Genomic DNA, 115,343 nt, shown 5'->3' on the forward strand with positions numbered 1-115,343 from the left:
AAAAAGAGAAGGAACAGAAGAGGTAACAGAAGAAGAAAAGGTCAAAGCGAAGGCGAAGGCAGCGGCTGCCGCGAAAGCAAAAGCGGCGGCATTAGCGAAGCAAAAAAGAGAAGGAACAGAAGAGGTAACAGAAGAAGAAAAGGTCAAAGCGAAGGCGAAGGCAGCGGCTGCCGCGAAAGCGAAAGCGGCGGCATTAGCGAAGCAAAAAAGAGAAGGAACAGAGGAAGTAACGGAAGAAGAAAAGGCAAAAGCGAAGGCTGTGGCGGCAGCAAAAGCAAAGGCAGCGGCGTTAGCGAAGCAGAAGGTCTCGCGAGGTGATGGGGGTTTAGGAGATGAAAAGGCGAAGGCAATTGCAGCGGCGAAGGCAAAAGCGGCTGCAGCTGCAAGAGCGAAGACAAAGGACGCTGAAGGTAAGATGGAAGAGGAGCCGAAGCCAGAAGAGCCATCCGTGAATCAACCGTATTTAAATCAGTATGTTGAAGTTATTAAGGGGAAAGTAGGAGAGGATATATTAGTAGATTCCTACATTAATAAACTTTCAAAAGATGTGCCAACTCTTGTGGTGGAGCCTTCAAAATATTATGAAGTGATGGAGTTACTGAGATTCCATGAGGGACTTGCTTTTGATTATATGTCAGAGCTACATGCGACGGATTTTGTGACACATATGGAAGTATATGTTCATTTATTTTCATATGGAAAGAAACAGTCAGTAGCGGTGAAGGTGAAGCTGGATAGGGGAGAGCCGCAAGTAGAATCGGTGACAGCGCTTTGGAAAGGCGCGGACTGGCCAGAACGAGAAGCGTATGATTTGCTCGGCATTGTATTTAAGGGGCATCCAAATTTATCACGTATTTTAATGCCTGATGATTGGATAGGGCATCCACTTAGGAAAGATTATGAACCGTATGATGTGGAGGTGTAGCTTATGATCCGTACGGAAGAAATGCTTTTGAATGTAGGGCCTCAGCATCCGAGTACGCACGGTGTGTTCAGGCTTGTTATTAAGATTGACGGGGAAATTATTAAAGAAGCTACACCAGTTATTGGATATTTGCATCGCGGGACCGAAAAGATTGCAGAGAGCTTACAGTATACGCAAATTATCCCTTATACAGATCGGATGGACTATTTATCGGCCATGACGAATAATTACGTCATTTGCCACGCTGTAGAGACGATGATGGGGCTTGAAATCCCGGAGCGGGCCGAATACTTGCGAGTTCTTGCAATGGAGCTTGGAAGGATAGCGAGCCACCTCGTTTGGTGGGGGACGAATCTTCTTGATATAGGAGCGGTCAGCCCATTTTTGTACGCGTTTCGTGAGCGAGAGATGATTATAAATTTATTAAACGAATTATGCGGTGCACGGCTTACTTTTAACTATATGAGAGTCGGCGGTGTGAAATGGGATGCGCCGGACGGTTGGATTGAAAAAGTGGAAGAGTTTGTTCCGTATATGAGAGAGCAATTGGCAGGTTACCATGATCTCGTTAGCGGTAATGAGATTTTCTTAAATCGTGTAAAAGGCGTTGGTATATATAGCGCGGAAGAAGCAATTTCGTATTCTTTAAGCGGAGCGAATTTGCGGTGTACTGGAGTAAACTGGGATCTTCGCAAGGATGAACCGTACTCCATTTATGATCGTTTTGATTTCGATATTCCTGTTGGGAGTGTTGGAGATGCTTGGGATCGTTACGTTTGCCGCATGGAGGAAATTGAGGAGTCATTAAAAATTGTTGAGCAAGCTGTCCAGCAGTTCCCGAAAGACGGAGCTGTGCTGGCGAAAGTGCCGAAAATCATTAAGGCGCCTAAAGGTGAAGCGTTTGTACGTATAGAATCGCCGCGAGGAGAGATTGGTTGCTATATTGCTAGTGACGGAAAGAAAGAGCCGTACCGCTTGAAGTTTCGCAGGCCGTCTTTTTACAATTTGCAAATTTTACCGAAGTTATTGAAAGGTGAAAACATCGCCAATTTAATTACGATTTTAGGTGGAGTTGATATTGTACTTGGGGAGGTTGATGGCTGATGATTGAAACGCTCTTACAATCACCTTCAAGCTGGACGAATTTCTTCATTTTTTTCGGATTAGCGGTACTCCTATTATTTGCAGTCCTTGGCTTCGTTACATATGGTATTTTGGCAGAACGGAAAGTGATGGGTTTTATGCAAGGGCGGATTGGACCAAACCAAGTTGGGGGCCGATTCGGGTTACTGCAAACAGTAGCTGATGTTTTAAAGCTATTACTGAAAGAAGATAGTATTCCGAAGGCGGCAGATAAACCGTTGTTTATATTAGCACCTGTCATTGCATTCGCACCAGCATTTATGGTGCTTGCAGTCATCCCATTTACTGATAAATTTCAGTTCGCGGATATTGGCGTAGGCTTACTGTATTACATTGCTGTTTCTGGCATTACGACGATTGGTGTCGTGACCGGAGGATGGGCATCGAATAATAAATATTCCCTTTTAGGAGGGATGCGTGCGGCGGCGCAAATGATTTCTTATGAAATTCCGCTCGTAATGAGTGTAATTGGTATCGTTTTGCTAGCTGGGAGCCTAAATTTAAATGAAATTGTAGCAGCGCAGGAGAATGTTTGGTACATTTTCGTACAGCCAATAGGTTTCGTCGTCTTCTTAATCGCAGCGGTAGCAGAGTTAAATAGGACGCCGTTCGATTTACCAGAAGCAGAGTCGGAGCTTGTTTCTGGATATCATACGGAATACTCAGGATTTCGCTGGGCGTTTTTCATGCTTTCAGAGTACGTATATTTCTTCGGAATGGCATCTTTAATTACAGTGCTCTTTTTAGGCGGGTGGAATCCAGTCATGTTCCTTGGATTTATCCCAGGAGCTGTATGGTTTGCCTTGAAATTTAGCAGTGTAGTCTTTCTATTAATTTGGTTCCGCGTCACGTTTCCGCGTATAAGAGGTGACCAGTTAATGGAGTTTGGCTGGAAAGTATTATTGCCAATTGCACTTGCAAATATTTTCTTAACGGCATTGATTAAGGAGTTATTCTTCTAATCTATGAGGGGGGTGCCAGTAAGAGATGAAAGGACTATTTAAAGGATTAAAATATACATTAAGCAATTTGAGTAAGAAGAAGGTGACTTACGATTATCCGAATCAACCGTTGCCGTTGCCAGACCGCTTTCGAGGGATTCAAAAATTTTATCCGGAAAAATGTATTGTTTGTAATCAGTGCTCCAATATTTGTCCGACAGACTGTATTCAATTAACAGGGAAAAAACATCCGGATCCTACGAAAAAAGGAAAAATTATCGACACGTACGATATTAATTTTGAAATTTGTATTCTGTGTGATTTATGTACAGAAGTTTGTCCGACAGAGGCGATTGTTATGACAAATAACTTTGAGCTTGCGGAATATTCACGTGATGATTTATTTAAAAATTTGCAGTGGCTCGACGAAAATGACGAAAACGTCAGGAAGGAGAATAAAGCATGAATGGCGAGTTTGTAGCATTCTTCATACTATCCTTGTCTGCAATTATCGGCGGTATTCTTATGTTGAACTTAACGAAAGTCATGCATATGATGCTAGCTCTCGTTCTGACATTTCTCAGCATTGCAGGTTTGTACTTTCTTTTATCGGCCGAATTTATCGGAGTTGCACAAATTTTACTTTACTCGGGTGCGATTACAATTATTATGATCTTTGGCATTATGTTAACGAAACATAATGCGGAAAATGAGTCGCGTCTTACTCTTCGAAAATGGATTATCTTCTTTGCAGTTGTAGCATTTGGGGCAGTTATGTATTTCGCTGTTAACAATATTGATTTTGCAAATGAAAGCACACAAGGAAGTTTACCTCTCCATGAAAAAAACACACTTCAAATCGGTACACTTCTCTATTCAGAATATATTATTCCATTTGAGTTAACCTCAGTTATTTTACTTGTAGCACTTGTTGGCGCGATTATACTTGCGAAGAAGGATGAGAAAGAGGAGGATTCCAATGAGTAGCGTACCTGCTTCTGCATATTTAACGCTTGCGATTATTTTGTTTTGCATCGGTTTGTTTGGGGCTTTAACGAAGCGAAATACGGTGATTGTATTAGTTTGTATTGAATTAATGCTTAACGCAGCCAATTTAAATTTAGTCGCGTTTAGTAAATTAGGTTTGTTCCCAAATTTAACAGGGCAAATTTTCTCTCTGTTTACGATGGCTGTAGCAGCAGCGGAGGCGGCGGTAGGACTCGCCATTTTAATTGCTTTGTATCGTAATCGTACGACGGTTCATGTAGATGAAATGGATACGCTCAAAGGATAACATTGTGACCGAAAAGGGGGAAGGAAACAATGATCGATTATGCATGGCTCATACCGCTTTTCCCGCTTGTTTCGTTTTTTTTATTACTTATATTCGGGAAGAAAATTAGAGAAGGAAGCAGTGTACTTAGTATTTTCCTCGTCTTTCTCTCCTTTATATTTGCGGTACTTGTATTAATAGAAAGGTTTTCAACAGTGCCAGTGAAGCATAAGTGGGTATGGCTTAGAGCTGGAGATATTGATATATCATTCGGCTTTGAAGTGACTGCATTAGGGGCTTTAATGCTGTTTATCGTTACACTTGTGAGTTTACTTGTACATGTATATTCGAAAGGTTATATGAAAGGTGAAGAAAGATTACCAACCTTTTATGCCTATTTAGGGCTCTTTACATTTGCGATGCTCGGGCTCGTTATATCACCTAATTTATTACAGCTTTATATATTTTGGGAGTTAGTGGGCCTTGGTTCATTTTTACTCATCGGTTTTTATTTCTTTAAAGAAGAAGCGAAGGCTGCTGCGAAAAAGGCTTTTATTATGACTCGTATTGGCGATGTCGGTTTATTTATTGGGATGATCTTAATTTTCTGGCATGCAGGTAGTTTTGAATATGATGCAATTTTTAGAGCGATTCATACTGGGGATCTTACCCCTACGATGATTACAATAACATCGATCTTAATTTTTATCGGTGCAATGGGGAAATCAGGTCAGTTCCCGCTTCATACGTGGTTACCAGATGCAATGGAAGGGCCGACGCCCGTTTCAGCACTTATTCATGCGGCGACGATGGTCGCAGCTGGCGTATATTTAGTGGCGACGATGTTTCCGCTATTTTCAGCAAGTGCGGTGGCGATGCAGACGGTGGCAATCGTTGGAGCCTTCACTGCAATCTTTGCGGCTTCCATCGGTCTTGTACAAACGGATATAAAGAGAGTGCTCGCTTATTCTACAGTTAGTCAGCTCGGGTATATGATGCTTGCGCTAGGATCTGCTGGTTATGTAGCTGGTGTTTTCCACTTAACGACACACGCCTTTTTTAAGGCGCTACTATTTTTGGCAGCAGGAAGTGTCATTCATGCAGTGCATACGCAAAATATTAATAAAATGGGCGGCTTACAGAAGAAGATGAAAGTAACGGGTGCATTATTTTTAATCGGTACTCTCGCAATTAGTGGTGTGCCACTCCTTTCCGGTTTCTTTAGTAAAGATGAAATTTTAGCGGTGACTTGGATGAACGGCAATTACGTTTTATTCATATTAGCAGTAATTGCAGCATTCCTAACAGCATTTTACATGTTCCGGCTATACTTCCTTGTCTTTACTGGGGAAGCGAAGACGAAGGAAGACGTGCATGAATCGCCCCGCATTATGACGTATCCGATGATCGTCCTCGGGGTCCTTGCGGTAGTGGCAGGTTATATAAATACACCGTGGTTTGGGACATTTCTCGGGGATTGGCTTACGAAAGATGTCGCATTTAAAGCTCGAGAGGCACATGGACCAGTTTGGATTATGATTGTTGCAACTCTCGTTTCATTTGCAGGAATTGCTCTCGCATATTTCATATATGGCAAGAAATCTATTTCTAGAGATTGGGCTGGGAGCGAAGAAGCGCCTCACTATAATCTTTTGAAAGAAAAATATTATGTGGATGAACTATACAATATGACGGTGCTTCCTATTACGAAAGGAATCGCTCATGTGCTTCGCTTGTTTGAGGTGTATGTAGTCGAGGGAATTGCCGTTTTAATAGGGAGTTTAGTTAAAGGGATAAGCGGACTGGGGTCTAGACTTCAAAACGGAAATGTACAAGTGTACGGGACTGTAACAGCTGTTTCACTTGCAGTACTCGTCATTATTTTGCTTTATACGGGAGGGGATTTACGATGAATGATTTGTTATTAACGTTCTTCATTTTTTCCCCGCTTTTAGGAATTCTCTTACTTGCATTAACACCGAAAAAAGAATCGCGTACAGTGCGAGCGCTTGGTTTATTTGGGACGGCGCTTCCATTTGGAATCGCTATCGTCCTCGCTTGTACATATGCTTCTGGAAAGAGTTTGTCGCTATTCGATGAAAAAGTGAAATGGATTAAATTTGGGGATTTTGCAGCGGTAGATAAAAGATGGTTTTCCATTTATTATGAGCTCGGCATTGATGGTTTATCGCTCGTTATGATGGTGCTGACGGCCCTTCTAGCGATGCTTGCAGCAATTGCGGCATTTACGATTAAAAGAAACTTGAAAGCCTTTTATATGCTGCTACTCATGTTAGAAATAGGGATGCTGGGCGTCTTCGCTGCTCAAAATTTAATGTTGTTCTTTATCTTTTTTGAAATTACATTGCCGCCAATGTTTTTATTAATTGGGAAGTGGGGGAAATTGTCGAGTGAAAAGGCTGCTTATAGTTATTTAATATATAACGGTATTGGCTCTGCTATTTTACTCATCGTTTTCTCAGTTTTATTTGCAAAAACAGGGACAACAAATATTACAGAGCTTAAAGAAATATTAGCAAGTGTAGGTGCTGGGGGAGGAATGGCTGTCTCAAGTAGCTTACAGTTCGGTTTGTTTCTTTCCATAATGATTGCTTTTGCGATTAAACTCCCCGTTTTCCCGTTACATCGCTGGATGGTCAATGTGCATATTGAAGCGCACCCAGCTGTAGTTATGCTTCATGCGGGCGTTTTACTGAAGATTGGAGCATACGGTATGATCCGCTTCGGAAAGGGGTTATTCCCGGAATACTTTCGCGAGTTTGCAACGCTCATTGCGATTTTAGGAGTCATCAATTTATTGTATGGAGCCTTCTTAGCACTCATCCAAACGGATTTTCGAAAGGTGCTTGCTTACTCTAGTATTTCGCATATGGGCATTGTATTAATGGGTCTTGCGGCGTTAAATGCACCAGGTACACAAGGAGCACTATTCCAAGTTGTGTCTCACGGTTTAATTGCAGCCTTACTCTTCTTCTTACTTGGCGTTATAGAACAGCGCTTTGGGACATCGGACATTACAGCGCTTGGCGGACTCGCAAAAAGTGTTCCAGTACTTAGCGGATTCTTCTTAGCGGGAGGGATGGCATCGCTTGGATTGCCAGGAATGTCTGGATTTGTTAGCGAGTTTCTTGCCTTTCTCGGTTTATTCCAAGGAGAGCCATTCATTGCTGCAGTCGGTGTGCTTGGCATCATTTTAACCGCTGTATACGTATTAAGAGCGACACTTCAAGTAACATTTGGTAAGAAAGAGTGGGAAGCGAAAGCTGATATACATGGATGGGAGTATGTTCCTATATTGCTACTCATCTTCTGCATTATTGCAATTGGAGTAATGCCAGAAATACTAGGGGATCCGCTTCAAAATACGTTGAAAACATTGGGGGTGAAGTAGGATGGATATGAATACGTTACTTAGCCTATCATGGCATCTCATGGTGCCAGAATTTATTATTCTCGGAGCTGCCATCCTTCTTTCCATATGTGATTTGTTTTTTAAGCTGAACCATAAATATGTAGCGCTTAGTGCAATAGCAGCCGTCATATTAGCAATCTTGTCATTAATCACGCTATACGGCGAACCAGCGGGAGATATTTTGAACGGATCGTTTGTGTTAGATGGGTTTTCAAAAGGGTTTAAAACGTTGTTATTAGGCGGAGCAGCTCTCATTTTATGCACCGCAATGAGCGATGATAAGAAGAATCCAATTGAAGATAAGGGAGAATATTATTACTTATTTTTAATGGCACTTCTGGGGGCTATGTTTATGGCTTCTAGTGTCGACTTTATTACACTTTTCGTCGGTTTAGAATTGCTTTCACTTTCTTCGTATATTTTAGTAGGAATACGAAAAAAGAACCGTGCATCAAACGAGGCGGCAATGAAATATGTTATTAATGGAGGAATTGGAACAGCAATTACGCTTTTTGGAATGAGTTATTTGTACGGTATTACAGGATCGACTAATATCGTGGATATGCAAAAAGTATTCGCGGGGGAGCTTGCTGGTGGTATTCAGTTATTGTTAGCTCTCGCATTTCTACTATTACTCGTTGGGCTCTCGTTTAAAATTGCGACGGTGCCGTTTCATATGTGGGCACCAGATGTGTATGAAGGAGCGGCTACACCTGTTACTGCTTTTCTTGGAACGATTTCTAAAATTGCAGGGTTCTTACTCATTATTCGTCTGTTTCTCATGGTTTTTGCAAGTGTGTCGGTGCAAGGAGACATGCAATCTTTATACGGACGTATGAGCATATACATTGCTGTACTAGCGAGTATTACGATGATTATTGGAAATGTAGTAGCATTAAAGCAATATAACGTAAAACGCCTATTTGCCTATTCGGGAATCGCACATGCGGGCTACTTACTCGTTCCGCTTATAGCATTATCACCATTTACGATGGATAGCATGTGGTTTTACATGCTTGCGTATATGCTTATGAATATAGGCGCGTTTGCAATTATCCACGGCTTAATCTTACAAAGCGACAAAGAAAACATTACCATTTTCACCGGATTATATAAAAGGTCGCCATTTACAGCGATAGTGATGACGATTTTTATTTTATCGTTGGCCGGGATACCAGGAACAGCTGGTTTTATCGGGAAAATTAACATCTTTTTAGGTGCACTTCATGTAGAGCCAGCTCATTACGTACTAGCCTCTATTATGATGGGGACGACAGTTATTTCATTCGTATATTATTTCCGTATTTTACAGCAAATGTTTTTCCGGACGGGAGAAGTAGAAGAGAAGATTCGTTTGCCACTAAATATAAAGGTTGTTATGAGCCTTTGTGCAATTTCGATTGTAATACTAGGGATTATGCCGATGATCGGATACAATTTCTTTTATGAATATTTTCCATTAATGAAGGATTTCTTCTTCCTAGGGAACGTGGTACAATAGTGAAAATAAAAGGTGTGGAGTTGTTACTCTGCGCTTTTTATTTTGTGTGAACTACAATTGAAAATGCATATAGGTATACGTTTTTTGAGAGCAAATTACGATGTGAAATGTAAGATGCTTATTTGTATTTGAAAAAGTGTGGCTCCTACTTATTATGGTATCGTTTTTATAGTATTTCGTAAGTAGTAGCTGGTTAAAAAGGGGTCGGTTTTTTGGCACATCTTTTAGGGCAACAAGCACTGATTGCCATTGTTTCGCATTTATTGTTTATTACCATTACGTGGTGGGCCTTACAAGGTATTCATATTGAGCGTTTAATGAAGCCTGGAAAGGTGATGCAGACGCGAGTATTACTCATCCTAATTACAATTGCAATTGGGACATCTGTAAGTAACTTTTTCCTTGATTATTTAGGCTATTCAAAGAGTTTAACGTATTTAGTAAAGTAAGTGTATAGAACCTCATATCTCCGTTAACAATGGGGATAGGAGGGGATGAAATTGAAGCTTAAAGCCATTCTTATTATTGCCTTGAGTGTTGTTTTATTTTTGGTTGGATATAGAGAGATGAAACCGACAAGCGATGAACAGAAAATGGAGAGCATGATCGCATCCTTAGAGAAAAATGATGCTAAAGTAGAGAAGTGGTCATGGTTAGCGAGAGAAACAAAAACAATTTCTAATATACATACGTTTCAAAAATTGTTAAACGATGTGAAGGACAAGGCGAATATTCAAAAATGGGAATTAGAGCAATCTCCAGATGGATATAAAGCTACATCCTATAAAAAGTTTCCTTCTTATGAAGAACGAGTAGTAGTAACTTGGAGTAAGGAAAATACTAAAGAAAACACTTTCATTATTTTTGAAGTGAGCGGGGCGAAATGGGACCCGAAGTACATTCAGAAAACAAATGAAATTTTTAATGGAAAACCTATAATTTACACTTGTGTTCAAGGTGTACTGAATGATAAGATTGAAGGTGTTTTGCAAAATAAAACCAATCAGGTTTTGAAAGATCTTTCAGCAAGAGCGATCGAACAGATAGAAGAAAGAGCATTTGTGTCAGTCTCCGCATACAATAAAAAGTGGGATGACGCTCTTTCAACAAATAGAGAGAAAATAAATGTGCAAATAGCAATACGTTCTACAGACAACAAAGATACAATTGTGGTTGGCACACCGATCATAACTTCTGAGTATTGAGTGAATAGATACTGAAAAAAGGACACGGAGGGGAATAATTTGGAAAAGATCATCGTCCGTGGCGGAAAGCGGTTAAACGGCACAGTGCGTGTTGAGGGCGCAAAAAATGCTGTATTACCTATAATCGCTGCAGCCCTATTAGCGAGTGATGGAAAGAATGTACTATCTGAAGTACCAGTTTTGTCTGATGTATACACAATTAATGAGGTATTACGTCATTTAAATGCTGAAGTCGTATTTGAAAATAACCAAGTAACAATCGATGCTTCTAAAGAACTAAACATCGAAGCACCATTTGAATATGTACGTAAAATGCGTGCATCTGTTCAAGTAATGGGACCATTACTTGCACGTAACGGTCGTGCTCGTATTGCACTTCCTGGTGGATGTGCAATTGGTTCACGTCCAATTGACCAACATTTAAAAGGCTTCGAAGCAATGGGAGCAAAAGTACAGGTTGGTAATGGTTTTGTTGAGGCATACGTTGAGGGAGAACTAAAAGGAGCTAAAATTTATTTAGACTTCCCAAGCGTGGGCGCAACAGAAAACATTATGTCTGCAGCTACATTAGCAAAAGGGACAACAATCCTTGAAAACGCAGCGAAAGAACCAGAAATCGTTGACTTAGCTAACTTCTTAAATGCGATGGGAGCGAAAGTACGCGGAGCTGGAACTGGAACGATTCGTATCGAAGGCGTTGATAAATTATATGGTGCAAACCACTCTATTATTCCTGACCGTATTGAAGCGGGAACATTCATGGTTGCAGCAGCAATTACTGGTGGAGACATCTTAATTGAAAATGCTGTGCCTGAACATTTACGCTCAATTACAGCGAAGATGGAAGAAATGGGTGTTAAAATTATTGAGGAAAACGAAGGTGTACGTGTTATCGGCCCAGATAAGTTAAAAGCGGTTGATATTAAAACTATGCCTCATCCAGGTTTCCCAACAGACATGCAATCACAAATGATGGCATTATTACTACAAGCTGATGGAACAAGTATGATTACAGAAACGGTATTCGAAAACCGCTTTATGCACGTTGAAGAATTCCGTCGTATGAATGCTGATATTAAAATCGAAGGTCGTTCTGTTATTATGAACGGTCCAAACAGCTTACAAGGTGCTGAAGTAGGCGCAACTGATTTACGTGCTGCTGCTGCATTAATCTTAGCTGGTTTAGTATCTGAAGGTTACACTCGTGTAACTGAGTTAAAGCATCTTGACCGTGGTTATGTAGATTTCCATAAGAAATTAGCTGCATTAGGTGCAACTATTGAACGTGTAAACGAAAAAGTAGAAGAAGTGAAAGAACAAGAAGTTTCTGATCTTCACGCTTAATTGAAATAGTCTCTACGTCTTTTGACGTAGGGGCTATTTTTTTGGGTTATTACTGTTATAGTCAAGAAATTCTATACTTATGCAAGTACCAGTGAAAATATTTAGAAAATTTTCGTTTTATCCAGGTCCCCTTAAGTATGTTCTAAAAGAAAGAGTTGTTCCATAAGAATGAATGGAGTAAAGCTTTTTCATATTGGGGGAAATAAGATGAAATTTTCAAAGCCACTTTTTATTACAGTAGCGCTTCTAATAGCGCTCGTTATCATTGTACCTGCTGCTCTTGTTATTCCGTTTGCGAAAGCAAAAGTAGGGGAAGAAGCAGCTTCTAAAACTCCTCCAGCGATAGAAAGTATACCAGCTCCAGGGAAAGTGGATACAGCGGTTCAAGTTGCTGTATATCGTGAGAAACAGAAAAAGGTAGATACATTACCTATGGAGGAGTATGTGACCGGTGTAGTAGCTTCTGAGATGAATGCCAGTTTTGAAATAGAGGCGCTAAAGGCGCAGGCATTAGCAGCGAGAACATTTGTGGTGCAGCGTATGCTAAGCGGTGGAAAGAAAAACAATGCGGACGTGACCGATACGGTGAAAGATCAAGTGTACAAAAGTAAAGAAGAATTGAAGAAACAATGGGGCAATAACTACGAAAATAATTTGAAGAAAATCGAAGAAGCTGTTTCGAAAACCGCAGGACAAGTTTTAACGTATGATGGAAAACCGATCTCAGCATCCTTCTTCTCAACGAGTAATGGCCGGACAGAAAATGCGGCTGATTATTGGGGAAATGATTATCCGTACTTAAAGAGCGTAGATAGTCCGTGGGATCAAGCCTCTCCAAAATTTACGAGCGAGCAAACCTTTACAGTAGCTGACTTTCAAAAACGTCTCGGTGTGAAAGTGCTAGCAGACGGAAAAGTTGGTGATATTAAAGGGCGTACAGAAGGAAAACGTGTAAAAGATGTAGCATTTCAAGGGAAAACATTAACCGGAAGAGATGTGCGTGACAAATTAGATTTACGCTCTTCTGATTTCACGTGGAAACAAGAGGGAGACAAAATCGTCGTTACAACGAAAGGCTTTGGTCACGGCGTTGGCATGAGCCAATACGGAGCGAACGGCATGGCAGCGGAAGGTAAGAAATATACAGATATCGTCGCTCATTATTATAAGGGTGTCGAAATAAAGTCGATGAATGATTATGAAGGAAAGTTAATGGTGAGGAAGTAGGGTGCAGAATAGACCGTCCCAAGAGGTATGTTGGGACGGTTTTCTTTTGTTAGTAGATAGGTTATCCTTGTCGAATCGTTGATATATTAAAAAAATCGTCAATGCTCAGCGATGATAGAACTCTGTTTAAGGGGTCCGTGGATCGCTGGAAGCTATTATAAGGATGAGTGTACAGAAGAGAATCAATGAGAGATGGTTGGCTTCATACAGGAGATATTGTCAGGGGTGACTCGGAAGGGTTTATTAAGATTGCGGATCGAAAAGCGGGGACGAATAGATTTCTTCCGTAGATTTAGAAAATGCCTTAATGTCACACGATAAAGTGTTAGAAGCATCTGTTGTGGTGGTGCCGCATGAAAAATGGCAAGAACGTCCCATTGCGTTGTATTAAAGGAAGGACAAGCAGTAGAAAGAGAAGAACTGTAAGCTTTATTAGAAGCAGAGTTTCCGAAATGGTGGATGCCAGATGATATTTTATTTGTAAACGAAATTCCGAAAGCGTCTGTAGGAAAGTTTCTAAAACGAGCGCTGCGTGATCAGCTCAAGACTTATATGGTAGAGCAAAACTAGAGAAGAAGGCTATCCATTCATTTGGATAGCCTCCTTTTTTAGTCGATATGACAAACTTCTTTCCAATCTTTCAGGCGTGAACGACGCTTTATTGTATGGCTTTGAACTTCTTCCCATATACGCTGTTCAAAATCTGGATGAACAGTAATAGGACGAAGATGTGGCCAGGGGAAACGCTTTAGTAAATTTAATCCTTCTTCCCAAGTGTGTACAACATGGGAGGAATGAGAGATAGCACCTATATCGTCAACCCCATAATCCATTTCATTTATATGCCGAGAAAAAATCCATCTTTTATCGGCTTGTTGTAAGCCGAATAATGAGATAGAGCCTCCTTCGCCAGCTACTTTAATTATTGTTTGCCAATTTTGCATGGTAGTTTCTCCTCCGTCAAATGGTGGATTTGTGAAAAGGTTAATTTTTTTGGTCTCTGCAGGTGCGTAAAGTGGATGGCGTGGTTCTTTGTTTCTTAAAAATCCAAGGCAATAGATAGTTTTTTTATGCTGGTGTGACCATTGTTTGAGGAGATAGTGCATGTGAGTGGATTGTTTATGTAGTTTCCCGTGTTCTCCCCAAGCGACAACAATAATAGTTGCCTCCTTAAAGGCTTTTTCTAAGTAATAGCGATTTTTTTCTCCTATGACTTCAGAGTGTGGGAGTTTATATAAGTCTTTAGGATAGGTTGTACGATAACTAAACAGGTTACAAATTTCTAAACTGCCACATTCCCATCGCTTTGCGAAGTTAATACAACGCTTCGTAGTCCTGTCATCGTGTTGTTCATTTGCTGTACTTGGGTTTAGCATAATAAATAGAGTACGGTTTTCGTTTGTAATATCCCACTCTCTCGTCAAACTATAACGGTGGTTTCCTTCAATAATTGCATCACGAATCATTACGAATTCCCCCTTTATGTTTTCATAGTTTTATAATACCTTAAAATGCTGTATGAAATATCATAATTTTCCATTAATTGTTTGGTATAATAAGATAAAAACATTTGGGGGAGACAGAATGGCGTTATTGGAGTTGAAACAATTAGGGAAGACGAACCAGTTACCAGTAGTTGAACTGAAGGTTGAGAAGGGACAATGTGTTGTTTTGCAATGTAATAACCATACAGCTAAAGTGTTGCACCGCATCATAATTGGTGAGGAAGAAGCTTCAACTGGCAATGTGCTATTTGAAGATGAAGTGATTGGAAAGAGAAATTATTCGCGCATCGGTTTTTGTTTTTTGAAAGATGAAGCATATGATCGTTTGAAGGTAAAGGACTACTACAGGTTTTTATTAGGACTGTATGAATCAAATATGAGTATAGAAGAAGTAGTACAATTTGTGGGCCTCTTAGATAAATTAAACGTTAAAATAGAAAAGTTATCATTTTCAGAGAAACGTCGTCTTCATATTGGAAGAGTTATGATTCATAATCCGGATTTAGTTATTTTGGAAGAACCAGAGCAAAATGTAGATACAGAGAGTACGATTATTATTCGAAAAGCGATTATGAAAATGAAAGAGCAAGGAAAGGCGATTTTTATTACATCATCTTTCCTATCGGACGCCCTTTCGTTAACAGAAGATGTATACATATTAAACAATGATGGTGTGAAAAAAGTAGAAATTGAACAAGAAGAAGTTGAAGAGGTGGATGAAGAAAAGGTTGTTCAAATGATTCCGCAAATGAAACTTGAAAGAATTCCAGCGAAAGTGAACGATAAAATCATTTTACTTGATCCGATGGAAATTCATTTCATTGAAACACAAAATGGAGTGACACATATTCATGTACGCGAAGGTGATTTCGTATGTGCATTAACGTTAAGTGAACTAGAATCGAGATTAACAGGATTCGGGTTCTTTAGATGTCATCGCTCGTACCTTGTGAATTTACAAAGAGTACGAGAAGTAATTACGTGGACTCGTAATAGTTTTAGTTTAATTTTGGATGACGAAAGAAAAAGTTCAATCCCGCTTTCAAAAGGACGAATGGATGAATTAAAAGGTGTAATTGGGCTATAAAATTGCTCCGATAAGCTCAAAATACGATTCATTCATCGGTAAAAATACTCCTTTTACCGATATTTTACTGCGCCTACCCTTTGTTTTTCATATGATTGAGTCAAGAAAAGCGAAACAAACAAACAAACGAAAAGCGCTAAAGCGACTTTCATCTATAAAAGAAAAAACAAAGGGGATGACGAGATGACATTAGCAATTGAAATGAAAGATGTAATGAAAAGTTTCAACGAAAAAACAGCACTTCGAAATGTAAATATTGAAGTGAAGCAAGGAGAAATTTTTGGATTCCTCGGACCGAGTGGATCCGGAAAAACAACAACAGTAAAAATTTTAACTTCTCAATTACTTCATAGTGTTGGAACAGTGAGGGTACTAGGAAAAGATATTACAGGACCAAGCAGCATCGATTACAAACGGATTGGTATTTTAACAGACAACAGCGGTTTATATGAGAGACTTAGCATTTATGATAACTTACTATTATTTTGTGACTTATACGATTGCAAAAAAGAGCGAATAGATGAAGTGTTAGCGCAAGTGAACTTATTAGATGATAAGAAAACATTAGTCAAGAAACTATCAAAAGGAATGAAGCAACGCGTTACACTAGCAAGAGCAATTCTTCATAAACCAGATATCCTCTTCTTAGACGAACCAACATCTGCACTCGACCCAGTTAACGTACAAAACATTCATAAAATCTTAAAAGACTTAAATAAAGAAGGAACGACAATTTTCTTAACGACGCATAACATGGACGAAGCAGAAACGCTTTGTAACCGCATTGCCTTTCTATGTGGCGGAGAAATTGTAGCGCTTGATACACCGGAGAACCTTCGCTTACAATACGCGAAAGATCAAATACAAGTCGTGTTAAAGGATAAGAAGAAAGAAACGGTACAAAAAGATGAATTAGGTGCAAAACGCATTTCAGAGTGGATGAAAAAAGGAGAACTATTATCCATTCATTCTTATGAACCAACGCTAGGCGATATCTTTATTGAAGTTACTGGGAGGGGACTATAATGACATTTTCAATGAGACGTGTATCAGCTATTTTTAGAAAAGAAGTACAAGATTTTAAGACGAATTCACAAGTGTTGTTAATGGCATCTTTACCAATTATATTTGCATTTATATTTAGCAGATTTGGAGAAGGGCGCATGGGGGTTGGCATTATTACTTTAATGTCCTTTCTATTTGTTGCAGGGTTTGTTCAATCGATGGTCATTGCAGAAGAGAAAGAAAAACATACGTTACGTGTGTTAATGCTATCACCAGCTTCTTCTGTTGAAGTTCTTCTTGGAAAAAGCATATTAACAGCATGTTTAACGTTAGGTATTTCCATTGTAAACTTATTCATTTTAGATCAATTAAGTGGCAATCTCTTATTGCTAGCATTTATTTTCTTATGTGGAACAATTCTATTTATCTTAATTGGAACAATGATTGGATTATTAGCTGAGTCTGTCCCGCAAACATCACTAATTGGAATGCCAATATTAATGACGATGTATTTAGCTGTACAATTTGAGCCAATGGTTGAAAATAAAGTAATTAAGACAATGATTAGTTATCTTCCAACATCTCATCTTGAAAAAGCAATTAAAAGCTTAGTGGATGGTGCTGGGTTTAGTAGTATTAGTGGGCATATGCTAAATGTTGGAGTGTGGCTTATTATTTCACTTATGGCATGTTTAATCGTATATAAAAAGAAACAATTAGACTAAAAACTGAGCTGAAACGCTCAGTTTTTTCTTTTTTCAATCATTTCCTCGGAAATTTTACAATTCTTATACATATTTTTACAGATTTTGTCGAAAAGTAATTAGTTATACGTTGTATAGGATACGTGAATATTGTTCAAAATGATTGCTGAGGTGATGATGGAATGCGAGGAAGAAATAATAAAAAGTCGCAAAAGGTAGTACATTTATTTCAAAAAAGATGGGTGTTTCCGGCACTATACATTGCTTGTGCAGCGGTAATTTTAATGGTTGCGCTATGGTTCCAAGGAGCTAATCCGAAGAAGACTCCGAACCAAGATCAAGCAACACCGTATACACAATCGGAAGATCCAGCAGTACCAGTAACGAAATCTTCAGAAGTAGTGAAAATGCCAGCTGCCGCGAGTGTGGAAGTAGTCGTACAGAAGAAGTTCTATGAAGATGCAGCAACTGAGGCGGAACAAGAAAAAGCACTTGTCTTTTATAACAACACATATTCCCCAAACAAAGGAATTGACATTGCTGCGAAGAATGGAAAAGAATTCAATGTAGCTGCTGCTTTAAGCGGTACAGTAACGAAAGCTGAAAAAGATTCACTTCTTGGTTATGTTGTAACAGTTGATAGCGGAAATGGTGTAGCAGCTTCTTATCAAAGCTTAGGCAGTGTAAAAGTAGAAAAAGGTGCACGAGTTGTACAAGGTGAAGTATTAGGAAAATCCGGTCTAAGTGCAATGAATAAAGAAGCAGGTTCTCACGTTCACTTTGAAGTGCGTAAAGACAACGTGGCTGTGAACCCTGAGCGCTATTTAAATAAGTCAGTAGCAGAAATTAAAGCTGATGCAGGTGCTGCAAAGGCAACGAACGCTTCTGGTAAAAAAGCTGATGACAAATCTCAAAAAGAAGAAAAGTCAACGAGCACGAAACCAGAAAGTAAAACAGAAGATAAGTCTCAAAAAGAAGAGAAATCAACTAGCGGTTCGACTAGTGACAAAAAAGAAGAACCGAAGAAAGAAGAAAAATCAACAAATGGTTCTACAGAATCATCTAACAGTTCTTCTTCACAAGAATAAGAAAGTGAAAAAATCAGTTCCCACTAGGGGAGCTGATTTTTTTATTTTTACCCCGCATTAACGGGCAGTAAGACCCCTACTTTAAAATTCAGTGAAAGCTAAGAAGTTAGGTTGGGGTCAACTGCCCATAAAAGCCCGATTGGTTCAACTAATAATCAGTGGGAAATGGCGCCCACTGATTAAAGTTTCACTTTATATAAAAATACTCAATTTCGAGAAAAAAGTTGCAATAACAAGGAAAAATGACGAGATTCTCGAATATATATTACAAAAGGGAGGGGATACTGTGTCATTTTTGTTTGTTCTGTCGACTGCTATTATTTTATTGTTTGTTTTATTCACCTTATATTATTACATTGCTGGTAAGAAAGAGGTTCCCCACCATCAGTTATTAGAAGAAGAGTTGGAAAGAGAAGAATGACGCCTTATATACAAGGCGTCATTTTTTTTCGCCAAAATAGTCACTGTTAACGTATTTCTCACAAAAAAACGTAATTTTTCTTAACTTAGTCCGCAAAAATAGTGAACATGTAGCATATATCAGTAGTGCGGGCAATACAATGGTATAAACCAAAGCAAAGAGAGTGTTTGAGGTGAGAAATCGTGAATCATTTCATTATAAATCCAAGAATGTTTAACGCTTACAAACAGCACTCACACTTACTTCTTAGTCGTATGCAGCGAGGCTCATTTCACACTTCTCACATCCAATTTAGGGAGGCGAGTGGTGTGCACGATTACATCAAAGAGAGAACTATCAAGATTGGTAAGTATATCGTGGAGACAAGAAAGACAGTGCGTGTCATTGCAAAGGAATTTGGGGTATCAAAGAGTACAGTCCATAAAGATTTAACGGAACGTCTACCAGAAATTAATCCAGAGCTCGCAAATGAAGTGAAAGAAATTCTTGATTATCATAAGTCTATTCGTCATTTAAGAGGCGGAGAAGCAACAAAACAAAAGTATAGAAAAGAAGATGTAGAAAAGCCAGTACGTCAATAAATATGCGATCGCAAACATTCCGTTTCAATTCGGTAATATTTTTCAGAAGAATTCTTTTTGCGAATATTACGTTTCTGTTAAATTTATGATAAAATCAGAAATTAGGTGTAAAAGAATTCGGGTGTAGCCTGATTTTGAATATCGAGGAGGAAAAAACGGGAATGTTTGCGCGAGATATCGGAATTGACCTAGGTACGGCTAACGTATTAATCCATGTTAAAGGTAAGGGTATTGTATTAAATGAGCCATCTGTTGTTGCTATTGATCGTAACACAGGTAAAGTATTAGCAGTAGGTGAAGAAGCAAGAAGTATGGTGGGACGTACGCCTGGTAATATTGTAGCAATTCGTCCACTAAAAGATGGTGTAATCGCAGATTTCGAAATTACAGAAGCAATGTTAAAGTATTTCATTAACAAATTGGACGTAAAGAGCTTCTTTTCAAAACCTCGCATTTTAATTTGTTGTCCAACAAATATCACATCAGTAGAACAAAAAGCAATTCGTGAGGCTGCTGAACGTTCAGGTGGTAAAACAGTATTTTTAGAAGAAGAACCAAAAGTAGCCGCAGTTGGTGCTGGTATGGAAATCTTCCAACCAAGCGGTAATATGGTTGTTGATATTGGTGGAGGTACAACAGATATCGCTGTACTATCTATGGGTGATATTGTTACCTCTTCCTCTATCAAAATGGCTGGCGATAAGTTTGATATGGAGATCTTAAACTACATTAAACGTAAGTATAAGCTATTAATCGGAGAACGTACTTCAGAAGATATTAAAATTAAAGTTGGTACAGTATTCCCAGGTGCACGTAGCGAAGAACTTGAAATTCGCGGACGTGACATGGTAACAGGTTTACCACGCACAATTACAGTATGCTCTGAAGAAATTACAGAAGCATTAAAAGAAAATGCAGCTGTTATTGTACAAGCTGCAAAAGGCGTACTAGAGCGCACACCACCAGAATTATCGGCGGACATCATCGACCGCGGTGTTATTCTAACAGGCGGTGGAGCTTTACTACACGGTATCGACATGCTTCTAGCAGAAGAACTAAAAGTACCAGTATTAATTGCTGAAAACCCAATGCACTGCGTTGCGGTTGGTACAGGTATTATGTTAGAGAATATTGATAAATTACCACGTCGTGCATTACGATAAAGTGAAACTTTAATAAGTGGGGGCATCCCCCCACTTATTATTAGCTCGCAAAAGGCGGGGAAGATGAAAAGAACTAAGGTGTTAACCGTAGTTCTTTTTTTGTTTTTTTATTCTTTTATTTTTTTATTTTATTTTGATTTATTGAGAAAATAGAAGAAAAATAAAGAAAAACGAAGGAAATAGGTAAAATATTCATATATATGGTTAAATTTAATATTTCCTTATTTGAAAACGTTTATAATATAATGAGTCGAATACGACATTAAGGCAAATAATGTTTTAATACATATTGCCTTTCCCTAATTTGGGCATACACTCTTTTCTACCTCCGTGTCAGTTGCAAGAATATGCAACTATTTTAATGGAATAGAGTGTGTGCATTTTTTTATATATAAAGCTGAAAAGATAGTAAAGTTTCACCTTCCCCCGCATTAACGGGCAGTAAGACTCCCCCCTCAAAATGTAGCGAATGCAAGGGAGTTAGGTAGGAGATCAACTGCCCGTAAAAGCCCGATTGGTGAAGGCTAATAATTAGTGGGAAAGGGCACACACTGATTAAAGTTTCACTTTATAATGACAAACAATAAACAAAATGGGATAATAAACAATATGTCCAAGTGGTAAGACCAATATTACAAAAGGGGCGATTGTTATATGCTAAATATAGAACAAATTAAAGAAATCATTCCTCACCGTTATCCATTTTTACTTGTTGATAAAATATTAGAAGTAGATGAAGGAAAAAGAGCGGTTGGAATTAAAAATGTATCCGCAAACGAAGAATTCTTTAACGGGCATTTTCCTGACTATGCAGTTATGCCTGGTGTACTTATTGTAGAAGCATTAGCACAAGTCGGAGCAGTTGCGGTATTAAAAAAAGAAGAGAACCGCGGAAGACTTGCTTTCTTCGCTGGTATCGACAATTGTCGTTTCAAAAAACAAGTACGTCCAGGTGATCAACTTCGCCTAGAAGTAGAAATGACACGTGTACGTGGTCCGATCGGAAAAGGGAAAGCAATCGCAACAGTAGATGGTGAAGTTGCATGTGAAGCTGAAATTACATTTGCGATTGGTGATAAAAAAGAATAAAGATAATAAAAAATCTCCTTGTGAAAATGCAAGGAGATTTTTTTATTTCCAATATATATTGGTGTAATCAATAAAATGCAAACTAGTCAGAAGATTACTTGTGTATGGAAAGTAATTCCCATATAATTACTTTATTGTTTATTCGAAAATTAGGATAAACGATAAGGGTAGAAAAGAAGTAAAGTCATTGTCATATTGTAAAGGCGTTCATATAAGACAAAGTAGAATGATATTGATTAAGATGAGATGTGGGGAAATCAGTGATACAAAATATTAATTAGACGTATGAAATCGAGCATAGAGAGAGAAAAAGGAGAAATGTCGCAATTTACACAAAAGGAGATTATGAATATGTTCGGAAGAAAGAAAAGAAAATCATTACGACAATTAATTACGCATAAAGAGCCAAGATCACGTATTGCAGAACAATACCGTAACATTCGTACAAATATTGAATTTACATCTGTAGATAGTCATGTTCGTTCTATTATTGTTACCTCGGCAGATCCAGGCGATGGAAAAACAACAACAATCGCAAACTTAGCAGTTGCTTTTGGCCAACAAGGAAAGAAAGTCTTATTAATCGGAGCTGACTTGCGTAAGCCGACGATTCAAAACTTATTTGCCATTCACAATTCAAATGGATTAACGAACTTATTATCAGGACAAGCGAAACTGATGCAATGCATTCAAAAAACAGATATAGAGAACGTATACTTAATGGCAGCAGGTCCAATCCCGCCCAACCCAGCTGAACTATTAGGTAGCCGGGGAATGGATGATCTATTACTAGAAGCATATAACATGTTTGATATTATTTTGATCGATACACCACCGGTTCTTGCGGTTACCGATGCACAAATACTAGCGAACAAATGCGATGGAATCGTACTTGTCGTACGCAGTGAAAAAACAGAAAAAGATAAAATTGTAAAAGCGAAGCAAATATTAGACAAAGCGTCCGGTAAATTACTTGGTGTCGTCTTAAACGATAAAAAAGAAGAAAAAGAACAATATGGATATTATTAGAAAATAATGTATAGAATAGTAAATGGGAAAGTCGATAAATATTTTTGTCGGCTTTTTTTGAATTTTTATAAAATTTTTTATTACATTATATGAAAAGCATGATATAATGGAAATTTTGGAAATTCGTTGGAATGTGTTGTCATATTTAAGATTATTTTGTAAGATTATATTTGTTTGTTATGAGCTTGTATTAAATAATTTATTAAAATAAAAAAATATAAGATGAATATGTTATAATTTTTCTTATGTGCAAATTTTAGAAAGTTGGAGGAACTTATGGAAGAAACAATTAGTTTGAAAGAGTTATTTCATATTTTAAAAAAACGTTTAGCAATGATCCTCACTGTTACATTTGCGGTGGCAATTATAAGTGCTATTATTAGCTTTTTCTTTATGACACCGATTTATCAGTCTTCAACACAAATCCTTGTAAATCAGAAGAAGCAAGAGGGAACTGCATTACAGATTGGGGAAGTTCAAACAAATATACAATTAACGAATACATATAAGGTTATTATTAAGAGTCCTGTAATCTTAGAACAAGTGAAAGAGAAATTGAAATTGCAGGAGACGATACAGGAGTTAACCAAAAAAGTTGATGTTACAAATGAAAAGGATTCACAGGTGATTGCTGTTACAGTTCAGAATAAAGATCCAAAAACAGCAAGTGCCATTGCAAATAAAATTGCAGAAGTATTTCAAAGCGAAATAGCGAAAATCATGAGTGTTGATAACGTTACTGTATTATCAAAGGCAGAAGTGGTAGAAAAGCAATCCCCAATTAAACCACGTCCAATGTTAAATATAGTAATTGCGTTCATTGTTGGTTTAATGGCTTCAGTTGGACTTGCATTCTTACTAGAATACTTAGACAACACTGTGAAAAAAGAAGAAGATGTAGAAAACTTACTTGGATTACCAGTATTAGGGATTGTAGCTCGTATGGATGAAGAAACAAAAAATATAAATTCGCATGCTCCATCATCAAGAAAAGTGAGGGGACAAACAATTGGCTCTTAATTTATTTAAAAAGAAAAAAAATCATCGTCAACGTCGTCAATTAATTGCTCATCAACAACCGAAATCACCAATTTCAGAACAATATCGTAATATTCGAACGAATATCGAATTTGCAGCTGTTGATACGAATTTACACTCATTAATGGTCACGTCGGCAAACCCAAGTGAAGGAAAAACAACGACGACAGCAAATATGGCAGTTGTTTTTGCACAACAAGGAAAGAAAGTACTATTAATTGATGCAGATATGCGTAAACCAGCGATGCATCAAATGTTTCAAGTAGATAATATTTTCGGATTAACGAACGTATTAACACATAGTGAACGTTTAGAAAAATGTGTACAAACGACAGCTGTAGATAATTTACACTTTTTAGCTTGTGGTCCAATTCCACCAAATCCAGCAGAATTGTTAGGATCAAAATCAATGCAAGAGCTTCTTGCACAAGCATATAGCCTGTACGATTTAGTTGTTTTTGATTTACCACCAATTTTGGCAGTTACTGATGCGCAAATTATGGCAAATGTATGTGATGCTTCAATTCTTGTTGTTCGTAGTGAATCGACAGAGAAAGAAACGGCAGTAAGGGCAAAAGTATTATTGGAATCGGCAAAAGGTAAGCTTTTAGGTGTAGTTCTGAATGATCGTGAACGTGAACAAGGCTTATATTATTATTATGGTGCTAATTAATTAAAAAGTGGGATATGGCAAGGCCATATCTCCTTTTTTCCCTTGAATATGAGACATGCCTCATATTCAAGGGAAAAAAGGTTTGTATATGAGAGGGAGGATGCAAAGAATGATTGATTTACATTGTCACATTTTACCTGGCATCGATGACGGTGCACAAACAATAACCGATAGTTTAGCGATGGCCCAAAAGGCTGCCCAAGAAGGAATACATACAATCGTCGCAACACCACATCACCAAAACGGAAAATATATAAATGAGCGTACTTCTATTCTTCATCAAGTAAACCAATTAAATGATGAACTACAACAAAATGAAATTCCACTAAAAATATTACCAGGGCAAGAGGTCAGGTTATATGGTGATTTATTAGAAGACTATGAGGCTGGTAAAATCGTTACCTTAAATGAAACAAACAAATATATATTAATTGAATTTCCATCAAATCACGTACCTCGTTATGCAGAACAATTATTATATGAACTACGTGTTAAGGGAATGATTCCAATTATCGTTCACCCAGAACGTAATGCCGAGTTAATGGAGAGACCAGATAAGTTATACAACCTTGTAAATAAAGGAGCTTTAACACAAGTAACAGCAGGTAGTTTACTAGGTAAGTTTGGTAAAAAAATCAAAAAGTTTTCGCTGCAGCTTGTGGAACATAATTTAACGCATATGATCGCATCGGATGCACATAATACAACATCAAGAGGATTCCATTTAGCAGAAGGTTATGAACTAATTGAGAAAGAATTTGGAACGAGCGTTATGAATGATTTGAAAGAAAATCCGTACTTATTAATTAGCGGGAAGGTAATTTATAAAGAAGATCCAGAACAAATCCGTCGTAAAAAATTATTTGGTATCTTCTAAATAGTAAACTGGTGATGTCTCCTAACCGTTATCAACGGGGGCACTCGGTCGTGCTGTGGGTAGAAATTTTATTTCGTGCCTACCTTAGACGCTTGTCGTCGGGAGTATGACGTGAGGTTGGGTTAGATGCCCGTGGTTTATTTTGGTAAAAACTCTACCTGTGGAGTTATAAACATGACTATAGAGGTAGGTTTTTTATTTTGTGTATTATAATATTTTGATACCAATAGGGGGGTAAAATTTGAAAAGAGTAAGAAAGGCTATTATTCCAGCGGCAGGTCTTGGAACGAGGTTTTTACCAGCAACGAAGGCGATGCCGAAAGAAATGTTACCGATTGTTGATAAACCAACAATTCAATACATTGTAGAAGAAGCAATAGAATCAGGAATTGAAGATATTATAATTGTTACTGGTAAAGGAAAACGCGCAATTGAAGATCATTTTGATCATTCTTTTGAGCTAGAACAAAACCTACTAGAAAAAGGAAAGTATGAAATCCTTGAAAAAGTACAAGCATCATCAAGAATTAATATTCATTACATAAGACAAAAAGAACCAAAAGGTTTGGGACATGCAGTATGGTGTGCACGTAAATTCATTGGGAATGAACCATTTGCGGTATTACTTGGTGACGATATTGTCCAAGCAGAAATACCGTGTTTACGTCAATTGATGAATCAATATGAAAAGACACAATCATCAGTTATTGGTGTACAAACAGTTTCTGAAAATGAAACGCATCGTTACGGTATCATTGATCCAATTGAACAAAATGACCGTCGTTATCAAGTACGTCAATTTGTTGAAAAGCCAGCTCAAGGAACAGCACCATCTAATTTAGCGATTATGGGTCGTTACATATTAACACCAGAAATTTTTGCTTTCCTCGAAAATCAAGAAACAGGAGCAGGTGGCGAAATTCAATTGACAGATGCGATTCAACACCTAAACGAAATTCAACGAGTATTTGCGTATGACTTTGAAGGAACACGTTATGATGTTGGAGAAAAATTTGGTTTTATTAAGACTACGATTGAAATGGCATTGCAGCATGTGGAACTAAGGGAAAGATTGTTAGAATATATTAGTGAGACTGTAAAAGCAGAGATGTTTATAAAAGGGGGGAGATAAAGTTGGAAAGCAGAAAAATAGTAGGTACTCCAGTTGAATCGAAAGAGCTGGTAATAAAAAATCAAAGTATAATTTATTTGTTTTTTAAAAGAATGCTAGATTTTATAGGCGCTATAATAGGGTTAGCGATTTTCTCCCCAATTTTCATCGTAATTTCAATCTTTTATATGTGGGGGGATAATAAAGGACCTGTATTTTTTAAACAAGTACGAATGGGCAAGGACGGTAAAGAATTTCACATTTATAAATTCCGTTCAATGATTGTAAATGCAGAGGGAAAATTAAAAGAAAATGAACTATTATATAAAAAATATGTTGCTAATAATTATAAATTAGAACCAAATGAAGACCCTCGCATTACTAAATTAGGACAGTTTTTGAGAAAAACAAGCTTAGATGAGTTACCTCAATTCATTAATGTTTTAAAAGGTAATATGAGTCTGGTTGGTCCAAGGCCGGTGGTAAAAGAAGAGTTAAAGGAATACGGTCATAGAGAACGTGAGTTTTTATCTGTTAAACCAGGTATTACAGGATATTGGCAAGTCAGTGGGAGAAGTGATGTTGGTTATCCAGAAAGAGTAGATTTAGAGCTTCATTATGTGGATAATGCTTCTTTATATTTTGATATTAAGATTATAATTTTTACAGTTATAAATGTAATTTTACGTAAGGGTGCTTATTAATTTTATAATAAAGGAGATTTATGATTATGAAAGGAATTATTTTAGCCGGAGGAAGTGGAACTCGTTTGTACCCACTTACTACAGCTGTTTCAAAACAATTATTACCAGTATACGATAAACCAATGATCTACTATCCATTATCAGTATTAATGCTGGCTGGAATCAAGGATATTTTAATTATATCTACGCCACAGGATACACCACGTTTTGAGGAGCTCCTAGGGAATGGTTCTCAGTTTGGAATTAACCTTGAATACGCAGTGCAAGAATCACCGGATGGATTGGCGCAGGCATTTATTATTGGAGAAGATTTTATTGGTGATGATTCAGTCGCTCTAATATTAGGGGATAATATGTTTTACGGACATGGCTTAACTCAATTACTACAAAATGCTGTAGGACGTCAAAATGCAGCGACTGTTTTCGGGTATTATGTAAATGATCCAGAACGTTTTGGAGTAGTTGAGTTTGATGAGAATGGAAAAGCTATATCTATTGAAGAAAAACCAGAAAATCCTAAATCTCATTATGCAGTAACTGGGCTTTATTTTTATGATAATAGAGTCGTAGAGATTGCTAAAAATATTAAACCATCAGCTCGTGGTGAGTTAGAGATTACAGATATCAATAAAGTATATCTAGAAGCAAATGAATTAAATGTAGAGATTCTTGGACGTGGCTTCTCATGGCTGGATTCAGGTACGCATGAATCGTTATTAGAGGCATCACAATTTATTGAAACAATTGAAAAACGTCAAAGTTTAAAGGTAGCTTGTTTAGAGGAAATTGCTTTTAGAAGAGGATATATTAATCGAGAGCAATTATTAGTTCTAGCAGAGCCTATGAAAAAGAATCAATATGGTCAATATTTAATGAAATTGGCAGAGCAAAGTAAGCAGAAGCAACCAATTTATCAATAAAGGAGTATTAAGTATGAAGATTATTGAGACAAAAATTCCTGATGTACTTATTTTAGAGCCAAATGTATTTGGAGATCATCGCGGATATTTTATGGAAAGTTATAATAAAGATGCATTTGATAAGTTAGGTTTAAAATATGAATTTATTCAAGATAATCAATCATTGTCAGTGCCTGTTGGAACATTACGTGGTTTACATTTTCAATTAAATCCTAAAGCACAGACAAAAGTAGTTCGTTGTATTACTGGTGCCATTTATGATGTAGCGGTTGATATTCGTAAAGGTTCACCTACATATGGTCAATGGGTGGGTGTTATTTTAAGTGAACATAATAAGCGTCAGCTAGTTGTACCAAAAGGGTTTGCACATGGTTTTTGTACATTGGTACCTAATTCAACTGTCGCTTATAAAGTAGATGAATATTATTCTCCAGAACATGATTCTGGTATTTTATGGAACGATCCAGCGCTAGGAATAGACTGGCCAGTAAGTAATCCAATACTATCGGATAAAGATAACAAACATCCAATGTTGGAAGAAGCAAATATTAATTTTGTATATGAAAATTAAGGAGGAGCAACATGAAAGTATTAGTAACAGGTGGGGCAGGATTTATTGGAAGTAATTTTGTACGTTATATGGTAAAGAAATACCCTGAATATAATCTTGTCAATTTAGATGCATTGACGTATGCAGGTAATTTAGAGAATCTAAAAGAGATTGAGGGCTTACCTAATTATAAATTTGTTAAAGGTGATATAGCTGATCGCGAGTTTATCAATCGACTATTCGAAGAAGAAAAATTTGACTATGTATTAAATTTTGCAGCAGAATCACATGTGGATAGAAGTATTACTAATCCAGATATATTTATTCAAACAAATATTCAAGGAACTCAAGTGCTATTAGATGCAGCAAAAAATGCACAAGTAAAGAAATATTTGCAAGTTTCAACAGATGAGGTATATGGTACTTTAGGCGATACAGGCTATTTCTCAGAAGAAACACCTTTAGCTTCAAATAGTCCATATAGTTCAAGTAAAGCTGGGGCAGACTTACTAGTTCGTGCATATCATGAAACTTTTGGTTTACCTGTTAATATTACACGTTGCTCTAATAACTATGGACCATTCCATTTCCCTGAGAAATTAATTCCATTAATGATTATTAATGCATTAAATAATAAGCAGTTACCTGTATACGGCGATGGATTAAATGTACGTGACTGGTTACATGTTGAAGATCATTGTCAAGCTATTGATCTGGTACTTCATAAAGGTAAAAATGGTGAAGTATATAATGTTGGTGGAAATAATGAACGTACAAATATTGAAATTGTAAAAACAATTTTAAAAGCGTTAAATAAGCCAGAATCTTTAATTCAATATGTGAAAGATCGCCCAGGACACGACCGCCGCTATGCAATTGATGCAACAAAACTTCGTGAGGAGTTAGGTTGGTCACCAAAATATAACTTTGATACGGGAATTGAACAAACAATTAACTGGTATTTAGAAAACCAAGACTGGTGGGAGAATATTATCTCTGGAGAATACCAAGAATACTTTGATAATCAATATGGTAATAGATTAGAGGTTAAGTAAATGAAAGTTATTGTAACAGGAGCAAAAGGTCAACTTGCACAAGATGTTTTGAAACAATTAGAACATACAGACTTACAAGTATACGGTATTGATCGTGAAGAGTTAGATATAACAAATAATGAGGCTGTACAAGCTTATATAAATGAAATTAAGCCAGATGCAATTATGCATTGTGCAGCTTATACAAATGTTGATGCGGCAGAAGAAGATGCAGAAACTGCTTATAAAGTAAATGGACTAGGTACAAAGTATTTAGCGCAAGCTGCAGGAGAAATAGGGGCGAAAATGTTGTACATTAGTACTGACTATGTTTTCGATGGTACAGCAAAAAGTCCTTATGAAACTAGTGAACCTACAAAACCATTGGGGGTTTATGGTGAAACAAAATTAGCAGGTGAAACATTTGTACAACAATATGTAGATAAATTCTTTATTGTACGTACAGCTTGGGTGTTTGGGATATTTGGAAATAACTTTGTGAAAACGATGCTACGTTTAGGAAAAGAGCATGATGAAATTAGTGTTGTTCATGATCAGATAGGCTCACCTACATATACAGTAGATTTGGCACGTTTTATGATTGAATTAATTCGTTCTGAAAGGTACGGTATATATCATGCGACAAATACAGGGGTTTGTTCTTGGTATGAATTTGCTGTAGAGATTTTCAATCAAGCAGGCATAGATGTTAAGGTGAATCCGGTGACAACAGAGGAATTTCCTCGACCAGCAGCACGTCCACATTATTCAGTATTAAGTAAACAAAAAATTGAAGATGAAGGATTTAGCTCTTTACAAGATTGGAAAGAGGCTTTAAAAGCTTATCTTCTTGAAAATAAATAAAAAGCTGCTACACAAAACATCTATATTAGATGTTTTGTGTAGTTATATAGGATTTTTTACTTTAGTGAATAAAATTAATTTATTTTTTAAATTAAGAAATTCTAAAACTACAACATGTGAAAGGATATTTATATGACTTCAAATTTAAATCCTAGAATAGATATACTATTAGCTACCTATAATGGAGAAAGGTTCATTCAAGAACAATTAGATTCATTATTGGCACAAAGCTATGAAAATTGGAAGATTATTATACGTGATGATGGTTCTTCAGATAATACATTAGGAATAGTTGGGGAATTTATAAAAAAACATGGAGATCGCATTGAATTAATAGAGGATGGTGACAAAGGTTTGGGACCTAGTGGGAACTTTGCACGACTACTAGAAAATTCAAATGCTCAATATATAATGTTTTGCGATCAAGATGATGTTTGGAAAGAAGATAAAATTAAATTAACATTCGAAAAAATGAAAGAAATAGAAAATAACGGTTATAAGGATAAACCAATATTAGTACATACCGATTTAGAGGTTGTTAATAAGGAATTAGAGACTGTAGCTGATTCGATGTTTCAATATCAAAATTTAAATTCAAACTTTGTAAATTTAAATAATCTATTAACACAAAATAATGTAACTGGTTGTACTACTATGATTAATGAAAGCTTGAAGGAAAAAGCACTTCCTATCTCAAAAGATGCAATGATGCATGATTGGTGGTTAGCATTAGTAGCGTCAGCTTTTGGAAAGATAGGGTTCGTTTCGAATTCCACCATAAAATATCGTCAACATGGGGGAAATGATACGGGAGCAAAACAATATTCATTTAGCTATTTTTATCAAAGAGTAAAAGGATATAATAAATTATTTGAAATGGTAAACAAAAACTTTAAACAAGCAGATAGTTTTTATTTAACATATCAAAGTGAACTTACAGCAGAAATGCAGGGAGATATTGAGCATTATATCGAATTGAAAAACATCAACAAGTTTAAAAGAGTACAAGTTATTAATAAGTATGGATTTTTGAAACAAGGGATAATTAGGAATATAGGTTTCTTTATAATTGTATTTATGATGAACAAGGAGAAAAGAATATAATGCAGAAAAAAAAGGTTTCAGTGCTTATCCCATTATATAATGCAGAGGTATTTATACGCGATTTAATGAGAAAGTTAGAGATACAATCATTGCCAAAAGATGTTAGTATGGAAATTATTACAGTAGATTCTTCTTCTAGTGACAATACAGTTGCGATTTTAAATAAGGAGTTTCCAAAAGTAAAATGTACGGTCATAAAAAATAAAGACTTTGATCATGGCGGAACAAGAAATCTCTTAATGAAGCAGTCAGAAGGAGATTATTTATTGTATATGACACAAGATGCTATTCCATTTGATAATTACTTAATAGCGAATCTGTTAGCACAATTTGAAGATGAAAATGTGAAAATTGTTACAGCTAGACAAATTCCTAGGGATAATGTAAGTCCTTTAGAAAAATTTGCTCGTAATTTTAATTATCCAGCTGAAAGCAAAGTAAAGACTAAACAGTCTATTGATGAGTTAGGAATCAAAACGTTCTTTAATTCTAACGTGTGTAGTATGTATCATCGAACTTTATTTAGAGAACCATTTAAAGGATTTCCTGAAAAAATTATTTTAAATGAGGATATGATTCTAGCTTATGAGACTATTATGTCCGGATATAAAGTTGTATATAAAGCGGAAGCGAAGGTATTTCATTCACATGACTATTCCTTGAAACAGCAATTTAAAAGGTATTTTGATATTGGAATGGCCTTTGATGAGACTAGTTATATTTTAGAGAATGTATCCAATGAAAAAGAAGGATTAAAGATGATTAAACATCAGCAGCAATATTTATTAGGTGGAAAACACTTTAGATATATGTTTTACAGTGTTTTTGAAAATGTTGCTAAATTTTCAGGGTATAAAATGGGGAAAAAACATCATTTATTTAATGACAATATAAAACGTAAATTTTCGGCGTATATGAAATAATTAAATAGGAGTTTTGATTGTGATTAATCCATACTTTATGTATATTGTAGCGTTTGTGATAGCAATAATAGTATATCAATTGGGATGGTCATATGTTTTTCCGGAAATAAGTGTATCCCTACTGTTATTTCTTATATTTACTATTGTAAGTGCATTTTTTATTGGATTTTATGTATATAATAAAAAGATTATAGAGTATTCAAATATTAAATTTGAAAAAAAAGTAAGCCTAATTACCATTTTTATTATAGGATGTTATTTGTTGGAATTTATATATGAAGGTGGATTTCCTTTATTATCATTACTGACGAAATCTAATTTAATCTATATGGAATTTGGAATTCCGGTCTTTCATGTATTTGTGGTTACTTTTAACTCTTTTTATGCAACATACTTGTTCCATATGCTAATTTCAAATAAATACCAAGCGAAAAAGATATTAATAAATTTTCTTATAACTCTTTCATTACCCTTATTATTAGTTAATAGGGGAATGATCATGATGATTTTAATTAGTTGTTTGTTTATATATCTTTTGAAAATTAAAAAGAAGATGAATTTTAAAATTGTTATAGGTCTAGGTGTTGTAGCAATCCTGGTTTTATATATATTTGGATTATCTGGTAATGCCCGTGTAAATCATTCTTATCAAAATGATAAAACTATGTGGGAGAGTGATGTAATATTAAGGGTTGGAGGTGCTAAAGAAGAATTTATAAATTCCTCCATACCGGATGCGTTCTTTTGGTCGTATATATATATATCGTCTCCATTAGCTAATCTTCAACATACAATTAATGCAATAGAAGTAAAAGATTTAGAGTTTGTAGATATATTTTATATGGTTAATAATGAAATTTTCCCGGATTTTATAAATAAAAGAATTAATGACATGTATGGGGTAACAAAACCACCCATTGCACAAATCTCTACAGAATTAACTGTAGCTACGGCCTTTGCTGGGAGTTATGTTACTTTGGGATGGTTAGGATTAATAATCTATTTTATTACACTCTTATTCATTTCATTAGCATATATTATGATTTTAAAAAGGTTAAATAGTAAATATTTTTTAACTGGTGTTAGTATATTTAGCTCCATTTTATTATTTAGTACCTTTGATAATATGTTAGAATTCAGTGGATTAAGCTTTCAATTAGTATATCCATTATTATTTTCAGTATTAGCAAAAATTAAGCGTTAATATTGCCCAATAGATGGAGGAGAAAAATGACTTTAAAAGTTATATTTGCTAATCGGAAAGATTGCTTCGATAGGATGGGGGGAGACACCGTCCAGATGATGAAAACAAAAGAGCATTTAGAAAAGCAGTATGATATTGAGGTAATATATTGTACGTCTCCACAAGAGATAGAGAAGCATAAAGATGTATCGATAGTACACATCTTTAATATACAGACTATTGAACAAACCCTTGAATATATAGAGGTATGCAAAAAAAATGGAAAAAAGGTTGCATTATCCACTATATATTGGGATTTATCACATGCGTACTATATTGATTTGTTAAGTAAATTAAAAGTGTTTAATATGGATAACTTAAGCAAATATAAAAATGTCTGCAACAAGGTTCGGATGAACGTTAGTAAGGTAATTGGAAAAACAAAGACATATGGAACAGATACTTACAAGGAGCTAAGAAAAAAAGCTCTTATAGATGCAGATGTATTGTTACCAAATTCAGCCGAAGAATTAGGAATAGTAGCTAATGAGTTCGGTATACCAAAGGAGATTTTGGATGAAAAGGCTTTTCTTGTTCCTAATGCAATAGAAAATAAAGAAAAAGTAAATATTAGGAATAGTATTTCGATAAATGTCGAAGGTTATATCCTACAAGTCGGACGAATAGAACCTATTAAAAATCAACTTAATGTTGTAAAAGCTATGTTTGAGGATAAGGAAATACCAATTGTGTTTATTGGAAGAATTGGTAATGAAGCATATTATAAAGAGGTTATAAAGTTAGCAGAGAAGAGGGGGAACGTATTCTTTTTAGGCGAGTTAAGCCACGATGATTTAATAGACTATTATCAAAAAGCGAAGGTTCACATCTTACCATCTTTCCGAGAATCACCAGGTTTATCAACTTTGGAGGCTTTATGGTGTGGAACTGAGATAGTGGTTGCTACCCCGGAATATTGTCCTGTTCATTTTTATAAGTTTGATAAGTATGGTCATCAATGTGATCCTTATGATGTGAAATCAATAAGGGAAAGTATCTTAACTGCTATGGAAAACCCGAAAAACGTTGAATTACCAGATGCATATAAACATTACATTAGTTACGAAAATGCAGCAAATATTACGTATAGTTCTTACCAATCTATTTTAATTTAACATGATTATAAGAAGTTTAAATTAAGAACAAAGAAGGTATATAAAATGAAGAAAAAAATATTAATTTGGATTTTAGGGATTGTTGGATTCTTGATCGTAGCTGGTGGTGGATACGCTTATTATTTATATTCATCCGTATCAAGTACATTAGACGCTGTACATAAACCGTTGGAGCGCGAGAAATCAGAGAAACGTAATGAAAGTGTTGATATAGGAGATAAAAAGCCAATTTCTATTTTATTAATGGGAAGTGATCAAAGAAAAGATGAAGTTGGCAGATCAGACTCTTTAATGTTGTTTACTTTAAATCCTAAACAAGAATCTATGAAGATTGTAAGTATTCCTCGTGATACTTATACAGAAATTGTTGGAAAAGGTAAAAAAGATAAAATCAATCATGCCTATGCATTTGGTGGAATTGATATGTCTGTGAAAACAGTAGAAAATTTTCTTGATATTCCAGTAGATCATTATATTGAAGTGAATATGGAAGGGTTTAAAGATGTTGTTGATGCAGTTGGTGGAGTGGAAGTAAATAATGATTTAGCCTTTTCTTATGAAGGTAGTCAATTTATGAAAGGCGATATTCATTTGAATGGAACAGAGGCTTTACGATATTCTCGTATGAGGTACGAAGATCCACGTGGGGATTTTGGACGCCAAATGCGTCAACGTCAAGTGATTCAAGCTGTCATAAAAAAGGGGGCAAATGTGTCTTCTTTAGCGAATTACGGAAGTGTACTGAAATCAATTGAGAAAAATGTAAAGACAAGCTTAACTCAAGAGCAAATGTTTGATATTCAAAAAGATTATAAAAATGCTATGAAAAATATAGAAGAAGTTCAAATTGCAGGTGACGGACATAAAGCTGCTGATGGTATTTGGTATTATTATGTACCGGATCAAGTAAAACAAGATGTAACAAATAAATTAAGACAACATCTTGAAGTAAATAAAAAATGATCTGAATGATCCCCAATTACTTTTAAAGTAATTGGGGGTATTTCAATTTTGTTAGATGAGGTGAATAAATGAATAAGAAAAATATATTTGTGTTTATTGTCTTTATAGTATTTGTGATTTCGATTGTAGTTGGTAATTCATATTGGAATAAGAAGGTTATGAGCGCCACGAAACAAACTGGTGAAGTAAAGACAGAGGTAGTGAAAAAAACAAAAGAGGAAAAACTTAATCTTAATGAGAATTACATAAAAAATCTACCTGAAGCAATAAAAGAAAAGTTAAAGAAAGCGGCAAGTGGAGGAGAACCAGTACATCTTGTTATTATTGGTGATCAAGCATCTTTCTCTGAAAAGGACGCTTGGCCTGAAAAATTAAAGTCTAATTTAGAAGAGGCATATGGAAAAAAATTGTGGAAAGTCACAGTTAAAGAATATAAAGATGAAAGTTCAGAAGAATTAGTGGTAAAAAATCGAGATAAAGAAATTATAGCATTAAAGCCGGATGTGATTTTATTTCAGGCTCCATTTATTACAGATAATAACAAGATAGGTAATGGAAACTCTGTAGCCAATACGCAGAAATTTATAAGATCGATTAGTAATAGTATGAAAGATGTTACTGTTATGATTCAACCGCCAAATCCGGTTTATAATGCAAAGAACTATCCGAAGGCTGTTGAAGCATTGAAACAATTTACACTACAAAATGATTATACATATATCAATCATTGGGAAGCGTGGCCTAATTCGAACACTAAGGATATTTTATCATATCTACAAGATGAATTCGGTTTTCCAAACGCTAAAGGTCAAGATGTCTGGGCGCAGTATATTGTTAATTATTTTATTGCAAAAGAATAAATAATAAAGAGTCGATTTGGATGTAACTACGCAAATCGACCTTTATTTGTATATATTAGAAACAGGTAGGAGATTATAGGATGCTAAAGAATAAGTTGGCAAAGAATGCATTCTCCTTATTACTATTAAAGGGGTTTGAGTATTTACTACCGTTACTTACGGTTCCTTACTTAGTAAGAATTTTAGGGAATGAGAAGTTTGGCGAGATGTCATATGCAATTGCAATTTCATACTTCTTTGTAATGATTACAAATTATGGATTTGATTTGACGGCTACTAGACAAATTTCAATTCATAAGGAAGATATGGAAAAAGTTAAGAGTATATTTTCCTCCGTGTTAACTGTAAAGATACTACTGATGTTAATTAGTTTTGGATTATTATGTACAGCATTAAGCGTGATCCCTCAGTTGCAAGGAAATAATGTAGTATACTATATAGCTTTTTTTAATGTTATTGGAAATGCATTGTTCCCGATTTGGCTGTTTCAAGGTATTGAGAAAATGGAGTATATTACGGGTATTAATATGTTTGCAAAAATTAGTACCACTTTACTTATTTTTATAATTGTAAAAGAGCCAGGTGACTATGTACTTGCTACATTGTTACAATCAATTCCATTCGTAATTTGTGCTGTTGTTAGTTTTATCATTATTTCGCGTAAATTAACTATTACTTATGTATTTCCTGATATAGAAGAAATTATTTATTGTTTTAAAGATGGTTGGAATGTTTTTACTAGTGCTTTCATGAGCTTTATTTTAACATCTGGTGGTATTTTAATATTAGGTGTATTTACTAATAAAGAGGTTGTTGGAATTTATTCAGCGATAGAAAAATTAGCAAAGGCAATTATAAATTTATTCACACCAATTACACAAGCATTATTCCCCTACATTAGTGAAAAATTTGGAGTGAACTATGATAGTGGAAAACAAGCAGTTTTTAAATTTGGAAAATGGATTATTTTCTTAGCTGCATTTATTTCGATAGTTATGATGATTGGTGCAAAATGGATTTTATTAATTTTTTATGGTGATAACTACGTGCAGTATGATCTTGTAGTACAGTTATTTGCTATTTGGTTATTTACAAGTATTTTTAATAATATTATTGGAATTCAATATTTAGTGGCCTCAGGGAAATCTAATTTATATAGTAAAAGTTTCTTGTTTTCTACCATCATCACTCTTACACTATTTCTTGCATTAACGCCGAAGATGCATATTTATGGAATCTTAATTGGAATTAATGCTGGTGAGTTGATATTAACAGTAGTTATGCTGTTTTATGCAATAAAAAATGATAGGTTATTTAGTACTAGTACACAGAAATTCTAATAAAGATTAAGAAGGAAAAATTTTTTTGTTATATTTAAAAAGGATTACCTCGTAAATTATGAGGTAATCCTTTTTTATTAAAGAGCATAAATAACTACGATTAGTTTAATTGTATAATAAGTTAAATCTCAGTAATAGTATTATTAATAAGCTGAATGGCATTATTAGTGGATTCGGTATAGATTGCTTTTTTAGCAGTAATAATATTATTAGAAACTGTTAATGTCTTATTTGATTTAATATAATCAAGAGCTATGAAAACGCCAATATCGTCAGTATTAATATGGTTTTTACTTAGTATAATGCCCTCTGTACTTTGAATTAACATTGCATGTGCAGCAGTTTTGGATAAGGTGTTTGAAGATATCTTTGTAGTCTTTACCATATTGCTAATCCAAATAGAGTTATTATGAGGGTTACTATTATTAACATTTTGTATTGAATTTTCCTCGATTAATATATTTTCCCCCCGTTCAATTGCTATAGCATTACAAGGATTAGTCCCTAAATTTGTATTGATTTTATTATTTTTTATGTTGATTTTTGTAGGTGGTGGACTTGAAAGGTCCTTGAGATGGAGTACACCAATTCCATATCCATCTGTAAAATTATTAATGGTATTATCAGTAATTGTTATTTCAGAAGGGCCATTTTCGATACCGATGCCTCCACTTTTGGTGTCATATACTGTATTGTTTTTAAAAACAATATTTTGAGCACCAGTACTATTCGCAACAAGTGCTACGTCATCTAGTTTGATAGAGGTGTTATTTTTTGCTTCACTATGTTTTCCTTGGAAAAAAACAGCCCCCCCACCAGAATTTGTAACTGTATTTCCTAGAGCCTTTCCATAATGTGAATTTCCAATAAATCCAAAAGCGGTATTAAGGTTTTCGCCCCCACCATTTAAATTAGTAACACTACAGTTTTCGATAGTAACATGAGAAGTATTTTCAAACCAAGTAACAAAATTATTTACTGGATCTTTTAATAAATTTGATTTGTTTCCATCGAAATTAAGGTTATTAATCGTAATATTATCTATAGAATTTGCATAAAAAAAGCCTTGCCCCATCTTATTTGATTTAAATTGTGGGCTAAGTTTCAATGTGGCATGTTCACCAATGATTGTTACTGGTCTTGTAATCACAATTGGTGCTGAAATAATATAGGATCCTTTTGGAAATTGAACAGTTGCATTATCGGTATTTATCGTGTCAAAAAGGTTTTGTATAGCCTGAGTGTTATCGGTAGTACCATCACCAATAATATCGTATTTCTGGACGTTATAAGTTTTAAAATGTTTTGAGCTTAAAGAAAGTATAGCTAGTATTATTAATATGATTGGTATAATAAAACGGTAGCGCAATTATATAATCCTCATTTCTAAGTAGTTTTTTGATAATAAAGTTAAGTATAGCGCAAAAATAATTAATGCGGGTCGATAATATATTAAAATTAATGTATTGTCTAATAGGATGTGTATGTATAGAGATAAATTTAATTTTTTATTATACCTTATATTCATGAAGTTTGGGCACAATATGTAACGGATTATTTCGTTGCTAAGTAATAAAGGTACACAAAAGGTATACGAGCAATCGTATACCTTTTATAATAAGTAAGTGAATAAGAAATCCTAATATATGTAGGAGGAAGACAATGAATTCAATTCTAATCTGCGGCGGAGCTGGTTATATCGGTTCTCACGCTGTGAAAAAATTAGTAGACGAAGGTTTATCTGTAGTAGTAGTAGATAACTTACAAACTGGTCATGAGGATGCAATTACGGAAGGTGCGAAGTTTTATAATGGAGACCTTCGTGATAAAGCATTTTTAAGAGATGTTTTTACACAAGAAAATATTGAGGCTGTTATGCATTTCGCAGCTGATTCTTTAGTTGGAGTTAGTATGGAGAAGCCTCTTCAATATTATAATAACAATGTGTATGGTGCACTTTGTTTATTAGAGGTAATGGATGAGTTTAAGGTAGATAAGTTTATTTTCTCTTCTACTGCGGCAACGTATGGTGAGGTAGATGTAGACCTTATTACTGAGGAAACGATGACAAATCCAACGAATACGTATGGAGAAACGAAGTTAGCAATCGAGAAGATGCTTCATTGGTATAGCCAAGCTTCTAATTTACGTTATAAGATTTTCAGATACTTTAACGTGGCTGGTGCAACTCCAAATGGTATTATTGGGGAAGATCACCGTCCAGAGACGCATTTAATTCCTCTTGTGCTGCAAGTAGCATTAGGTCAACGTGAGAAGATTATGATGTTTGGCGATGACTATAATACACCAGATGGTACTTGTATCCGTGATTATATTCATGTTGAGGATTTAGTGGCAGCTCATTTCTTAGGGCTTAAAGATCTACAGAACGGCGGAGAAAGTGATTTCTATAACTTAGGAAATGGTAATGGTTTCAGTGTAAAAGAAATCGTTGATGCAGTTCGTGAAGTTACAAATCATGAAATCCCAGCTGAAGTAGCACCGCGCCGTGCGGGAGATCCAGCACGTTTAGTTGCTTCTTCTCAGAAAGCGAAAGAGAAGCTAGGATGGGATCCTCAGTATGTAAATGTGAAGACAATCATTGAGCATGCTTGGAATTGGCACCAGAAGAGACCTAATGGGTATGAGAAATAAAATATAATAAGTGAAAGGAGGGGTATTGTCGTTCAACATATGTTCGACAATACCCTCTCTTTTTTTATAAGATTTTTGCTATACTAAACTGTACTATAATACGGGATGGAAGGAGGAGAATAATGAAAATACTTGTAGTTGATGATGAATCGAGTATTCGTAATTTGATTCGGATGCAGTTGGAGATGGAAGGATATGAAGTGCTCACGGCGGCTGACGGGGGAGAAGCTTTAGCGAAGTGGAATGAAGGGCCGGATGTATTGATTTTGGATGTTATGCTTCCAGATACAGATGGGTATGAGTTGCTTCGTTTGTTCCGTGAGAAGGATAGGGATATTCCAGTACTCATGTTAACTGCGAAGAGTCAGATGAATGATAAATTGCTTGGCTTGCAGCTTGGCGCAGATGATTATGTGACGAAGCCGTTTAATTATGCGGAGCTTATTCTTCGGATTAAGAATATGACGCGGCGTGTGAAGAAGACAGAGGTAACGGTAAGTCATGAAGTGATTGGGGCGGGAGAGATAACGATTTGTCCTAAGGAAAGAAAAGTGCATGTTAGTGGACAAGAAATTCAGTTAACGTACCGAGAGTTTAATTTATGTCAGTTGTTTGTTTCAAATCCGCAGCGTGTATTTATGAGAGATGAGTTACTTGAGAAAGTATGGGGGTTTGAGTATATCGGAAATACGAGAGCGGTGGATATTATGGTACAAAGACTGCGGAAAAAGCTAGGGGATAGCGGGGAATATATTAAGACAATTTATGGCGTTGGCTATAAACTGGATTGTTAAGTGGTGATGGTATGTCTTTAAAAAGAAATATGGTGTTTGGAATAGTTGGACTGTTAATCCCGATTTTTGTTCTTTTGTACGTAGTTGTTTATATTACGTTAGAAAAGAATATGTATCATAACGCGGCAAATTCTTTAGAGAAGTTAAGTGTAGAAGCGCAAATTTATACGATGAATTATTTAGAGAAGGAAGCAGAGGTAGAGACACTCGGTCCGAATTCACTTTTAATTGCTTCGTATTTAGCAAAACGCATGGATGTCCGTGTACAGATGATTGGGAAGAATGGAGATGTTGTTGCGGATACGCAAAAGGGGGCACTTCTTCATCGGAATATTGATATTGAGAGTTCTTTGAAGGGGAAGAAATCTTATGTTTTTGAAGAGGGCGACCCAGCTCCAATTCTTTTGTTTTCAAGCCCAGTTTATTATGGAAACGATGTCATTGGAAGTGTTCGTTTTATAAATGAGTTAAAGGGTGAGAAGGAAGTTTTAACAAATGTTGGCTGGACGTTCTTAATGACGTCTCTTTGCCTAGTGGCTGCGGGTATTTTCTTTGCAATTCGTTTGGCGAAGTCTCTTCATAAGCCGATTGATCAGTTAAGACAAATGGCAAAGCGGCTTGCGAATGGTGATTATAAAAGTAAGATTGAGCTAAATGAATATGTGGAAATTGCTCAGCTTTCAGCATCTTTTAATGCGATGGCTGATGGAATTGAACTGCATATTAAGCAATTGAAAGAGGAGAAAGAGAAGCAGAAAGATTTCTTAGACCGTATTACGCATGAGTTGAAAACACCGCTAACGGCGATTATTGGTTATGTGGATTTAATTCCGAAGTTAAAGGCGAAGGAAGATGTACAGGAAAGCCTGCGTTATGTGGCTGTAGAAAGTGAGCGTTTATTATCACTTGTAGAAGAATTACTCAAGTCTTCAAAGTACGGGACGAGTACGTTTGAAGTGTCACCTACAGTTGTGAATATAAAAGAATTAGCAGAAGAAGCAGTTTCAATTGTGAAGCCTCGCCTGCAGAAATTTGAGATTGAAGTTATAAATGAGTTAACAGATGTACATGTTGTTGCGGATTTTGATAAGACGAAACAGATTTTCTTAAACGTGCTTGATAATGCGATAAAATATAGCGATGCTACGCAAATTCGTATGAATGTAATTGTAAATGAACGTGAGGCGAAGGTTTTTGTTCATGATGATGGCATTGGTATAGATGAAGGTGTACTTGCAGAGTGGAATGAATCGCCAGAAGGGAAGGTACTGCCTTCTAGTTACGGGAATGGTTACGGTTTGTATATTTGTCAGGAGATTATGAATAAGCAGGGTGGAAGTATGCGGATTGAGAGTAGTGAAGAAATAGGCACTACGATATTTATTACATTCTTGCTTCCGAGACGGATGGAAGACATAAAGAACTTGAAAGCGGTTAAATGATACATTTATGAAACAATTATGCGGTATTTTCGAAACAACGTTTTTTTATCTTGGAGGTAGGCAGAAATGAAAAGGCTATCATTTCAAATTCTTATGTTTGTTCTTTGTATAATCGTTTCTCTTATTTTGTTTTATGTGATGGAGAAGCAAATATATAATCGGATCACAATAGTGAATGACAAACAAACTGTTTTACAAAGAGTGAATGAATCCCTGCCTACTGAAATGAAGGTTAGGCATGAAAAGTGGGGAGAAATTGTTATAACGGATGAAGTTCGTTTGCATACGATTGTTTCATTCTTTGACCGAATTCAAATAGAACCGAGAGAAGCTAAGAATCAAGAACAAGTATTTACTGGAGAAGTAACGTACTTGAATGGACATAAACGTACTTTTGCAGTAGGTGACTTGTTCCAGTACGGGGCTGATATGTACGGAAAGAATGGTACGGATCCAATGATTTCAGCATTTCAAACATATTTGTTAAGCCTGTATTACACACCAGAACGTATTAGTGATTTTTTTGCTTCAGCACAGGATGTTATAGTACGCCAAGGTGATGTAGAACGTGCGATGAATCTTACGCACATACTTGATTCGATTCGGTATGCAAAGCAAATTACAGATTACGGAGAAATACAGAAATTATTACAATCACAGAATGAACCGATTGCTTATATTACCGCTTATAAAACAGGAAAGCGTATAAAGAATGAGCGAGAAGACATTCTTACTATTTCTGTATATCCATCGTACTTTGTTGTGCAATATCTCGGTGATAATAACGGGAATGTTATGTATATGAAAAGCTCCCTCGCAAATTTATTTGTAAAGGAGAATGTGTCATGAGAAAGATAGCCTTTTTCTTCTTTTTGCTAGTAATTGGAGGAGCGATGTCTAGTTGCTCTCGAGATACAACCTCTATTAAATATAATAAAAGTGGTCTCCCTATTTTGGATGATCGTCATCTTGTTGCGTATGTGGCAGCACGCGAGGAAGTTGGTGAAGCTTTGCTTTCATCATTTTGTAAATCACGCGGCTGTACGTATGAATTTATTCGTCTTTCGACAGAAGAGCTTCTTCGGAGGGTAGAAGAGGAAGCTGGAAATCCGAAAGCGGATATTGTTATTGGCGGTACGGTAGATGCGCATCAAATGATGAAGCAAAAAAATCTATCTATTCCTGTTACGAGCCAGCATGCGAACCGTATTTCAAAAACTGTTAAAGATAAAGACGGTTATTGGTACGGTTATGAAGTGGAGAAACTGGCAATTGCGATTAATAAAGAGCGGTGGAATGAAGAAATAGCGCCGCTCGGAGTTCCCTATCCATCAAGGTGGAATGATTTATTAAATCCGGTGTATAAGGGGAAGATTGTGATGCCCGATCCAAATGTCTCAGGAACAGCATATACGTTTTTTCAATCACTTATTGATACTGTAGGTGAAGAGGAAGCGAAGGAATATGTGAAGAACCTCGCAGCACAAATTGGTGAAGTAACGGTGAATGGTTATATACCAGTGGAATTAGTTGCGAGTGGTGAGTATATGATAGGTATTAATTTCATGGGAGATCAGAGAATGCTTCAAAAACAAGGCTTTCCAATTGTAAGTATTGTACCTGAGCAAACAGGGTTATCTGTTAATGCGATTTCGAAACTAAAACGTGCACCGAATGGTATTATTGCGGATTTATTTATTGATTATTGTTTATCAGAAGAAGCGGGTCACATTTTAGAAAAAGTTTCGTTTGGCGTACCAACGATGTTTGCGAAGAATGAGCAAGAAATAGAAGGACAGCCGGTTAGAAGAACAAATAAAAATATAGCAAATAGCGGAATAATCGAGATATGGAATAGACAGCGTCTCTCTCAGAAGTGAGAAAAGGAGACGAAAGAATATGTTTAAATGGCTTAAGCCAGCACCTGCAATTGAGAGATTGCCAGCAGATATGATTGATCGAGTATACAAATTATTACGTATTCGTGTATTAATGGGAATTTCAGTTGGGTATGCTGCGTATTATTTAGTTCGTAGTAACTTTACGTTATCAAGTACGTATTTAGTACAAGAATATGGATTTAGTACAGCTGAAATTGGACTACTAGGTTCAATCATGGCAATTGTTTATGGATTTAGTAAGTTCTTTATGGGGAATTTATCAGATAAAGCTTTCGCCCAGCGCTTTATCGCAGTCGGTTTATTCTTATCAGGGCTTGTAAATATTTGTTTCGGTTTTGCATCATCCTTCGGAATGATTGTTACACTACTTGTCCTAAATGGTATTGTACAAGGTATGGGAGCACCACCTTGTAGTATCGTTATGACGAAATGGTTCTCAAAGAAAGAACGTGGTACGAAAACAGGTATTTGGAATATTTCACATAACGTTGGTGGAATGCTTGTACCGCCACTTGTCGGAATTGGTGTAGCTATTTTTGGTGAAAGTCATTGGCAAGGCGGCGTGTTTATTTTCCCAGCGATTATCGCAATGGTAATTGCAGTTCTTGTTTGGATTAATGCGAAGGATACACCAGAATCAGAAGGTCTTCCTCCAATTGATGAGTATCGTAATGACTATGAAAATCTTGAAAAAGCAGATAATGCTAACAAGATGTCACCAAAAGAAATTTTAATGAAATATGTAGTAAAGAATAAATTTGTTTGGTTCTTATGTATTGCGAATGCATTTGTTTATTTAATTCGTTTCGGCGTTATTAACTGGGTTCCGCTTTATTTAACGACAGTTAAAGGTTTCTCAAAAAATGAAGCACATGCAGCGTACGCAATCTTTGAAGGTATGGCAATTCCAAGTTCATTAATCGTTGGTCTTTTAAGTGATAAATTATTTAAAGGAAAACGTATGCCATTATGTATCATTAGTATGGTCGGTGTTGTTATTGGTACGTTTGTATATTGGCAAGCGACTAGCATACTTGTTGTAAGTATTGCAGTTTCTATTATCGGTTGTTTAATTTATGTACCACAGTTCTTAATCGGTTTAAGTGCGATGGAATTAGTACCGAAATTTGCAGTAGGTACGACAGTTGGCATGTGTGGCCTGTTCGGTTATGTAGGTGGAAGTCTTGTAGCAAACGCAGCAATCGGTGTTATTGTTGATCGTTCTGGCTGGGACGGTTGCTTCATCTTACTATTAACAGGTGCAATTTTATCAACAATCTTCTTGTTCATCGTTCAACGTGGACATGAGAGAAATGCTCCTAAAGCGGCATAATATTTTGTTCGAAAAGCTATCCAATTATTATTTTGGATAGCTTTTTTTATATTAATATAATCTTTCCTTAAATCTATCTTAAAAGACAATATGTCATATTTCTAATCATTGGAATTTTTGTTACAATATAAATGAATGTGTAAAACTTTGTAAAAAGAATGTAATAATTTGTAATTTGTTTTCAGAAAGTTTTATACAATTCGAATATCTATTAAACTATTAAGTTATAAAAGGAGCGAGAATATGATACCAAATACGGTTCGTACTCCAAACAAGAAGAAGAAATGGATTATTATCGGGGTTATTGCACTAATTGTTATTGTAGCAGCAGTTAATATTTTTATTATGCAAGGTAAGAAGAAAGGAGCATCAACATCTGCTGATGCTGTAAGTTTTGAGAAAGTAACGGAGCGAAAGCTTAATAATACGAAGTTAATTTCTGGTCAGGTGAAGCCTGGGAATATTGAAAGTTTTTATGCAGATCCAACTAAAGGAAAAGTGAAAGATATTGAGGTGAAAGAAGGACAAGAGGTTGAGAAAGGTGCGAAGTTATTCTCTTATGATAATGAAGAGATTAATTTGCAAATGAAGCAAGCTGAGCTTGATCAGAAGATGGCGGATATGCGTTATGATCAAGGGAAGAAGAAGATTGATTCGCTGAAGAAAGAAATTAAGAAAGCGAAAGATAGCGGAGCTGGGAAAGAAGTAACGGATCCGATGGAAGAGCAAGTAAGTGAGTTAGAGATGGCGCAAAAGACAACTGATCTTGAGAAAGAAAAAGGGAAGTTGCAAAAAGAGGAGTTAAGTAAAAAACAGAAAGAACTTACGGTTTATAGTAATTTTTCTGGTGTCGTTCAAAAGTTAGATAAAGATGCGGCGCAAAGTTCATCTCAAGCTTTAGGTGGTCAAGGCAAAGCATTTTTACAAGTGGCTTCTAAAGATCCATTCCAAGTTCAAGGGACGTTAACTGAGCTTCAAAAGTCACAAATTCAAAAGGATCAAACATTTACTGTAACTGCGAAAGCAAATAATAAGAAGAAGTGGACAGGTAAGATTACAGAGGTAAGTGAATTCCCAACGAGTGCAGAAATGGCTCAAGCTGGTGGTATGGGTGAAGCGACTCAAAATATGTCCCAGTATACATATAAAGCAAGTCTTGATAGTCAAGATGGTTTATCTCCAGGTTATCACGTTTCTCTGCAAGTAAGTTTAGAGAATAAGACGATGATTGCTGTTCCGACTAAGAGTATTGTAGAAAAAGCTGATGATGCATTTGTTTATGTTGAGGATAAAGGAAAGCTTCGTAAACAAAATGTGAAAAAAGGTTCTACTGATGGAGACTGGACAGAGGTTGTAGAAGGCGTAACAGTGGGGCAAAAGGTGGTTAAAAATCCTTCCGACGATGTGTATGACGGAATGGAAGTGAAAGAGAAATGATTACGTTAAATAATATTGCTAAAACGTATTATCAAGGAAAATTGGCAGTACCGATTTTGCACGGTATTAGTTTAACGATTCAAAGTGGTGAATTCGTTTCGATTATGGGACCGTCTGGTTCTGGTAAATCAACGCTTATGAATATTATCGGTTGTTTAGATCGTCCAACAGAAGGCGAATATATGTTGAATGATGTGAATATCTTAACAGCAGACGAGTCAAAGCTTGCTTTAATTCGTAATGAATATATTGGATTTGTGTTCCAGCACTTTAATTTGCTGCCGCGTCTTTCAGCAGTAGAAAATGTTGAACTTCCGCTTGTATACGGTGGTGTGAAGAAAGCAGAGCGTCGTCAAAGAGCTCTAGAAGCGCTTGGTAAGGTCGGTTTGTCAGATAGGGTTCATCATTTACCGAATGAATTATCAGGTGGACAGAAGCAGCGTGTAGCTATTGCAAGATCGATTGCAAATAACCCAACGTTCATTATGGCCGATGAGCCAACTGGTGCGCTTGATACGAAGTCTGGTGAGCAAGTTATGGATATTTTCACGAAGCTTAATGCAGAAGGTACAACGATTGTTATGGTTACACATGAAGAGGAAGTAGCAGCGTATTCTTCCCGCCGTATTGTACTGCGAGATGGGAAAATTACAGAAGATAGAAGGTGTGCGGTATGAGTTTACTAGATAGTATAAAAATTGCCCTATCTTCTATTTTAGCTCATAAACTACGTTCAGCTCTTACGATGCTCGGTATTATTATCGGCGTTGGTTCTATTATTACTGTCGTTGCGATTGGGCAAGGCGGGGAAGCAATGCTGAAGTCGAAATTCGCAGGTTCTGGTGGTAATAACCTTATGCCAATTCAATTTAAACCAGATATGAATGATGAGTTTGCTATAGGCGGATTTGAAATACCGAAGTTAACGGAAGAGGATATTTTAGAAGTAAAACAAGTGAAAGATGTTTCACATGTTATTACGACAAACCAGGCGACAGAGATACTAGATGTAAATGATAAAAAAGCAAATCTGAATGTTATTGGTCTTGATAATGAATATTTTGCGGTTAATAAAGTAAAGGTCGTAAAGGGACGTACTTTAAATGAATCAGATATTTCTCATGCAAATAACGTTGTGATGATTAGTACAAAAACAGAAAAGACGTTATTTAAGGACGTAAACCCAGTTGGGCAAATTATTGAGATGAAAGGACAACCGATGCAGATTGTCGGTGTGTATACATCTGATAATGAGTTTATGGGGTTTGAAATGGAAGAAGCGTTAATCCCCCTTACATTATGGCCTGTTTTATTCGGAACAGATGATATTCAAAATATCGCAATTCAAGCTAAAAATGTAGACGATTTAGAAGCAGCTGGGAAACAAGCTGTTGATGTATTAAATAGTCGTAAGCCAAGTGAAATTCCAGGTAAATATGAACTGGTGAACTTAAAAGAATTCCAAGAAAATGTTTCTAAAGTCACAGGCATTATGACAATGATCATCGGCGGTATCGCTGGTATTTCATTAGTCGTTGGTGGTATTGGTGTTATGAACATTATGCTCGTATCTGTAACGGAGCGTACGCGTGAAATTGGGATACGTAAAGCGCTTGGGGCAACACGTAGTAAAATTTTATTACAGTTTTTAATTGAAGCAGTTATGTTAACGCTTCTCGGTGGTTTAATCGGAATTGGTCTTGGATATGGCGGGGCATATATCGTTTCCACATTTGCGAAATGGCCACCACTCGTTTCATGGGAAGTTGTCGTTGGAGGCGTACTGTTCTCTATGACACTTGGTATTATCTTTGGATTAATTCCAGCAAACAAAGCTGCGAAATTAGATCCAATTGAAGCATTACGTTATGAATAAGTTAGTAGTGTAATAGAGAGGGGGCTCTCTACTACACATTACCGTTCTAGTGGGCGGTTCGTAGCCTCTATGTTGAGGAAGTGAACCGCCCGTTAGAACGGGTTATATAAATAGAAGGAGGCGTTATAATGGAAGCGAATATTAATACGCAAGATGTAGGTTCGAAAAAGCCATCATTATTAGGGATGGTTACATCTCCAGGTGAACAGTTTGAGAGAATGAAGACTAGTAATGCAGTTTGGGGTGCGTTTTGGATACTTTCTTTACTATCAGGGATTACTGGAGGTATTAGTACTTATGTATATTCTTTAACACCTGAATCAATTAAGCTCAATCAAGAATTAGGGGTTAATGTTACACCTGTGATGAATTTCGGTGCTGGTTTTGTATTTGGTGTTCTCGGTATGATAATAGGTTTCTTCATTAGTGCTGCTGTATATAAAGTGTTAATGATGTTAATGAGTAATGATACTTCTTATAAGAAATTATTAACGATTACTGTATATTCAAGCATTATTTCATTACTTGGCGTATTAATAAATGCAGTTTTAGCACTTATTCTAGGTGGTTCAGGGAAAGAATTTTACACTGGTTTAGGACCAATTTTCGCTTCAAGCGGCGGTGCTGTAAAAGGTATTGCAAATAGCATTGAAGTATTTACAATTTGGGGATTTGTGATTACATGGTTAGGTCTTCAAATTACAGCTGGTTTAAGCAAAAAGAAAGCAACGATTCTTATGGTTATTTTCTTCATCTTAACGATTGGCTTTGGTGCGCTAAGAGGACTAGTGCAATAATCTTGATATTTCATGTCGCTAGAAAGAAATGCAGCAATTATAAAAGTAATTGCTGCATTTTTGTTATAAGGAGTAGATACATATGTTTAAGAAATTATTAGCAAATGTTTTGTTCATGTTAGTTGTATTATTGTTAGCGGTAGAATATATGCCGAATAAGAATCCTTATGTATTTGTTGGTGTTATAAGCAGTATTTTAGCTACAGGTCTATATGCAATCGATAGATACTTCAAACGTATAACTACAGAATAGTATAAATTGAAAATTTATAAACGATAGGTTCTTTCTTATGTATAGAAGGAATCTTTTTTATTTTTACCCTTATTTCAAATACGATCAGCAAAATTTCAAATTCTACTTCGTATAAATTCAAATTTCGGTGGTCGTATTTGAATTTACTCACAGTGAACTTGTCTCTTTATTTTTATATTGTGGAGGTACCGGCGGAATAACAAAGAGGTATACCTTTTAGAAACGGGTACTGTGTGAAACCAGCAACTTTTAAAGAGGCAGTTGTGTTGTATGAAGGTATGATTGTGAATCAAATAAAGAAGCTAGGTATTCGTCAAGATTATCAAGAGTATTATCAATGTGGTTTAATTGGTCTTTGGTATGCGTATGAAAGATTTGATGCGGAGAAAGGAAGTTTCCCAGCATATGCAGTTGTAACGGTGCGTGGTTATATATTAGAAAGGTTGAAGAAAGAGTTTGCAGTGCAAGAAAAGTGTGTATGTGTAGGAGAGTATGAGGATATCTTTCATTTTGAAGATATTGAAATGAGAGCGAAGGATTTTATGAGTGTATTAGATGAGAAGGAGAAGTACATTATTTATGAACGTTTTTTTGTAGGGAAGACGATGGGGGAGATCGCTAGCGAGATGGAAATGACTTATTATCAAGTGAGATGGGTGTATCGGCAAGCGCTTGATAAAATGCGAAATAGCTTAAGAGGATAAATATTATCATAAGAATGGAAGGCAAGGGATATTGCTTTCCATTCTACTTATTCTGTTAAGGTAGTAAATGTAATAAGAGGCTTTTAAATTGTAGTGAATCTTGCATGTTCATACGCGATAATACGTACCCAGCTTTTAATAATTGTTGTTTTAACTTATGGGGACTGATATGTATGGTTGTAGTAGTGCCATTTGAAAAATGAATGTTAGCTTTTTTACTCTTTTTGAAAAACTCTATGTCATCTATATGGTTATAAAACAGCCAAATACAGTTTGGAGAAGAGGGAGATTCTGTCGGGAAAGCACAAATATATTCTCGATGATTAATTGGAATTGGGACATTTTGTTTGAAATGAAAGTTTGTTTGAACTGCTTTACGTCTGCCTTGATAAGTAGAGTGAACATTGGTTAGACAAGATTGTTTGATGAGTTGGAGAGCAGTTTGACAGGAGTAAAGATGGTTCCCGCTACTTTCGATTATTTTTGTTTGATAATAAGGGTGCTTGTATGGCTCTAACATCATTGTGGAATTAGAAATAAAAATATCATTTTCATTGTTCATAATTTCGAGTCCTCCCCTATGAAATATTGTTATAAATATCATTATATACCAATTAAGTAAAATGATTGTTAATCTTTTGTTTTGTATTGTAAATTTTGGCTATTCGTTTACAATCAATAGATGTTAGTCTTTCTAATTTGCATCGCTTGTACATATATATGAAAATAGAAAAGAGTAGGCGGTGAGATAGTATGAAGAAAAAGTATATTATTATGGCTCTAGTTGTTGTTGTTCTAGTATATTTAGCAAATAGTAATCCGAGTAAAGGTGAATATACGGATTGGGCAGCAAAGCAGTTTATGAAACGTAATGATGTAAGTAAGAAGCTAGACGAAGTTCAAAAGGAAAATGAAGAGGGTCTCCTTGGCGATTTAGCATCGGCTGGTAAGAAGTTGGCGAAAAAATATGTTGAGCCACAAGTTGGATTATTAATCGAGAATTATACAAAGCGAAGTGATTATATTTTCTTCTCAACATATACGACCGAGTTTGATATAGGCGGAGAACACTATAAATATGTATGCGTCGGTTTTTCAAAAATCTTTATTCCGATTGAAATGCCGAAGAAAAAAGACGAATCTGCAAAATGATGCAGATTCGTCTTTTTGTTTATAAGGTAATGGGAACTTCAGATACATTCCTTTCTACGAGACGAGCTCCTTTTTTTCGAGTATTGTCATTGATTGACGAAAAGACAGATGAGGCAAGGATGGTATCCATTACTTGATTTACGACTTGTGCATCGATGGGTGTGATCGGTTTCTCGATAGAAAAGACAACTGTTTTTCCATCTTCTTTCGCAAAAATTAATTCTAGTACTTGCATATATTATTTCCTCCTTTTTATTTATCGTGTTATATGCAGATAGGGCAATCGGTGTTGGTTAATAATTAGCGGGGGATTCCCCCCCCCCATTAACCTTATAGGGTAGAAAGATCTGATGTGCTAACAAGTTGTATAGCGTGAAGCGGTGATGCTTGTAAAGAAGCAAGAGCACGTGCTACGTTTTGTACTTGCTCTAAGTTTGCATTTGTTTTAACACGCTTAAATTGTTTGTGCTTAAAAGCTGTTTTTCCGTTCTTATCTAATCCACTGTTTAAGACAAGACGTAAAGTTAAGTCCATTACGATTGTTTCGACTGCCATGTCTATCACCTCCTTTCACTTTATAAATAGGGTGCAAATGTCATGTTTTGGCGTGAAATTTATTCTTTTTTTTGGTACGCTTAAAAGACTAAGAGAGGGGCTTCGGAAGAATGAAACGTAAATGGTTATTTTGGATTCCTGTTCTACTATGGATGGGGTTGATTTTCTATTCCTCGGCACAACCATATAAAAACCAGGATATGCGTTCGGATATTGAACGATATGTAAATTTTGAGTTTGTAAAAGAGCATTTCTCGTGGGTATCTATCGATTATGGCGGTGGTACACCTGTTAGCATTGCAAATAAAGGTGTAGGCGGATTTATTGAGTTTTTCCTTCGTAAAGGTGCTCATTTTATGGTGTTCTTTATGCTCGGTTCATTGACGTATTATGCTTTTCATCGATCGGGTTATTCGAGAAAAAGGTGCTTTATATACGCTCTTCTTTTCGTTGGGGCATATGCAACATTTGATGAAATTCATCAATGGACTACGGGAGATCGTACACCGATGTGGCAAGATTCATTACTGGATACGTGCGGCGGATTAACAGGGATTCTAATAAGTAATTGGTTTTGGAATAGAAAAAGGAGCTAATCTTTTGAGATTAGCTCCTTTTGTTTATACACCAAGTAATTCTTTTAGCTCGTCTGTAGATAGTTCGGTCATCCAACTATCGCTTGTGATGACGGCGTTGTTTAGTGATTGTTTTCTTTCTAACATTTCATCAATTTTTTCTTCGAGTGTCCCCGTTGTAATCAGTTTATGAACGTGAACGAAGCGTTTTTGACCAATACGATATGCGCGGTCTGTTGCTTGGTTTTCTACAGCTGGATTCCACCAACGGTCGTAGTGAATGACATGGTTGGCAGCGGTTAAGTTTAAGCCAGTTCCACCTGCTTTTAGTGATAAGATGAAAATGTCATACGTTCCGTTTTGGAACTGCTCGATCATTTTGTCACGTTCTTTCTTCGGTACACTACCGTTTAAGAAGAGGACGCGCTGACCGAAATGTTCTTCTAACACATTTTTTAGCATGTTCCCCATACCGATGTATTGTGTGAAGATTAAACAACTTTCATTTTGATCTTTTATATTTTCAATGAGTTCCATTAGCGTGCTCGTTTTCATGGAACGCTCGATGATGTCTTTTGGTTCTGTTTCTTTTAAATAAAGAGCGGGATGGTTACAAATTTGTTTGAGCTTGTTCAGCATGAGTAATATAAATCCGCGTCTTTCAATCCCACTTAATCCTTCTACATTTTGCAATGTATCTTGAACGAGTTGTTCATATAAGGAAGCTTGTTCACCAGTAAGTGGGCAGTAAGCTTTCTGTTCTTGTTTATCTGGTAAGTTTAATGCGACGGTTTGATCTTTCTTCGTACGACGCAGTAAAAACGGCGAGATAAAACGTTGAACTTGTTGGATTTTTCCTTCGTCACGGTCTTTTTCAATTGGTGAGACGAAGCGACGCTGGAATTGTCCTAAGCTGCCAAGATATCCGTGATTAATGAAGTCGAAAATAGACCAAAGCTCGGCAAGACGGTTTTCCATCGGTGTACCGGTTAAAGCGATTTTGTGATTTGCTTGCAAGTTTCGTACTGCTTTCGACTGCTTCGTATGTGGGTTTTTAATATTTTGTGCTTCATCCAAAATAACAGCATCCCAGCATAACGTACTAAGTTCTTCTTCATCAAGCTGAGCTAATGCATAAGATGTTAATACAACATCTGCTGATTGAAGGAACTCTTTAAATGATTCGCCTTTCGCTCGGTTACTTCCATAGTGTAACTGAACACGTAAACTTGGTGCGAAACGCTCAAATTCTTTTTGCCAATTTCCCAGAACAGATGTCGGTGCCACAATTAGGGCCGGGCCGGTTTTGAGATTGCTCTCTGTTATATATAGTAAGTAAGTGATTGTTTGAATACTTTTTCCAAGTCCCATGTCGTCCGCTAATAATGCTCCGAATCCAAGTTTTCTTAAATATAATAACCACTCAATACCATGTTGTTGATACGGGCGGAGTGTGGCGTTTAGTGAAGAAGGGACATCTACTTTTGGAATATCTCCAATGTGCAATAGTTTTTGGAATAGCTCTTCATAATATCCATCTAGTTCAATTTCAATATCGGTAAACGGACTATCTTCTTCTACAATTTCTGTTTCAGTCGTGTTGGATAAATGTTGCTGAAGGACATCTTTCATTTCGAGTCCATATTTATCGGCACGGTTCATGAGCTTTCGTACTTCTTCAATAAAGGCTGGATCCAGTCTCATCCATTGACCATTTATATTGAATAATCGTTTGTTTTGTTCAACGAGTTCGAAAAATTCGCTTTCTGATAAATCAATGCCGTTCGTTGAAATGCGCCAGTCAAAATTAACGAGTGTATTCATACCGAAGAATGATTGTGTTTGTGTCGCATTTTGCTTCAGTTGCACACGTAATTTTGGTTTTGTCGCTTTTAAATTTTGCCACCATGATGGTAGTAAAATCGTAATACCTGCAGCGAGTAATTCGTTACTTGCTTCTGTTAAGAAGTTCCACGCTTCTGTTTCAAAGAGCTCACTTCGGAATGTATCGCCTTCTTTTAACCATGGTACAAGCTTACTGAAACCTTCTTGTGTTTCAAGAATACGCTCTTCATAATCGTGCCATCGTTTTGGTAAAGAATCGATGTTTTCATATACATATATGCGATGAGCACCACGCTTTGGCGTAACAATTGTTTCAAGCTTCCACATTTCAAATTCTTCTGGCGGCTCTTGTAACCGTAGTCCAATTGTAAAAGGAAGGTCATCTTCAATGTATCCAATTTTTCGAAGCCAATCTTCTTCATGTAGTGCTGCATCCAATTGTCTTTTCGTAAAGTCGTAATGTTCATAAAGTCTCTTTGCATCTTCCCATCCGTCGTTTGAACGGTTATCTTGTAATATGCTTTCATTTACCGCAGACGAGAAAAGAGATGCCAACGTTTCATCTTCGATTGGTGTATGTTGTACTTTCCAAGATGGTTGCTGAGACCAACGCTCCATATCAGGTACGAAGCTACCGCTTGTGAAGGCGTCCCATAATTCGTTCGCATCTTCTGTAAGTGCTGTAATAGGGCCGTTCATTTGAATACGGGCAAAGGAGTTCATCGGTTTATTAGCGATGTATTCAAATGCTTGTGCGTTTGTTAGCATAACACCTTGTTTTCCTTCAAAGGTTGCTTCTTTTAGAAACGTGCCGTAGAAGGAAGTGGAGTGCCATGTAAATGCATTTCGTTTCCAACTTGTTACGGATAATGGAGTACCGCTGTCATCTTCTCCCCAAAGGAACCAACCTTGACTAACATGCTGGAGCCTAATCGTTACTTCAGTTTGATTGATCATCGATTAATTTTCCTTTCCGTAATTCCTCTTGTAGTGCACGCAAACGTGAATGTAAGTTTGCGATGTGAATAATGAATGCATCAAATTCATCGGTACGCTTTAATCGTTTATACAATGTACGTAATTTCTTTAAGTAACGAACTGCACGTCTATATGATTTGCGATTTCGCTCTTCAATGGCCTCGGTAGCAGCAAGGTGATACAGAGGAAGTGCCGCTTCAGGTGCTTCCTTTTCAATATCTTTCAGTGGCTCTTTCAAAAGTTCAATTGCTTCAAACCCATGTAAGAGCTGAAGTTCTGCCCATGTTCGATACTGCTTTTTCGCGAGTACGTATTGCTCATAGTTTGCGAAGCTATATGGTAATAGCTCTTGCAAAATCATTTCGAGTCCGGCTTGTTCATTTGTATGGGTTGCATACGTTTCATACATGATGACGAATAAGCGAACGATATCTTTTATGAAAATTGTATTTTCTTGCTCATGTATCGTTTTCTTCACTTGTTTATACGTAAAGGAAAGCCAGTTTTTCGCACGATCCCACTTCATTGCATTTAATAGCTCTTCTAACCAATAAAAGTACAGGCTTACAACAGAAGCTGGTTGTTTCGTGAGTAAATCCATCGCTAAAAGATCTTCGTCATTTAAAAAGAGTAGATGAGAAGATGCTAATGTTTTGGAAAGTGGATTGATTTTCGTATCAATTCGTTTTTCTTCTTCATGTAGTTGCTCTTTATTGTGTAACAGTTCACTCCATATGTGACGATAAATAAAGAATCTCTCTTGCGTATAGGCATCGGTGGAGAAGAATACTTCGTGAACGAGACGAGCTGTTTCTTGCAAAATTGCTTCAGACTCTGAAGGAATCGCTTCTGATTGTAAGTCCCGAACGATGGATTCCACTTTATCTACAAATAGGCGAACGACATTAACAGGCTGATGATAAGAATACGTTTTATTTGCTTCGAAGTCCTGAATTTCTCCTAATAATTTTTGAAAGCAATAAAGCGCTGCATGTAACCTGAACAATTCATGTATCGCAACAATACGCGGAGCTTTCCGCTCGAGTTTCGTATAGAAGTCCGTAAAAATACTCATAAGAAAATACATTTGTTTATAAGTAAGCCGAGCTTGTTCTTTTTTAAATGCTTCATATTCGGTATCAAAATATGATTGCCAACTTTTATAATCCGTGTCTTCAAAAGCTGATGATTGCAATACTTGTCTTGCAGTTCGAATAGGAGGAAGGGAAGGTTTCGTATTGTTTTTAAATAAAGTTAATACATCTCCTACTTGCCCGAAACTAGATGCTGCAGATAGTAAAACAGCGAGCATATGCTCACATTGCGTTGGTGCGAAGCAATCGCAATAGCTTTCAGCGACGTTACGAATCGGGATATGGACACTATATACACTGCCTTCAGCATCTACGGTTCCTGATAGCGTATAACCATCAAAGTCAACGTTGTAGACAACACCACTACGATATAGGTGCCGAGCTGTAGCGACATGTTCCTGATCAGCTGTTTGCTGTGGATCTAGTCCTTGAACGAACTCATTCGCAATCATCATAATTTCATCTTTCGTAATTGAGTGTTGCAGCATAATATTCCTCCGTACACATATTTCTTTCCTTTACCATTATAAACAAAAAATGCTCAAAACAGAAAAAATGAAATTTGGATTACACAAATTGAAAATCATGGTAATATATATAATGTTTATAGGGAGAAAGAAGGCTCGAATTGGGGAGTAAAGTGAATAAGGAAGGCTGAAATTACCTGCTATAGAAAAAGTATAAGCTTTATTGTGTCACAATAAAGTTAGAGAAAAATTGGGGGAGAGCATATTGAAGTTTTGTGAAACTTGTAAGGAACAGTTTGCAGGTCATTTGAATTTTTGCCCTAGGTGCCGCAATAAATCAGAAGATACTTCGGCAAGTATGGTTGCTTCTAGTGAGGAGATACAACGAGAGACACGACCAGTACGAAGTAAGAAAAATATATTTCTTTTCATTGGTTTCATCGTAATTGCTGCCTTACTATTTGGAGTATATCAATTCGGGGCATATAAGTTCTCAAAAGAGAAGCAAGTAAATGAAATGCTTGAGGCATTCCAAAAGAACGATGTTAGTGCAATAGATGAGTTTGTGAAAGTAGATGATCCAGGTCTAAAAGTGAAGTCAGAAGACATTCAGGCATACATACGTTATTTAAAAGACAACCCTTCATACAATAAAGCATTACTATACTACTTGCAAAAAGAGGCGATAGCTAAAGATTCAGTAAGTGGTACAGTATCCTTTGAAGATGGGAGAATTATAGAAGACGGGAAAGAATGGTTCTTATATCCGAAGTATAAGTTCAATATGAAATCTTACTACATGAATGTTAGCACAACCGCGAAGAATGCTGAAATATATGTAAATGATAAAAAAGAAACAGAGCTTTCTAGTAGTAAAACTTCAAAAGAATTAGGGCCATATTTCCCAGGTTCTTATGTTGTGAAGGCAAAGGCGAAAGCAGAACTTACTCAATTAGAGACAGAAAAAGAAGTGGATTTAGCAGACGAAAAGAAAGGGACAGTAGAAGTGAATTTATCACTTGAAGGAAATTATGTAACTATCTCTTCTGATGAAAATGAAGCAACTGTTTTTGTGAATGGTAAAAAGCGTGGGAAATTGAGTAATGGAAGTTATAAATTGGGACCTGTAGCGACAGATGAAACAGTAGAAGTGCATTTAGAGAAAAATACAGAGCTTGGTACCATTAAATCCGAAAGTATAAAAATTGGGGATCAAAGCACATATTATTTAAAGTTCCCAAAAGAAACGCCAAGCGTAAAAGAAATATCGAGCTCAGCAGCTGGTGAATTTGTACGAACACATATTTATGATAATGTACGTGCGATTTCATCAAATGATTTTAGTATTATTGCAAATAATTATGATAAGAGCGGGCCATCTTATAAACAGGACCGTGAGTATTTACAATATCTATACAAAAAAGGAATTACAGAAGACTTATTAACAATGGAGGTTCGTAGTGTAGAGCGTCAAAGTGCTACGAAATATAAAGTAACGACATATGAAGAGTACCATATTCGTTATGGTGATGGCTCTGTTAAATTTAAGAGCTTTAGTAATGACCATATTGTAACAGTGGATGGGAATGGAAATATACTATATCATTCTCTTGGAGCAAATAATACGTTGAAATCAGAGGAAATATCTGGTCCAACTCGCTAATATAAAAAGACTATCTCAATTATAGAGATAGTCTTTTTACGATTAGAAGCGTGTTTCCTTTAATATCGCTTGTACATATGGATCATATAATATTTGTTCTATAACGGTTAACATGTTTTGTTCAAATGGAATATCGATAGGAAATGGCTTTTGTGAGCCGGGTTTGATTCCATATTGGACAAGTTTGTAATGTGTATTTCCTTCAGATTTGAGCACAATTAATTTATATCGCTTGTCATCGCCTGCAAGTGAAAAATCAATAGAAGTAGCGTCGTATGTTACTTCATCTTTATATATATACGGTTTCGGTGTACCGATCCAGTCTACTTTTGCTTGTACATTCATGGGCGTAACCTCCTTATAGCTATTATAAAAAAATAAAAGCCAGCTCTCAACAAAGAGAACTGGCCTTAGCAGTCATTGGTTATTTTAAAATTTTCACTTTAACAGTTTTGCGTCCCCATTTTTGAGCAGCGCTATCTGATCCAAGTAGGATATCGATACGGTTACCTTTAATTGCACCGCCAGTATCTCCAGCGATAGCTTCTCCGTAACCTTCTACCCATACTTTAGATCCTAATGGGATTACTTTCGGGTCAACAGCGATCATTTTCATGTTTGGGTTCGCTGTTAAGTCATGACCCATTGCAGTTAATACACGGCCGCCGTATGTGCCACCGTTTTCGCTTGGGTGAGCTGTATATGCTGTAGCTACAACTGTTAACTCACGACCACCAGAAGGTGTGCTAGTTTCAGCAGCTTTCACAGCAGGCTTAGCAGCTGGTTTTGCTTGTGCTGCAGGTGCTTTAGCTGGTGCTACAGTTTTAGCAGGAGCAGGTTGTTCTTGTTTCTCAATAACAGGTGCTGTACCTGTTAAGAAAGGAACGTGAACATAAGCTGTTTTCCCGTTATATTCAAATTGTAACCACTCATTTTGTACTTGGTTCGTTGTTTCGATCATATCGTCTTTCTTCAACGTTCCAAGAATTTCTGAGTTTGTGTTCGCTTCAGCACGTACGTTTAATACGTTAGCTGTTACGTAGTAGATGCTTTTTGTAAACTCTGTACTTACGAATGCGTCTTTACCATCTAAAGTGATTTTTGACCATCCGTTCTCTGTATTTTGAACATCTATTTTATTACCGTTTAGTAATTTACCGACAACTTTTGATTCCGTAGTAGGGTTTTCGCGTACATTTAGTACGTCTGTTGTTACAACAGTTTCTGCATTAGCAGATGATGTGAAAATCCCAAGACCAAAAACTGCTGCTGTTGCTATTCCAATTAATTTTTTCATGATAGCCTCCATTGCGTTTGTTTTCGTGTCCTCATTATAGCAACAGATTTTTTCGGATTTCGGGAAAACACACAATTACAAACCATTCGTAATCAGTCGTTAACATCCTGTAATATAACAAAAAATATAGGAAAGCGTTTTTCATTCTATATGATTAGTAGGTTTCTACTTATATTCAAAATATTTAATACAACATATTGTTTTCGGCATAAATAAGAATATTACAGGAGTGTTACATGATGTTTACTAAACAGTTACATTCCTTGAGTATTTTACCGTTTTATGGGTAATATAGTTATATAAACATAAACATTTTGTTTGTGAAACTATAAACACGTGCTATATACTAGCAAAAAAACCGCATAATTGTTACAAAAAGAAAGGGTTGCAAGGAAGAAATTTGCCCTTTTTTACATCTGTAACACATCCTTTTTTGGGAAAACACATTCCCATCCGCATTCTTCTCGCACAATTTGACAGCAGTATTTCGATCTTATAGCTCTTGCAGAGTAAAAAGATTATACGGAAGGTAAGGCTGTCCATAAGAATTCTAGTTGGTGAAGGTGAAAGTAAGAAAATCACCGTAAAGTTATAGTTTTCTATCCGATTTTACATATCGGAATTTATGTTATTTATTAAAGTAAACCTACGAAGGGGGATTTGATGAGGAAACTAACGAAAACATTTATTATCTCATTAACATTATGTATTGCATTTACAATTTGGGGGATTATTCCCGAATCTATTATTGGAAAAGGTAGCTTAGGAAATGTAACGACCGCAATTCAAACTGCACTAGTTAGTAAGTTTGGATGGTTCTATATTATTTCTGTCTCTATTATTTTAGGTGTGTCTATCTTTTTAATTGTTTCGAAGTACGGTTCTATTCGTTTAGGTAAAGATGATGATGAACCTGATTATAGTTATATGACATGGTTTGCTATGCTATTTAGCGCTGGTATGGGTATCGGCTTAGTTTTCTGGGGCGTTGCTGAACCATTAAACCATTTGTACGCACCTCCGTTTGGAGAAGGTGCAACTGAGGAAAGTGCGCGTCTTGCACTACGTTTTTCATTTTTCCATTGGGGATTACATCCGTGGGGACTATATGCGTTTGTAGCGCTATGTATTGCTTACTTTACTTTTAGAAAAGGAAAAGCAAGTACGATTAGTGCGACAGTAGGTCCGTTGTTTAAAAGCGGAGAACATGGGCGTATTGCTCATTCATTTGATGTGTTAGCTGTTTTCGCAACTGTGTTTGGTGTTGCGACGTCATTAGGTCTTGGTGCGAAACAAATTGCAGGTGGTGTTAGTTATTTAACATCTATTCCAAATTCATTACCGACACAGTTAGTTATTATTGCAATCGTAACAGTATTATTTATGTTATCTGCGCAAACAGGTCTTGATAAAGGAATTAAATATTTAAGTAATGCGAATATTATTTTGGCATTTGCACTTATGATCATTGTATTATTTGCGGGTCCAACAAACTTTATTATGAATTACTTTACTTCGACAATCGGTTCTTATATTCAGGAATTGCCAAGCATGAGCTTCCGTTTAAGTCCATTAGATGAAGGCGGAAATCAATGGATTCAGTCGTGGACAATTTTCTATTGGGCATGGTGGATTGCATGGTCACCATTCGTAGGTACGTTTATTGCTCGTGTTTCACGAGGACGTACGATTCGTGAGTTTGTTATCGGTGTGTTACTCGTACCGACTGTAATCGGTGCGCTTTGGTTCTCTGTTTTCGGCGGCACTGGTATTCATATGGAACTGTTCGGCGATGCACATATCTTTGAAAAAGTGAAAGAGATGGGGACTGAAGTAGGATTATTCGCTATGTTTGATCAGATGGGAAGCTTTGGATCAGCTTTATCTGTTTTAGCCATTCTTCTTATTTCTACATTCTTTATTACATCTGCAGACTCTGCGACATTTGTTTTAGGGATGTTAACGACACATGGTAGTTTAAATCCACCAAACCGCATTAAAATGGTTTGGGGCATCGTTTTAGCAGCGCTAGCTTCTATCTTATTATATGTTGGTGGATTAGAAGCCTTACAAACGGCAGCTATCATTGCGGCATTCCCATTCGTCTTCGTTATATTCTTTATGATGGCCGCATTATTTAAAGAGTTACAAAAAGAAGGACGTATGAAGCGTCATAAATAATAGAAGGAAAAAGAGCTGATTATGTATCAGCTCTTTTTTATATAGAAGGGATTTTACATACAAGTAAGGGAAATAAAATACTTTACTATATAAGTAGTAGGCCTTTTATATAAAGGAAAATCGATTAATTTCGACAACGTTCGATATTTTGTAGATTCTATTCATATTTTTGACAAAGAATTGTCGGAAATGTGTTGTCACGTTTATGTATATGTGCTATATTATTTCCTGTAAGCGATTTCAAATAGTTTTAAAGCGCATTCAAGGGGGACATCTAGAATAATGAAACGTTACGAAAGAAAGTGGAAGCATATTTGTTTGAAACGTGTGGCACATCGTAGTGTCCAAGAAAGCACGGAACCTAAGACTGAAACGCGCAAAGAACAGCAAGAGAAGCAATTGGTTCTACAAAAATAGCAATCACTTTTTCGTATATAAATGAAGGTCGATCGTTCGTTGGGGGATGGACGTGAAATTACTTTCAGCTAAGGGGTATTGTCTGATATATAATTTATACGGCAATAAATAAGCACAGAGCATACGGCGCTCTGTGCTTATTTTTATTATTTATCTTTTTTGAATCGAACTGTTTTATCCCAGCCAATGACTTGTTTCTTGCTCTTTGCACGTAAGTATAAAATTAAGCTACGAATGAATAAGTACGTAAAGAGCTGTGCGTACGTAAAGTACATGATAACACTAATAAAAATATTAGTTGGTGTAAAGGTTCGTTCCACACTCTGGGCACTAAATAATTGAGAAACATATGTAATATATGCGACATACCACATAAATAGTAGCGGAATGCTATATTGAATTTGGAAGATCCCAAGTAACCCAATTACAAACCAAACGTTCGAAATGATTAAGAATAACCAAAATACAACGTAAACTAAAACTTGTTGTAAGGAATGGACGAGAAGTTTTCCTTTAAAGAAACTTAATGAAGAAAACATTTTTTCTAAAATGTACAAGTTTCCTTGGAGCCAACGTGTACGCTGCTTAATAAGGATTTTTAAATGCTCAGGTTCTTGTTCCCAAGTAATCGATTCTGGAACGATTGGCAAGAGATAGCCTTTTTGTGTAATGCGTAATGTTAATTCAGCGTCTTCTGCAATTGCATAAGGGTCATAGCCGCCAAGCTCTTCTAATGCAGAGCGGCGAAGAAGCATGTTTGTTCCTGTTAGTGAACCTGTTTGGAATAGTAACCAGCGTCCGGATTGCATAAGGAGCTGGAAGATTTGAAATTCTAACGAAATCATTCGTGTTAGCCAGTTTCTTTTTTCATTTACAGTACGAACGTGACCAACAGCACCAACAGCATCCTCGGTTGTTTCAGCATGTTCTACAAGCATTCGCAGTGCATGTGGTTCAGGCTGGTTATCTGCATCATAAACACAGAAGTATTCACCATCTGAAATACTAAGACCATAGTTTAATACACGTGATTTTCCTTTTGGTTCACCCGCCGGAACACGAATGTGGCGAATATGAGCATAAGCTTTGTCAAAATCGTCACCAATTTCAGGTGTCTCATCTTGCGAGTTATCGTTTAATAAATAAACAGTTAGTTTTCCTGGATATTCAATCTTCGCCATCGCCTCTAAAGTATCTTTAATAACGACGCCTTCATTGTGGGCAGGTATTAAAATATCCACGCTTGGATAATGTTCTAGCGTACGATCTTTTCGTTTACTATTTCGGTGAATTAAACCTGCGAGTGTTAAGAACGAATAGTAAACAAGTAAGCCAGAGAATAGAAAGGCTGTAAAGATAAGTATATACTTAATCGAAAATGTGATGCTAATCCAAAAAACGAGTACGCAAAACAGAAGGAATAAAAGCAGTATAACGAGTGTCATCATAATAATGTCTGTCCTTTGTTTCCAATTTGCTCACGTGAAAGTTTTATATCTTGGATCGCTTCAGCAGCAAGCCATTGGTCCATTTTTGGCTTTAGACGGTTCATTACAATGTCAGCACCAGTTTCATTTGTGTTTTGTAATAAAATAACGAGCGTATTATTATCGTATTCAGCAGCAAGGTCAAAGTCATCTCTTATCGTTTCAACTAATAATGAAGCTACACGGTCCATAACACTTTCCTTCGTATATTTACTAAAGGAAGTGAAGTCAAAGTAAATAATAACGCCTGTTTCATTACGACGATTCATGGCAGTAATTAATAATGCTTGTCGTCTTTCGAATTCTTGTCTTGTTAATAATTTTGATTCTCCAATGTATTGTTCTAACGTTCTCACACGCTCGGTTAGTTCTTTATTTTCATGAATAACCTTCTTTAATAAATGAGTTGAGATATATACGATGAAGAAGTTTGCTGCCATTAGGAAGTGAGTAATAATGTATTCCCATTGTTCTGATGTGCTCCATAAGTAAAGCCATGCTTGGTAGAACAGATAGAATACAGAAGTAATGGTTCCTAATATAAAGAGAACGAATGCGGTTTTATCAGTCAATAATAGAAATAGTACATTAACAATTACATATATAATTGTGAAAATGAGAGCATGCTCATATTGCGTTACATGTACAGTTGTAAAATAAAATAAAATTTGTAAAATCCACATAGAGAGGACTTTATAGAAGTTATCTTTCACAAAACTTTCCTCCTTAAAGATAATTCATGCAAGGATACTTGTAGTATGCGCAATTATTAAGAAATAGACCGGATGAATAGGTTATTTTGGAGAGCAACCACAAGTAGTATCCCTCTTTTGTAAGAAAAAATAAACAGACTTACTAATTATTGTATCATAATGTTTTTATATTTCGGCATTAAGTATTGAATATATACGGAAAAAACATAATAAAAAGCCTCCTCTTTAGAAAGAGGAGACTTTACATCATTTTATAGGAACATCATACCTGCAACTGCTGCATTTAAGAAGTTCGCTAAAGTACCAGCGATAACTGCTTTAATCCCTAACTGTGCAATTTGTTTACGGCGAGTAGGAGCTAATGTTCCTGTTACACCTAACTGAATTGCGATAGAAGAGAAGTTTGCAAATCCACAGATTGCGAATGTTAAAATTAAGTTTGTTTTCGCAGAGAACTCTGCCATGTGTGGTCCTAAGTTTGCATATGCAACGAATTCGTTGATTGCAAGTTTTTGACCGATAAAGCTTGCTGCTTGTATAGCTTCACCAGGAGAAACCCCGATTAAGATTGCAAATGGTGATAGTAAGTAACCGAAGATTAAATCAAGGCTAAGTTTAATATCGAATAAAGAGCCAATTAATCCTAATAGACCATTTAATAAAGCGATTAATGCGATGAAAGCCATTAACATTGCTGCTACGTTAATAACGAGTTGCATACCTTCAGATGCACCACGTGCCGCTGCGTCAATAACGTTTGCATCTTCACGTTCTGTAGAAAGTTCAACGTTATTATCTACTTTTTCTGTTTCTGGCATAATTAGTTTCGCAATTAATAGACTTGATGGAGCTGCCATAATTGCTGCTGCTAATAAGTGTTCTAACGGAATACCCATTGCTGCATAGCCGACAAGAACTGATCCGGCAACAGCTGTCATACCGCTTACCATAATAGCGAAGAATTCACTATTTGTTAAACGTGCTAAGTAAGGTTTAATTAAGATTGGAGCTTCAGTTTGTCCTAAAAATACAGTTGTTACTGAGTTTAAACTTTCTGCTTTAGAAGTTCCAAGAAGTTTACTTAATGCGCCACCAACGACACTAACAAATCTTTGCATAATACCGAAATGATATAAGATTGCTACTAATGAACTAATAAATACAATTGGAAGTAGTGCTTGAATGAAGAAAACAAATCCCCAAGGGCCTTTTGCGTTGACTAAATCCCCAGCAACGAACTTAATTCCCTCGTAAGAAAAATTAATTAATCCTTGAACGCCATCAGCAGCGTATTTTAAACCTGCTTTACCGGCATCCCAGCGTAATACGATAAATGAAAATGACATTTGTAATGCTAGCGCGATTAAAATTGTGCGCCAATTAATAGCTTTGCGGTTGGAAGATAATAAGAAAGCGATTGCTAATACTCCAATCACGCCGCCAATTCCCCATAAAAGATTCATGCAGTGTGTGCTCCTTCCTCATAGTAAAAAATGTATAAAACAGTTGTCTATACTTCTGCAAATATAACATCTTAAGTAACTTATCATAATGGACATCAGAGGTCAAACGTCTAACGAAAAGTTTAAATAAAAAGAAAATTCTTTAAAAAAACACATATAAAATGAATAGACATGAAATAGGTTATGTTTTTTATGTGAAAATATACATTATGATAACGTTATGGGTCATTATTGTAGAATATAGTGTATGAAATAAGAAAATAGATACATTATTTTTTCAGGGAAATAGGTTATACACATTAAAAAGAGCCTTCTAGTAATCTAGAAGGCTCTAAAAATATAACTTAAGGTGCTTTCGTATAACCTAAGAAGTGCTTACTCCAATAAGAGTTACTTAGTGAAGCAATTGCTACACCTTTATCTCCAGATTGAATAAATGATCCGCCACCAAGGTAAATACCCATATGAGAAGGACCTGCTTTATAAGTATTTTGGAAGTAAATTAAATCACCTGGTTGTGGGCTTGAAGTTTTTGGTAAGCTGCTCCAATATCCTGCAACACTTTGACGACTAATGTTATGACCAAACTTCTTAAATACGTGGTAGATGTAACCACTGCAGTCAACACCAGTAGCAGAAGTACCGCCCCAAACGTATGGTACGCCTTGCATTGATTTTGCATATGCAAGTATAGAAGAACTGTCACCGCTATTATTACCCGTAGTATTATTGTTGTTATTATTTTGATTGTTATTTTGGTTGTTGTTAGGCTTATTATCTACTGCGCCACCAACTGGTGTTTTAGACAGGTAACGTGTTCCGATATAACCAGTTTGGCCGTTGTAGTTAATTTTACTCCATCCAGAGTTTTCAGAGATTACTTGAACCTTCTGTCCTTGTGGAAGTGCGCCTATGATTCTATAATTTGTACCTTCGCCGCTACGTACGTTTAAGGCAGAGGCATTAATGTAGTAGTCACCAATTGCACCTTGATCAGGTTGTTTTGGCTGTTCAGGTTGCTTCGGTTGTTCAGGAGTAGCAGTGCCACCTTTAACGAATTTTACAAACTCGCTACTAACGAAGCCTGTTTTTCCTTGATAGTTTACTTTAAACCAACCGTTTTCAGATCCAACTACGTTTAATGTAGTCCCATTTAACACGCCACCAATTACACTATGGTAAGCAGCAGGGCCTGTACGAACGCGTAGAGATGTTGCATTAACAACGTAAGTACCACCAGTTTGAACGGTTACATTATTATTTTGTTCTTGTTTGTTATCTTGGTTGTTACCTTGTGTAACGTTGTCGTTAGAACCGCCTTTTGTTACGTAGTCTTTGCTTACGTAAGCAGTTTGTCCAGCATAGTTGATTTTGAACCAATCTTGAACTTCGCCAACAACTTGTACAACTTGTCCTTTTGTAACAGAACCTACAGTTGTGTGAGAAGTGCTAGGGCCTGTACGAACACGAAGGGAAGATACATTTACTGTATAGTTTCCGCTTGCTGGTTTTACAGATTCTTGGTTGTTATTATTCGTATTGTTGTTTGAAGAACCTGCATTTGAAGAAACGCCAGATACGAATTCGCTACTTACATAACCTACTTGTCCATTATGGTTGATTTTCACCCAACCATTTTCTTGGCCAATTACGTTTAATGTTTGTCCTTCATATACACGTCCTGAAACAGAACTAGAAGTGTTTGGAGCTGTACGTACACGTAATACATCAGCAGTAACTTTATTGTTTCCACCTGTATTACTTACATTAGAATTGCTTGCTCCATTTTTTGATACAAATTCGCCACTAACAAAGCCTGTTTTTCCATTAATGTTAATTTTGAACCAACCATTTTCTTCGCCAATCACGTTTAGTGATTGACCGTTATAAACACGCGAGATGATGTCGTGAGAAGTACTTGATCCTGCACGAACATGTAATACGCTAGTGTTTACCGTATGAGATGAGCTGTTTGATGCGGAAGCTTGGACAGTTTGTGTAGCAGCTTTTTGTGTATTTTGTTCAGGGGCAGCTTGAACACTATCAAGTGTAGGTGCTGCTCCTCCTGCTACAGACACTGCCGCAAGACCGGCAAGGTATTTTTTCATAATTTGTCGATTCCTTTCTGTCTGTAATATAGTGAAGAAATATTTACCAACTGTTAAAAATTCTAAAGAGCATGTCGATTACTGTCAAGACTTATGCGGTAATCTGAATATGACAAAAAGATTACAAAAAAAAATCAAGGTATAAATCTATACCGTGATTTCCATTTAAATACATATATTGAATGTAGAAAGGATAGAAATGATTCGTGTTTAAGAAGATGACATGTTGGATTGTAACAAGCTTTGAGAGAAGGATCTTTGTAGCCTTTTTGTGATAGGGCCAACTTGACCATCTTGAATTGTAGTTCCATCAATGTGAGTCATCGGCAAGATTTCAATGGTCGTTCCTGTAAAGAAACATTCATCTGCTTGATAAACATCGCGAATGCTAAATAGTTCTTCTTGTACCGGAATGCGAAGGGTTTTCGCTAAAGAAAGGACATATTGACGAATGATTCCATTTAAAATAAGGTGATTGGCTGGATGTGTGTAGAGAGTTCCGTTTTTTATAAGAAAGAAATTAGAACAGCTGCCCTCAGTTACGGTGCCATTTCGTACGAAAAGGGCCTCTTTACATCCTTTGCGTTCAGCTTTCGTAGCAGCTAATACATTGGGTAATAAATTTAACGATTTGATATCACAGCGTAGCCAGCGCGTATCTGGTTCTGATATAGCACGTACACCGTATTCAATCCATAACGCGGGTCTTTCTTTCTTCGTAATATAGGCATAGATTGTCGGAGGGACGTCATATGAGAATGTATGGTTACGAGCTTGTACACCACGAGATACTTGTAAATAAATCGTTCCATCTTCGTGGAAATTATTATTTTCAATTAGTTTGTAAAGTAGGATAATAAGTTCAGCTTTTGAGAAAGGAAGTGATAATTCTATTTCTTCCATGGAGCGATATAATCTTGTGATATGCGGATCTAATAAGTGAAAGTTCCCTTTATATAGGCGAATAACCTCGTAGACACCATCTCCAAACTGCAAGCCTCTTTCTTCAAGTTCTATGTACGTTTTTTGTTTCGTTGTATCAATAACTGCATCATTCCAAAGTACAAATCTTTCATATGCCAATTTCCGTCCCATCCTTTCGTAAGTGCATAAGTAAAGTGAAGCTTTAATTCGTTCGGTCTGTGTACTAATAGTGGAATAAAGTCCTTATAGTAATTTTTATGTGAGTAATTCTTTACATATGACGTATATGTATTTGTAAAGTGTAGAGAAGTAGTAGTGATTTACAGCATTTTGTATATACAAATTCGAAAATGAGAAATAAGAATCCTGCTTTTAAATAAAAAAAAGCAACATTCTTATGGAATGCTGCACAAGGAGGGTAGCTATCTTTCATAGGGACATCGTCTTATTAAATGTTTTGTGTATGGAAACAAAACATTTAATAAGACGATTATAAGAAAGTAGAAATAAACGATTCACATATTTCTTTAAGGGATCTTATTACAGATGAGAGATAAGAAATATAGAGAACCTTGTTTACATATTTTATTATAGAGATGTTTCATTAATTCTATGTTAATATTTGGTAAAGGTTATGTAATGTTAAAGTTAATGAATATAAGTAATTGTATGGAGAAATATAAAAAAAGAGGCTGAGATTACTCAGCGCTCTTCTTTTCTTCTTTAATAGCTGTCTTTACTTCACCCGTTTTTGTCTTGTTACTTTCAGAGAAGCGAAGTAAGTCACCTTCAATGATTTTGTCAGACATGTTCAATTCATTTTGGGCACGATCAATGAGTGGTTGAGATTCTTCTTTTGGCAGTTGTACAACTTCGCCAGTAGCACGGTCGTAGAATGTACTGTTCGTGTACATGTACTTATCTGTAACGAAGCTACCGTCACGAAGAACAACGAATCCTTTATTTTCTGGTGAGAATACATCATGACCAAATTGAATTTGATTCGTAGAATCTACACCAAGTAAGTTTAGAATTGTTGGTTTAATATCAATTTCACCAGTTGGTTTTGAAATTGTTTTACCTTCTTTTTGACCTGGAACGTGAATAAACATCGGTGTTTTTTGTAAGTTCATATGGTCAAATGCAGTGATTTCTTCTTTTCCTAAGAATTGTGCCATTGCACGGTTATGGTTTTCAGAAATACCATAGTGATCACCGTAGAATACGATAACTGAGTTGTCGTAAATGCCTTCTGCTTTTAGACGCTCAATAAAGTGTTTCATTGCTTCATCTAAATAGCGAGCAGTTACCATGTAACGGTCAAACACGCCATCCCCAGAATTATATTCATCGATTAATTTCGTGTTGTCATCATAAGTGAATGGGTAATGGTTTGTTAAAGTAAGGAAGCGAGTGTAGAACGGTTGCTTCACTTCTTTTAACATATCGATAGATTGATCGAAGTATTCGATATCTTTTAATCCCCAATTTAATTTTGTTTCTGGTGTAATCTTGTAGTCAAGCTCGTTGTAGTAACGATCATAACCAAGTGCCGGATACATAATGTTACGGTTCCAGAAAGTTGCGTTGTTCGCGTGGAATACTGATGTGTGATATCCTTGCTCACGTAAAATTTCTGGCGTTGCTGTATATTCATTATTACCGTGTGTGAAGAATACAGCACCACGGTCTAGTGGGTACATTGAAGTATCTACTAAGAATTCAGCATCTGATGTTTTTCCTTGCCCAGTTTGATGGAAGAAGTTATCAAAGTAATAACTTTCTTTCGTAAATTGGTTTAAGAATGGTGTAACTTCTTGTCCGTTAACTGTTGCACCAATTAAAAATGTTTGTAATGACTCAAGAGAGACAACAATTACGTTTTTCCCTTTTGCAGTACCAAACATATTTGGATCTGGTTTGCTTTGCGTTGTTTTTACGTAGTTCTCTGTTTCCTGTAATTTACTACCGTCAGCAAATGCCTTTTGTGAACTTGATTTTGCTTGTAAGCCAAGGTCATACACTTGGTGTACATATAAACCTAAATTTTTAACAAGCATAACACGGTCGAATGAACGTGTTAATAGTTCTGGACGCTCGGCTTCTGCCAGTCCTAAGTTTGCGAAGAAAATAGCAACTGTTGACACGAAGTATAGGGAACGCATTGGGCGTGCTACACGTTCTGTCGGTGCAAAATTCTTCATCTTCTTCAATAAAATGAAGAATACGATAATATCAGCAAATGCAAGGATAATTTTGTAGTTAAACAATTCTTTCACACTAGAACCTAAACTCCCAAAGTTAGATGTTTGTCCTAGTACAGGTAAAGTAACGAAGTCATTGTAGAATCCGTAGAACATTACGTTACCAACAAGAATGATTGTTAAGACAAAATTAATTCCAAGTGCTATATAGTTACGTTTTTTCCCTTTTGCAAATAATGCAAGGCCAACCAGCAGTAATGATGCTGCTAATGGGCTAAGGAATAAAATGAATTCTTGCATGAAAGATTCAAGTTTTAAATCAAAGCTTGTGCGTGTAATAAGATATGTCTTTAACCATACGGCTAAAGCTACGAATACAGTGAAACGCACATTTTGAAATTGTGATTTCAAGGTTTCTTTCATTCATTTCCACCCTTTCTCTATCAGGCTTGGTCGATTTTGGAGCGAAAAATGCTAAAATAAAAAATACATAGTTTTCTTGGCCATAATTAGAGGTTCTATATTCACCCATATACGACTATAACTATGCATACCCTTTTGGTTTCTTGTGCTGCTCATAAGCATAACGTCATTTCTGTATTATACAACAAAATTCATTTCTGAGAAACACTATAACATTTTACATTTTTTGTATGAGATTTGTCACTACCAGAGAAAACTTTAACATTCGTTTATATGTCCGTCAACTAGAAAATATAACAAAGGTAGAGCAGAATGTTAAGTGGAATTGAAAATTTTCTTTGTTGAGAAATAAGAAATGATGATGGGTAAGCGGTTATCTAGAAACCTATTATATGAAGGAAAGTATGGAAAAATTAACGAACACTTGTTCTTTTTTAGTTTGTTTGTTACAATAAAAGTTCATTGATAGATTATGTGTAATTTTGATGAACTTTTACTGATAACATATTGTAGCTTATTTCTTTTTAAAAATAGGGAGGCTTTCACATGGAACAAAAATTTTCAGTTGAAGCGTTTTGGAAGAAAGCAAAACATGTTGCAAAGCAAGCAGGGCAGTCGGTCATTTATGCAAGTTTATTATTGTTTTACGTTTTGCAAAGACCTGATGTTCCAAAGCGAGTGAAAATTATTGTGATTGGAGCACTTGCTTATTTTATTGCACCAATTGATGCCATCCCAGATTTCATTGCTGGAGTTGGTTATACAGATGATTTAGGGGCGTTAATGGCTGCGCTATTACAAGCGTCGTTATACGTCAATGAAGAGGTGAAAGATAGGGCACGAGTGAAGTTGGCAGAATGGTTTGGTTCGGATATAGACACATCCTTTATCGATCAGAAATTAGATCAATAGGTGAGAACTGTCGTATGGTGACAGGGCGAACGTAAGCGAGGAAGTGCTTTATGCCATCAGGAAGAACGCATACGAAAATAAACTTAATATCCCTTCCGGTTGTTTTGTTTATGCTCTTTTCGTATGGATTAACCAATTTTGATTTTTTATTAACTTTTGCAATTGGCTTTTTAGTAGGTACTACATTTTTAACACCGGATTTAGATACGTATAGTAATGCGTATAATAAATGGGGGTTCCTACGTATATTTTGGTATCCGTATAAGAAGATCATGCCGCATCGATCCTTCTTTACACATACAATTATACTTGGTGATGTGATTCGTATTGCATACATGTTAATTGTATTTTCTCCGTTTTTATTCCTATTAAATATAATCGCGCTTGACGGGAATTTGATAGAAATTGCGAAGAAACATGAGGTTGAAATTGTAACGTTCGTAATGGGAATTGTTGTGGCAAGTACGCTTCACATTATAGCGGATAAAGTGAATACGCGCCGCAAGAAAATGATGAGAAAAAAGAAGAAACGCAGAAGATAAAAAAACCGTCCCAAAAAGTATTTTGGGACGGTTTTTTCTTATTAAAAGGTTGTCGCATCGCTGATAACATTTCATTTATTATGATGCGTGCTGTTTTAATCAAACGTTTGTTTAAATTTAAGCTTTCAGCACTTTAATACCTTTTACGATGTTCCAAATGAAGTAGTATAAGCTAATAATGCCGCAAATACATAAGACGATTATTGCTCCAATGCCAAGTGTTACGTCTGGTTGATCCGATCCGATACCCATAATTCCTAGGATAATAAATCCAATAAATGACGCGATGCTTGGAATGATGTGTGTCCATAGAGCACGTTTTGCGTGTGGTTTTGTTTCAGAATCACCCACAATCCACACAATAATAGGGAATAAGATAGGGGCAAATAATACACTAAAGTATGATAAAGCTGCTAATATTTTGTTTCCGTTCATATATATCACCTCATAAATAATGTCCGTTGTTATACCTTTATTATGCAGGAAATGTAGCGAGCTTCCTATCGATGAACATTACAAGAACGTGACGTTTTTGTAAGATTTCCATATTAAATAATAAAATTTTCAAAAAAATCTTTTTAAATGGAAATTGTTGTGATAAAATTAATGAAAACGTTTTCTTAAACGTTTTTTATTTTAGACTTAAAGGTATGATGACCTGATAGCCTATTGATGAGGTTATTCTATTTAAAAGGGGATTCTTTAGGGGGAGAGAACAATGAACACATGGACACAAGTTTATGATCCGTTCGGAAATATTTGGATTTCGGCAGCGGTCGCACTTATTCCGATTATCTTTTTTTTCTTAGCTTTAGCAGTTTTCCGCATGAAGGGGTATGTGGCAGGATTACTTACAGTTTTACTTACAATTTTAGTGGCGTTATTCGCTTATAAGATGCCGTTCACGATGGCAATGGCAGCGACGGGATATGGTTTCTTGTACGGACTATGGCCAATTGCTTGGATTATCATTATGTCGGTATTTTTATATAAAATATCTGTGAAGACAGGTCAATTCGATGTGATTCGTGCATCTGTATTATCTATTACGAATGACCATCGTTTACTCGTTATTTTAATCGGTTTTTCATTTGGAGCATTTTTGGAAGGGGCGGCAGGATTTGGTGCACCAGTAGCGATTACGGCAGCACTTCTTGCAGGTCTTGGGTTAAATCCTTTATATGCAGCAGGTCTTTGTTTAATCGCAAATACGGCACCAGTAGCATTCGGTGCGATGGGAATTCCGATTACAGTTGCTGGACAAGTAACAGGTATTGATCCACATAAAATTGGACAAATGGCTGGACATCAATTACCGTTCTTATCATTATTTGTTCCGTTCTTTATCGTATTTTTAATGGATGGATTGAAAGGAGTAAGACAAACGTGGCCTGCTCTATTTGTAGCGGGTAGTTCATTTGCAATTACGCAGTTCATTACAGCGACATTCTTAGGACCAGAACTTCCAGATATTACGTCAGCACTTGTAAGTTTAGTAAGTTTATCGCTGTTTTTAAAAGTATGGCAACCGAAAGAAATCTATCAATCAAAACAAGCAAATAGTGAAGTAGCTGCAACAACGACGGCGGCATCAATGCCGAAATTAACGTTAGGAAAAGTCGTAAAGGCATGGTCTCCATTTATCGTATTAACAGTTATGGTAGTCATTTGGAGCCAAAGCTTCTTTAAGGCGTTATTTGCTCCAGGCGGCGCATTGGAAAGCCTTGTGTTTAAGTTTGAAATTCCAGGTTTACACAATTTAGTAATGAAAGCAGAGCCGATTGTAAATAAACCGACGCCTTACGAGGCAATTTTGAAGTTTGATGTATTATCAGCAACAGGAACAGCAATATTAATTGCTTGTATCATTTCCATGTTTATTTTGAAAATGAGTGCAAAAGATGCAGTAACGACATTTAAAGAAACGTTAAATGAACTTAAGATGCCAATTCTATCTATCGGATTCGTATTAGGATTCGCATTTATCGCAAACTATTCTGGTTTGTCTTCTACATTAGCGTTGGCACTAGCAGGAACTGGCGGATTATTCCCGTTCTTCTCACCATTCTTAGGTTGGATTGGCGTATTCTTAACAGGATCAGATACTTCAGCGAACGCACTGTTCTCGAATTTACAAGCGATTACAGCGCAGCAAGTCGGTGTATCTGAAGTACTTCTCGTTGCAGCAAATACAACGGGCGGTGTAACAGGAAAAATGATTTCTCCGCAATCGATTGCGATTGCTTGTGCGGCAGTTGGACTTGCTGGAAAAGAATCAGATCTATTCCGTTTTACAGTGAAGCATAGTTTATTCTTCGTAATTATTGTTGGTATTATGACGTATGTACAGGCATATTATTTAACGTGGATGATTCCATAAACAACAAAAGAAATAAACTTTGCATTTTTCAGATTATCGTGTATGATGGGAAAGTATTGAAAATTAAATCAGTGATAAACTAGGGGTGCCTAACGTATGCGTAGGCTGAGAGAGAAGCGCGTGAACTTCTTAACCCTTTGGACCTGATCTGGCTCGTACCAGCGTAGGGAAGTTAACGGCTTTACATAATGATGTCTTTATGAGCCAGGTCCTTATTTTTTTATGGACCTGGCTCTTTTTATTTTGGCATGCGCTGGCCATATCTCGTCCTTGTCACGTACAGGGGGGCAACAAAGGTTATGAAACAGTCTGTTTCAGCTGAGCAAATTGAATTGAAATCGAGTTTACCAGGAAGTAAGAAAGTGTATGTGGATGGACCACGCGCGGGTATGAAAGTGCCGATGCGCGAGATTGAACAAAGTGAAACGAACGGCATTCCGAATCCGCCAATTCGTGTATATGATACGAGCGGTCCTTATACAGATCCTGCGTATAAAGTGGAGCTGGAAAAGGGGTTGGAGGCGCCGCGCCACTCTTGGATCCTAGAGCGCGGACATGTAGAAGCATATGAAGGGCGCGAAGTGAAACCAGAGGATGATGGTGTGAAGGTGGCTTCGAAACATACACCTGTTTTCCCGCAAATGGATCGTCAGCCACTTAGAGCGAAGCAAGGTGCAAACGTTACGCAAATGCATTATGCACGTAATGGCATGATTACGTCTGAGATGGAATATGTTGCGATTCGTGAAGGAGTAGAGCCTGAGTTTGTTCGTAAGGAAATCGCGGAAGGTCGTGCCATTTTACCAGCGAATATTAACCATCCGGAAGCAGAGCCGATGATTATCGGACGTAACTTCCACGTGAAGGTCAATGCAAATATCGGAAACTCTGCTGTATCGTCTTCTATTGCAGAAGAAGTAGAGAAGATGACGTGGGCAACGCGCTGGGGTGCAGATACGATTATGGATTTATCTACAGGTAAAAATATTCATACGACGCGTGAGTGGATTATTCGTAACGCGCCTGTACCAGTTGGAACTGTACCGATTTATCAAGCGCTGGAAAAAGTAAACGGAATTGCAGAAGATTTAACGTGGGAAGTGTATCGTGATACGTTAATTGAGCAGGCGGAGCAAGGTGTTGATTACTTTACGATTCACGCGGGCGTATTACTTCGTTATATTCCGATTACTGCAAAGCGTACGACAGGTATCGTTTCACGTGGTGGTTCAATTATGGCGCAGTGGTGTTTATTCCATCATAAAGAAAACTTCTTATACACTCATTTTGAAGAAATATGTGAAATTATGAAGCAGTACGACGTTTCGTTCTCTCTTGGAGATGGATTACGTCCAGGTTCGATTGCAGATGCAAATGACGAAGCACAGTTTTCTGAGCTTGAAACACTAGGTGAATTAACGAAGATTGCTTGGAAACATGATGTGCAAGTGATGATTGAAGGACCTGGGCATGTACCGATGCATTTAATTAAAGAGAATATGGAGAAAGAGCTTGATATTTGTCAGGGAGCCCCGTTCTATACACTTGGGCCGTTAACGACAGATATTGCACCAGGTTATGACCATATTACATCGGCAATTGGAGCTGCGATGATTGGCTGGTTTGGAACAGCGATGCTTTGTTATGTAACGCCGAAAGAACATTTAGGTTTACCGAATAAAGATGATGTTCGCACGGGTGTTATTACGTACAAAATCGCTGCACATGCGGCTGATCTTGCGAAAGGGCACAAAACGGCTCATCAGCGTGATGATGCACTTTCAAAAGCTCGCTTTGAATTCCGTTGGCGCGATCAATTTAATTTATCTTTAGATCCTGAACGCGCGATGGAATATCACGATGAAACATTGCCAGCAGAAGGCGCGAAAACGGCTCATTTCTGCTCAATGTGTGGACCGAAGTTTTGTAGTATGAGAATTTCACATGATATTCGTGAATATGCGAAAGACAACGATTTAGAAACGACAGAAGCAATTGAAAAAGGGATGAAAGAGAAAGCGAAAGAATTTAAAGACACTGGTAGTCATTTATACCAATAACACGTTACACCTCTTTACTTGATTGATCACACTGTAGTACCTAACTTAAATATAGAAGAAGCCCGCTTTGCTAAGACGGTAGCAAAGCGGGCTTCTGTCGTTTATAGGGCGAAGAAGAGGTGTACCCAGTAGTATAAGAGGAATAATGTGACGACTGTTGTGAGAGGAATAACGATAAGGGATACACTTAAATAGTCTTTCCATTTTACTTTAATTTTGTTTTGTTTCAGGATATACATCCAAATAAGGGAAGCTAGCGTACCAATTGGTAATAATAGTGAACCGATGTCACTACCAATAATGTTTGCGAGGTAGATAGTTTTTAATGTGACTGGGTCTAGTCCCATTTCTGTTAATGTGATTGTACCAATCATAAGTGCAGGATGGTTATTGAAGACGTTAGAGAGAAGAGAAACGAGTCCGCCCATTGCAAAGCTAGCATAGAGTAGATGTTGACTTACAACTGGTTCAAGCCAATTTACAAGTGCCGTTGTTAACCCTGCGTTGTGAAGTCCGTAAATAATTACATACATAGAGAATGCGAAAATTAAAATGTGCCACGGTGTCTTTTTCAAAATGTCGACAGGATTCGTTCGTAGGTAGTACCATCTCCAGATGAGAAGAACGAGTGAACCGAGTACAGCAACAATTTCGATTGGGATGGATAAGAAGGATGCAACGAATAGAAGACAGCGCATAAGGAAGACGAAACCTAATACTTTTAGCATGAATTTTGTACGTTTTTGTTTCGTATCAACAGAATTTTTTCCTTTTAATGGATGGAAGTTTTTCGTGAAGAATATTTCTTCAATATCATATGAAGAAACAGGTAATTTCTCTGGTAGTTTTTTCTTTAAAACTGTGTACATAAGCCATGACATAAATAATAATCCTAATGTTGCAGGTACAAACATCATAGCAGTATGCATATAAAGAGTCATATTCACAATATTTAATGCGATTAAGTTTACGATATTACTTACACCAATTGGTGCACTAGAAGCAGTTGCGATTAAGGCACCGCTTAATAAATAAGGAATTTGTTGATGCGGTTTTAATTGAAGGTTTTTTAGAAGAAGAATTAAAATTGGAGTTGTAATTAAAATACTACCGTCGTTATTAAATAAAAGAGTCATAAGAAAACATAATAATTGAATATACCAGTATAAACGGCGACCGGAGCCTTTTGCTAAATTTGCAAGTTTCGCTGCGGACCAGTGGAAGAAGCCGAAGCTTTCTAATATAACCGCCATAACGATGGTCGCTAATATTGTTATAGAGGCACCGCCAATTTTACTAATAATGTCCATGACGTCTGGTTTTGATACAAGTCCAGTAATCAAGATAATGCCAGCGCCAATTGCTGCCGGCCACGCCTCATTTAAACCACGGGGTCGCCAAAAGATAACAATCATCGTAAAGAAGAATACAATAATAGTAATCCATATTTCAATGCTCATATTTTGCCTACCTTTCTATTTTCCTTTGAACAAATGTAGCTTGTCTCAAGTTTGTATTGATAGTATATTCAACAAAAAATAGGAAGAACTAGACATATAATGGAATAAAGTGAATATGTGTTTTTCAAGCGAAAGGACAAGTGTCACGAATAGTGAAATAACTATCGTGAGAGGAGTCTATAAATTAGTGGGGCGGTAAGATAGTAAATGAAAATTATATGGGCAATTATGGAGATATACTAGCGCAACTCAAAATATATCAGCGATTTTTAAAATATATGGACTTATCGACAAAACATGAAAAAAGGAGCCCATCCCAATATGATTTTTGGAACAGACTCCAAGGCTATATTATTTTTCCTTCAAAAAAGTTCGATCCTTCAAGAATAAATTCCAGAAGAAAATAAATCCTGGTAATAAAATTGCAATCCCAATTGCATATAAAATAAGCAATGCATAGAATGTTTCGACCGTTGTAAAGCTTGTAAATACAGTTACATCAGGATAAATAATATACGGTAAATGCGCAACGCCGTAAGCATAACTTGCAAATGCATATTGAGCGACGACTGCTAAAACGGCAATACGAGGGTATCCTAGTGAGTCATACTTCTTGTTTGTCCACCAAAGAGAAGAGTACCCGATAACGAATAAAACGATAGAAACTGTAAACCATGGGAATTGCTTTATAAGTCCTTGCATAAGCCAGTGTGTTTCCGGGTCCATTACAACGAGGGCGATAATCGCCGTAACGAGTGTTGCAGGGCCAAGGATGATGGCGTTTCTTCGATAAACTCTATATGAATCTTCTGAACCTTGCTCTCTCGCAAAATCAGCAAGAAAGAGAGAAGAGAGAAATAGTTCCGAAGTTAGCCCGAAGAGCATATAGCAATAGATAACCGGGCTAGAAAGAAGTTTTCCATACAGTAATACTTCTTTTCCTTCAGACATTGTAATATAAGCTCCCTCTGTAACAGGTAAAACGGTAATTAATAAGGCTGGAATTAAGAGCCCAGTAATACCTGAAATAACCCGAAGAAGGTACTGATATTTTGGCACAGAGTAAGCAAATACCATGAATGTACTGCGAATTGCAATGAGTATTAAAATTAACATAACTGGTACAAACATCACTGTCGCAAGGGTGAAAGCGGCTTTTGGAAAGAAACCGAGAAAAGCGACAACGACAAAGACGAGAAATGTATTTGTTACTTCCCAAGTTGGTGATAAGTATCGGTTGGCAAGCTTGGCAGCGATTGTTGGATGTTTTGCGTATACCATGCCCCAAAAACCTGCTCCAAAATCGATGGAACCTAATATACTGTATACGAAAATAAGAGCCCACAAGATGATGATTGCAATACTTTCCTCATGCACGAGAATCGCCTCCTTCGTGATGTAAATCATTTGTAAGCGGATGTTTCTTAAAGAATGTCCGCAGTACAAAAACAGTTAAAATACCGAGTCCAATATATAAAATGATGAATAGAATAAATAAAGGACCGACAAAATCAGCGCGTGTAGAAGCGTCGACTGTACGTTGCATACCATAAATGGTCCACGGCTGACGACCACTACAGCTAAAAATCCATCCAAATTCAATGCCGAGCATCATAATTGGTCCACATGCGGCCGCTCCCCAAAGAAGCCACTTCGGTAATTCTGCGCCTTTTTTTCGGTAAACAAAGTACCAATATAAGAGGGCAATTGCTGCAACTGCAAAGGTGAAGGCAGCGGTGCCGACCATTAAGTTGAATAGTGTATGTGTGTAAAATGGTGGCCATGTTTCTTGTGGGAATTCATTTAGTCCTTTTACGACGGTGCTAGGGTCTAGTCCTACTAGTAGGCTAAGCATGTTCGGAATTTCTAGTGCATAGTTTAGTTCAAGTGTGTTAGGATCCACAACTCCGCCAATTGATAACGGTGCATGGGATGTAGTTTCAAATAAAGCTTCAGCAGATGCAAGTTTTTCAGGGGAATGCTTATGTAAGGCAATTGCCGATTCGTGTCCCGAAAGCCACATCGTAGCACCTGTAATAAATGTCACGACGAGTCCTAACAGCAGTCCTTTTTTATGATATGCTACTTCACGTTCACTTAAATTTTTCTTTAATAATTTAAATCCAGCGATAGAGGCAATGACAGCAGCTCCAGTTGCGTAGGCTGTAATCACAACGTGGAATGCGCTTGTGCCAAAACTCGGATTAAAGAAAGCTTTCCACGGATCAACGTTAAAAACTGATCCATCTGGTCCCATTGAAAATCCCGCGGGTGTATTCATCCATGTATTTGCTGATGTAATAAGCACGGCAGATGCCGTGGCACCAATCATGACGAAGAATAGCGAGATTAATCTCATGAATGGAGGTAGTTTGTCAGCTGCATATACATAAATGGACATGAACAAAGCCTCTAAAAAGAAGGCGAAAATCTCAATTTGAAAGGGAACAGAAATAACCTGCCCAACAATTTTGGCAAAACCAGGCCAAAGAAGTGAGATTTGCACACCAACGATTGTTCCAGTCGGAATTGCTACACCGAGAAGGATGGCGAACGCTTTCGTCCATCTTTTCGCCATAATGGCGTAATCGGAATCTTTCTTCCAGTGATAGAGTATTTCACTTATAAAAATCATCAATGAAAGTCCGACACCAAGTGTTGCAAAGATAATGTGGAATGCTAATGAAGAACCGAAAAATGCTCTTGCTAATGTTACCGTATCCATATGTAAACTCCTCTTCTTTTTTGCCATTATTTTCTGATTGAATTGGAAGATTTATTCAAAAAAACTACCAAAAATATATATGTATTTAAAAAGTAGATATGGTAATATAATGTTTGAATATTCTAAAAAGAAAGAAGTTAATGTTTAATAATATTTTGTTTGTTTTTTAGTAAGGAATATTTTATAATCTTTTATGCGAACATAAGTTCTGTTTTCCGGGGTGAAGAAGTTTATGTGAAATGGAGAGGATGTTTTATGTATCCTGAAGTCATTAAAAAGATGGCATTTTCAAAAGAGCATAGAGATTTATTATTGAAGCTGTATAATAAAGAGATTACGCGTCGTGAATATGATCGACTTGTAGAATCGCTATATAGACCTTCTAAAGAGGCTTGTGAGAGATAGAGGAAGGGAGACAATCTAATAGATTGTCTTTTTTAATTTTACGTATGTTCTGGTAAAATTAAGGCTAGCCTTATTAGGGAGGTGAATAGATTGCGGAAACGTTTATATATAGGGATTGGAGTTATTCTCTTAATCGCTTTAGGTGGAATTGTATTTTGGTCAGCTATACAAGGAAACCGTACAGAACATTTTATTTTGAGACATATGGTGAATGAAAATGGGACAATTGCTACATATCGTTTAGGGGATACAAAGGCAGGTACGGGTGAAGCGAAAGGCCGTGAAGCTTTATCGGAATCAGCAGGACTATGGCTACAATATACACTCGATAAAGACGATCAAGCGTTATTCGATGAACAAGTTAAGGTTATTCAAAATAACTTTGTACATAAGGATCAAATCGTTGTATGGAAAATCTCTGAAAAGGGAGAAATGCAGTCTGCTACCAATGCACTTATAGATGATCTTCGTGTTATAGAGCAATTATATCGTGCTTATGAAATGTATAAGGAAGAGCGTTATAAAAACTTGGCAGATCAATTGAGTGACGCTGTAATTCGTTATAATAAGAAAGATAATTATTATGTTGATTATTATGATGCAGATGTAGGGAAACAAAATAATTTTGTAACTACATCATACTTAAATCCACACGCATTCTCGTATATGAAAAAGTATGGGAAAGTTTCTGCTCAGCAATATCAGGAAGTCGTTCAATTTTTAGCGGATTATCCAAGGAATGGCTGGGCATTCCCGAAAGAGTATAAAGAGGATGGTACATTTACGTACGATAAAGAAGTGAATCTAATCGACCAATCATACGTTGCATATCACCGGAGTTTAGGCGGTCTTTCATCAGATGCTTATTTGGAATTTATAAAGAAGAAATTCCAGGAGGACGGCAAGCTATACGGTCGTTACAATTTAGAAACGGGAAAACAAACTGTGAACTATGAATCGCCAGCCGCTTACGGACTAACGATTTTGTACGTACTACACACAGGTGATACAAAGTTTGCAAAGGAATTATATGATCATATGGCCACATTCCGAAATGACAACGTATTTAGTAGATATTACGGTGGATACGTAACAGGCGAAAATAACAATACGCATATTTTTGATAATGTACTACCACTTTTAGCGGAAATGGAATTAGAGAAGAGTGAATAATAAAAGGTGCCACCCTATGGGGATGGCATCTTTTATTTGTTGATATAATTTTACGTCCTAATATTGGAGAAGTAATCAATCACGAATTCACGGAATTGCTGAGCGGTTTTCGATAAGTAACGTTTTTTTGACCAGCTTAAGCCAATCGTTCGCTTACAAACGGGTTCAATAATACGCAACTTATTTAATGCTAAAGTAGAGTTTTTTAATAGAGTTAAACTTGGAACAAAGGCGATGCCGAGGCCTTGCTTAATAAGGTCGCTAATTACGGTTGGTTCATCTACTTCAAAAGCGATATATGGAGTGAAGCCAGCTTCCTTACAAAATTCATCCGTTAAGTGCCGGAATCCGTAACCAGTGTTCATACTAATAAATGGTTCGTCTTTTACTTCATGCAGATGGATACTGTCGCGTCCTGATAAACGATGACCTGAAGGGACGACTAAGAAAATTTCTTCTGTAATAAGTGGTTCCCACATAATTCCCTCGCCTTCAATTGGCACAGAAGAAATGCAAAAGTCAATTTCTATATTATCTAGTTGTCGTTTCATAGAAGGAGTAGATGCGAGAAACTGCTGGAATCGAACGTTAGGATATTCTAGTAAAAAAGAACCGATTAGTTCTGGTAATATTCTCGGAATAGAAACTGCCAGTGTAATAGAGCTTTGTTGTAATTCAGCTAAATCTTTAATTTCTCGTTCACCTTCACTTAATTCATGAAAAATGCGCTCTACTCGTTTTAAAAATACTTTCCCAAAAGAGTTTAATGTAATCTGTCGACCTTGGCGATCAAATAGGGGGACGCCTAAGTCCTTTTCTAATCTAGCGATTGTTTTGCTGAGCGAAGGTTGTGCGATATGCAATTCTTCAGCCGCTTTTGTCATATGTTCTAATCGTGCGACTGTCTGAAAGTATTTTAGTTGAAGAAGTTCCATTTTGACTCTCCTTTCTATAGACCAAAAGGAATGGATTGATAATTAAAGATGTATTATACAGTATGGAAAGTGGCGTGTATAGTAAATCTGTTAAACCATTGTAATGGTGTGAAATTAGGAGAAGGAGTATGTTTCATGAAAGGAATTCAACTTATATTTAAAGATTGGAAAGCGATGTGGCACCATAAACATGGACGTATCGCTTTAATTTTTTTATTAATCGTTCCTTTAATTTATTCAGGATTCTTTTTAGCTGGATATTGGGATCCATATGGAAAATTAGATAAATTACCTGTTGCGATTGTAAATTTAGATAAGGGTGCTGCGATGGATGAAAAAACAATTCATGCGGGAGACGATTTTGTAAGAAATTTAAAAGAGAATAAGGAACTAGATTTTCATTTCGTATCAGAAAAAAATGCTGATGAAGGGTTAAAAGAAGATAAGTATTATATGGTTGTTACGATTCCAAAGGATTTCTCTAAAAAGGTAAGTACACTTATGGATGAGAAACCAGAGCCAGCACAACTTCAGTACAAAGTGAATCCGGGTAAAAACTTTGTAGCAGCTCAAATTGGAACGACAGCTGTTGAAAATATGAAAACAAAAATTTCAAATAGTATTACGAAATCTTATACAGAAGGTGTCTTTTCAAAGTTTCAAGACTTAGCGCAAGGGTTGAGTGATGCAAGTAATGGCGCTGAGAAGTTACATGAAGGAACGATATCTGCAAGAAATGGGGCCAATCAGCTTGCAGATGGTATTCATCGTTTAAGTGACGGGACATCAAAAGTGAAAGAGGGAAGTGAAAAACTTGCTTTTAGCCAATCTGCCTTAACTGGCGGAGCAAATGAGCTGAGTCAAGGAGCGAACTCACTTCATAGCGGTATGGAATTATTAGCTCAAGGTGAAAAAACTTTACAAGCAGGGGTTAGTGAATTAAGTACTGGTACAAACGAATGGGTGAACGGAAGTGAGAAACTTGCTGAAGGGCAAGTGAAAGTGGACAATGCAGCAAGTAGTGTAAAGCAACAATTAGAAGAGTACGTGAAAAGTCATCCAGAAGTGCAGCAAGACCCTGCTTTTCAAAAAATCATTGCTACTTCTAACGGAGTAGCTAAAGCAACAAGCACTTTAAATAATAGCCAACAACAATTGACGCAAGGCGCGAAGAAGCTTGCTGACGGTCAACATAAGATTGAAGAAGGCATGAATACATTTGGAGTTAAGTTAAATGAGGCTACTACTGGAACGAAAAAGATTGCAGATGGTGCTGCGAATTTAGCTAATGGATTTACGAAGTGGGGAAGTGGATTTACATCATTACAAGAAGGTGTAAATCACCTTGCGAGTGGTGGAACAGAACTAAATCATGGTGCTGATCAGTTAACGAACGGACTTGTTAAACTTGACGATGGCGCGAAAGAACTTTCTACGAAATTGGGAGATGGAGCAGAGAAGATAGCGGATGTTCGCAATGATGATACACGCAATACGATGTTCTCAGAGCCAGTTCAATTAGTGAAGTCAACAGTTTCTGACGTGCCTAATTACGGTTCAGGTATTGCACCGTATTTCTTATCACTTGCATTTTATGTTGGCGGAATTATGGCATCGAATATTTTACCTCTTGGCCGTAGACAAAATATGAAAGTAAGCGGAACGGTACATTTTATTAATAAATTAGGATTAGTATATTTAATTGGACTTATTCAAGCATTACTTGTGGATGTGGTTGTGCTAGGAGTTATGAAATTAGAAGTTGCAAGTGTGCCACTCTTTATTTTATCAAGTATTGTTATTTCCTTTACGTTCATGACATTTATTCTCATGTTAGTAACGGTATTTGGTCTCGTTGGAAAGTTCTTAGCAGTAACGCTTCTCGTCTTGCAATTAGCGACGAGCGGGGGGACTTTCCCAGGAGAATTAAATATAGCTATTCTTAGCAAGATTGGACAATTTCTCCCAATGTCTCATTCTCTTAGAGGGCTACAAGATGTGATTTCTTTAGGAGATTGGTCGCAATTACAAATGCAAATTTTAATATTATTATGCTATCTCGTTGTTGCCGGCGGAATTGCTTGGATCACGAGTCATATACAACATAAGGAAACGAATGCAGAACAAGTTTCTTAAAATGAAAGAAGCTATCCGGTTTTTCGGATAGCTTCTTTTTTATTTGCGTTCCATTACCGCAAAGTAATTGTTTTCATTATCAGCAAAGTTGAATGCTCTACCTGTAGGTAAATCTACAACTTGTCCAACTGTAACGTTTTTCTCAGAAAGATCTTTATACAGTTGATCTAAGTTATTAGAGAAGAACATAAGTGAAGGTGTATGTAAGTTTAATTCAGGTTGCATCTTCGCAATTAACGCTTTATCGTGAAGGACGATGCTTGTGCCTGCATCTTTTGCTGGAGCGATTTCAATCCAGCGAAATCCTTTTCCATTATTTTCTTCAGTGATGATTTGGAACCCTACTTTTTCTGTCCAAAATTGTACTGTTTCGTCTTGGTTATTTACATATAACATAATTTGTCCAATTTGATTAATCATAGGTGTGTCCTACTTTCTTTTCTTGTATGGAATTCTATTATATCAAAGATATGGTTTGAATACTTTTTCATGATTTTTTCGAAGTACAATCTTCGCCCATTTCATATTCGTCGTAGGAGAAGGTCCTGTAATCCACGTATGAAATGGTAGTGTACTGCAAATGACCATTGCTGAAATTGAGATTGTGGCTGTTATTGTAAATAATAATAGGCTATATAATATTGTGTTTTCTTGCAGTGTGAATAAAGAAAGAAATTTTGTACATAGTTGCAAGAAGAAAAAGTGAGCTAAATAAGCACCATATGTGTAATTCCCGATAAAGCGTAAAGCTTTATATAAAAAACCGCGTCGCTGTACGATTGTAATAGAAAGCACGTAAAGTATAATAATTTCGCATACGATATATAGAAACATAGACGGTTTTAAATAAGTCGAAACGGTTAAATGAATAGAGTTTGCTCCGTAAAAACTAAATAACTCATAATTGATGAATAAAAATAAGATAAAAAATAATATTGTAATAAGCGGGATATGTTTCATGACAAATGTACGCCACGTTTTTAGTGCGACAGCAGCGATTCCTCCCATGACGAAATAGAATGAGTAGAAGAAGAAAGAACGGTCTGTATAATGTAAAATGGTTGAGCTAGTCAATTTTTCTCCATTAAAAATGTAGTGAGAAGAATACCACATTAAGAGGAAATATAGAGAAGCAAAGATGGTCATATATTTATATATGTCTTTTTTATTTTCTGTTCGTTTTTGAAACCAATAAAATAGTGTGCACAGCAAAGGAAACAATAAATGAATTTGGAACATCATAATCACGTACCAAAGATGGGGTGCGGCTGTTCCGAGTAATAAATTTTTTATTCCACTTTGTAGTGTAATCATATCGTTTGTTGTTAATAAGTAAAGAATAGACCAGAAGAAGTAAGGAATGAGTAAATGTGCGGCTTTTTCATAAATATATTCTGTGTAGGCTAGTTGCTTCGTATATTGCCGAATTAAGTGAAAGCCGACGATAAATATGAATGCAGGTGCTGAAAATTTTGCAAGGTTGAATAGCATGCCCATAATGAGGGATTGCTCAAGTAAGACATTTCCTTGGTTCATTGTATATAATAAGGAACTTTGCAAAACAACAGCAAGGAATGCAATGCTTTGTAAAACTTTAAATTCTGGTGCGCTTTGATTCATTAGGTCCATCTCCTTTTCCATACATGATTATAGTACGGAGAATGGATAATGAGTGTGGAATATTTGTGAAGATTATAACAAATTTGTGGCGGAATGGATTAACAACAAAAAAAGAGGATGCTCGTTTGGAGCATCCTCTTTCTATTTATTAAGCAAATTTGTTTTTGATCCAGTTCTTACCTTCTACAAGGCGAGCTGTCATTACGGCACAAGCGTTATCTGCTGTTACGTTTAACATCGTTGCAGGAGGATCAATGATTGTACTGATTGCCGCGATAATTGGCAATGCTTCTGGCGGGAAGCCGTATAGAGAAACGATTAACATTTCACCAATCATACCGCCGCCTGGAATAGCGCCCATTACTGTTCCTACTAATAGAGAAACAACAAGTGCGATTGCTAATGTTTTCGGTCCTTCGAATTCCATGTTGAAAATACCGAATAAGAAAGCAATTTTTAATACGCCGCCTAAAACAGAGCCGTCTTTATGAAGTGTAGATCCAAGAAGGACAACTGTTTCACGAACGTCAGAAGAGATACCCATTTTCTTCGTTGCTTCCAAGTTAGCTGGAATACTAGCAGCACTACTACAAGTTGCAAGTGATGTAACTGTAGGAGAGACCATGTTCTTCCAAAATACTTGTACACCTTGTTTGCGACCTGCAAGGTATGCATAGAACGTGAAGAATACAAAGAAGTAAATTAGTGATGCTGGATAGTATACCATTGCTGCTCGGAAGTAAGTTCCAAGAAGTTGTGGTCCGAATTCACCAACTAATGCTGCGAAGTAAGCAGCAAGTCCGATTGGAGCGTAGTACATAATGAAAGATACAACTTTCATTGAAATTTCTGCACCAGCTTGTAAGAATGTAGCGAATGGTTTTCCTTTTTCACCAACTGCTGAAGTTGCAACCCCCATTAAAATAGAGAAGAAAATAAGAGCTAACATATTTTCACGAGATAGTAACTTCGAGAAATCAGATACTGTTATAATACCAACAATTTGATCTGCAACACTAACTGCTTTTTCAGCTTTATCAGGCTGCGTTAGTTCTAATACGACACCTTGTGCTGGCGGGAATACTTTCACGACAATAATCATAAAAATAGCAGCTAAAATACTTGTAAATAAGAAAGTTCCAGCCATACTAGACATAATTTTACCGAAACGTTTTAATCCATCCATATTAGCAATAGATGACGCGATGCTAAAGAACACTAAAGGTACAACAATCGTAAACATTAAGTTTAAGAAAATGTCACCAAGCGGCTTTAAAGCAACTGCATCGGCACCCATGAAATAACCAATGAAACCACCAATTAGGATAGAAGATAATAAAATAAGCGGAAAGCGATATGCCTTCATAAATGTATCCTCCTATCAATTAAAAAAATCATACTGAATTATTATAGCGAGTTAGAGTCCTCTTTACTAGGAGAATAATGATAGATGGAATAGCGTGAAAACCGAGAAATTTTTGTTTTTAAGCTCGGCATACAGCAGGAAATCTAGACATATATATTTGTAACCTAGTGGTGGCAAAGGATGCACTGTAACTTAGGTTTGGAAAAAGGGGGAGGGAAAAGGGATGAATATTTTACTTTGCTGTGCAGCGGGAATGTCTTCCAGTTTAATTGTTACGAAAATGGAGAAAGCAGCAGAGGCAAGAGGAATAGAGGTAAAGATTTGGGCAGTATCAGGTTCTGAAGTAAATAGTCACATAGATGAAGCTGATGTACTTTTACTTGGACCACAAGTACGTTATTTATTACCGAAAATGAAAGAGTTATGTAAGGAGAAGGGAGTACCTGTTGATGTCATTCAATCTGTCCATTACGGACTTTGTAATGGAGAAGCTATCTTACAAGCAGCTTTGTCAATGAAACCATGAGGAGAGTGGGATAGATGATACGGTTTTTAGAGAGATATGTAATGCCAGTAGCAGGGAAGGTTGCAGAACAGAGACACTTGCTAGCGATTCGTGATGGACTTGTATTGACGATGCCTTTCTTAATTATAGGATCATTTTTCCTCATCATTAGTGCTTTACCAATACCAGGTTATAATGATTTTATGGCCGGTTTGTTTGGGGAGAATTGGCAGAGGGCTTTGGGGTATCCAGTTAGTGCAACTTTTAATATAATGGCTTTAATAGCTGTTTTTGGAATCGCTTACAGACTTGGAGAATATTATAAAGTGGACGCTTTAGCATCCGGGGCATTGTCGCTTGTGACGTTTTTACTTGCGACGCCATTTCAAGTTGCATATATTATACCAAGTACAAAAGAGAGTGTACTTGTAGAAGGTGCTATCCCAGCTGCATTAATGGGAAGCCAAGGGTTATTTGTAGCAATGATTATTGCACTTATATCTACTGAGCTTTATCGGTTTATTGTACAAAAAAAGATAATTATAAAGATGCCAGAGACAGTTCCGCCAGCTGTAACACGTTCATTTGCCGCACTTGTTCCAGGATTTATTGTTGTAACGGTTATTTGGATTTTACGTTTAATTATAGAAAATACTTCTTTTGGCAGTATCCATAATATTGTGGGGCAAATTTTACAGGAACCACTTAGTGTACTTGGTGCTAGTCTTTGGGGCGCAATAATAGCTGTTATTCTCGTTCATGTTCTTTGGTCATGTGGAATTCATGGAGCTACTATTGTTGGTGGTGTAATGAGTCCCGTTTGGTTGTCGTTAATGGATCAAAACCGAGTTGCTTACCAAGCAGGGCAAGATATACCAAATACGATTACTGCACAGTTTTTTGATTTATGGATTTATATGGGCGGTTCCGGTGCAACACTTGCTTTAGTTGTAGGAATGTTATTATTTGCCCGAAGTCAGCAATTAAAAAGTATAGGTCGATTGTCAATTGCGCCTGGTATATTTAATATTAATGAGATGGTAACTTTTGGGATGCCAATTGTCATGAACCCAATTTTATTAATTCCATTTATTTTGGTTCCAGTTGTGTTAACAATTGTTTCTTACTTTGCAATGGAATGGGGATTGGTTGCTCGTCCGAGCGGAGCTGCTGTACCTTGGACGACACCGATTCTGTTTAGTGGATATTTAGGATCGGGCGGGAAACTTTCAGGTGTTGTTTTACAACTTGTTAACTTTGCGCTTGCATTCTTCATTTATTTACCGTTCTTAAAAATATGGGATAAACAAAAAGTAGCGGAAGAAAAGGGGGAGTAAAGAACTAAAATGGATACGATAGAAACGAAGGCTTTTCATTTGATTTTGCATGGGGGAAATGCGCGAAGTTGTTCAATGGAAGCAATTGATTGCGCAAAGCGTGGGGAATTTATAGAAGCAGAAGCTAAATTACAAGAAGCGTTAGAGGAATTAAAAGAGGCGCACCGTGTACAAACGGATCTCATACAAAAAGAAGCTGGTGGTGAAAAGACTGAAGTTACCCTTCTGATGGTACACGCGCAAGATCATTTAATGAATGCGATTACGGTGAAGGAATTAGCGAGTGAATTTGTAGAATTATATAAGAAGATGTCAGTGGATGAATGAACCTTGCGTATGCAAGGTTTTTTTATGTTGTATAAAGAGACAGTTATGATGAAACAAAAACCACTTACGCAGGATTATATTTATCATTACCAATTTTATGTAAAAATGAAGTTGTAAAGGGGGTGGGAAATAGATGAAAGTTCACATCGAATTGGACCCATCACAAAAAGAAGTAGAAATTATTATAAAGACAAGCGAAGTAACAGATGAAATTCAGCAGATTTTAAAAATAATTGAAGGAGGGAATGTAAATCAAATTGTCGGTGTATTAGATCAGCAGTATTATTTATTATCTTTAAATGATATTTTTTGGTTTTATACAGAAGGAAGAAAAGTTATGGCGAAGACAAGGAAAGGGAGTTTTGAAGTGAAGGCTCGTTTGTATGAATTAGAGGAACAGTTAGCTGGAAAGCGGTTTGCTAGATTTTCTAAGTCAATACTTGCAAATTTAGGGCATGTTCAAAGCTTTGAAATGTCTTTTAGTGGCAGTATGTGTGCTCATTTTTCTAACGGAATGAAAGAATATGTTTCGAGAAAATATGTACCGCTTATTAAAGAAGCTTTAAATATAGGAGGAGGTTAAAAGATGTTTGATAGAATTGTTAATAAAATAGCCTTTGGACTCGGGATGGCGATGTTATATAGTTTGTTGTTTTTATGGATTGGTTATATGAATGGAATTGAGGAAATGAATCTAAAGATGTTAATTGTTTATTTACTTACAGCCAATATAGTAGGACTTATCTTTTCTTTCGCTTCATTTATTTTTGAAAAAGAAGAATGGAGCATATTAAAGCAGACGATGATTCACTTTATTGTTTTACTAGGAACATTTTTACCTATAGCGATTTGGATTGGTTGGGTTCCGAATCGTTTTGGTCCGATTCTTATTTGTATAGGAAGTTTTATTGTTATTTACTTCATTATATGGTTTATGATGACGGTATATTGGAAGCGAAAGATCGCGAAATTAAATCATCGATTAAGGTGAAAAAGATATATATGTTTCTGTACCATCAGTGGAATATTCGTTCCACTGATGGTAGTAACAATCCTCCTTTTTACAAATGAGTAAGGTTGATATTTAATCGGTAGTAACAATCTCCCCTATACCACGAATTAGTTTTTTTATATTCATCTCATTTGGTTTTAATATACTCACGATGTAATCAATCGCTATTTGCGGTTCAACGGTCGTACCACACGTATAACAGTCAATGGCTGCAAAGTTTTTTTCTGGATAAGTGTGAATAGAAAGGTGGCTTTCTGATAGTAAAACTAAAACAGTAACACCGTGCGGTTCGAATTCTTTTGCACTTACGTTTAAAACATGTGCACCTGAGCGATCCGCAGCGGTAACTAGATGATATTCTAAAAAGTGAACATCATCTAATAGGGAAAAATCCACTCCCCATAAATCTACTATTATATGCTTACCGAAAGTAGAGTATTCCATAAGGTAGCACTCCTCACTATAATATCGTTAAAACTCCATTTCTTTTTTATAACACTGATGTAGGATAAGGTTTGATTCTGAATTTAAAAGGGCAAGGTTACGCTGTTCGAGATGTTCTTCTTTAAATTGAAATAAGGGAGAAAGGAGAGAAGGTAATGTTTGAGGAGTTGGTACAACGTATAATTGCTCAATTTGATCGAGTACATAGTCAGAATTAGCTGCAATATGAAATCCCCAGTCAGTTCCGAAAGAAGGTACGATTGTATGATAACTTTTCACAGTTAATCCAGCATGTTCAATTGTGTTACCAATGCTCCAGTATACTAGAGGTGCATCAGCAGGTGAATTAGATTGACAGACGAACGCGCCACCTTCTGTTAAAAACGTAGCGATACGAGCGAAAAGTTCACTTGTATATAAAGTACTTAACAACTCTGTCGCGGGGTCTGGAAAATCAATAATAATTACATCGTATAAAGAGGAAGGAGAATTCAAAAATTCTTTTGCATCGCATACGTGTGCATTCACACGATTATCAAAAAATGCGCTTTTGTTCAAAGAAACTAATTCAGGAACGTCACGAGCCATATCAATCATCGATCCATCTAAGTCAACAAGGTCTACATGTAGCACAGTTTCATATTTCAAAACTTCTCGTAAAGCAAGGCCATCGCCACCACCTAATATGAGAACACGTTTTGGGTCAATTACTTTTGACATAATCGGATGCACAAGGGCTTCATGATAAATTTGTTCGTCAACGGAACTGAATTGTAGTTGTTTGTCTAAATATAAACGGACGTCGCTTACTTGTAACAAAGTAATATTTTGATAATTACTTTGTTCTGCAAATAAACTTGTATGCTCGCCATTTTCTATCTGTTGTAGAGAAATTGCATCCCATACATCTAAGTTGTGTGAACTTGTTTCTATTATAGGTTCCAATTGTTCCTGTTTGTCTTGTTTGTCTCGTTTGTCCTGTTTGTCTTGTTTGTCCTGTTTGTCTTGTTTGTCCTGTTTGTCTTGTTTGTCCTGTTTGTCTTGTTTGTCCTGTTTGTCCTGTTTGTCTCGTTTGTCCTGTTTGTCTTGTTTGTCCTGTTTGTCCTGTTTGTCTTGTTTGTCCTGTTTGTCTTGTTTGTCTTGTTTGTCTTGTTTGTCCTGTTTGTCTTGTTTGTCTTGTTTGTCCTGTTTGTCCTGTTTGTCTTGTTTGTCTTGTTTGTCTCGTTTGTCCTGTTTGTCTTGTTTGTCTTGTTTGTCTCGTTTGTTCTGTTTGTCTTGTTTATCTTGCTTGTCCTGTTTGTCCTGCTTGTCCTGTTTATCGTGTTTGTCCTGTCTATCCTGCTTGTCCTGCTTAATCTCTATTTCCTCTTGTTCTAGTTCAAATTTGTCAGAGTCTAATTCAGAACGCTTTTCTTTTTTATAGCTTGTTATTCTATAAATCTTTATTTTGTTCTGTTTTCTATGTTTTGGCATAGGAATCCCCTTTCGAATTGTGTTATTTTATTCTATTCTATGTAATTTAGTAGAGTTTGATTGGACAATAGATAGAAGAGTGTGTTCAAGAGAGGTTTATTTTTTACTAGATTTTCACTTTGAAAAAATTTTTTTAGTGTTTTTTGTTTTAAACACAACTAGACAACTAAACACTAATCTATTTTCATACAGTTATGTGTTAAAAGCGTGTTGTTTTATAACACACTGTGTGTTTTTCAGGTGACACACTAATTGAAAGCGTTAACACACAAAGAAAACAGTCGAAAAAGTGCTGATTTTAGTGGTTTTAAAAAGTTGGCACGCTAATTGCATTAATAAATAGCGTAAAGAAAAATAAATAAAACATAAATTTTTTATACTACACAAGGGGGATTTTCAAATGAATATTTTATTATGTTGCTCAGCAGGGATGTCTACAAGTTTACTAGTTACAAAAATGGAAGCGGCTGCAAAAGCTCGCGGTCTAGAAGGAAAGATTTGGGCTGTATCTGGGGATGCAGTAAAAACAAATATCGATCAAGCAGATGTATTATTACTAGGACCACAAGTTCGTTACATGCTTTCTTCAATGAAAACGCTTGCTGATGAGAGGAACGTTGGAATCGACGTTATCAATCCAATGCACTACGGCATGATGAATGGAGAGGCAGTTTTAGATCACGCATTAACACTTAAAAAATAATTAGGGGGGAAGCAAAATGCAAAAGTTTATTGCATTCATGGAGAAATATATTGTTCCTGTTGCTGGTAAAATCGGATCGCAACGTCACTTAGCTGCGATCCGTGACGGATTTATTGCAGTTATGCCACTTATTTTAGTTGGTGCACTGGCATCACTAATTAATGGTTTTCCATCTGAAGCTTTCCAAGATTTCATGAAAGGTTTGTTTGGTGAAACGTGGAAACAAGTTGGCGGTGGAATGTGGACTGGTTCTTTTGCAATTCTAGCACTAATCATAGCATTTACAACAAGTTATAACTTAGCAAAATCTTACGGCGTTGATGGTTTGTCAGCAGGTATTATTTCATTTGGTGCGTTAATTATTCTTACGCCAACAACACCGAAAGAAGGCGGATTGAACTTAGCTTGGACAGGTGCACAAGGGTTATTCGTAGCAATTATTGTGGCACTCCTTGTTACTGAAGTATTCCGTTTCTTTGTACAAAGAAACATTACTTTTAAAATGCCTGATGGAGTACCACCAGCAGTTTTAAGATCTTTCGCAGCTATAGTTCCAGCATTTGTTATCTTAACAGTAGTTGCAGGTATTCAATTAGCAGTGAAATTAGCTGGTACAAGTGTTCATGAATTTATCTTTAATACGATTCAATCACCACTGCAAAGTTTAGCAGGGACATTACCAAGTGCAATTGTCATTGTACTCCTTGTTCATCTTCTTTGGTTCTTCGGTTTACATGGTCCAAATATCGTTGGTGGTATTATTGAGCCATTATACTTACCGGCATTAGAGAAAAACATGAATTTATTCAAAGGTGGTACATCTGCATTTGATGTTCCAAACATTGTTACAAAACCATTCTTTGATACTTTCGTATATCTTGGTGGTTCTGGTGCAACATTAGCGTTCTTAGTGGTCGTATTACTTGTAGCAAAAAGTGCACAATTACGCGGTGTATCTCGCTTATCAATTGGACCAGGTGCATTCAATATTAACGAACCAGTAATCTTTGGTACACCAATTATTTTAAATCCAATTTTATTCTTACCGTTTATCATAACACCAATTGTATTAGTAATTACTTCTTATACAGCTATATCTATTGGTTGGGTACCAAAAACAGTTGTGATGATTCCATGGGCAACACCACCAATTATTAGTGGTTATCTTGTAACAGGTGGACATCTTTCAGGTGCAATTCTACAGTTATTCAACTTTGTAATTGCGATGGCAATCTATTATCCATTCGTAGTATTATGCGACCGTTCTGTTGTTCGTACTGAAAAAGCAGCAGCACAAGGAAATAACAACTCTGTACCTATGTAACATAGTAATTGTTCTCACAGATAACATTATCTGTGAGAACAATCACCTTTATATCATGTTCAAAAAGATGAGACCCATCTACAAGAACACCAAACTATCATTAATAAAATAATAATTTAATAGAAATGTTCAAACTGAAGGGGTATTTAAATCGGTTGAACCATAATAGAGAGGGCGGTAATTATGATGACTACAGCAGAACAAATTCCATTCCAATTAATTTTAAATAGTGGTAATGCACGAAGCTTTGCAATGGAGGCGCTTCAATTTGCCAAACAGGGGAAAATGGCAGAGGCTGATGAAGCGATGGTAAAGGCGAAAGAAGCGATTAATGAAGCGCATCATTTCCAAACAGAGCTCATACAATCAGAAGCAAGAGGAGAAAAAACAGAGATTAGTGTTCTTTTAATTCATGCACAGGATCATTTAATGAATGCGATTACAGTAAAAGAATTGGCAGCAGAATTTATCGACCTTTATAAAAAGTTAGAAGCGAAAGGGGAATAAAGCATGACTGGAATTAAAATTGCTACAATCGGCGGTGGATCTAGTTATACACCAGAGTTAATTGAAGGATTTATTAAGCGTTATGATGAGCTTCCTGTTCGTGAAATTTGGTTAGTAGATATTGAGGCAGGAAAAGAAAAGTTAGAAATCGTTGGTAACTTAGCGAAACGTATGGTGAAAAAATCAGGTTTACCAATTGAGGTACATTTAACACTTGATCGCCGTGAAGCATTAAAAGATGCTGATTTCGTAACAACGCAGCTTCGTGTAGGTTTATTAGAAGCTCGTGCAAAAGATGAAGCAATCCCATTAAAATATGATGTAATCGGTCAGGAAACGAATGGTCCTGGTGGTTTATTCAAAGCGCTGAGAACGATTCCTGTTATTTTAGATATTTGTAAGGATATGGAGGAGCTTTGTCCGAATGCATGGTTAATTAACTTCGCGAACCCAGCTGGTATGGTAACAGAAGCTGTTCTTCGTTATACAAATATTCAAAGAGTAGTTGGTCTATGTAACGTTCCAATCGGAATCCGCATGGGTCTTGCAAGATTACTTGAAGTAGATGCAAGTCGTGTCCACGTTGATTTTGCAGGTTTAAATCATATGGTATACGGACTAGATGTATACTTAGATGGCGTAAGTGTAATGGATCGTGTGTTAGAGCTTGTAACAGATCCAGAAAAGCAAATTACGATGGAAAATATTGCAGCGCTTAACTGGGAGCCAGACTTTATTCGCGGCCTTCGTGCAATTCCATGTCCATACCATCGTTATTACTACAAAACACGTGAAATGTTAGAAGAAGAGAAAGAAGCTTCAGTTGAAAAAGGTACACGTGCAGAAGTAGTAAAACAATTAGAAGATGATTTATTCGAGTTATATAAAGACCCGAACTTAGATATTAAACCACCACAATTAGAAAAACGTGGCGGCGCTTATTATAGTGACGCAGCATGTAGCTTAATTACGTCTATTTACAATAATAAAGGTGATATCCAGCCTGTTAATACACGAAACAACGGAACGATTGCAAGCTTACCACATGATTCGGCTGTTGAAGTGAACTGTATTATTACGAAAGAAGGTCCAAAACCAATTGCAGTTGGAGATCTTCCGGTACCAGTTCGCGGTTTAGTACAGCAAATTAAATCATTTGAGCGCACAACAATTGAAGCTGCTGTTACAGGGGATTATCATAAAGCGCTGCTTGCTATGACAATTAATCCACTTGTACCATCAGATAAAGTTGCAAAACAAATTTTAGATGAAATGTTGGAAGCACATAAAGAATATCTTCCGCAGTTCTTCAAAAAGGTAGAGAAATAAAGCGGCGCTATTTAGCCCGCTTTTTTTTAATCTATTAGGAGGTATTACGATGATTAAGTTAATTGTAAACGCAGATGATTTCGGTCTTACAGAAGGTACAAATTACGGTATTATTGATGGACATATAAATGGACTTGTAAATTCAACGACGATGATGATGAATATGCCTGGAACAGAGCATGCGGTACGTTTAGCGAAAGAGTATAACCTACTCGGAGTAGGCGTACATCTCGTATTAACAGCGGGGGAACCACTTCTTGGAGACGTACCATCACTTGTAAGCATCGATGGATCATTTCATAAACAAAGCGTCGTATGGGAAGGGAATGTAAATCCAGAAGAAGTTGAGAGAGAGTGGGCTGCTCAAATTGAGAAATTCCTATCTTACGGATTAACACCAACTCATTTAGATAGTCATCATCACGTGCATGGATTGCCGATCTTGCACGATGTTCTTGAGAGATTAGCGGCTACATATAATGTTCCGATTCGTCGTTGTGAGGAAGAGCGAGCAGTACGCCCGTTTTCTGACGTGTTTTACAGTGACTTTTACGCGGATGGTGTGACGGAAGATTACTTTGTGAAGTTAAAAGAAAGAGTACAAGGTGAACAAACGGTAGAAATTATGGTTCATCCAGCTTATATTGACCCAGAGCTTGTGAAGCGTTCTTCTTACGTAATGGATCGTGTGAAAGAATTACGTATTTTAACAGAGAGTAAGTTGCCTGAAGGAATAGAGCTTGTGAAGTTTTAATAGAAAAACGACGGCTACATAATGCCGTCGTTTTTTCTATTTACAAAATGGATAGAACGTATCCGCCAAAGGCTCCAAGTATAACGATAACCCAAGGTGGTGTTTTCCAAAAAGCGAGCAAGCAAAATAGAAGAGACGCAAAAACAAAATCTACAGCGTTCATAATTGTGCTTGTCCAAATAGGGTCATAAAAAGCTGCTAATAAAATACCAACAACGGCTGCATTGATTCCAAGTAGTGCCCCTTGTATGAAAGATATTTTTCTCACACCGTTCCAAAATGGTAAAACACCAATAACGAGTAAGAAAGCAGGAAGAAAGATCGCAATTGTTGCGAGTATGGCTCCAAGCGTACCGTTTAACACTGCTCCTATATAAGAAGCGAATGTAAATAGTGGGCCTGGTACGGCTTGTGTTAATCCGTATCCAGCTAGGAACTGTTCTTTCGTCATCATGCCGTTTTGTACGAACTCACCTTCAAGAAGGGGGAGTACGACGTGTCCGCCTCCAAATACAAGTGCACCAGAGCGATAGAAACTATCAAATAAAGCGATGTAATAAGAGAATGGTCTTAATATTGGTAGCAGCAGTAATAGTCCGAAGAATAAGACGAGACAAGAAACTGCTATCTTTTTTGAAATAGACACTTTTATATGTTGAGATTGGCTAATTGGTTGGTTGCGATATAAAAACCAGCCGATAAAGCCAGATATTATAATGAGGATGACTTGTGTCCAGCTGCTTGGCCATAATAAGGCGATTGCGGCAGTTACAATAGCAAGCGTCGCACGATTTCGGTCTGGCGTTAATTTTTGTGCCATTCCCCATATGGCATGAGCAACAATAGCGACTGCTACAAGTTTTAGTCCATGAATCCAGCCAGCGCTTCCGAGATTGAACTGATTAACGAATGAAGCGAAGAAAACCAAAACAAGCACAGACGGTAAAGTGAATCCGATCCATGAAATAATAGCTCCTAATACCCCGCCTCTTAATAATCCAACCCCCATACCAACTTGGCTGCTAGCAGGACCAGGAAGGAATTGACATAGTGCCACTAAATCTCCATAGCTTCGTTCATCCATCCATTTTCTTTTTTTTACGTATTCGTGGTGGAAATAGCCGAGATGGGCGACAGGACCACCAAATGAAGTAAGTCCTAATTTAAATGAGACGAGAAAAATCTCTAATAATGTGCGAAAAGTGTATTTGTTATTTTCCAAAATGCCCTCCTAGAATGTTTTCCTAAGTGCATTATACAAGAGGTAGTAAAGCAAAAGGAACGATTCTAATGTAAAGATTGTGTGAATCTTTTCTTCGTAATTAAAACTTGAAAAAGTCATAAATGATTATGTATAAACCATAAAGTAGTAGAAGTAGTGCTGGGAAATTTATATAAGGAGAATGCCCGTATGACAACACATTTCTTTGCGAGGTTAACAGGAAAGAGGGAAATACCTCCTGTAAATACAGAAGCTTATGGTGTAACAGAGTTTATATTTAGTGCTGATTTAAAGAAATTACAATATCGGATCATATTGAAAAACATCGAAAAAGTTACATCATGCCAAATTCATTTAGGAAAAGCGGATCAAATTGGCCCAGTTGTTTTAAATTTGTTTGGTCCGCTAAAGCAAGGTATTAGTGTAAATGAAGGAGTCGTGACCGGTGTAGTCAATGTAGAGGATTTTGAAGGCCCTTTACAGGGAAGAGCGTTTGATAGCTTACTTCAAGAAATCATTCAGGCGAATGTATATGTAAATGTTTATACGAAGTCCAATAAGAAGGGTGAAATCAGGGGGAGAATCAGAAAAGTAAAGAAGTAGAAAAAAGGCTGTCCATATTTTGGAACAGCCTTTTCTGCTATAAGGTGCAAATTTTAGCGGTTATTGTCGGTAAATCGATATGTTTAAAAAACTGCCTCGATTAATTTTTTACAGGCTGATTTTTAATGAAGAAGTCCATGATATAAAACACTTCATCATCAGGTATTTGTATTTCAAATGTATTTTCAATTGGTTGTAATGCTTTTTTCACCTTCATATACATCCAGTATTCATCTTGTCTTCGTTTCTCCTTATCTGGATGTGGGAGGAGGCTTTCTCCTTTTTGAAGACGGTCAACCATACAGCTCATATGCAGAATCACACCCATTAAGCTGTCAGGAGTTAGCTGTAAGGAAATTAATTCTTGAATTGTATTTAATGCGTAACGAATTGTTTTAATAAGTAATGCTCCGTCGTTCCGCTGCATTTGTTGTTCAAGAATATCAGCCATTTTTGCATATGTTTCTTCATACGTAATTAATTCTTGAATTGGCTGAATCGCTGTGTAGTTTACAATGTCTTGGAAATGATATGTTAAGCATGGAACTTGCACATCAAAATTTGTGACGATACAAATGATATTCCGCTCTTTTTTTATGTTCTCTATCATTTTCGTTAAATCTTTTTCATGGACGATACTAATCGGAATAATTTCAATTAAGTCTTTGTCAAATCGCAAATAGTTCTCTAACATTTTTTGAATAGCTAAAGCGCTGCCTTCACCAGTTAAACAAGCTGTTAAAATAACAGACTTCATTGGTGATAGTGGCTTTTTCTTTTCTTCTTGTACGTTTAAGTAAAACGGTGTTAAGTTCTTCACTGTTTCATATAATGCATCTAACGAGTAGCCAAGCTGTGCTTTTCGAGCTGCTTCTAGTGCATGTGGAGTGCTTGTCATGGAAAGAACACGTACCGGAATTTTGAACTCGGTTTCTAATATATCCCCAATATAAGCGAGCGAGCCCATATCAACGAGTAAGAGAAGTCCATTTACATTTTGGAGTGTTTTCATATACACTTTCACACGCTCTAAGAAATCTTTCGGCGATTCATGTAACGGCATATCAATACCGGTTACTTCCTCAATGCCGAGAAGTTCGTTTGCGACGTTTGCCATTTCTGTTGCGATGCCGTTACCGTGCGCTAATATTAATACTTTTACTTCTGTTTGTGAGGCAGGAATTGGATCAACAACGAAGAACATTGTTAAAAAGCCTGCTTCATCAATAGGCATTGTTATTTGTAATTCATCCTCCAGTAGTTGAATGCATTGCATAGCTACGGAAAAAGCTTCTTTATATTTCGTACGAATTTGATTTAATTGTGGGTGATGAATTTGTTTCCCAGCCTGCAAACGTTGTAGAGTTGTCTGTACATGTAAGCTTAAAGCGAGAAATACTTTTTCATCAAACGTCTTAGATAAATGTTTTTCAGCAAGTTCCGCAATTCTTTCACAAACGGAAACGATATTACGATCCACAATTTTAAAAACATTTTCATGACTTGTTTTTTTGGACATTTGGTTAAAATATTGTACGAAAAAGCTTTGTAGATCATTTTCTATGAGTAATTCTAATTCGTCCTCTTCAATACCACGAGCTTGAAGTTCTTCATATTTGTAATCAATATAATCGTAAATAGAAGACTGTTTTTCATTTTCTATTTTATGATTACTCCAACCTTCATTACCTGTAAATATAAATGTTTCATTCGGTATTTGGTATAGATGACGGCTCTTTCTTTCAATGAATAGCCCCTCTTTCATATACCAAGGTAAATCTGTACTTGAAACATGGACAGAATCACGTTTCTTTGTCACGAAGTCAGAATAGGCTTTTGCGCAGGCAATTTGTACATCCGTTTTTAATTGACCGATGTTATTGGGACAATTGTAAAAGACGAAAGCTCGCATTGCATTCGGACTAACGTGAATTTCTTTTCGCAGACGAATTGCTTCATTTGTGAAAAATAGTTGTAGTAAAGCGAAGCGTTCTTTATGCGTACGCTCACGAAGTGGTGGCAGCGTAACAGTCATCGGGATACGTCTTGTAAATGTTTTTAATAAAAATGAATTTGGTTCTTCTGTTGTTGCAGTAATGATTAATACTTGTGCTTTACGTTCGTTTTCTGTTTCTCCAAGGCGGCGGTATACCCCGCGGTCAATAAAGGTGAAAAGCATTTCTTGTCCCTCTGGAGGAAGACGATGTACTTCATCTAAGAAAAGAATTCCTTCATGTGCTTTTTCAATTAACCCTTTTTGATCACTTGCCCCTGTATAAGCTCCTTTTTTAATCCCAAATAACTGCCCGAGTAGTAGCTGTGGATTATTTGCGTAATCAGCACAGTTAAAGACGATAAATGGTGCATTTTTAGGAAGTTGTTCAACTTCAATTGCATATTCGTGCATTAAAGAAGCGAACATAGATTTTCCGACTCCTGTTTCTCCGAGCAGTAAAGTATGCATACCGTTTGGAGGATAGAGAATAGAGGCTTTCGCTTTTTCAATTGCGATTTTAAGGCTCGTATTTTCAATTGCAAATGTATCTAATGAAGTTACTTCTTTTGAATGCGTTTCCAATGAAGCGTTCGTTTCTATATAAAAACGAACAGGACGCGTATTTGTTTTTAATAAACGTTTATCTTTTACAAGTTTGTTTAAGTCGCTACTTACATTTGCGCGATCTAGTTGCAACAGGGTAGCTAATTCTAATGCGGTTACACCTTCTGTATAATTGCCTTTTTGTATTGCGTTAAAAATGAGATCTATTCGTTTCATTTCTATTCACCTCGAAACTTCATCACTATTTAAAATTTTACACAAAAATGGGAAGGGTGGGAAGAGAAAAATAAAACAGCTTTAGCACATAGGCACTAAAGCTGTTACAATCTTGTGTCTTTCCAAAAGTTCACTTCGAGGTGGGAAGATGGATTATAGGGAAGAAGTTTGTATCCTTGTGACTGTAAATAATCAATTACTTTGGGCAGTATTTGTACGGTTACACTCGAATCATGCATTAAAATTACTTCGACTTGTTCATCACTCTGATTACGTACTCTTTCTAGTATGGCAGAAGGATTGTCATAGCTTTTCCAGTCATATGTATCGATTGTCCAATCCCACATTTTATACTGGGCGGATACAAGTGCATCACGGTAATTCTTTTTTAAGTAAGGCATGCTACCATACGGGACACGAACGAGATGTGTATTTAATTTTGTAACCTGTTGAACAATATTTTGTGTTTGTTCCATTTCTGTAATTAAAGCGGATGGATCACCAGTGTAAAGTCGTTTTACATCGTGTGACATACTGTGAAGTCCGATATAATGTCCGTCTTTAATTAATCGTTGCATTGTCTTTTTATAATGTGGCACTTTGCCACCAATAACAAAGAAAGTTGCTTTTCCGTTCTTTTCTTTTAAGATGTTTAAAATTTGCGTAGTATATTTGTTTGGTCCGTCATCAAATGTTAAGTACGCGATTTTTTTGGTAGAAGAGGTAGTTTCAGTATTTGGATGATGTTCAGCAGGAATCATTGTAGTTGCCCCTGCATGAGATGACGCATACATAGTAATCGTTAAAAATAAAATAATGTATTGAAATACTCGCTTGATCATAACATTCACCCTCAGTTTGACAATCAAGATGTAAAAAAGAAAATATAATCCTTTTCTTATTATGTATATCTTTCTCCAATAGTGGGACTCTCAAACAAACTATATTTTGGAAATATGAAATGAGGAGTAAAAAATAAAAAATAGCATCCTCTTATAAGAAAGAGGATGCTATTTGAATATTTCATAATAGTAAAGGCTATACTACAATTAGTCTTCGCGTTTTTTCACTTTTTTATAAAAGGAAATAAGTGGTTTGTAACGTTCATGTACAAGCCCGATTACTTCAGCAATAATCTCTGTAAAGAAGATTAAAACGAAAAGAAGAATAATGGATAACCATAATGTCGCACTAGAGAAAATGATTGCATTTACACTAAAGAAAATACCGAATGCGTATATAATTAGTACCGTTTTACGATGAGAGAAGCCCATTGCAAGTAAACGGTGATGTAAATGCGATTTATCTGGTGCTGAAATAGGTTTTTTATTTACGATACGGCGGATAATTGCAAATGTCGTATCAAATACAGGTACGCCTAAAATAATAACTGGAACAATAAAGCTGAATAACGTTACACTTTTGTATAATCCAAGTAACGATATAACAGAAATACAGTATCCTAAAAATAGTGCGCCTGTATCTCCCATGAAAATTTTTGCTGGATGGAAGTTGTAGAATAAAAATCCAATTGTACTTGCTAATGTAATTAATGCTAGTGGTAAAATAATAGCAGCTCCAGTGCCCCATGGGCTAGTGAAGGCCATATATGCTAGCGTTGCAAGTACGATAGATGAAATACCAGCTGATAACCCATCTAAGCCATCAATTAAGTTGATTGCATTTGTAATACCTACAATCCAAAATACTGTAATTGGATAAGCAAGCCATCCAAGTTCAGTATCCCCAAGGATTGGAATATATAATACTTGCACTAATAATCCACTTTTTACAATCATCATGGCAACTAATAGTTGTCCACCGAATTTTACCTTCGCAGATAACTCGTACATATCATCTAAAATACCGATGATTACAATGATAATCGCACCTAGCGTTATCGATAACATTCTTTGTTCATATAAGCCGCCAACAACAAATCCTACAGCTACACCAATAAATATCGCTAATCCGCCAAGACGAGGCATGATCTTTTGGTGTACTTTACGCGCGTTTGGCTTATCTGTTGCTCCTATTTTAAAAGCTAACTTAATAACTAAAGGAGTAACGACGAGTACAGTGATGAAAGATGCCAAAATGGCATAAATCACTTGTGAGTCCATTAATACCCCACCCTTTTATAGTCTAACGTAATTTTTTTAAAATGTATTTATCTGAAAATTATGATGTTTATTTACAGGCTCATAACATATGGTATCACAAAAAGATTAGAATTCAATCTTTTTTTCTTTGTACGGTAAATGGAAGCAGCTAGAATATATGACAATTGTATACAGAATATTGAATCGTTTGAGAAGGTTAATCGTATTGGACTTTAGAATATGACATTTTCTCTTTTTCTTCGATAATGAATATTTTTATTTCAGTATTATAAGTGTTACACGTAGAAATGAGTAAGTTCCGTGTTAAAATGTGGGAATTTATCTGCATGAACGGGCAGTAAGGCTTCCACCTCAAAATTCAGTTGAGGCAAAGAAATTAGGGGGAACCTTAATTCTTATAAAATCTCGATTGGTTTAACTAATAATGAGTCGGGGATGGGTGCCCCTCATTGAATAAAATTTCATTTTATATTCTTGCATGTAATTTTACAAAAACTTAAAAAAGAATGGAAAAAGTAATTCATATAATAAAGAAGTAAAAGAGTTTTCTCATTTTTAATGTGAGAGGGGGAAGCACAGGAGAAATTCTATGTATTCGTATATTTTCTATTGTATATTCCTGTGCGAAAAGGAAATGAAAATTACGATAATAGGTACCGGATACGTTGGGTTGATTACAGGAGTAGGGTTGGCAATGTTAGGCCATTCAGTCACATGTTTTGATATAAATGATGAGAAAATTGAACGGATAAAGCAAGGGAATCTGCCTATTTATGAAGCGGGTTTATATGAATTAATAAATGATGCATGTGAGAATGAGTGTTTAACTTTTACAACAAGCAGAGTAAAAGCATTTTACGATGCAGAATTTATATTTATTGCAGTTGGAACGCCATCTTTATTAGATGGGACAGCGGATTTAACATATATTCGAAGTGCTTGTGACGATATCGGAACATATGCGACGAACGACATTATTGTCGTTACGAAAAGCACGGTTCCTGTAGGTACAAATGATGTTATGAGGGGATGGATTGAGGAGAAATTACAAAATAGATATGAATTACATATCGTATCGAATCCAGAATTTTTACGAGAAGGTTCAGGGATTTACGATTTTTTTCGGGGAGATCGTATTGTAATTGGAGCAGATAATGAGGAAGCGGCACGAAAAGTGGAGAATTTATATAGTGAATTACGCTTAAAAACGTATGTTACAGATATAAAAAGTGCAGAGATGATTAAATATGCATCGAATGCTTTTTTAGCGACAAAAATTAGTTTTATCAATGAAATTTCAAATATATGTGAGAAGGTAGGAGCCAATGTATTAGACGTTACACAAGGGATGGGAATGGATAAGAGAATTGGGGCGTCTTTTTTAAATGCGGGCATTGGTTACGGGGGATCGTGTTTTCCGAAAGATACGAAAGCCCTTGTGCAGATTGCAGGGAATGTGGCGCATGATTTTCGCTTGTTAAAAGCGGTCATTGAAGTGAATAATAAACAACAGTTGTTATTGATTGAGAAAGCGAAGAAAGTATTAAATATGAACAAGAAGCGGATTGCGGTGCTGGGAGCTGCATTTAAACCGAATACTGATGATATAAGAGACGCACCGTCCCTTATTATGATACGAGAATTAATTCATATAGGTGCGGATGTAGTTCTATATGACCCAAAAGCGATTCCAAATATGAAAAATATCTTTGGAGAGACTATACAATATAGCGAATGTATAGATGAATCGATTAGAGGAGCGAGTGCGGCTTTTATCATAACAGAATGGGAGGCTATCCGAGCTTATCCGTTAGAAAAGTACGCACAACTTATGAGAAAGCCTATTTTATTCGATGGAAGAAATTGTTATACTAATGAGGATGTCAAGAAGCAAGAGATAGATTATTATTCGGTTGGCAGAGAAAGTATTTGTAAGAGGGACTTTTCCGTTATTCGTTAAAAAGGCATGTATTCATGTGTATTCTTATATGTCATAATAGAATTTGTAATTAGTGAAAGAAAAGAGGCAATGAAATGACTGAACGTTTAAAAGTAATGACAATTTTCGGGACACGTCCAGAAGCAATTAAAATGGCACCTCTTGTGTTAGAGTTGCAAAAGCATCCAGAAAAAATTGAATCGATTGTGACAGTAACAGCACAACATCGTCAAATGTTAGACCAAGTATTAAGTATCTTTGGAATTACGCCAGATTTCGATTTAAATATTATGAAAGACCGCCAAACTTTAATTGATATAACAACGCGTGGTTTAGAAGGTTTGGATAAAGTAATGAAAGAAGCAAAGCCGGATATTGTACTTGTACATGGTGATACAACGACAACATTTATTGCAAGTTTAGCTGCTTTCTATAATCAAATTCCAGTGGGTCATGTTGAAGCAGGACTTCGTACATGGGATAAATATTCTCCATACCCAGAAGAGATGAATCGTCAATTAACAGGTGTAATGGCAGATCTTCATTTCTCACCTACAGCAAAATCAGCAACGAACTTACAGAAAGAAAATAAAGATGAGTCACGCATTTTCATAACAGGAAATACAGCGATTGACGCACTAAAAACGACTGTAAAAGAAACATATAGTCATCCTGTACTAGAGAAACTTGGAAATGATCGTCTTGTACTTATGACAGCTCACCGTCGTGAAAACTTAGGAGAGCCAATGCGTAATATGTTCCGTGCAATTAAGCGTCTTGTTGATAAGCATGAAGACGTACAAGTTGTGTATCCTGTTCATATGAACCCTGTTGTTCGTGAAACAGCGAATGATATTTTAGGCGATCATAGCCGCATTCATTTAATTGAGCCGCTAGATGTAATTGATTTCCACAATGTTGCAGCTCGTTCATACTTAATGTTAACTGATTCTGGTGGTGTACAAGAGGAAGCGCCGTCGCTTGGTGTACCGGTTCTTGTTCTTCGTGATACAACAGAGCGCCCAGAAGGTATTGAAGCAGGTACATTGAAATTAGCAGGAACAGACGAAGAGACAATCTTTGGTCTTGCTGATGAGTTGTTATCAGATAAAGAAGCTCATGATAAGATGTCAAAAGCATCTAATCCTTATGGTGATGGCCGTGCATCAGAGCGTATTGTAGAAGCAATTTTACAACACTTTAATAAGTAAATAAAAAAGAGCCAAATCGTATGCGATTTGGCTCTTTTTATTATTGCTGATTTCTCATAATCCACTCTGCATGAGCATTCGTAGAAGGAGGTGGCTCAGTTGGTGTTTTGTCCTGATTCGGATTCGTTTCTTTCTTCGTTTTTTCGTTAGAGTTTGAAGAAGGATTTGATTCGGTTTTTGTTGCTGGATCTTCTTGAGTGTTTGCTGTTTCTCCTAATTCTTTTTTAATTTCGTTACGTAATGTCTCTACACCGATTGGATCTGGAAGGAAGTAATAAATACCACCTATTTTTTTGTCTTCTCCTTCAAGTTTGAACGTTTGTATTGTAGAAGGATCAAACCCAGATATTTTATTGTAAAGTGCAAGTCCGTCAGAAATAGGAATGTCAGTTTTTATATATTTTCCAACGACTGCCGTTAAATCTTTAATTTTAAATACGGTAGAGGCTGAATTTAGTTTTTGAGCAACAGCGGCTAGTAACTGTCTTTGTCTAGCAGCCCGACCATAATCGCCGTTTGGATCCTGCTTTCGCATACGGACGTATGCGAGGGCTTCTTCCCCATTTAAGTCTTGTTGTCCTTGCTTAAATTCGATTTTTTTGTAGTAATCCACGTCCGAACGCTCCCAAAAATCGAATGGGACATCAACAGTAACACCGCCAACAGCATCAACAATACCTTTAAAGCCTTGGAAATCAATTTTAATATAATGGTCTACAGGAACTTTTAGAAAACCTTCGACAGTTTTGATTGCCATTTCTTCTCCGCCGTAAGCATGCGCAGCGTTAATTTTGTCCTCTTTGTTCTTACCAACAATTGGAACGCGACTATCACGAGGGATACTCATAAGCGAAATCTTTTTAGTCTTAGGATTGACTGTCGCAAACATTAATGAATCTGTACGCCCATTTTGACCGTCCGTTGCATAATCTTCTATACCCATAATAAGGAGTGTAAAAGGCTCCTTTGTAATTTCTATATCTTCGGTTCGCAAGTCCGATTTTTGACGAGTAAAACCACTATACATCCCCATGAGAGAAGAGTAGGAATTTAATAAATAAAGTCCTACACCACCAAATAAAAATACGAAAATAAGGAAGTAGAAAAACTTTCTTCTTCGTTTCTTTTTTATTCTGCTATTTTGGAGATGATAATAACGTTCTTCCATATATAATCTCCTTAGTTCATTTGTAGGGAAGTAATTCACTACATTAATCTTTAAAGGTGAGGATGTAGTTATTCTTAGATAACATCTTGTTCTAAGTACAACATATCTCCTTCTGTAATTTTACATTTCCCATTTGTTAATTCAATCATCCAATCTGTGAATGCTTGTTTTCCGTCTTCTTCTACATACGTATCAAATGTGACATTTTCGAGATAATGTATATCTTTAATGGCATATTTTGAATTGCGTAATTCATTTTCAACTTTGCCAAGTAATGTGTAATCAATTTCGGTCTGCATAACACGCATTAGTTTTCGCTCGACAACACCGACATGGTTAATGCCTTCGCTTGTACATTTTCCATATGCGCGAATTAATCCACCTGCGCCAAGTTTGATGCCGCCAAAATAGCGGGTAACGACAACGACGGTATCTTTTAAACCGCGTTTTTTTAGTACCTCTAACATAGGTACGCCAGCTGTACCGCTAGGTTCTCCATCATCATTCGCTTTTTGGATTTGATCTTGTTCGCCAATCAAATACGCAGAACAATTATGTGTGGCATTCCAATTTTGTTTTTTTATTTTTTGTATAAATTCTTGAGCTTCTTCTTCGGTTGTAGCTCGACTAACATAACAGATAAATCTTGATTTTTGAATGACAATTTCGTGCTCACCGTAGTCTTTGATTGTTAAATATTGTAATAACACTCCTATACGCCCCTATCTACCAAAATGACTAGTACTTTACATTTTAAAAGCGAGCGTTTTTATATTCAAACATTTTTTATAAATAAGTTGAAATTTTTGGTGAGGATTTCCCCTTTTTGTTGTAATTTGTCGAGATGGTGAGTATAATTTCAAATCTGCATTTTCATGTATGGATGCACCATTTTTAGTTTTCGTGTAAACTTAGGGAATAAAAACTTTTTTATAAGGCAGGTACGCAAATGAAAACAGCTATTGTTACTGATAGTACAGCATATATACCGAAGCATATTCGTGATGAACTCAATATATATATGATTCCATTAAACGTTGTGTTTGGAACGGAATCTTATCAAGAAGAAGCTGAAATTTCAGTAGATGATTTCTATGTAAAAGTACGTGAGCAGGAAGAACTTCCGAAAACTTCTCAGCCAGCAATCGGAAAGTTTGTTGAGTTATTTGAAGAACTATCGAAGGATTATGATGCGGTTATTAGCATTCATCTTTCAAGTGGGATTAGTGGTACATATCAAACGGCAACGACAGCCGGGCAAATGGTAGAGGGTATTGATGTATATACGTACGACTCTGAAATTAGTTGTGAAGTACAAGGATTCTATGTACGTGAAGGGGCAAAATTAGCAAGCGAAGGAAAAGATCCGAAAGAGATCGTTGCCCGTTTTGATGAAATGAAGCAAACGATGGACGCTTATTTTGTAGTGGATGATTTACATCATTTACAACGTGGCGGACGATTAAATAGTGCACAAGCCTTTATTGGTAGTTTGTTACAAGTGAAGCCAGTTTTATATTTTAGAGATAAAATCATTATTCCATTTGAAAAGATTCGTACGCGTAAAAAAGCGTTAAAACGAATTGTTGAAATTTTTGATGAGCAAGCAAGTAAAGGTGTACCTATGGAAGCAGTTATCATTCATGCGCAACGTGAAGAGGAAGCGAATGAATGGAAGGCTGAATTAGAAGCAAAATATCCTCATGTCACAATCCGCACAGGTTATTTTGGTGCTGTAATTGGTACGCATTTAGGTGAAGGTGCATTAGGTCTTGGATGGTATACGAAGTAATAAAGATATAAAAAGCTCTCTTTTTGAAGAGGGTTTTTTTACGGGTATTTTGCCTGTAGTTGACAAGTTAATATTTGGAAATGTTAAAATGAGCGTAAAATAAAATAATGAGGAAAGTTTTATAACTTACTTTTTACAAGAGACTATATTATAATGGAAGAGAGGTGAAACATATGGAGCATAATTCTTGTTTATGTCCAAAGTTTGAGTCAGCTTTTACTTTGCTTAGTAAAAAATGGACTGGCTTAATTATTAAATCTTTGCTTGAAGAGTCAAAACGTTTTAGAGAAATCGCAGATATTATACCAAATATGAGCGATCGTATGTTGTCAGAGCGTTTAAAGGAATTGGAAAGCGAAGGCATTGTAGTTCGTAATGTTTATCCAGAAGTACCAGTTCGAATCGAGTACGGATTAACTGAAAAAGGGAAAGCATTAGAAAGTGTTATGGATGAAGTCCAAAACTGGGCGGAGAAATGGATGAAATAACGTTTTGATTTCATTCGTATTAGTGTATTTAACAAAACGTAAGGGAAACCTTGCGTTTTTTCTTTGCTTATAAAAAGCTTTTAAAATTCTACATATACATACAAAAATATGCATGTTTTGCGATAGAGTTACATATAATATTACATTTGTTTTACAATAGCGTAACATTAGCAAAAAAAATCCCGAATTATGGTATAAATTTTATAGGTTATATACGGAAAAAAGACAAAAGAAAGCGGTGTAAAAAATAAAATGAAAAAGCTAAAAATGGCATCTTGCGCATTAGTTGCAGGGTTAATGTTTTCAGGACTAACACCAAATGTATTTGCAGAAGATAAAATTTCTGACGTGAAATCACAAATTAATACACAAAATGACACTTTACATAAACAACAACAAGAACGTGATGAATTACAAAAACAAATGAATGACTTAAACAAAACAATTCAAGGTTTGGATAAATCTGTTCAAGAAAATGCTTCAAAACTTGATGAAACAACGAAAAAAGTTGCTGATACTGAGAAATTAATCGAAAATAAAAATAAAGATATTGCAGAATTACAAACGAAAATTGCAAAACGTGAAGAGTTATTAAGAAAACGTTTAGTTGCACTTCAAGAACAACCAAACACAAATGTTGTAACAGAAGTTCTTGTAAACTCTAAAAACGTTGCAGATTTAGTTGATCGTTTAACTTCTGTTTCTAAAATTCTTGAGTCTGATGAAGATATCATGAAAACGCAACAAGAAGATCAAGCGAACGTGAAAAAAGATGTTGAAACGGTAAAAACAAAGCAAAAAGAATTAAAAGAAGCACAAGCTCAAATTGAAACTGCTAAGAAAGAACTTGACGCTGAAAAAGCGAAAAAAGCAACAGCAGTAAACGATTTAAGCGGTAAAATGGATACAGTTGTAACTTCAATGACAAGTACGGAAAGTCAATTGAAAGATCTTGAAAAACAAGCACTGCAATTACAACGTATCGCTGAACAAGAAGCACAAGAAAAAGCTGCACAAGAAGCTGCTGCTCAAAAACAAGCAGAGCAAGCTGCTAAAGATGCGCAAGCTCAACCAGCACAAGCGGCACCTGCTCAGCCAGCAGCACCAGCTCAAAAAGAGGAACCTAAAAAAGAAGCACCTAAAAAAGAAGAGCCTAAAAAAGAAGCACCTAAAAAAGAAGAGAAAAAATCAGAACCAACACCAGGCCCAGCTCCGGCTCCTGGCGTAATTGGTAAAGCACAACAATACTTAGGTCTGCCATATGTTTGGGGAAGTGCATCACCATCAAACGGTGGTTTTGACTGTAGTGGATTTATTTCTTACGTCTTCGGTGTAGGACGTCAAGATGTTGCAGGTTACTGGAATTCAGTTTCTAAAGTAAGTAGCCCACAACCTGGAGATTTAGTATTCTTCCAAGGTACTTATAAACCAGGTCCATCTCACATCGGTATTTACGTTGGTAATGGCCAAATGATTCATGCTGGTGATAAAGGGATTGCATACTCTAGCTTAAGCAGTAGCTATAACCAAAAACATTTCTTAGGATACGGTCGATTCTAGGATTAATAATCGAATAAAACATGTGTATAAAGTCGATAGCTTACTATTTTATAAGTAGGTTATCGGCTTTTTTGAGTTTTTACGAGATTATGATAAAGGTTTATAGTAGTGCTGGAGGTGGTTGCTGATGCTTGCTGGAAAACAGTTGCTATTAGAAGAACTTTCTTCAGATTTACAGAGAAAATTAAGTGATTTGAAAAAGAAGGGAGAGGCCGTATGTGTACAAGGCGTAATAAAGAAGTCTTCTAAATATATATGTCAGCGCTGCGGAAATGTAGAGCAACGATTATTTGCATCATTTTCATGTAAAA

The 115,343-nt window shown here is 36.5% G+C and carries 108 protein-coding genes, 2 pseudogenes and 1 riboswitch (1 of these 111 running past the window's edge); of the genes and pseudogenes, 79 read left to right on the forward strand and 31 right to left on the reverse strand.

Annotated features, from left to right (window positions below; translation table 11 throughout):
- The 14 genes and pseudogenes from FS742_RS21445 to FS742_RS28075 form a co-directional block, all read left to right on the forward strand.
- Positions 1-925 (forward strand): NADH-quinone oxidoreductase subunit C (locus FS742_RS21445; protein ID WP_144615373.1); only part of this gene is annotated, 925 nt, incomplete at its 5' end.
- A 3-nt stretch (positions 926-928) separates the two neighbouring features.
- Positions 929-2,029, forward strand: coding sequence for an NADH-quinone oxidoreductase subunit NuoD (gene nuoD, locus FS742_RS21450; RefSeq protein WP_002123807.1), 1,101 nt, complete (start codon positions 929-931; stop codon positions 2,027-2,029).
- On the forward strand, positions 2,029-3,030 hold the full coding sequence (gene nuoH, locus FS742_RS21455) for an NADH-quinone oxidoreductase subunit NuoH (RefSeq protein WP_000573430.1): 1,002 nt from the start codon (positions 2,029-2,031) through the stop codon (positions 3,028-3,030). The genes nuoD and nuoH overlap by 1 nt, the downstream gene beginning before the upstream one ends.
- A 25-nt stretch (positions 3,031-3,055) precedes the next feature.
- Positions 3,056-3,475 (forward strand): NADH-quinone oxidoreductase subunit NuoI, encoded by a 420-nt coding sequence (nuoI, locus tag FS742_RS21460; protein WP_000677191.1) that lies wholly within the window; start codon positions 3,056-3,058, stop codon positions 3,473-3,475.
- Positions 3,472-3,996, forward strand: a complete 525-nt coding sequence (locus FS742_RS21465) for an NADH-quinone oxidoreductase subunit J (RefSeq protein WP_098405007.1) — start codon at positions 3,472-3,474, stop codon at positions 3,994-3,996. Before nuoI ends, FS742_RS21465 begins: the two co-directional genes overlap by 4 nt.
- The gene (nuoK, locus tag FS742_RS21470) at positions 3,989-4,303 is read left to right on the forward strand and encodes an NADH-quinone oxidoreductase subunit NuoK (RefSeq protein ID WP_000100078.1); all 315 of its coding nucleotides are present in this window, start codon (positions 3,989-3,991) and stop codon (positions 4,301-4,303) included. Before FS742_RS21465 ends, nuoK begins: the two co-directional genes overlap by 8 nt.
- A 29-nt stretch (positions 4,304-4,332) precedes the next feature.
- Positions 4,333-6,195: an NADH-quinone oxidoreductase subunit L gene (gene nuoL, locus FS742_RS21475; protein WP_144614944.1), complete on the forward strand. Its 1,863-nt coding sequence runs from the start codon at positions 4,333-4,335 to the stop codon at positions 6,193-6,195.
- A complete protein-coding gene (locus FS742_RS21480; RefSeq protein WP_144614945.1) occupies positions 6,192-7,694 on the forward strand; it encodes an NADH-quinone oxidoreductase subunit M in 1,503 nt (500 codons plus the stop codon). Before nuoL ends, FS742_RS21480 begins: the two co-directional genes overlap by 4 nt.
- Positions 7,695-7,701: 7 nt before the next feature.
- Positions 7,702-9,216, forward strand: coding sequence for an NADH-quinone oxidoreductase subunit NuoN (gene nuoN, locus FS742_RS21485; RefSeq protein WP_395940399.1), 1,515 nt, complete (start codon positions 7,702-7,704; stop codon positions 9,214-9,216).
- A gap of 212 nt (positions 9,217-9,428) precedes the next feature.
- Positions 9,429-9,665, forward strand: a complete 237-nt coding sequence (locus FS742_RS21490) for a DUF1146 family protein (protein WP_000940742.1) — start codon at positions 9,429-9,431, stop codon at positions 9,663-9,665.
- Between the two features lie 51 nt (positions 9,666-9,716).
- Positions 9,717-10,421, forward strand: a complete 705-nt coding sequence (locus tag FS742_RS21495) for a YwmB family TATA-box binding protein (RefSeq protein ID WP_395940397.1) — start codon at positions 9,717-9,719, stop codon at positions 10,419-10,421.
- 39 nt (positions 10,422-10,460) lie between these two features.
- Positions 10,461-11,765 carry a UDP-N-acetylglucosamine 1-carboxyvinyltransferase gene (murA, locus tag FS742_RS21500; protein WP_000411264.1) on the forward strand — a complete coding sequence of 435 codons (1,305 nt, stop codon included), beginning with the start codon at positions 10,461-10,463 and terminating at the stop codon, positions 11,763-11,765.
- A gap of 207 nt (positions 11,766-11,972) precedes the next feature.
- Positions 11,973-12,992 (forward strand): stage II sporulation protein D, encoded by a 1,020-nt coding sequence (gene spoIID, locus FS742_RS21505; protein WP_144614951.1) that lies wholly within the window; start codon positions 11,973-11,975, stop codon positions 12,990-12,992.
- A 111-nt stretch (positions 12,993-13,103) separates the two neighbouring features.
- Positions 13,104-13,562, forward strand: a pseudogene (locus FS742_RS28075) (AMP-binding enzyme); the annotation flags it as partial.
- A gap of 38 nt (positions 13,563-13,600) precedes the next feature.
- Here the strand turns inward: FS742_RS28075 and FS742_RS28080 are convergent.
- On the reverse strand, positions 13,601-14,458 hold the full coding sequence (locus FS742_RS28080; RefSeq protein ID WP_260869681.1) for a DUF1643 domain-containing protein: 858 nt from the start codon (positions 14,456-14,458) through the stop codon (positions 13,601-13,603).
- A gap of 118 nt (positions 14,459-14,576) precedes the next feature.
- Here FS742_RS28080 and FS742_RS21530 point away from each other — a divergent pair, with 118 nt between their 5' ends.
- The 25 genes from FS742_RS21530 to FS742_RS21650 all read left to right on the forward strand — a co-directional run bounded on the left by FS742_RS21530 (position 14,577) and on the right by FS742_RS21650 (position 37,983).
- Entirely contained in the window at positions 14,577-15,584 is a 1,008-nt protein-coding gene (locus FS742_RS21530) for a LytTR family transcriptional regulator DNA-binding domain-containing protein (protein ID WP_144614957.1), read from the forward strand.
- A gap of 183 nt (positions 15,585-15,767) precedes the next feature.
- Positions 15,768-16,610, forward strand: a complete 843-nt coding sequence (locus FS742_RS21535; protein ID WP_000170848.1) for an ABC transporter ATP-binding protein — start codon at positions 15,768-15,770, stop codon at positions 16,608-16,610.
- Positions 16,610-17,314 (forward strand): ABC transporter permease, encoded by a 705-nt coding sequence (locus tag FS742_RS21540; protein ID WP_144614959.1) that lies wholly within the window; start codon positions 16,610-16,612, stop codon positions 17,312-17,314. Before FS742_RS21535 ends, FS742_RS21540 begins: the two co-directional genes overlap by 1 nt.
- Positions 17,315-17,475: 161 nt before the next feature.
- On the forward strand, positions 17,476-18,381 hold the full coding sequence (locus FS742_RS21545; protein ID WP_144614961.1) for a stage II sporulation protein SpoIIQ: 906 nt from the start codon (positions 17,476-17,478) through the stop codon (positions 18,379-18,381).
- Between the two features lie 286 nt (positions 18,382-18,667).
- The gene (locus FS742_RS21550) at positions 18,668-18,802 is read left to right on the forward strand and encodes a hypothetical protein (RefSeq protein WP_000008903.1); all 135 of its coding nucleotides are present in this window, start codon (positions 18,668-18,670) and stop codon (positions 18,800-18,802) included.
- Between the two features lie 308 nt (positions 18,803-19,110).
- Positions 19,111-19,383, forward strand: a complete 273-nt coding sequence (spoIIID, locus tag FS742_RS21555; protein ID WP_000544012.1) for a sporulation transcriptional regulator SpoIIID — start codon at positions 19,111-19,113, stop codon at positions 19,381-19,383.
- 161 nt (positions 19,384-19,544) lie between these two features.
- Positions 19,545-20,546, forward strand: a complete 1,002-nt coding sequence (gene mreB, locus FS742_RS21560; protein ID WP_000457986.1) for a rod shape-determining protein — start codon at positions 19,545-19,547, stop codon at positions 20,544-20,546.
- 654 nt (positions 20,547-21,200) lie between these two features.
- The gene (fabZ, locus tag FS742_RS21565) at positions 21,201-21,635 is read left to right on the forward strand and encodes a 3-hydroxyacyl-ACP dehydratase FabZ (RefSeq protein ID WP_000931959.1); all 435 of its coding nucleotides are present in this window, start codon (positions 21,201-21,203) and stop codon (positions 21,633-21,635) included.
- 351 nt (positions 21,636-21,986) lie between these two features.
- Positions 21,987-22,664, forward strand: a complete 678-nt coding sequence (locus FS742_RS21570) for a CpsD/CapB family tyrosine-protein kinase (protein WP_144614963.1) — start codon at positions 21,987-21,989, stop codon at positions 22,662-22,664.
- Between the two features lie 276 nt (positions 22,665-22,940).
- Positions 22,941-23,684: a YveK family protein gene (locus FS742_RS21575; protein ID WP_144614964.1), complete on the forward strand. Its 744-nt coding sequence runs from the start codon at positions 22,941-22,943 to the stop codon at positions 23,682-23,684.
- Positions 23,674-24,375, forward strand: coding sequence for a CpsD/CapB family tyrosine-protein kinase (locus tag FS742_RS21580; protein ID WP_144614966.1), 702 nt, complete (start codon positions 23,674-23,676; stop codon positions 24,373-24,375). The genes FS742_RS21575 and FS742_RS21580 overlap by 11 nt, the downstream gene beginning before the upstream one ends.
- Before the next feature lie 109 nt (positions 24,376-24,484).
- Complete coding sequence (locus FS742_RS21585) at positions 24,485-25,252, forward strand: tyrosine-protein phosphatase (RefSeq protein WP_144614968.1); 768 nt, start codon at positions 24,485-24,487, stop codon at positions 25,250-25,252.
- A gap of 241 nt (positions 25,253-25,493) precedes the next feature.
- Positions 25,494-26,384, forward strand: a complete 891-nt coding sequence (gene galU, locus FS742_RS21590) for a UTP--glucose-1-phosphate uridylyltransferase GalU (protein ID WP_144614970.1) — start codon at positions 25,494-25,496, stop codon at positions 26,382-26,384.
- A 2-nt stretch (positions 26,385-26,386) separates the two neighbouring features.
- Positions 26,387-27,067: a sugar transferase gene (locus FS742_RS21595; protein ID WP_144614972.1), complete on the forward strand. Its 681-nt coding sequence runs from the start codon at positions 26,387-26,389 to the stop codon at positions 27,065-27,067.
- A gap of 26 nt (positions 27,068-27,093) precedes the next feature.
- On the forward strand, positions 27,094-27,987 hold the full coding sequence (rfbA, locus tag FS742_RS21600; RefSeq protein WP_144614973.1) for a glucose-1-phosphate thymidylyltransferase RfbA: 894 nt from the start codon (positions 27,094-27,096) through the stop codon (positions 27,985-27,987).
- 13 nt (positions 27,988-28,000) lie between these two features.
- Positions 28,001-28,558 carry a dTDP-4-dehydrorhamnose 3,5-epimerase gene (gene rfbC, locus FS742_RS21605; protein ID WP_144614975.1) on the forward strand — a complete coding sequence of 186 codons (558 nt, stop codon included), beginning with the start codon at positions 28,001-28,003 and terminating at the stop codon, positions 28,556-28,558.
- Between the two features lie 11 nt (positions 28,559-28,569).
- Entirely contained in the window at positions 28,570-29,592 is a 1,023-nt protein-coding gene (gene rfbB, locus FS742_RS21610) for a dTDP-glucose 4,6-dehydratase (protein WP_144614977.1), read from the forward strand.
- Positions 29,593-30,435, forward strand: coding sequence for a dTDP-4-dehydrorhamnose reductase (gene rfbD, locus FS742_RS21615; RefSeq protein WP_144614979.1), 843 nt, complete (start codon positions 29,593-29,595; stop codon positions 30,433-30,435). It begins immediately after the preceding gene.
- A 132-nt stretch (positions 30,436-30,567) separates the two neighbouring features.
- On the forward strand, positions 30,568-31,539 hold the full coding sequence (locus FS742_RS21620) for a glycosyltransferase family 2 protein (RefSeq protein ID WP_144614981.1): 972 nt from the start codon (positions 30,568-30,570) through the stop codon (positions 31,537-31,539).
- Positions 31,539-32,462, forward strand: a complete 924-nt coding sequence (locus tag FS742_RS21625; RefSeq protein ID WP_144614983.1) for a glycosyltransferase — start codon at positions 31,539-31,541, stop codon at positions 32,460-32,462. The genes FS742_RS21620 and FS742_RS21625 overlap by 1 nt, the downstream gene beginning before the upstream one ends.
- 19 nt (positions 32,463-32,481) lie before the next feature.
- Positions 32,482-33,666: an O-antigen polymerase gene (locus FS742_RS21630; RefSeq protein WP_144614985.1), complete on the forward strand. Its 1,185-nt coding sequence runs from the start codon at positions 32,482-32,484 to the stop codon at positions 33,664-33,666.
- A 95-nt stretch (positions 33,667-33,761) separates the two neighbouring features.
- The gene (locus FS742_RS21635; RefSeq protein WP_186327200.1) at positions 33,762-34,820 is read left to right on the forward strand and encodes a glycosyltransferase; all 1,059 of its coding nucleotides are present in this window, start codon (positions 33,762-33,764) and stop codon (positions 34,818-34,820) included.
- A 45-nt stretch (positions 34,821-34,865) separates the two neighbouring features.
- On the forward strand, positions 34,866-35,783 hold the full coding sequence (gene tagU, locus FS742_RS21640; RefSeq protein WP_144614989.1) for a polyisoprenyl-teichoic acid--peptidoglycan teichoic acid transferase TagU: 918 nt from the start codon (positions 34,866-34,868) through the stop codon (positions 35,781-35,783).
- 68 nt (positions 35,784-35,851) lie between these two features.
- Positions 35,852-36,643, forward strand: a complete 792-nt coding sequence (locus FS742_RS21645; RefSeq protein ID WP_144614992.1) for an SGNH/GDSL hydrolase family protein — start codon at positions 35,852-35,854, stop codon at positions 36,641-36,643.
- An 80-nt stretch (positions 36,644-36,723) separates the two neighbouring features.
- Entirely contained in the window at positions 36,724-37,983 is a 1,260-nt protein-coding gene (locus FS742_RS21650; RefSeq protein ID WP_144614994.1) for a flippase, read from the forward strand.
- Positions 37,984-38,104: 121 nt separating this feature from the next.
- Here FS742_RS21650 and FS742_RS21655 read toward each other — a convergent pair whose 3' ends face one another.
- On the reverse strand, positions 38,105-39,352 hold the full coding sequence (locus tag FS742_RS21655) for a glycosyl hydrolase family 28-related protein (protein WP_144614996.1): 1,248 nt from the start codon (positions 39,350-39,352) through the stop codon (positions 38,105-38,107).
- A 293-nt stretch (positions 39,353-39,645) separates the two neighbouring features.
- Here FS742_RS21655 and galE point away from each other — a divergent pair, with 293 nt between their 5' ends.
- From galE to FS742_RS21710, 12 genes are all read left to right on the forward strand, one after another.
- Positions 39,646-40,638, forward strand: a complete 993-nt coding sequence (galE, locus tag FS742_RS21660) for a UDP-glucose 4-epimerase GalE (protein ID WP_087968688.1) — start codon at positions 39,646-39,648, stop codon at positions 40,636-40,638.
- A 122-nt stretch (positions 40,639-40,760) separates the two neighbouring features.
- A complete protein-coding gene (locus FS742_RS21665) occupies positions 40,761-41,432 on the forward strand; it encodes a response regulator transcription factor (protein WP_144614998.1) in 672 nt (223 codons plus the stop codon).
- Between the two features lie 11 nt (positions 41,433-41,443).
- Positions 41,444-42,874 carry a HAMP domain-containing sensor histidine kinase gene (locus FS742_RS21670; RefSeq protein ID WP_144615000.1) on the forward strand — a complete coding sequence of 477 codons (1,431 nt, stop codon included), beginning with the start codon at positions 41,444-41,446 and terminating at the stop codon, positions 42,872-42,874.
- Between the two features lie 66 nt (positions 42,875-42,940).
- Positions 42,941-43,723, forward strand: coding sequence for a DUF3919 family protein (locus FS742_RS21675; RefSeq protein ID WP_000826638.1), 783 nt, complete (start codon positions 42,941-42,943; stop codon positions 43,721-43,723).
- Positions 43,720-44,754 (forward strand): ABC transporter substrate-binding protein, encoded by a 1,035-nt coding sequence (locus tag FS742_RS21680; RefSeq protein WP_144615002.1) that lies wholly within the window; start codon positions 43,720-43,722, stop codon positions 44,752-44,754. The genes FS742_RS21675 and FS742_RS21680 overlap by 4 nt, the downstream gene beginning before the upstream one ends.
- 19 nt (positions 44,755-44,773) lie before the next feature.
- Entirely contained in the window at positions 44,774-46,108 is a 1,335-nt protein-coding gene (pgtP, locus tag FS742_RS21685; protein ID WP_144615004.1) for an MFS transporter, read from the forward strand.
- A 243-nt stretch (positions 46,109-46,351) separates the two neighbouring features.
- The gene (locus FS742_RS21690) at positions 46,352-47,545 is read left to right on the forward strand and encodes an efflux RND transporter periplasmic adaptor subunit (protein ID WP_144615006.1); all 1,194 of its coding nucleotides are present in this window, start codon (positions 46,352-46,354) and stop codon (positions 47,543-47,545) included.
- Positions 47,542-48,222 (forward strand): ABC transporter ATP-binding protein, encoded by a 681-nt coding sequence (locus tag FS742_RS21695; protein ID WP_000631628.1) that lies wholly within the window; start codon positions 47,542-47,544, stop codon positions 48,220-48,222. Before FS742_RS21690 ends, FS742_RS21695 begins: the two co-directional genes overlap by 4 nt.
- Positions 48,219-49,421, forward strand: coding sequence for an ABC transporter permease (locus FS742_RS21700; protein WP_144615008.1), 1,203 nt, complete (start codon positions 48,219-48,221; stop codon positions 49,419-49,421). The genes FS742_RS21695 and FS742_RS21700 overlap by 4 nt, the downstream gene beginning before the upstream one ends.
- Positions 49,422-49,549: 128 nt before the next feature.
- Positions 49,550-50,218 (forward strand): YknW family membrane protein, encoded by a 669-nt coding sequence (gene yknW / locus FS742_RS21705; protein WP_144615010.1) that lies wholly within the window; start codon positions 49,550-49,552, stop codon positions 50,216-50,218.
- Positions 50,219-50,300: 82 nt separating this feature from the next.
- Entirely contained in the window at positions 50,301-50,471 is a 171-nt protein-coding gene (locus tag FS742_RS27690; protein ID WP_186327201.1) for a hypothetical protein, read from the forward strand.
- Positions 50,472-50,704: 233 nt separating this feature from the next.
- Complete coding sequence (locus FS742_RS21710; protein ID WP_144615012.1) at positions 50,705-51,175, forward strand: sigma-70 family RNA polymerase sigma factor; 471 nt, start codon at positions 50,705-50,707, stop codon at positions 51,173-51,175.
- Between the two features lie 55 nt (positions 51,176-51,230).
- On the opposite strand, the gene FS742_RS21715 is transcribed toward FS742_RS21710, so the two are convergent.
- Positions 51,231-51,737, reverse strand: coding sequence for a competence protein ComK (locus FS742_RS21715; protein ID WP_144615014.1), 507 nt, complete (start codon positions 51,735-51,737; stop codon positions 51,231-51,233).
- Positions 51,738-51,928: 191 nt separating this feature from the next.
- On the opposite strand from FS742_RS21715, the gene FS742_RS21720 reads away from it, so the two are divergent.
- Complete coding sequence (locus FS742_RS21720) at positions 51,929-52,327, forward strand: DUF4359 domain-containing protein (RefSeq protein ID WP_144615016.1); 399 nt, start codon at positions 51,929-51,931, stop codon at positions 52,325-52,327.
- Positions 52,328-52,346: 19 nt separating this feature from the next.
- Here the strand turns inward: FS742_RS21720 and FS742_RS21725 are convergent, their stop codons facing one another.
- Positions 52,347-52,562, reverse strand: coding sequence for a DUF2922 domain-containing protein (locus FS742_RS21725; protein ID WP_144615018.1), 216 nt, complete (start codon positions 52,560-52,562; stop codon positions 52,347-52,349).
- 95 nt (positions 52,563-52,657) lie between these two features.
- Positions 52,658-52,882: a DUF1659 domain-containing protein gene (locus FS742_RS21730; RefSeq protein ID WP_144615020.1), complete on the reverse strand. Its 225-nt coding sequence runs from the start codon at positions 52,880-52,882 to the stop codon at positions 52,658-52,660.
- Positions 52,883-52,992: 110 nt separating this feature from the next.
- On the opposite strand from FS742_RS21730, the gene FS742_RS21735 reads away from it, so the two are divergent.
- Complete coding sequence (locus tag FS742_RS21735; RefSeq protein WP_144615022.1) at positions 52,993-53,478, forward strand: VanZ family protein; 486 nt, start codon at positions 52,993-52,995, stop codon at positions 53,476-53,478.
- A gap of 24 nt (positions 53,479-53,502) precedes the next feature.
- Here FS742_RS21735 and FS742_RS21740 read toward each other — a convergent pair whose 3' ends face one another.
- Together FS742_RS21740 and FS742_RS21745 are read right to left on the reverse strand one after the other, a co-directional pair.
- A complete protein-coding gene (locus tag FS742_RS21740) occupies positions 53,503-56,259 on the reverse strand; it encodes a DEAD/DEAH box helicase (protein ID WP_144615024.1) in 2,757 nt (918 codons plus the stop codon).
- Positions 56,243-57,862 (reverse strand): SWIM zinc finger family protein, encoded by a 1,620-nt coding sequence (locus FS742_RS21745; protein ID WP_144615026.1) that lies wholly within the window; start codon positions 57,860-57,862, stop codon positions 56,243-56,245. Before FS742_RS21745 ends, FS742_RS21740 begins: the two co-directional genes overlap by 17 nt.
- Before the next feature lie 244 nt (positions 57,863-58,106).
- On the opposite strand from FS742_RS21745, the gene FS742_RS21750 reads away from it, so the two are divergent.
- Positions 58,107-59,504 carry a zinc ribbon domain-containing protein gene (locus FS742_RS21750; protein WP_144615028.1) on the forward strand — a complete coding sequence of 466 codons (1,398 nt, stop codon included), beginning with the start codon at positions 58,107-58,109 and terminating at the stop codon, positions 59,502-59,504.
- A 42-nt stretch (positions 59,505-59,546) separates the two neighbouring features.
- On the opposite strand, the gene FS742_RS21755 is transcribed toward FS742_RS21750, so the two are convergent.
- Both FS742_RS21755 and FS742_RS21760 read right to left on the reverse strand, forming a co-directional pair.
- The gene (locus FS742_RS21755) at positions 59,547-59,849 is read right to left on the reverse strand and encodes a DUF3910 family protein (RefSeq protein ID WP_144615029.1); all 303 of its coding nucleotides are present in this window, start codon (positions 59,847-59,849) and stop codon (positions 59,547-59,549) included.
- 79 nt (positions 59,850-59,928) lie between these two features.
- A complete protein-coding gene (locus tag FS742_RS21760) occupies positions 59,929-60,801 on the reverse strand; it encodes a cell wall-binding protein EntA (protein ID WP_137051155.1) in 873 nt (290 codons plus the stop codon).
- Between the two features lie 663 nt (positions 60,802-61,464).
- Between FS742_RS21760 and opuD the strand changes: the two genes are divergently transcribed.
- Positions 61,465-62,982 carry a glycine betaine transporter OpuD gene (gene opuD / locus FS742_RS21770; RefSeq protein WP_144615031.1) on the forward strand — a complete coding sequence of 506 codons (1,518 nt, stop codon included), beginning with the start codon at positions 61,465-61,467 and terminating at the stop codon, positions 62,980-62,982.
- 563 nt (positions 62,983-63,545) lie between these two features.
- Here opuD and FS742_RS21775 read toward each other — a convergent pair.
- The 6 genes from FS742_RS21775 to FS742_RS21800 form a co-directional block, all read right to left on the reverse strand.
- Entirely contained in the window at positions 63,546-64,847 is a 1,302-nt protein-coding gene (locus FS742_RS21775) for a glycosyltransferase family 2 protein (protein WP_144615033.1), read from the reverse strand.
- Complete coding sequence (locus tag FS742_RS21780) at positions 64,844-65,599, reverse strand: diguanylate cyclase domain-containing protein (RefSeq protein ID WP_144615035.1); 756 nt, start codon at positions 65,597-65,599, stop codon at positions 64,844-64,846. Before FS742_RS21780 ends, FS742_RS21775 begins: the two co-directional genes overlap by 4 nt.
- Positions 65,600-65,850: 251 nt before the next feature.
- Positions 65,851-67,062, reverse strand: coding sequence for a NupC/NupG family nucleoside CNT transporter (locus FS742_RS21785; RefSeq protein ID WP_144615037.1), 1,212 nt, complete (start codon positions 67,060-67,062; stop codon positions 65,851-65,853).
- A gap of 344 nt (positions 67,063-67,406) precedes the next feature.
- Positions 67,407-69,170: a C40 family peptidase gene (locus FS742_RS21790; RefSeq protein WP_144615038.1), complete on the reverse strand. Its 1,764-nt coding sequence runs from the start codon at positions 69,168-69,170 to the stop codon at positions 67,407-67,409.
- A 210-nt stretch (positions 69,171-69,380) separates the two neighbouring features.
- A complete protein-coding gene (locus FS742_RS21795) occupies positions 69,381-70,265 on the reverse strand; it encodes a D-amino-acid transaminase (protein ID WP_186327202.1) in 885 nt (294 codons plus the stop codon).
- A gap of 527 nt (positions 70,266-70,792) precedes the next feature.
- On the reverse strand, positions 70,793-72,721 hold the full coding sequence (locus tag FS742_RS21800) for an LTA synthase family protein (protein ID WP_144615042.1): 1,929 nt from the start codon (positions 72,719-72,721) through the stop codon (positions 70,793-70,795).
- 546 nt (positions 72,722-73,267) lie between these two features.
- On the opposite strand from FS742_RS21800, the gene FS742_RS21810 reads away from it, so the two are divergent.
- Together FS742_RS21810 and FS742_RS21815 are read left to right on the forward strand one after the other, a co-directional pair.
- On the forward strand, positions 73,268-73,633 hold the full coding sequence (locus tag FS742_RS21810; protein WP_144615044.1) for a YkvA family protein: 366 nt from the start codon (positions 73,268-73,270) through the stop codon (positions 73,631-73,633).
- Between the two features lie 50 nt (positions 73,634-73,683).
- Positions 73,684-74,175: a metal-binding protein gene (locus tag FS742_RS21815; RefSeq protein WP_144615046.1), complete on the forward strand. Its 492-nt coding sequence runs from the start codon at positions 73,684-73,686 to the stop codon at positions 74,173-74,175.
- A 117-nt stretch (positions 74,176-74,292) separates the two neighbouring features.
- Here FS742_RS21815 and FS742_RS21820 read toward each other — a convergent pair whose 3' ends face one another.
- Positions 74,293-74,610, reverse strand: a complete 318-nt coding sequence (locus FS742_RS21820; RefSeq protein WP_144615048.1) for a magnetosome magnetite crystal formation protein family — start codon at positions 74,608-74,610, stop codon at positions 74,293-74,295.
- Between the two features lie 283 nt (positions 74,611-74,893).
- Between FS742_RS21820 and lldP the strand changes: the two genes are divergently transcribed.
- Complete coding sequence (gene lldP / locus FS742_RS21825) at positions 74,894-76,555, forward strand: L-lactate permease (RefSeq protein ID WP_144615050.1); 1,662 nt, start codon at positions 74,894-74,896, stop codon at positions 76,553-76,555.
- A gap of 71 nt (positions 76,556-76,626) precedes the next feature.
- Positions 76,627-76,742, forward strand: a riboswitch (TPP riboswitch).
- 112 nt (positions 76,743-76,854) lie between these two features.
- Positions 76,855-78,615, forward strand: coding sequence for a phosphomethylpyrimidine synthase ThiC (thiC, locus tag FS742_RS21830; protein ID WP_144615052.1), 1,761 nt, complete (start codon positions 76,855-76,857; stop codon positions 78,613-78,615).
- A gap of 101 nt (positions 78,616-78,716) precedes the next feature.
- Here thiC and FS742_RS21835 read toward each other — a convergent pair whose 3' ends face one another.
- The 3 genes from FS742_RS21835 to cydA form a co-directional block, all read right to left on the reverse strand.
- Positions 78,717-80,075, reverse strand: coding sequence for an arsenic transporter (locus FS742_RS21835; RefSeq protein ID WP_144615054.1), 1,359 nt, complete (start codon positions 80,073-80,075; stop codon positions 78,717-78,719).
- A 351-nt stretch (positions 80,076-80,426) separates the two neighbouring features.
- Positions 80,427-81,452: a cytochrome d ubiquinol oxidase subunit II gene (locus FS742_RS21840; protein WP_144615056.1), complete on the reverse strand. Its 1,026-nt coding sequence runs from the start codon at positions 81,450-81,452 to the stop codon at positions 80,427-80,429.
- On the reverse strand, positions 81,445-82,800 hold the full coding sequence (cydA, locus tag FS742_RS21845) for a cytochrome ubiquinol oxidase subunit I (RefSeq protein ID WP_098238600.1): 1,356 nt from the start codon (positions 82,798-82,800) through the stop codon (positions 81,445-81,447). Before cydA ends, FS742_RS21840 begins: the two co-directional genes overlap by 8 nt.
- 255 nt (positions 82,801-83,055) lie before the next feature.
- On the opposite strand from cydA, the gene FS742_RS27695 reads away from it, so the two are divergent.
- Positions 83,056-83,205, forward strand: coding sequence for a hypothetical protein (locus tag FS742_RS27695; protein ID WP_166702754.1), 150 nt, complete (start codon positions 83,056-83,058; stop codon positions 83,203-83,205).
- Between the two features lie 90 nt (positions 83,206-83,295).
- Complete coding sequence (locus tag FS742_RS21850; RefSeq protein ID WP_144615058.1) at positions 83,296-84,378, forward strand: transcriptional regulator; 1,083 nt, start codon at positions 83,296-83,298, stop codon at positions 84,376-84,378.
- Between the two features lie 50 nt (positions 84,379-84,428).
- On the opposite strand, the gene FS742_RS21855 is transcribed toward FS742_RS21850, so the two are convergent.
- The gene (locus FS742_RS21855) at positions 84,429-85,313 is read right to left on the reverse strand and encodes a LysR family transcriptional regulator (RefSeq protein WP_144615060.1); all 885 of its coding nucleotides are present in this window, start codon (positions 85,311-85,313) and stop codon (positions 84,429-84,431) included.
- 135 nt (positions 85,314-85,448) lie between these two features.
- Here FS742_RS21855 and FS742_RS21860 point away from each other — a divergent pair, with 135 nt between their 5' ends.
- Positions 85,449-87,449, forward strand: a complete 2,001-nt coding sequence (locus FS742_RS21860; RefSeq protein ID WP_144615062.1) for a YhgE/Pip family protein — start codon at positions 85,449-85,451, stop codon at positions 87,447-87,449.
- Positions 87,450-87,488: 39 nt separating this feature from the next.
- Here the strand turns inward: FS742_RS21860 and FS742_RS21865 are convergent, their stop codons facing one another.
- From FS742_RS21865 to FS742_RS21875, 3 genes are all read right to left on the reverse strand, one after another.
- Positions 87,489-87,869, reverse strand: coding sequence for a VOC family protein (locus tag FS742_RS21865; RefSeq protein ID WP_144615064.1), 381 nt, complete (start codon positions 87,867-87,869; stop codon positions 87,489-87,491).
- 42 nt (positions 87,870-87,911) lie between these two features.
- A complete protein-coding gene (locus tag FS742_RS21870) occupies positions 87,912-89,069 on the reverse strand; it encodes an acyltransferase (protein WP_144615066.1) in 1,158 nt (385 codons plus the stop codon).
- A 148-nt stretch (positions 89,070-89,217) separates the two neighbouring features.
- Entirely contained in the window at positions 89,218-90,435 is a 1,218-nt protein-coding gene (locus tag FS742_RS21875) for a dicarboxylate/amino acid:cation symporter (protein WP_000649366.1), read from the reverse strand.
- Between the two features lie 223 nt (positions 90,436-90,658).
- Between FS742_RS21875 and FS742_RS21880 the strand changes: the two genes are divergently transcribed.
- The 5 genes from FS742_RS21880 to FS742_RS21900 all read left to right on the forward strand — a co-directional run bounded on the left by FS742_RS21880 (position 90,659) and on the right by FS742_RS21900 (position 93,595).
- Complete coding sequence (locus FS742_RS21880) at positions 90,659-90,961, forward strand: PTS sugar transporter subunit IIB (protein WP_001023539.1); 303 nt, start codon at positions 90,659-90,661, stop codon at positions 90,959-90,961.
- Between the two features lie 14 nt (positions 90,962-90,975).
- Positions 90,976-92,277 (forward strand): PTS cellobiose transporter subunit IIC, encoded by a 1,302-nt coding sequence (celB, locus tag FS742_RS21885; protein ID WP_144615068.1) that lies wholly within the window; start codon positions 90,976-90,978, stop codon positions 92,275-92,277.
- Positions 92,278-92,286: 9 nt separating this feature from the next.
- The gene (locus FS742_RS21890; protein ID WP_144615070.1) at positions 92,287-92,604 is read left to right on the forward strand and encodes a PTS lactose/cellobiose transporter subunit IIA; all 318 of its coding nucleotides are present in this window, start codon (positions 92,287-92,289) and stop codon (positions 92,602-92,604) included.
- 133 nt (positions 92,605-92,737) lie between these two features.
- Positions 92,738-93,187 carry a LytTR family DNA-binding domain-containing protein gene (locus tag FS742_RS21895; RefSeq protein ID WP_088092411.1) on the forward strand — a complete coding sequence of 150 codons (450 nt, stop codon included), beginning with the start codon at positions 92,738-92,740 and terminating at the stop codon, positions 93,185-93,187.
- A 3-nt stretch (positions 93,188-93,190) separates the two neighbouring features.
- The gene (locus FS742_RS21900; protein WP_088082114.1) at positions 93,191-93,595 is read left to right on the forward strand and encodes a DUF3021 domain-containing protein; all 405 of its coding nucleotides are present in this window, start codon (positions 93,191-93,193) and stop codon (positions 93,593-93,595) included.
- Between the two features lie 93 nt (positions 93,596-93,688).
- Here FS742_RS21900 and speD read toward each other — a convergent pair whose 3' ends face one another.
- Entirely contained in the window at positions 93,689-94,060 is a 372-nt protein-coding gene (speD, locus tag FS742_RS21905) for an adenosylmethionine decarboxylase (RefSeq protein WP_088092412.1), read from the reverse strand.
- A 27-nt stretch (positions 94,061-94,087) separates the two neighbouring features.
- The gene (locus tag FS742_RS21910; protein ID WP_144615072.1) at positions 94,088-95,533 is read right to left on the reverse strand and encodes a polyamine aminopropyltransferase; all 1,446 of its coding nucleotides are present in this window, start codon (positions 95,531-95,533) and stop codon (positions 94,088-94,090) included.
- Between the two features lie 400 nt (positions 95,534-95,933).
- On the opposite strand from FS742_RS21910, the gene FS742_RS21915 reads away from it, so the two are divergent.
- The 5 genes from FS742_RS21915 to chbG all read left to right on the forward strand — a co-directional run bounded on the left by FS742_RS21915 (position 95,934) and on the right by chbG (position 100,150).
- Complete coding sequence (locus tag FS742_RS21915; RefSeq protein ID WP_001023569.1) at positions 95,934-96,236, forward strand: PTS sugar transporter subunit IIB; 303 nt, start codon at positions 95,934-95,936, stop codon at positions 96,234-96,236.
- Positions 96,237-96,252: 16 nt separating this feature from the next.
- Positions 96,253-97,560 carry a PTS cellobiose transporter subunit IIC gene (celB, locus tag FS742_RS21920; protein WP_087959271.1) on the forward strand — a complete coding sequence of 436 codons (1,308 nt, stop codon included), beginning with the start codon at positions 96,253-96,255 and terminating at the stop codon, positions 97,558-97,560.
- A 183-nt stretch (positions 97,561-97,743) separates the two neighbouring features.
- Entirely contained in the window at positions 97,744-98,067 is a 324-nt protein-coding gene (locus tag FS742_RS21925; protein WP_000989050.1) for a PTS lactose/cellobiose transporter subunit IIA, read from the forward strand.
- Positions 98,068-98,070: 3 nt separating this feature from the next.
- Positions 98,071-99,396 (forward strand): 6-phospho-beta-glucosidase, encoded by a 1,326-nt coding sequence (gene celF, locus FS742_RS21930; RefSeq protein WP_000145757.1) that lies wholly within the window; start codon positions 98,071-98,073, stop codon positions 99,394-99,396.
- 49 nt (positions 99,397-99,445) lie between these two features.
- Complete coding sequence (chbG, locus tag FS742_RS21935) at positions 99,446-100,150, forward strand: chitin disaccharide deacetylase (RefSeq protein ID WP_144615074.1); 705 nt, start codon at positions 99,446-99,448, stop codon at positions 100,148-100,150.
- A gap of 40 nt (positions 100,151-100,190) precedes the next feature.
- Here chbG and FS742_RS21940 read toward each other — a convergent pair whose 3' ends face one another.
- Entirely contained in the window at positions 100,191-101,372 is a 1,182-nt protein-coding gene (locus FS742_RS21940; RefSeq protein ID WP_144615076.1) for a chromate transporter, read from the reverse strand.
- A 189-nt stretch (positions 101,373-101,561) separates the two neighbouring features.
- On the opposite strand from FS742_RS21940, the gene exsM reads away from it, so the two are divergent.
- On the forward strand, positions 101,562-101,975 hold the full coding sequence (gene exsM, locus FS742_RS21945; RefSeq protein ID WP_144615078.1) for an exosporium regulatory protein ExsM: 414 nt from the start codon (positions 101,562-101,564) through the stop codon (positions 101,973-101,975).
- A 100-nt stretch (positions 101,976-102,075) separates the two neighbouring features.
- On the opposite strand, the gene FS742_RS21950 is transcribed toward exsM, so the two are convergent.
- From FS742_RS21950 to FS742_RS21960, 3 genes are all read right to left on the reverse strand, one after another.
- A complete protein-coding gene (locus FS742_RS21950) occupies positions 102,076-104,751 on the reverse strand; it encodes a sigma-54-dependent transcriptional regulator (protein WP_144615080.1) in 2,676 nt (891 codons plus the stop codon).
- Positions 104,752-104,855: 104 nt separating this feature from the next.
- Positions 104,856-105,593, reverse strand: a complete 738-nt coding sequence (locus tag FS742_RS21955) for a polysaccharide deacetylase family protein (RefSeq protein ID WP_144615082.1) — start codon at positions 105,591-105,593, stop codon at positions 104,856-104,858.
- Between the two features lie 207 nt (positions 105,594-105,800).
- A complete protein-coding gene (locus FS742_RS21960) occupies positions 105,801-106,874 on the reverse strand; it encodes a glycosyltransferase family 4 protein (protein WP_000378314.1) in 1,074 nt (357 codons plus the stop codon).
- Positions 106,875-107,463: 589 nt separating this feature from the next.
- Between FS742_RS21960 and FS742_RS21965 the strand changes: the two genes are divergently transcribed.
- Positions 107,464-108,834 carry a UDP-glucose dehydrogenase family protein gene (locus FS742_RS21965; RefSeq protein ID WP_144615084.1) on the forward strand — a complete coding sequence of 457 codons (1,371 nt, stop codon included), beginning with the start codon at positions 107,464-107,466 and terminating at the stop codon, positions 108,832-108,834.
- A gap of 74 nt (positions 108,835-108,908) precedes the next feature.
- Positions 108,909-110,024, forward strand: a complete 1,116-nt coding sequence (wecB, locus tag FS742_RS21970; protein WP_144615086.1) for a non-hydrolyzing UDP-N-acetylglucosamine 2-epimerase — start codon at positions 108,909-108,911, stop codon at positions 110,022-110,024.
- 40 nt (positions 110,025-110,064) lie between these two features.
- Here the strand turns inward: wecB and FS742_RS21975 are convergent, their stop codons facing one another.
- Both FS742_RS21975 and FS742_RS21980 read right to left on the reverse strand, forming a co-directional pair.
- The gene (locus FS742_RS21975; protein ID WP_144615088.1) at positions 110,065-111,192 is read right to left on the reverse strand and encodes an LCP family protein; all 1,128 of its coding nucleotides are present in this window, start codon (positions 111,190-111,192) and stop codon (positions 110,065-110,067) included.
- Positions 111,193-111,266: 74 nt separating this feature from the next.
- Positions 111,267-111,902, reverse strand: coding sequence for a YigZ family protein (locus FS742_RS21980; protein ID WP_144615090.1), 636 nt, complete (start codon positions 111,900-111,902; stop codon positions 111,267-111,269).
- 239 nt (positions 111,903-112,141) lie between these two features.
- Between FS742_RS21980 and FS742_RS21985 the strand changes: the two genes are divergently transcribed.
- The 4 genes and pseudogenes from FS742_RS21985 to comFA form a co-directional block, all read left to right on the forward strand.
- Positions 112,142-112,984: a DegV family protein gene (locus FS742_RS21985; RefSeq protein WP_144615092.1), complete on the forward strand. Its 843-nt coding sequence runs from the start codon at positions 112,142-112,144 to the stop codon at positions 112,982-112,984.
- Between the two features lie 173 nt (positions 112,985-113,157).
- A complete protein-coding gene (locus FS742_RS21990) occupies positions 113,158-113,472 on the forward strand; it encodes a winged helix-turn-helix transcriptional regulator (RefSeq protein WP_000400858.1) in 315 nt (104 codons plus the stop codon).
- A gap of 252 nt (positions 113,473-113,724) precedes the next feature.
- Positions 113,725-115,032: a C40 family peptidase gene (locus FS742_RS21995; RefSeq protein ID WP_144615094.1), complete on the forward strand. Its 1,308-nt coding sequence runs from the start codon at positions 113,725-113,727 to the stop codon at positions 115,030-115,032.
- A gap of 127 nt (positions 115,033-115,159) precedes the next feature.
- A pseudogene (comFA, locus tag FS742_RS22000) lies at positions 115,160-115,343 on the forward strand (ATP-dependent helicase ComFA); it runs 1,166 nt beyond the window's last position.

The sequence above is a fragment of the Bacillus cereus genome, from assembly GCF_007678085.1.
GTDB lineage: Bacteria > Bacillota > Bacilli > Bacillales > Bacillaceae_G > Bacillus_A > Bacillus_A cereus_BE.

Coding starts and splice junctions, on each gene's coding strand:
- nuoD (WP_002123807.1), top strand. CDS start 929: ATGATCCGTACGGAAGAAATGCTTTTGAATGTAGGGCCTCAGCATCCG.
- nuoH (WP_000573430.1), top strand. CDS start 2,029: ATGATTGAAACGCTCTTACAATCACCTTCAAGCTGGACGAATTTCTTC.
- nuoI (WP_000677191.1), top strand. CDS start 3,056: ATGAAAGGACTATTTAAAGGATTAAAATATACATTAAGCAATTTGAGT.
- FS742_RS21465 (WP_098405007.1), top strand. CDS start 3,472: ATGAATGGCGAGTTTGTAGCATTCTTCATACTATCCTTGTCTGCAATT.
- nuoK (WP_000100078.1), top strand. CDS start 3,989: ATGAGTAGCGTACCTGCTTCTGCATATTTAACGCTTGCGATTATTTTG.
- nuoL (WP_144614944.1), top strand. CDS start 4,333: ATGATCGATTATGCATGGCTCATACCGCTTTTCCCGCTTGTTTCGTTT.
- FS742_RS21480 (WP_144614945.1), top strand. CDS start 6,192: ATGAATGATTTGTTATTAACGTTCTTCATTTTTTCCCCGCTTTTAGGA.
- nuoN (WP_395940399.1), top strand. CDS start 7,702: ATGAATACGTTACTTAGCCTATCATGGCATCTCATGGTGCCAGAATTT.
- spoIID (WP_144614951.1), top strand. CDS start 11,973: ATGAAATTTTCAAAGCCACTTTTTATTACAGTAGCGCTTCTAATAGCG.
- FS742_RS28080 (WP_260869681.1), bottom strand. CDS start 14,458: ATGATTCGTGATGCAATTATTGAAGGAAACCACCGTTATAGTTTGACG.
- FS742_RS21530 (WP_144614957.1), top strand. CDS start 14,577: ATGGCGTTATTGGAGTTGAAACAATTAGGGAAGACGAACCAGTTACCA.
- FS742_RS21535 (WP_000170848.1), top strand. CDS start 15,768: ATGACATTAGCAATTGAAATGAAAGATGTAATGAAAAGTTTCAACGAA.
- FS742_RS21540 (WP_144614959.1), top strand. CDS start 16,610: ATGACATTTTCAATGAGACGTGTATCAGCTATTTTTAGAAAAGAAGTA.
- FS742_RS21545 (WP_144614961.1), top strand. CDS start 17,476: ATGCGAGGAAGAAATAATAAAAAGTCGCAAAAGGTAGTACATTTATTT.
- mreB (WP_000457986.1), top strand. CDS start 19,545: ATGTTTGCGCGAGATATCGGAATTGACCTAGGTACGGCTAACGTATTA.
- fabZ (WP_000931959.1), top strand. CDS start 21,201: ATGCTAAATATAGAACAAATTAAAGAAATCATTCCTCACCGTTATCCA.
- FS742_RS21570 (WP_144614963.1), top strand. CDS start 21,987: ATGTTCGGAAGAAAGAAAAGAAAATCATTACGACAATTAATTACGCAT.
- FS742_RS21575 (WP_144614964.1), top strand. CDS start 22,941: ATGGAAGAAACAATTAGTTTGAAAGAGTTATTTCATATTTTAAAAAAA.
- FS742_RS21585 (WP_144614968.1), top strand. CDS start 24,485: ATGATTGATTTACATTGTCACATTTTACCTGGCATCGATGACGGTGCA.
- rfbA (WP_144614973.1), top strand. CDS start 27,094: ATGAAAGGAATTATTTTAGCCGGAGGAAGTGGAACTCGTTTGTACCCA.
- rfbC (WP_144614975.1), top strand. CDS start 28,001: ATGAAGATTATTGAGACAAAAATTCCTGATGTACTTATTTTAGAGCCA.
- rfbB (WP_144614977.1), top strand. CDS start 28,570: ATGAAAGTATTAGTAACAGGTGGGGCAGGATTTATTGGAAGTAATTTT.
- rfbD (WP_144614979.1), top strand. CDS start 29,593: ATGAAAGTTATTGTAACAGGAGCAAAAGGTCAACTTGCACAAGATGTT.
- FS742_RS21620 (WP_144614981.1), top strand. CDS start 30,568: ATGACTTCAAATTTAAATCCTAGAATAGATATACTATTAGCTACCTAT.
- FS742_RS21625 (WP_144614983.1), top strand. CDS start 31,539: ATGCAGAAAAAAAAGGTTTCAGTGCTTATCCCATTATATAATGCAGAG.
- FS742_RS21635 (WP_186327200.1), top strand. CDS start 33,762: ATGATGAAAACAAAAGAGCATTTAGAAAAGCAGTATGATATTGAGGTA.
- tagU (WP_144614989.1), top strand. CDS start 34,866: ATGAAGAAAAAAATATTAATTTGGATTTTAGGGATTGTTGGATTCTTG.
- FS742_RS21645 (WP_144614992.1), top strand. CDS start 35,852: ATGAATAAGAAAAATATATTTGTGTTTATTGTCTTTATAGTATTTGTG.
- FS742_RS21650 (WP_144614994.1), top strand. CDS start 36,724: ATGCTAAAGAATAAGTTGGCAAAGAATGCATTCTCCTTATTACTATTA.
- galE (WP_087968688.1), top strand. CDS start 39,646: ATGAATTCAATTCTAATCTGCGGCGGAGCTGGTTATATCGGTTCTCAC.
- FS742_RS21665 (WP_144614998.1), top strand. CDS start 40,761: ATGAAAATACTTGTAGTTGATGATGAATCGAGTATTCGTAATTTGATT.
- FS742_RS21670 (WP_144615000.1), top strand. CDS start 41,444: ATGTCTTTAAAAAGAAATATGGTGTTTGGAATAGTTGGACTGTTAATC.
- FS742_RS21675 (WP_000826638.1), top strand. CDS start 42,941: ATGAAAAGGCTATCATTTCAAATTCTTATGTTTGTTCTTTGTATAATC.
- FS742_RS21680 (WP_144615002.1), top strand. CDS start 43,720: ATGAGAAAGATAGCCTTTTTCTTCTTTTTGCTAGTAATTGGAGGAGCG.
- pgtP (WP_144615004.1), top strand. CDS start 44,774: ATGTTTAAATGGCTTAAGCCAGCACCTGCAATTGAGAGATTGCCAGCA.
- FS742_RS21690 (WP_144615006.1), top strand. CDS start 46,352: ATGATACCAAATACGGTTCGTACTCCAAACAAGAAGAAGAAATGGATT.
- FS742_RS21695 (WP_000631628.1), top strand. CDS start 47,542: ATGATTACGTTAAATAATATTGCTAAAACGTATTATCAAGGAAAATTG.
- FS742_RS21700 (WP_144615008.1), top strand. CDS start 48,219: ATGAGTTTACTAGATAGTATAAAAATTGCCCTATCTTCTATTTTAGCT.
- yknW (WP_144615010.1), top strand. CDS start 49,550: ATGGAAGCGAATATTAATACGCAAGATGTAGGTTCGAAAAAGCCATCA.
- FS742_RS27690 (WP_186327201.1), top strand. CDS start 50,301: ATGTTTAAGAAATTATTAGCAAATGTTTTGTTCATGTTAGTTGTATTA.
- FS742_RS21715 (WP_144615014.1), bottom strand. CDS start 51,737: ATGAACAATGAAAATGATATTTTTATTTCTAATTCCACAATGATGTTA.
- FS742_RS21720 (WP_144615016.1), top strand. CDS start 51,929: ATGAAGAAAAAGTATATTATTATGGCTCTAGTTGTTGTTGTTCTAGTA.
- FS742_RS21725 (WP_144615018.1), bottom strand. CDS start 52,562: ATGCAAGTACTAGAATTAATTTTTGCGAAAGAAGATGGAAAAACAGTT.
- FS742_RS21730 (WP_144615020.1), bottom strand. CDS start 52,882: ATGGCAGTCGAAACAATCGTAATGGACTTAACTTTACGTCTTGTCTTA.
- FS742_RS21735 (WP_144615022.1), top strand. CDS start 52,993: ATGAAACGTAAATGGTTATTTTGGATTCCTGTTCTACTATGGATGGGG.
- FS742_RS21740 (WP_144615024.1), bottom strand. CDS start 56,259: ATGATCAATCAAACTGAAGTAACGATTAGGCTCCAGCATGTTAGTCAA.
- FS742_RS21745 (WP_144615026.1), bottom strand. CDS start 57,862: ATGCTGCAACACTCAATTACGAAAGATGAAATTATGATGATTGCGAAT.
- FS742_RS21755 (WP_144615029.1), bottom strand. CDS start 59,849: ATGAATGTACAAGCAAAAGTAGACTGGATCGGTACACCGAAACCGTAT.
- FS742_RS21760 (WP_137051155.1), bottom strand. CDS start 60,801: ATGAAAAAATTAATTGGAATAGCAACAGCAGCAGTTTTTGGTCTTGGG.
- opuD (WP_144615031.1), top strand. CDS start 61,465: ATGAGGAAACTAACGAAAACATTTATTATCTCATTAACATTATGTATT.
- FS742_RS21775 (WP_144615033.1), bottom strand. CDS start 64,847: ATGATGACACTCGTTATACTGCTTTTATTCCTTCTGTTTTGCGTACTC.
- FS742_RS21785 (WP_144615037.1), bottom strand. CDS start 67,062: ATGAATCTTTTATGGGGAATTGGCGGCGTGATTGGAGTATTAGCAATC.
- FS742_RS21790 (WP_144615038.1), bottom strand. CDS start 69,170: ATGAAAAAATACCTTGCCGGTCTTGCGGCAGTGTCTGTAGCAGGAGGA.
- FS742_RS21795 (WP_186327202.1), bottom strand. CDS start 70,265: ATGGGACGGAAATTGGCATATGAAAGATTTGTACTTTGGAATGATGCA.
- FS742_RS21800 (WP_144615042.1), bottom strand. CDS start 72,721: ATGAAAGAAACCTTGAAATCACAATTTCAAAATGTGCGTTTCACTGTA.
- FS742_RS21810 (WP_144615044.1), top strand. CDS start 73,268: ATGGAACAAAAATTTTCAGTTGAAGCGTTTTGGAAGAAAGCAAAACAT.
- FS742_RS21815 (WP_144615046.1), top strand. CDS start 73,684: ATGCCATCAGGAAGAACGCATACGAAAATAAACTTAATATCCCTTCCG.
- FS742_RS21820 (WP_144615048.1), bottom strand. CDS start 74,610: ATGAACGGAAACAAAATATTAGCAGCTTTATCATACTTTAGTGTATTA.
- lldP (WP_144615050.1), top strand. CDS start 74,894: ATGAACACATGGACACAAGTTTATGATCCGTTCGGAAATATTTGGATT.
- thiC (WP_144615052.1), top strand. CDS start 76,855: ATGAAACAGTCTGTTTCAGCTGAGCAAATTGAATTGAAATCGAGTTTA.
- FS742_RS21835 (WP_144615054.1), bottom strand. CDS start 80,075: ATGAGCATTGAAATATGGATTACTATTATTGTATTCTTCTTTACGATG.
- cydA (WP_098238600.1), bottom strand. CDS start 82,800: ATGGATACGGTAACATTAGCAAGAGCATTTTTCGGTTCTTCATTAGCA.
- FS742_RS27695 (WP_166702754.1), top strand. CDS start 83,056: ATGTATCCTGAAGTCATTAAAAAGATGGCATTTTCAAAAGAGCATAGA.
- FS742_RS21855 (WP_144615060.1), bottom strand. CDS start 85,313: ATGGAACTTCTTCAACTAAAATACTTTCAGACAGTCGCACGATTAGAA.
- FS742_RS21860 (WP_144615062.1), top strand. CDS start 85,449: ATGAAAGGAATTCAACTTATATTTAAAGATTGGAAAGCGATGTGGCAC.
- FS742_RS21865 (WP_144615064.1), bottom strand. CDS start 87,869: ATGATTAATCAAATTGGACAAATTATGTTATATGTAAATAACCAAGAC.
- FS742_RS21870 (WP_144615066.1), bottom strand. CDS start 89,069: ATGAATCAAAGCGCACCAGAATTTAAAGTTTTACAAAGCATTGCATTC.
- FS742_RS21875 (WP_000649366.1), bottom strand. CDS start 90,435: ATGAAGGCATATCGCTTTCCGCTTATTTTATTATCTTCTATCCTAATT.
- FS742_RS21880 (WP_001023539.1), top strand. CDS start 90,659: ATGAATATTTTACTTTGCTGTGCAGCGGGAATGTCTTCCAGTTTAATT.
- celB (WP_144615068.1), top strand. CDS start 90,976: ATGATACGGTTTTTAGAGAGATATGTAATGCCAGTAGCAGGGAAGGTT.
- FS742_RS21890 (WP_144615070.1), top strand. CDS start 92,287: ATGGATACGATAGAAACGAAGGCTTTTCATTTGATTTTGCATGGGGGA.
- FS742_RS21895 (WP_088092411.1), top strand. CDS start 92,738: ATGAAAGTTCACATCGAATTGGACCCATCACAAAAAGAAGTAGAAATT.
- FS742_RS21900 (WP_088082114.1), top strand. CDS start 93,191: ATGTTTGATAGAATTGTTAATAAAATAGCCTTTGGACTCGGGATGGCG.
- speD (WP_088092412.1), bottom strand. CDS start 94,060: ATGGAATACTCTACTTTCGGTAAGCATATAATAGTAGATTTATGGGGA.
- FS742_RS21910 (WP_144615072.1), bottom strand. CDS start 95,533: ATGCCAAAACATAGAAAACAGAACAAAATAAAGATTTATAGAATAACA.
- FS742_RS21915 (WP_001023569.1), top strand. CDS start 95,934: ATGAATATTTTATTATGTTGCTCAGCAGGGATGTCTACAAGTTTACTA.
- celB (WP_087959271.1), top strand. CDS start 96,253: ATGCAAAAGTTTATTGCATTCATGGAGAAATATATTGTTCCTGTTGCT.
- FS742_RS21925 (WP_000989050.1), top strand. CDS start 97,744: ATGATGACTACAGCAGAACAAATTCCATTCCAATTAATTTTAAATAGT.
- celF (WP_000145757.1), top strand. CDS start 98,071: ATGACTGGAATTAAAATTGCTACAATCGGCGGTGGATCTAGTTATACA.
- chbG (WP_144615074.1), top strand. CDS start 99,446: ATGATTAAGTTAATTGTAAACGCAGATGATTTCGGTCTTACAGAAGGT.
- exsM (WP_144615078.1), top strand. CDS start 101,562: ATGACAACACATTTCTTTGCGAGGTTAACAGGAAAGAGGGAAATACCT.
- FS742_RS21950 (WP_144615080.1), bottom strand. CDS start 104,751: ATGAAACGAATAGATCTCATTTTTAACGCAATACAAAAAGGCAATTAT.
- FS742_RS21955 (WP_144615082.1), bottom strand. CDS start 105,593: ATGATCAAGCGAGTATTTCAATACATTATTTTATTTTTAACGATTACT.
- FS742_RS21960 (WP_000378314.1), bottom strand. CDS start 106,874: ATGGACTCACAAGTGATTTATGCCATTTTGGCATCTTTCATCACTGTA.
- FS742_RS21965 (WP_144615084.1), top strand. CDS start 107,464: ATGTATTCGTATATTTTCTATTGTATATTCCTGTGCGAAAAGGAAATG.
- wecB (WP_144615086.1), top strand. CDS start 108,909: ATGACTGAACGTTTAAAAGTAATGACAATTTTCGGGACACGTCCAGAA.
- FS742_RS21975 (WP_144615088.1), bottom strand. CDS start 111,192: ATGGAAGAACGTTATTATCATCTCCAAAATAGCAGAATAAAAAAGAAA.
- FS742_RS21985 (WP_144615092.1), top strand. CDS start 112,142: ATGAAAACAGCTATTGTTACTGATAGTACAGCATATATACCGAAGCAT.
- FS742_RS21990 (WP_000400858.1), top strand. CDS start 113,158: ATGGAGCATAATTCTTGTTTATGTCCAAAGTTTGAGTCAGCTTTTACT.
- FS742_RS21995 (WP_144615094.1), top strand. CDS start 113,725: ATGAAAAAGCTAAAAATGGCATCTTGCGCATTAGTTGCAGGGTTAATG.